We start from the raw sequence: 115,343 nt of genomic DNA, 5'->3' as shown, positions 1-115,343 counted from the left end.
TGGGTCGGGGCCAGGAACTCAGCCCATTCCGCGCTCGATCCGGAATAACTCAAGGTCATTTCGGAAACGTCCACCCGGAACATCGCGGCCACCGTTTCCGGGGCCAGCATGGATTCATGGGAATGAAGGTAGCAGGCCACATCGCTCGGTCGTGGCGTGCACAGCAGAGCCGCCGTCGTCTCAATTTCATTGACCTTCCAGCTGTACATGACCCAATTGCGGCCCTGCAGGTCAGTCACCAGGGTGGACACGGCGGGCTTCCCGAGTGTGACATAAAACAGTTCCTCGTCGACGATCTTGCGCGGGATCACCCGGCCGGTGGACAGTATGGAATCCATCAGTTCCTTGGGATTGTTCACGAGGGCATCCAGTCTTTCACCGCGATTCCGGCCGATAAAAAACAGGGTTTTTTCCGCTATTTTTTGCTGAATGATTCGCCTTTTGGTGCGTCGGTAGCGTTCCAGTATGCCTTCGTCACCATCGACCATTGAAAGATCCTGATTGACGAATTTAACCTGAGTGAAGAAGGCTCCCTTTCGCGGATTGCGGTAATAAGCCTGAGCCGCCCTGGATTTCATGACTCCGTTTTTGAGCCAGGACGACTCATAGGCCCTGGCCATCTTCAAGAGGTGATCATTGGTGCCGGCCACCAAAAGCCGCAACCAAACCATCATGGGCATCGGCTGATTGCTGCTCATGAGCAGATCGCTCTTGGCGAACAGCGGCTGGACCACTTTGCTTTGATAGCCGAGGTCCTTCTCCACATATTCCAGTCTGGCCTTCAGTTTGGTCAACTCATTGAACGGCGTGGCGATGTTAAGGTTCTCGCCTTGAATCTTGCGGATCACAATGCCGATGGCCCTCCCGCTGTTATCGATCAATGGACCACCCGAGTTTCCAGGGCTCACCGGCGTGGAAAAGAAAATCTCATTCCATTCGCCGTTTTTCGGTTCCGGGGTCAGTGATGAGATCTGGCCACCACAGCGCAGACTGATGCCCTGCCCCAGCGCGTTACCGGGCACACAGACGTCATCACCGATGTTATAGGTCCTGGCCACCGAGATGGGAACTATGGTCTTCGGATAGGTTTTCAGTGTGAAACTGACGATATCAAAGCGGTTGGAATAAAGCGTCACCGTATCCACCGGGAAGATCTGACCGAAGATGTTGCGCACATAGAAATTTTGCGTGAAGGGCACAAAGTTCGCCTGGAAGACATGCGCGGCCGAGAAAAGCTCCCGATCATTGATAAACCAGGCTGTGCCTATGGAAATGAAGCGATCCGTTCTTTGCTTGAAGGGAATCTTTTGAAAAGGAATGGGACGGTTGAGCTCGGCCTGTGGATCCTTGGAGCGCTCGATGACCACTTCCATGACCGAATACTGAAAGGTTTTTTTGATAGGATTCGCCCAGCCCACTGATGAGCTGGCCCCACCCACGAGGGCCAAAGAGATGAACAGGCAGAATTTCTTGAGCATGTTTCACCTCCCCCACATAAGTGCCCACCCCCTCATTCCTTGCGGAAAAGGCGGTCGAAACCCGAGATGTTTGCTCTGTCAAAATTGATGCAAGTTTCGTGAAAACAACTGCAGGTTGGAAAAATGGCTGATAATCCGCGAAAACAACTGAAAAAATCAGGGGTTTCGCGATCAGAAGGAAACCGCCACGACTGTCCAAAAAACAAGGCTATTTCGTCAGTGGAGTGCTTAAATTTCGGAAAATATAAAGGAATATTTGAGTAACAGTGTCAAAGCCCTGGCATTTTCCCGCGTAAAACCGTTCGGGAACCTGTATCCCATGGAAACCGCTTCGTAAAACGCATACCCCCGCGTGAGGCGGGAGTATGCCTGTTCAGCTATTCATCCGATGGAATCGGATTAAAAAGCCTCGACTCAAATCGGAAAAGATCAGGCTGTGTGGTGTCCTCCTCCGCGGGAGGCTGACGACCGGCCGGATTTATGGCCTCCACATGGCCTTCAGGAACGCTTTCCACTTGCCCTTCTGCGGGCGGCTCGACCTGTCCTTCATCAAACTCGCGACCTTCTGTCGCTCCGGATGGAGCCGCACTATCACCTCGCGGCGGGACCTGAGGTTCACGTGGCACGGTCTGCTGTTCCGCTGTTTGGGCGAACATCAGTGACGGTGCGAACACGAGGAGTCCCAGGCAAAATATTTTGTTTAACATGACACGACCCTCCCTCCTGGTCCTCTTCCAAACCCTGCAAAATTCGGGCCCTCACAACTTGTGACGGAAGACTGGATTGTTCAGACGGAGCGTATCCTCGGGAGCATGCTCGTGTGGTCGCAATCGAAGACAGCGACATAGACATGGGGTGCCGTTGCATCATCCCGCACCTGAAGCTTGTGCTTTTCGAGTTCGAGGCGTCGAAATTTTTTCTGCAGCTCAGGCGGGCAGGATTCCAACGTGCGGGCTTCAACGCAAATGATGTCCCCTTCGGGCACCGGATAATAACGGCGGTACTGCTTTCTGAATTCCTCATAACGTCGCGCCATAACCAAAGGCTCACCGTACACATCATAAACCTTGATGCCGACCCGCGTATAAAACGAATGGACGAGGCCGGATGCGATGCCAATGGCACAGTATCCATCGGTCAATCCCAGCTCCTGGCGTACCTCTTCCGTGATGCGCTGGCACTGCAGGGCGACATTCACCGCTGTTTCATAAGGGGACTGATGCGATGGCTGCGGCAGGGGAAAGCCGACGATACAGATAAAGCCGTCACCCATCTCCTTCAGTTTATAGGCGGTCACCTGCAGGGGATTATGAGTGTATCCCGCAGAGAAAACATCGTGGCAGCGCTCCAGGATCACCTGCAGGAATTGATTCAATTTCTCCTGCGGCATACGCGTGGAATTCTGAATATCGTAACACACCACGGTCGCCTCACCCGAGCCCACCGGCATGGTTTCCTCGAGGTTGTAGCCGACCTTCATCAAATCCAGCTGATGCGGAAAGACCAGTTTCTGCAGCTGACTGTGGGCATGCATGAGAGACGCGCTGCCGGTTTCCGTATGATAGTAGTAGAGCTTCAAAACCTGATTTTTAAGGTAACCCGTCGCCAGGGAGAAGGCGGCGCCAAAGATAATCTCCATCTTGAAAACATTAATCAGATCCGGAGCCACCAGGTAAAGACAGAGGGTCTCAAAGATGACAAAGGCTGCCGCTTTCATGTAAACAGTCGGCAGCGTGCGACTGACCGAAATGAAGTTGCTCGTGACCAGGAGGATGGCCAGGGACCCATTGCTGCTGATTTTATGGATGGCTCCGCTTTGGTTGATTTCCCAAAGGACGAAATTGAATCCGACAAACATCGCTGCGACCACGATATCCGCCCAAAGAATGGCTTTGCCTTTCACGGCATAACTCAATTCGAAAAGAATCTTATAGAGCAGAAGCAGGACCAGCACGGGCACATAAGCTATACCCACCAGCCAGCCGTATTTCAGACCATTCAGAACGGAAAATATCACCAGCGAACAGCCCACCAGGAGGGCCACGGGCGACAGCAGGAGGCGATCGGCGACAAAAGCGTTCAAATACTGTCGAAAGCCTTCGCGGTTTTGACGACAGAACATGGTGACACTTGAACGACTGCTAACGATCTTCTATAATTCACAGGCGACAGGTCTCGCTCAGATCTATGAAGACGTCTTGAATCCTGAGTGCCTTTATCAGGGTGAACCCGCGATCAATAATATTGCCACCACATCTCATGCACAGGTCACAGTTGGGATTTCGACCCGCCTGAAGGTGCGTCTGAGCATTTATCGCGCCATGAGCCGCATTCTGAACAGAAAAATTCTGGCCTGGATGTCGCCCGCTCAGCCTCATGTGACTTCGCGTCGCCCCTAACGGCTGGCTGATGCAGTTTATAGCGGAAGACCGGCAGGCGGCGGCTGCTGCATGGGAGCGTGAGGTCTTGGAAAAGAATCTCCAGCCTCGGCGGACGGGAATGCTGTCCTGGAACTCAAGTGCCGATGCAAAGGCGGAATCGCTTCACGCAGAGCCTCCTCCATATCATCCACCAGGAAAAACTGCAGAGCGTGGCGGGTGCTCTCCGGAAGCTGGTCGAGATCCCGCTCATTGGCCTTCGGCAGCATCACTTCATGAATACCGGCCCGATGCGCGGCGAGAATTTTATCCTTAATGCCACCCACAGGAAGAACCAGACCACTCAAAGTGATCTCACCCGTCACAGCAAGGTCCTTGCGCACCGGATGATGCGTATAGAGCGAGGCCAGGGCAATGGCGATGGCCAGACCCGCACTGGGTCCATCCTTGGGTGTGGCACCGGCCGGGATGTGAATGTGGAGACCCGCGTGACGGTAACGGGCCTTGTCTGATTCCAGGAGTTCGGGCCGCGACCAGACATAACTGATGGCCGTCTGCACCGACTCGCGCATCACCTCGCCCAGATGTCCAGTCATTTTAAGATCCGCCTTTCTCTGCGGCAAAAGACAGGCTTCGATATAGATCAGATCACCGCCGGTTTCCGTCCAGGCGAGGCCCGTGGCCACACCAGGCGACCATTTTTCCCGCACCTGTTCTACAAAAATGAGGCGAGGCCCGAGGTATTTGTGCAGCGAGTCCGGCTCCAGAGTCACCTCTTCCGTTTCTCCCTGAGCGACCCGCATCGCCACCTTGCGGGCGACATGCGCAAGACGACGTTCCAGTTCCCGTACACCTGCTTCCCGGGTGTACTGACGAATGATCTCCTGCAGCGTGCCATCCGGAATGCGCAGCTGCGTTTCCTCCAGACCGGATTCCTTGATGCGTCGAGGCAAAAGGTAACGCTTCGCGATCTGAATCTTCTCTTCATCGGTGTAGCCGGACAGTCTCAAAATCTCCATGCGATCGAGCAGAGGTCTTGGAATGGAATCGGTGCTGTTGGCCGTGGCGATAAAGAACACATGGGAAAGATCAAAGGGCAGATCCAGGTAATTGTCATGAAAGGCACAGTTCTGTGCCGGATCCAAAACCTCCATCAGCGCCGCAGCCGGATCACCGGCAAAGTCGGTGCGGAGCTTGTCCACTTCATCCAGCATCAACAGGGGATTCTTTGATCCGGCGCGTCGCATGGCCTCGATAATACGACCCGGCATGGCTCCAACATAGGTGCGCCGATGCCCACGCAGTTCCGCTTCATCATGCATACCGCCGAGGCTCATGCGCTCAAATTTTCTTTCCAGGGCCCGGGCAATGGATTGACCGAGCGAGGTCTTTCCCACACCCGGTGGCCCCACAAAACAGAGGATGGGGGCCCGGGCCTGAGGATTCAGCTTTAAAACTGCCAGCTGTTCCAGAATGCGATCCTTGATATCCTTGAGCCCGTAATGATCCTCATCCAAAACCATCTGCGCCCGCCCAAGATCAAAATTATCCGGGGTGCTCTCCGTCCATGGCAGATCGGCAATCAGCTCCAGATGGGAGCGGATGATCTGATATTCGGAAGCGGTATCGGTCATGTGCGCGAGGCGTTTGATTTCCTTATCCACTTCAATCCTGACGTTTTCGGGAAAACTCTTGGCCTCCAGTTTTTCCGTCAGATCCCTCAGCTCCTCGCGGGCATTGACCTCATCCCCCAGCTCCTTGCGGATTTCACTCAACTGCCGTCGCAGAAGATATTCCCGTTCCTCCTTGCCGAGTTCATTGGAAACCTCGCCGGCGATTTTCTCCCGCAGCTTCTGCACCTTGTACTCATACGAGACATAGGCATGCGCCAGGCGACAGAGTTCGCGCTTGCTGGACGCTTCCAGCAGGGCCTGCTGCTTGTCCATATCCAGATTCAAAAGGATGGCGATGAGATAAATCTGCGTGACAGGATTGGCGATGCGATGAACGAGGTCGGCGATCGGCTGGCCGGTTTCCGAGACGACGTACAGGTTCATTTCCTCAACAAGCTTGAGCGTTTCCTTCAGCAGAGCCGTGGCCTCGGGATCATCCTCGCGCAGAAACTCCAGGACGCGCACCTGGGCTTCCAGGTAGCGCCCATGGTCGCTGAGTTTTTCCACCATGACCCTTTGAATGCCGTTCAAGACGATATTGATCTTGCCATGCTCACGCTGCAGGCGACTGATCACAGCCTGGGTGCCCACTCGCGATAATTCATAATTTCCCAGGGGATAACCGGCACGCGAGGTGCTTTGCAAGGTGAGGGCAATCAGATTGCGATCAGGACGCTCGAGCGCCTCTTCCGCGGCGGCTATCATCTTCTCATCGTCGACGACAAGGGGGAGAAATGTACCCGGAAAAAGCACATTGCCGAGGACCGGCATCACAGGCAGCTGCTGGTGGGTTGTGGGCTGATCATTCACTTGCGTGGCAGCCATCACGACCCCTCCTTCCACTGAATCCCATTCAGCTTTGGCCTTTGGATCGATCGAGAGGAGAATAGAAATAATTCCCCTGTCGCTCCACCCGTAAAAGGACTCTTTCCTGACCCTTGGTGAGATTCCAGAAATCCTGCGTTCGGCTCACCGGCTGGTGATTGACTGTCAGAATCACATCACCGACCTTAAGCCCCGCCTGATCACTCGCCGACCCAGGCTGAACCGCTTCAACAATAAGCCCCGTGCGGCTCGCCAGCCCATGCTGTCGGGCGAGACTCTCCGTCATGGGAGCCAGACTCAGGCCATAAACTTCATCAGGTCGCGGACCGGCAGGAGCTGGCGTTTGCGGTGTCGTGGCCGCCACGCTTTCTTCGGGATAGCTCCCCAGCGTGACCTCCACCTCCCGGCTCTTGCCATCGCGCAGAAGGGTGAGTTTCACTTTGGTGTTGGGCAGCATCAGACCAATGGTATTGGCCAGATCCGAAGCATTCCGCACTGGAGTTTCATTGACACGTGTGATGATATCCCCGGCCTGAAGGTCAGAGGCGCGAGCCGGGCTGTTTTCGGCGACGTTGGCCACCAGCACCCCTTCCGTTCCTTCAGGCAGGCGCATCGCTTCCGCGAGGGATGGATCAAGAGGCTGCAGCTGCACTCCAAGATAGCCGCGCTCCACCTTGCCTGATTTAATCAGCTCATCCGCAATCCGTCGGGCAAGATTCGAGGGCACGGCGAAGCCAATGCCGTTGTATCCGCCTGATCGGGAGAAGATCGCGGTGTTCACACCCACCACCTGGCCTGCAATATTCACAAGAGGGCCTCCGCTGTTGCCCGGATTGATGGCGGCATCGGTCTGAATGAAATCACCAAGCTCTGTGATATTAAGATTTCCGCGGCCGATGGCCGAGACCACTCCAAACGAAACGCTCGCTTCCAAACCAAAAGGTGCCCCCAGCGCGACCACAAAGTCACCTACCTTGGCCTGCTGTGAATCCGCAAAGGCTAGAGCGATCGCGCCTTCCTTTTGCAGATCAGGGCTGCTGATCTTGACCAGGGCGATGTCCGTGCGCGCGTCGCGACCGACAACCTTGGCCGGATAGCGGCGACCGTTGGGAAGTTTCACATTGATTTCATCCGCACCTTCCACCACGTGGTTGCTCGTCATGATCAGGCCCTGTTCGATGTTGGTGAAAAAGCCTGATCCCAAACCCTCCTGTCGCAAGACGGGTGGTTCACGGGGTGTCGGACGACGGCCGGGGTTGGGTCCGAAGAGATATTCAAAGAGATCGAGCGCCTCGAATGGTGTGCCTCGAACGGTGCGCGCGGTGGAGATGAGCACCACACCCTGGTTGACTTTACTGGCCACAGCCGCCACACCACGGGAGAGATTTTCCAAAGCAGTGACAGAGGCAGCTTCCTGGTTACCGACCGGAGCTGGAACGAGCGCCGGCGTTGGTCGCGTCGGGTCTGCTTCGCGTTCCGAGGCGCGCGTGCACGATGCCGTAAGCACAATAAGGATGCCATATAGCAGAATCAGGTGGCGGCGATAGAGGCATAAAGCTGGTGCCATGATGAGCCCTCCTGATGAACCTGAGCCATGCGTCTGCCCGTGCCATCAGGTTTTACTTTATGCCTCCTTCATAAAAAGTCCAGCCAGGGAAAATCCCCTACATCATTCACTCAGGGATTTTTCCTCAATGGGCTGCTTCCACCGGAATGCTGTATTGAAAGCCCATGGACAGAATGCGACCGCCCATATTCAAGTTACCGAAGAGCTTGCGCCCGACGGCAAGATCGGTCATCTTGATTTCAAAATCCACATTTTGCAGAAGGCTGCTGTTGATCTGGGTTCCAACCTCCCAGGAGGAGGAAAGACCGTATTTCGCCTCGCTGGAATAGGCTTGGTTGGTCACATCATTTTCCGCCTGCGACTGCAGGGAGACAAGGCCCGCACTGGCACCGAAGAAAGGTTCCAGACCAAAGCCAGGCTCGGTCTTTTCCAGAAAGGTTTTTCGAAAACCGGTTTGCAGAGCGGTCAAACGCACATCACTTTCCAGGTTGGCCACGCGATTATTGAATTCATAGTACACCAGCGTCGACGACCAGCTGAGGCCGTTGCTCCTCGGCACCGCGAAACGCAGGAGATAGCTCGGGGCATCATTTTTGTACACGCCGTTCACAACCCCATCGAAGGGTTCATACTGCCCGATCGAAAGGCTGATGTCATAGGCCAGAGCCTGGCCGGCCTGACTACTCAGCAGAAGAATCAGAAATCTCTGGAAGTTCAATCTTGAAGTCATCGTGTACTTTTCCCGTGTGATCGATGGTTCGCAGCTGTAATGCCGTTTTCAAATAAGACACCTGGAGATAATGATAAAAAGCGGCATCCGTGCCGGCATCCGCATGCAGCGGTGAACCGGCACCGCCTGTGATCACGTAATGAATTCCATCCTTTTCGATGCGGGAGTAACTATGCTCATGACCAGCGAAAACAGCCGTGACCTTGTACTTCTGAAAGAGGCTGTGCAGGGTTTCCACCGGCTGCAGGGGCTTATCCCGATGATGATGCTGAGGAAACAAAGGGCGGTGGGTAAAGACGATGCGAAAGCGGGCTTTCTGGGCCGCCTCGGAACTCAACTGCGCTTCCAGCCAGGCCAGCTGCGTGGGCCCGATTACGCCTGGCCGGATTTCAAGATCTTCCGTGTTGGTGATAATGCAGAAACATTCGCCGATGGACTCAACTTCATAACCGGTAGTGTCCATCTGCGGAAAGGCGGCCAGAAAAAGATCGAAACTGCGGGCATCTTCCACATCATGATTGCCGATGACGGGATAAAAGCGTGTGGATTCGAAATAGGTTCGCGTCAGCGACACGAACGAAGGCCACTGCTCGGTGCTCTTGGGCGTCGAGATCATGTCACCCAGATGAATGGCGGCCAGCGGCTTGCCCACGGCGATGGAACGATTTTGCAGAATAGAGTAAATATCATTGCCGTCGCGACTGTCGCCGAAGATGCTGAAGTAGTATTCACCCCCTTCCGGCAACTGATCGGGATTGGAACGCTCCGAGGTTCCACAGGTTGCCAGGATCATGGCCCCACAAAGCTTGAGTAACGATTGCCAATTGCGCAAGACAGCCTCCGATGGAAGAGAGAATGGAGCCAGGATAACTACGGCTTTTCTGAGGTAAGAAAATTTTACTGGGTCATGGGGGCTTTGAGCAATCATGGAAAAAATTAGTCTGCCATAATAGTCCGAAATGGCTGATCCACCGTTGTTCCGCCCGCGGCCTTCGTATAAGCTCAGGCCCGACACAGAAAGGGGACTCCGTATGGAATGGGAACAAAGCATAGTCACGATTGCATCCACTGGCGGCCGCAGCATTCTCATCACCGATAAGATCGTGCAGGCCTGTCCAGCTCTGACCCGGATTCAGGTTGGTTTTTTACAGCTTTTTCTACGGCATACCTCGGCGTCACTGACCATCAATGAAAACGCCGACAGCGATGTCCGCCGCGACCTTGATATGGCGCTCCATCATATTGTGCCCGATCAATTAAATTTTCGTCATACGGTGGAAGGTCCGGATGATATGCCGGCTCATGTGAAATCGTCCCTGATGGGAGTCAGTCTGCAAATTCCCGTGCGCGAAGGACGTCTGATGCTGGGAACGTGGCAGGGAATTTATCTCTGTGAGCATCGGGAGCGGAGCCATCAGCGGGAAATCATTTGTACGGTTTACGGGCGTTCCTGAACGCAAAAACCCCCTCTGCAAAAAGAGGGGGGAGAAACGAGGGATCAAACAAGAGCTATCGAGGGCCCAGCACACACGATGGCATGCTGGAGCTGACGACCGTCTTTATTTAAAGGCGAGTACATCAAAGGTCGCGTTGACCGCGGGTGTGCCGTTGTTATTGCCCACATAGGAGCGGCAGCCATTCGGCAGATGCGCACCGGCCTTACCGGGAAACTGTGCATTCACTCCCAGGCAGATAAAAAGCTCCGGCCCCACAGTGGCGCCGGTATCATCGGTGCCAGCGACAATGGAACCATTCGGGATCGCCGTGGCCGTGGCATCGGCAGAACTCCGAATCCAGCGCACAAGATCAGCCGGGTTGCCTTTGTTGGCCATCAGCACATCATAGGCGGTGCTCCGAAACACAACGCCGCCGTATTCATAATTGCAGCTGCCGGCCTTCAAATCAGCGGGATTATCCATCGCACCCGCCTGGATGCCCCGATTTTCTCCATCAACGAAGTGACGGGAACGGCAAACATAGCGCTTGTTATTGGCGCGAGCTTCCAAACCCAGCTGACCCGGCTGGATCAGACTCTTGGGAACCCAAAGCAGCTCCTGCTTGCTAAGCGTCAGGCCGCGGGTCAAGGGAATTGAATAACGTCGCGCGGTGGTATAAGCGAAGAAGGTATAGTTCCAGCTTTCTTCATTCTTCACCGACTTGTCGACAAACTCGGCCATGGGACCGGCAACCATAACCGTGCCGTTGCCCAAAGGCTGATTCACGGTGTATTCCTTGCCGTCCTCAGGCATGGCATTCAAGGACTCGCGGCTGCGAACGATCAGCCAGTTGCCGCTGGTCACCTTGGGGATGATTTTGATTTCGTTTTGGCCATCGATCAAATCAATCTGATCGGTCATGGTAGGAAGCTCAGGCGTCCAGACCCAGGTGGCCATGCTCGGAAAATTCTGCGTTTCACCGCTGGCACTTTTTCCAAGCACGCAAACGGCAACAATCGCAGGGCTTTCCGCGCGGGCTGCAAGGTCAATTTTGATGGGCGTAGCGGCCGGAACGAAATCAGAATATCCATCCGTCGCCCGACATTCCGTAGCCGAGGCTCCGACTTTCCACTTATATTCCGCTACACCAGTAACGCTGATTTCATATTGAGCATTGGGGCTCTTCGCTTCCGGATAACCCGCAAGCTTTGCCTGCACCGTTTCGGCCGGTGGGGTGTCTGGGGTTGGTGTTTCGGTCTCAGACTCCGGTTCCAGCACGGACGAATCCGGCGCCTTAAATACCTTATCTGTTACCTTCTCACCTGGTTGAAGATTTTTGCAGCCGCTCCCGATTGTCAATCCCAATAGCACACACAAGGTCTTTCCAATCCATCCCATTTCCGTCTCCTGGGTTCGCGTCTTTCGGCAATTCCTGCAAGACGAAGGCCATGCGCATCGAAGTGAACAAACTCCTGTTTTACTGTAAGAATTGGCCCGTATGGTCCGCATGGACTATCGAAAATTCAGGTTCGCCGCCAGGATTTTTGACAATTTACGGGGGGGTGGAAGGCGCGGCCTCACGATGAAATGCAAAGGTCAGGGTATCCGCCGGCCCCTCGCTCGCGCTGGTATCCATACGTGTTCCAAGCCAGGGGTGCTCGCGCAAAAGGTTTTCCATCTGGCTGCGGAGCAGGGCCGGATCACCCTTGGGTGAGGCTTCGATGATACAGGTCTGGCCCTCGCAGTGGATGCGATGAATATCGGCATGACGAGGCCAGGCGGAATCCTCCTCCTGGAAGAGTTCGGCCAGGCGCTGCTCCCGCTCTTCGTCACTCGCCGGATCAGCCTCGGCTTGAACCGTAACACTGGTCCCGGTGCCGCTGCGGGAAGGGGACAGATCCAGCGGGATCGGATCCTGATGACCGCCACGGGTGACGAACAGCCAGCCGGCCGCGATGGCAAGAACAGCCGCAAAGGGCAGGACAGGTTTTTTTTCCATGGCGCGCGTCTCCTCTTCGCAGTTCTTTCACATTTGTACTAAAAATGGACTGGCAACGGTAGCCGGGCTCGGTATGTTCCCACATACCCCCACGCAGGACCTGCACCCTTCAGTTTCTTTTTCATTTGACTCTCACCGCTTGTGCGATAGCATGCATCGTCCTCCCAGAAAACGATGGGGCCAGCACCATGAGTCAGGATGCAGATTTTGATTTCGTCATTATCGGTTCCGGTTTTGGCGGCAGTGTTTCGGCTCTGCGTTTGACGGAAAAAGGCTATAACGTCAAGGTTCTGGAACAAGGGCGCCGTTTCGAAGCGCGTGATTTTCCCCGCACCAATTGGAATTTGAAACGCTGGTTGTGGCTCCCGCTCCTGAATTTTATGGGGCCATTCCGAATCTCATTTTTTGGTCATATCACCGTTTATTCAGGCGTCGGTGTGGGCGGAGGTTCCCTCGTCTATGCCAACACCCTGCCGGTTCCCAAGGACGGTTTTTTCAAAGCTTCATCCTGGTCGCATCTTGCCGATTGGAAGCAGGAGCTTTTGCCCTATTATGACAAGGCCAAACGCATGCTGGGGGTGGCGACCAATCAGCACTTTACCCTGACCGATCAGGTCATGGAAGAGATTGCGAATGAAATAAACTGCAGGGATAAATTCCAGGCCACCGATGTCGCCGTCTTCTGCGGAGAGCCGGGAAAGACCGTGCCCGATCCTTATTTTCAAGGGGAAGGGCCGCCGCGCACCGGCTGCACCTACTGCGGCGCATGCATGACAGGCTGTCGGGTCGGGGCCAAAAACACCCTTGATAAAAATTACCTATACCTGGCTGAAAAAAGAGGCGCCACGGTAGAACCCTTGTCGCGCGTGGTGGCCGTGCGCCCGGTTGCGGAGCAGGGCTATGAGCTTACCGTGCAACGACGCCGCGGTTGGCTGTTTTACCGCACGGAAAAACTTCGGGCGCGGCAGGTCGTGTTCAGCGGCGGGGTGCTCGGCACAGTCAGGCTTCTGCTGAACATGCAGCAGGATCCCAAAGGTCTTCCCCATCTGTCGCCCGCTTTGGGGCAGTTCGTTCGAACCAACAATGAATCCATCATTGGTGTGGTGACCAGCCATTCCCAGTATGATTTTTCCAAAGGCCTGGCCATCAGCTCGATTCTTCACACCGACGAGCATTCGCATTTGGAACCGGTTCGCTATGGGTCGGGATCAGGTTTTTTCCGCCTTCTGATGGCCCCGCACGCACCCGGACCCAATGCCTGGAATCGCAGTCTGACCATGGCCAGCACGTTGGCTCTGGACCCCATGCGCTGGCTGAAGGTGATCCTGACGCCGAATTTCGGCCGACAATCCCAGATTCTTCTCTATATGCGCAGCCTGGACGGCACCTTGCGTTTCGTTTTGAAACGAAGGCCCTGGCTGGCCTTTCGGCGAACGATGAGTTCCGCGCTCGGAGCGGATGGTCAGAAGCCCCTGGCGTTTATGGAGGAGGCCACCCAACTCGCGCGCCTCTTTGCAAAAAAAGTGGACGGGCTGCTCACCAGTGTCTTCACGGAATCCATCTTTGGCATTGCCTCCACCGCCCATATTTTAGGCGGCTGCTGCATGGGACGCGATGCGAGTGAAGGCGTGATTGATTCCCGCCATCGGGTCTTTGGTTATGATGGCCTTTATGTGGTCGATGGGGCCGCGGTTTCCGCCAACCCTGGCGTCAATCCCTCCCTCACCATTACGGCTCTGGCCGAGCGGGCCATGAGTCTGATACCACCCAAGGATAGGAGCTGAACATGACAAGGACGTTACCCAAGGTGGCCATCATCGGTGCAGGTTCGAGCGGCATGATTGCCTGTCGCGAGCTCAAGGTTCGCGGAATTCCTTTCGACTGCTTTGAAAAGGGCAGCCAGGCAGGTGGCAATTGGATTTTCAAAAATGATAATGGCATGTCCGCCGCGTATCGATCGCTGCACATCAACACCTCGCGGCAGCAGATGGAATTTCTTTGCTTTCCGATGCCCAGGCACTATCCCACGTATCCCCATCACAGCCAGATCGCGGAATACTTTGATGCCTTCCTCGATCACTTCCGTCTGAAAGAGGATATCACCTTCAACACGGAAGTTAAAAAAGCCGAGCCGCAGAAGGATGGAAGCTGGCAGCTGACGCTCGCGAATGGCACGCAGCCGGTTTATGATGCCGTGATCGTGGCCAACGGTCACCACTGGGATCCGCGCTGGCCGGAGCCGGCCTTTCCGGGTGAATTCCATGGCATCACCATGCATTCCCATGCCTACCTGGATCCCACGGAACCCCATGAATTAATCGATCGCAATGTGCTGGTGGTGGGCATGGGCAATTCAGCCATGGATATTGCCTGTGAACTCGGCAATCGTGGGGTGGCGCGCAATGTCTATCTTTCCGCCCGTTCCGGCACGCATATCATGCCGAAGTTTTTTGGCAGTCGGCCGGCCGATGCCTTTCTGCGGCATCCAGGTCGCGAGCCGTTCTGGTGGGAACATATCGTGCCCTATCAGTACTTTGAAAAAGTCGCGTTCCCGCTCATTTCCTGGAAAATTCGCCGGGCGGTCGGGCGACCCGAGGACTATGGTTTGCCGAAACCTCGACATGCCTTTGGCATGGCGCATCCCACGATTTCGAGCGAGGTTCACATCCGGCTCGGCAGTGGCGATATCAAACCGAAACCCAATATCAAGGAACTGCAAGGAGACAGGGTCCAGTTCGTGGATGGGTCCGTGGTACCGATCGACGCCATCATCTATGCGACCGGATATAAAATCAGTTTTCCCTTCTTTGATAAAACGGTTCTGCCCTATGAAAATAATGATCTTCCGCTTTTCAAACGGATGATGTCCCCGCGTTACGATAATCTGCTGTTCCTCGGCCTTGTCCAGCCGCTCTGTTCCATCATGCCGATTGCCGAACTGCAGGCATCCTTTATGGGTGACTACCTGCTTGGCACCTACCGCCTGCCGGATAAGGACACGATGGACAAGGTCATGCGCGCCGAGCATGAGATGATGAAGCGTCGCTATACCGACTCGCAGCGCCACACGATTCAGATCAACTGTCTTGAATATTCCTACGATTTGCGCAAGGAATTCAAGGAGGGGCGTAAACGCGCCGAACGCTGGGCAGACAAACCCGAGCGTGTCCCCACAACCTTTCCTTCAGCGGTGCGCGTGTAATGGTGGAAAAGGAGGAATGGATCTACAGTTCGGTCGAAGACCTTGCGCCAGGTATCCGGCGGATTCTTCGCATCCAGAGCTGGGTTCCACCTCTGGAACGCCTGCCGATACCGATCAGCCGTGTCCTGATGGAATGCGCCTCCCGCATGAACAGCCCGCGGCGCAATCCCAGGGTCAAGGAAACCCTGCATATTCCCTTCGCCCGTCTGCCGCTCACCATGCGCCACTGGGAACCCAGAGATTGGAGCGGACCGCGGCCGGTTGTTTTCTTCATGCATGGCGGTGGCTTTGTATTGGGGAGCAGCCGCTCCCATCGCGCCTTCTGTGAACTCATGGCGGATGAAGCCCGTTGCAGCGTTTTTTCCATCGATTATCGGCGTGCCCCGGAACATCCCTACCCAACCGCTCTTGAGGACGCCGAGCGCCTCTTTCAATGGCTCCAGGAACAACGCGAAATTTGGGGCTGGCAGAATCAGCCTCTGGTGGTGGCCGGTGACAGCGCCGGAGGCAATCTGGCAACAATACTCTGCCGTCGCCTGCGGGATCGCGGGGAACCCCTTCCGGATGCCCAGCTTTTGATCTATCCGCTCACGGATTTTGCGCAGAATACAGTCTCCTATCAAAAATATGGTCAGGGTTTTGTTCTGACCCGTTCCCTGGTGGACTGGTTTTTCCTGCATTATCAGGCGGCAGGTCAGTACGATCATCATGATGTCTCGCCTCTTCGTTGCGAGGATCTGCGAGGCCTGCCGCCGGCCTTTATCGCGCTGGCCGGCTGCGATGTGCTGCTCGATGAAGGCCGCAACTATGCCCGCCGTCTGCAGGAGGCAGGCGTCGCGGTTCAGCTGCGCGTCTTTCCCAACATGATCCATGCCTTTGTCAATTTGCTAGTGGTCCCCGAAGCCCGTGCGGCTGCCATGGAATGCATCGCGTTTCTGCAGGATCTCTTTCAAGGTGACGAAGGGTATTCGCTTTCCGCTGCCGCCGATAGGCCATTTCCCTGACGTCTCTTCCAGGTCGTTTTGCCAACCTTTATGGAGGGGCGGTCCTCTCCTATAATCATCTGAAGATTATTCATCTGAGGACACAGCATGCGCTACCTGATCCCGCTTCTGGTCATGGGCTGTTTGGGAGCCTGTGGGAAAAAATCGCGGTCGCACGATCGTTTGCCCAAAATCCCTGACTTTCCTGGCGAACCCTCCGCAGCGGACGACTGGTTCAACCTGGACAGCACGGAGGGCGGGATCAATATCAATCAGGTCTATGCCGCCAGCAGCCCGGCGCATGATGTAATCGTGGCCGTGATCGATTCGGGAGTCAGCACCACCCATGAGGATCTCAAGGATCATCTGTGGACCAATCCCAATGAAATCCCGGATAACGGGATCGATGATGATGCCAATGGTTATGTGGATGATATTCATGGCTGGAACTATATGGTGGCCAGCGATGGTTCCAGCATCTATGTGGAAACCTATGAGGTGACCCGCGAGTTGCGACGCCTCACACGCCTGCAGCAGCAGCGCGAGCTCACGGAGAGTGAAAGCATTTATCTGCAGACGGTGCAGGAAGCCTATGATCGTGGCAAAGCCGGGGATCCCTTTTCCCGCCAATACGATCTTGACTGGCAGCAGCGAACGGACGATCCCGATGACTTTACCCCGATCGATGCGCAGCACCCTGCCTACGGCAACAATAAGGTCATTGATGACAATAGTCATGGCACGCATGTGGCCGGTATCATGGCTGCAAGCCGCAGCAACGAAGTGGGAATCCGAGGTGTGGCGGACCGCGCCCGCATCATGATCCTGAAAGCGGTTCCTGATGGCGATGAACAGGATAAGGATATCTATCATGCCGTGCGTTATGCGGTGGATCACGGAGCGCGGGTGATCAATATGAGCTTTGGCAAGGATTTTTCACCGCATCAGGATAAGGTACGGGAAGCCTTTCTTTATGCCCATGAACATGATGTTCTGCTCGTTCATGCCGCCGGCAATTCAGGTTCGAATATGGATACGTCGCTCTTTTTTCCTTCGCGTGCTGTTCATCCCGGTCAGGCGTTCCTGGAGAGCTGGCTGGATGTCGGCGCAGTGGGACGCGGTGCGGATTCACCTTTGGCTGTCTTCAGCAATTATGGAAAGGCCAACGTCGATATCCTGGCTCCCGGGGTCAACATCAGCTCCTGCGTCCCCGTTGACAGCTATGCCGCCTATTCCGGAACCAGCATGGCCGCACCGGTGGTCGCGGGCACCGCGGCCTTGATGTTCTCCCTGTTTCCGGATTTGCCGGCACGTGAGCTGCGCACGCTGATGCTGGAGTCCGCCCGCACCACCGGCACGGACGGTCAGATCCTGCCTCTCGAGGACAAGGCCATAGCGGGCGGTGTCATCGATGCCTTGGCGCTTATGCAGAAGATTCAGGAGCATCAAGCCACGGTCCCTCAATAACGAGATGCACGATCCCCTTTTCATGGGTCGTGTCAAGAGTGGCTGACATGGAGGCGAGCAGCTCGTCGGTCAAGGACTGGCTGATCTCATCGTCGAGCTGCTCCTGATCATAGGGCGCGGCATAGGCAATCGTAATTTGCAGGCAGTCCTGACGCTCGCGCACCTGGATTCGCAAGGGACTGCCGGGTTCTGGCGCTGGACTGGCAAAGGTCGGCTGCAGGCAAAGGACAACGAGCATGCTCAGTCGCCCCAGGGGTCCAACCATCATAAGGTCCTCCGGCTCAGAATTCATCTGCAGATCCCAGGATTTTTCCGTCACCCGCCGCAGCACAATATGGGTCAGATGCTCAAGCCAGATGGCGGCGGCCATCCGTTCCGCCTTCTCCACCTGTTTCGGATGGGCGAGCAGGGAAAACGATTCCGAAATGCGTGTCACGGATTGCAGGTCCTGCCCTATGCTGTCGAGAACTTTGATATCATCATGCGGATCAGCCTGATCCTTGAGGAGAGCGGCATGATGCGCCTGCAGATTCAAAAGCGGTTTTTCAAGGAGAAAGGCCGCGCTGATCGCCAGTTCGCTGAGTTCCCGCATGCGGGCCGTTTGCAGCTGCCATTCCTTTTCCTTCTGCCAGACACGGCGATTGTTGCGAGCCAAAGCCAGAAAGGCTATGACCATGAGCAGCATGATAAAGCAATTGAGGACGAGCGAGGACACCAGGCGGGTCATGTAATGTTCAAATGTCAGATTATAGGGAAGATTGAGACCGAACTGACGAAGATAAAGGATCTGAACGATAAGAACTACGATCATACCCCCAGCTATCCAGCAGGCCAGGCGCGGGCGGGTCACTAAAAAAACACCCAAAATTATTGAGGGATACCAAAGCAGACTGACAGAAAGAACGCTGCGGTCATAAACGGACATGAACAGGACCGTGACGAGAAAAATAAACACGAGATACGCCGTGCCAAACTCCTGGGGCCGCGCGACCCATTTCAGGGCGAGCAAGGACCCGCTTATAATGGCAAGAAACACATAGCCCGACACGAGCAGCATGCCAGCCGCATCTTCTGTATGCAGCTGCAGCAGATGCAGCGAGGACGACACCAGGGCCACGCTTATCATCAGAGCGGTACTGCGGGCCCGGAAGCGATCGCCTGCAGGCCAGGCGCGGATATGTTTGGGCAGAAGCGCATCCAGTGCCCTGAGGGAGACAAGAGCCAAACTTTTCGGAATATAGCCCATCAGCTCTTCATTCCCATCCAAGGCAGGGACAGCGGCAATGTCAGGCGAAAGATATTTTCCCCCTGCAGCCTTTGAAAGTTCAAGGATCCCCCGTGCTCCTGGACCAGCTTGCGACAGGCATTCAAGGCCAGACCACGGGTCCGCTGCCCATTCCATGGAGAACGATCACTGATCTGAATATCGACCCGTCCCCCGGGCTGACGCTGAATCTGAACCCGGACCTGGCTATCATTTTGATGATAGGTGGCTTCAATCACCTCATGCAGAAGCGAGAACAATACGAAAGCAATCTGCTCCGGCCGGCACAGGACAAAGCTGCGCTCATGACTCTCCTTCCAATCCACCGTCACGCCACGCGATTGAGCAAAACTTCCGATTTGATTGCGAACCCAGAGCAGGATCTCCTGCAAGGGCGACGCCTCCACAGGAAGTTGTTGTTCCCCTCCCGCAAAGGCATTCAGTCCTTCCGTCACCACAGCCAATCGTTGCAAAGCCGTGTCCATCACCTGGAGTATCCTTTCGCGTTCGGTCCACGTCAGCTCATTTCTAAGGATCTTGATGCGAAACTGCAAGGATGCCGCATGAACAATAGCCAGCGGATTGTTCACCTCATGAGCCAATTGACCGACGAGCTGACCGATAGCCGCCTTGTGGGAGCTTTGCGCTCGGGCAATATGCTGCCTCTCGATATCATTCTCAACCTGTTCATTGAGAAAGGAGAAGGTGAGAGCAATTAAAGTCACACCGATTTGGGTCAGAAACGCGGGAGCCAACACATGGAACATAAGCTCATCCAGACTCCCAAAGATTCCCAGTTGCGGACCATAGCCGCTGTTCACACTGAGCAGAATCAGCGAGGCCAGCAGAGTCAGCACACCGGAGATGGCAGCCAGCCGCGATCCATCCATGAAACCGACAAAGACGATCGACCATTGAATCCAATGATAGGCCCCCATATACGGCGTCTTCTGCACCAGACCCGCCAGGAAAAACGCCATAAGTAGAACGGACGACAGAAAAAACGCTACATAGCGATATGCACCTGATTGTTTGAGACGATACAAAACAGCAGCGGCAGCGAGCAGCAGGGCGAGAGCCAAATGCCATTGTCCTTGCAGGAGCAGGAGCGGCGCCGGGAGCAGGGAAAAGAGTGTGGTCGCCACCAGAACGCGACCGCGGTAGAGCTCGCTCTTCTGGCGAATCTTCAGATCCTCGGCGAGAAAAAGGTCCAGCCATTTCAGGCTTAATTGTTTGCCACTCATGAGGATCCCTTCAAAGAGGCCGCGTTAAGGCTAAATTTTTGGGATCATAACCAAATCCCTGCGAACTGTCCAACCTGCTCAGGCACGGCCATCCCGTGCAAAAAGTAAGGATGGACCGGAATAACTTCGCACGTTTTCTGCCGAAAGGAATGCAGAATTCGACCTTTAGGAGGCAGGCATGGGCCGCACATTCCGCGAAGCCTGCGTCGCGAATGAATCAAGTCAACCGTGTATGCAGTGTCCTCCTACCGGGGTGGGTGGTTGATGCGCCTTTTGCTGCTCTTGACACTGTTGATAACCCCGGGTCGTCTTCTGGCCGAAGCGCCCGAGGCTCAAAAAGGCGTCCTGGATTTGCGGGCGGTTGACCTTGACCGCGTGGGATCCGTGCGGCTGGAAGGTGAGTGGCGCTTTTATTGGAATCAATTCGTTCCCCCGGATGCCATCGAACAGAATGCCGACTTCAGCTATCAACAGGGTCCTCGGGACTGGATGAACTATCAGCTCAATGGTGAAAACCTTCCGTGGAGCGGCGCTGCGACTCTGCAGCTGAAGGTGCTGCTCCCACCGCTAACGGATGAGCTGGTCATGCGGGCTCACCCGATGGTGATGGCGGGCCGCGTTTTCGTCAATGGGCAGCTCATCCATGAAGCCGGCACGCCGGGGCTGGACCGTGAAACGCCAGGCCATACCTACCAAACGGAACTCCTCTTCCTGGGGCGGGATCTCAAGGAGCTGAACCTTGTGGTGCATGTCTCCAATCACATGATCACGCGCTCCGGTTATGCCGCATTTGACATCGGTCTGCGTCCCAACATGATTCGCTCCGAATCTCGTGCCTCCAACAAGACCCACTTTCTTCTGGGTGGCATCTTTCTGATGGCCATCTATCACCTGTGCCTGTTCCTGATGCGGCGCACGGAACTGTCCAATCTTTATTTCTCTGCCATGTGCCTCGGCAACGGCATCTTTCAGTATGCGGCATCCGGTCTCGCCGCCCTGCATTTTCCCGGCATCAGTTCGGAGCGGGTTTGGGATATCTTTTTCATCGGCTGGTATAGCGGCGGGCTGGCCTTTGCCTGGTTTGTCCAAAGCGTCTTTCCTCGGGAGTTTAATAAGAAATATGCCCACATTGGGACGATTATTGCTGTCGGAACCATTCTCACCGTGATCTTCGGCCGCACGGATCAGTTTACCTTCGCCCCCAAACTGCACAAGCTGGGCAATACCCTGCTCTTCCTCTATATCTGTGTGGTCTGTGTCCGGGCGATGAAAGCTCGCATCAACGATGCACGCCTTTTCCTTCTGGCTGCGGCGATCTATTACGCATCGGCTGTGAATGACATGATCGTCACCACCGGCTATGCGAAAGGCGAGCTGCTTTCTGCGACCGGACTTTTCATCTTCCTCTTCGTTCAGTCCATTCTGCTCTCCCGCCGTTTCTCCAATGCCTTCCATCGGCTGGCGCTCGCGGAGACCGAAATACGCACGCTGAACGAAGGGCTGGAGCATAAGGTTCAGCAGAAGACCCGGGAAATTCGCGCCATCCTTGATCATATCAAGCAGGGCATTTTCACCCTGCGGCTGAATCCCAAAGCCGAGATTGTGATGGGCGAGGACTATTCGCGGCATCTGGAAGAGATACTCGAGGAACAGGACCTGAATGCCAGAAAATTCCAGGATGTTCTGCTGGCCAGAACCGACCTGACCAATGATCAAAGAAGTTCGATTCGCAGCACCATCGTCGCCGCTGTGGGCGAAGACGAGGTCAGTTTCCTCGCGAACAAGGACAACCTGGTCCGTGAGTTGCGCTTTCTGCCAGCCGACCGCGAGAAAATCCTGGAACTGGACTGGGAAGCCATGCACGATGATGCGGGCCGGACGGAACAGATCCTCGTGAGCATGCGCGACGTCACTCAAGTCCGGCAGCTTCAGCAGCAGTCGGTCCGTCAACAGAAGGAACTGGAGTACATCAGTGAAATCGTCAACACCACGCCGGATCAATTCGCGAAGTTTGTGGACATGTCCTCGGCGTTTCTGGATGAGAATGAGCGTCTGATCAGGCAAAACCGGCAGAAAAATCTGGAAGTCATCAAAATACTCTTTATCAATATGCACACCATCAAGGGTACCGCACGCACCTACTATTTCCATAAGATGACCGGCATCCTTCATGATACCGAGCAGCATTATGCCGACCTCCTGCGCAAGGACGCCGAACCCTGGGATCAGGACAAGCTCCTCCGTGACCTGCAGGAAACGCGCAACATCATCCAGCTCTATGAGCAGATCAATAACGTCAAGCTCGGTCGCAAGCGTGATCGAAGCCTGATCGAGGTGAACCGCAAGGTGGTCGAGGATAAGGTCAATTCCCTGAACCTGATCGACACCTCGGCGATGGATGCACGGACCCGTCATATCATCGAGGATACGCGGCGGACCTTCAATGAAGTGTTCTACAGCCGCTCCATCGATGTGCTGGAGGATATTCTCTCGGGTGCGGAACGGGTGGCCCGGGATCTCGGTAAGGAAGTGCCGATCATCAAGATCAACGACCCCGGCATCTCCATTAGCCAGGAGGCCCTGGAACTCTTCCACCAGGTCTTCCATCATATCATCCGCAATTCACTCGATCATGGCATTGAAACCGCGGAGGAGCGCATCCAGGCTCAAAAGCGACCGACCGGGACGCTCTATCTCGACCTTATGGAAAACGCCGACGGTTCCCTGCTCATGATTTATCGCGATGATGGCCGGGGTTTGAATCTCGCCAAACTCGAGGAACAGGGCTATGCGAAAGGTATTCTGCTCCGAGGTCGCGACTATACACCGGAGCGCATCGCGGCCCTCATCTTTGAGAATGGTCTGTCCACCTGCAATCGACTGACGGAGATTTCCGGGCGTGGGGTCGGCATGGACGCCGTGCGTCAGTATCTGGACCGGGCTGGTGGCAGCATTCAGGTCGTCCTGAATGGAACACCTCACCATGGATTTTGTCCCTTCGCCTTTCACATACACGTTCCCAAAAGCCTTTACACCACGGCGGCCTGACGCTTGATCGCGGTTTCTTTCTGTTGTCGGCGTTCAGGAAGTATGGCAGCCTTGGCTTGCGTGCCGAAGGGAGCTCTCATGCGCTACATACTTTCAGGGTGTCTTGGTTTGGGCAGTCTACTCGTAAGCCCTGCTGTGCAGGCCTTTCAGGTTCAGTATCGCGCCTTTCAAAGCCAGACGCGATTGTCTCACAATCGCTCGCCCGTTCCGACCGAATGGAATGGAGCCTATCTGAACGGCGCGCCGCAAGTAACAAGTCGCTCCCGCGCGGGGGACGAAACCGTCTTGAACAGTCTGGGCCATGAACTCAGCCTGGGCACCGAGCTCTACTATCCCTATGTCTACATGGATGTCGGGATCGCGCAGACTTATTATTATCCTGGTCCCGATCAGAAGATTGAAGATCTGGCGCCCAAGGCGGGACTTCAGGTTCTGACCAACGTTCAGGATCGCTGGATGCCCTTCCTGCGTGTTGGCGTTTCCCAGCATCGTCTGAAGCTGATCTCGCGTCGCGTCGAAATCCGCCCTCTGCCGGAGGCTCTGGGTCTCACGGCCACCGCCGATCGCTTTGGTGTCACACGCGAGTGGATCGATAATCCGCGCCTATGGAACGGCGATCTGAGTCTCGGTTGCAAACTCTATCCCGTGCCTACCACCGCGATCGTCCTTGAGTATCGGTACAGTCAAAGCCTGGGCGGCATCACCGTCCACGAGAAGGAAACCGGCATCAGCTCCTTTGCCAATGAAGCTGGTTTTGTGAGTGACAGCGAACTGCCAGGCTTTCGCATGATTTCCCAGGAACTTAGTCTGGCCATCGAAGTGGAACTTTAGCCGGAACTCAGTCTGTCTCATGGTTTTTTTACCCGAACCTTGACGGGACGGCGGCGTTGCGCCGGCACATCCCCTTCCACGGCCTTCAGATAATCAGAAAACAGGATCATGCCGTACAAAATCACGAGCTGAAGGATAAACCCGAGCAATAAGTAGTTCATACTGTTTCTCCTTGTGAGGATCAGTCTTGGACGATCTATTTTTTGGAACGGGAGAGGCGGACCTTAGTCAACCTGCTCCAGATGGAAATCCCCGCTGACACTGTTAAAGCTCAGCTCGCCTTTGGGATCCGGACCGAACGATCCTTTGGCGCTTGTATTGGCTATGCCTTTTGAATGGATTGTGTTCTTGGGCAGTCCTTCATAGGATGCGCTGACGCCTTCCATTTCAAAGGTGAATCCCACCGCTTTATTGATCTTCAGGTTCACATCTCCCGACACGGATTTGGCTTCGAAGCTTTTCACGGGAGAGTTCATGGTGGCATTCAGATCACCGGACACACTGTTGAAGTCCAATTCCAGGGTCTTTTTCAAAACGGCCGGCTCGAAGCTGACGTCACCATTCACATTATTGACGTTCAGATGCTGAGACGGCGCCGCCTTAAACTTCAAATTACCACCCACATTGGTCAAATCCAGTGTCGAGACCTGGGCCAGCGCCTCGGCTTCGATGTCACCCATGATGCTGTTCATATGTACGGTGCCCGCGAAGTTTTTCGGCAACTGCATTACCACGGACAGAGGACCTTTTCTGGTCAACTCCAGTTCCAGTTTCCCGGTCGATTCCGTGAGAGTCCATTCTTTGGGTGGCAGATAGCCTGTGAAAACAAAGCGGATATCATCATCCGGACTGTCAACAATCTTCCAATCGGTGATATAGCTTTTGATGACGATCTCTTTTAAATCCTTGCCTGCCAACTTTTCGGTGAAAGGCTCCTTCTTCCGGTTGGGGTTGTCTTCGTCCCCGCCCAGTTTCCCTTCATCATCACCGTTTCTAAACCTGATCTTGCGTTCCTTATCCCCGCTACCGATCAGGATGTTGTCGTCGTCATCCAGATAGATATGAAACTTTTCCAGACCCTTGAGCCCATCTTCCGCGTTGGCGGCGAAGGCCTCGCCGATGCAACTCGTTTCACAGCGGGAATCAAAGAATTTGCCGAGGCCAAGAGAGGCCAAAGTAAAGATGCCGAGGCCGATCACGAAATTCTGCATGCGCTTTTCCATGGAAAGTTCCTTCCTTGTCCCGTTGTTAGTCTGGTTGAATCACTTTGGCGTTCAATTTGATGTACTTCATCAATCCCAGCAGGAACCATCGGCTCAAGAGATAGAGCACGACACAGGCCAGGAGAGATGCACCGAAAATCGAAAAACTGTAAAAACTCAAGGCAAGTTTGGCTGAGAGCCCGACCGTGACCGGGGCCGCGAAATTGCCAATCAGAACCGCGATACCAAAAATCAGGCCGACGATTACAGCAACCCCGGCGAAAACCCAGGACATTCCGAGGATGAAGGCCAGCGCCAGAATCGGCCACAGCATGAAGAAGAAGTTAAAAGCCAGGATCGACAGCACCACCAGAGACGCTCGCGCCATATGATAAAGACTTGTGGTAAACTTCTGACCCTCAATCGGATTGGTGATGCGGGTCAGGTGATAATCCGCAACAAAGGTGCGTCCCAGCGTCCGCGGATCGCCCAGAGCGGCCGCGATTTCCTCGTCCGACTTGCCGCGTTCGCGGGCTTCAAATATATGCGCGCGGTAATCAGCCAGCACATCCTCGCGCTGGGTCGCAGGCAAAGGACGGAGGGCCCTTTCAAGTTCCTTAATGAAGTTATGCTCTTGCATGACTGTCCACCTCTTGCAGAAGATTTTGCATGGCCGCCGCGAACTCATCCCATTCGGTCCGCATTTCCAGATACACCTCGCGACCCTTATCCGTAATGCGATAGTACTTGCGCGGTGGACCCTGGTCCGATTCCTGAAGATACGTCTCAAACCATCCATCGTTCAGGCAGCGTCGCAGAAGGGGATAAATGGTACCCTCTGATATGTCTATATGGCGTGATATCTTTTCCACCAGCTCATAGCCATAGCGATCAGCCTGAGACAAAACGGCGAGAACGCAGAGCTCAAGACTACCTTTTTTCAATTGAGTTCGCATGTTGCGTTCCTTATACCGAAAAACCAGCCCTCATGTGCAGGGACAGGTATTTTGTAACACACGCTACGATGCATTACAAGGTACCGTGTTAAGAACTTTACGGTAGACCCCAGTGGAAACTTGAGCCCATAAGTAAAGATCAGTCCTTACGGCCTATTGCGGGGATCGCATTCCCGCGGAAGAATGCCAACGTTACGCTTTCTTACTCGAAGGGAGTATTTTTGAGGCTTCGACTGCAGACGGATGACCCTCTGCTGCAGGAGAGTGACCTCACATAACGCAAGGCAGGAGAGACTCATGCGTATGCTTCGCTGGCTTTTGACACTGAGTTTTCTGATGACAGGAGGCCATTCCATGGCGGAATCCAAGGAGGAGGCGGTGGCCTCTGTACTCGATCAATTTCATAAGGCGGCGTCCGCTCATGACTTCACGAAATACTTCGGCCTGATGACAGCTGATGCTGTCTTTATCGGCACCGATGCCAGCGAACGCTGGGATGTGAAAGCCTTCAAGGATTATGTGAAACCGCATTTTGATAAAGGCCGGGGCTGGACCTATCAACCGAAAACGCGTCACATCAATTTTTCCCCTGATCATGGGGTCGCCTGGTTTGATGAAATCCTTGAGAATGCCAAATACGGAACCTGCCGTGGCACAGGTGTTTTGGTCAAGGACGGCAAAGTCTGGAAAATCGCCCAATATCATCTGACCATTCCGGTACCGAATGAACTCGCGTCCACGGTGGTGAAGATGATCCAGGCTCCCAAACCGAAGTGAGAACATTGGACTGGCACGCCGTCGATGGTAACCTGAAAGGAGGCTTGCCACGAAGGAGTTCGCGATGCCCATCTATGACTACCAATGCCAGCACTGCGAAAAACAATTTACCGTTCAAGCCAGCATGCAGGATCCCCAGCCGACCCAGGGTCCGGCCTGTGCCGGTCCCTGCCAGATCCGTAAGTGTTTAAGCCGGGTCTTTGGTCAGGTGGCCGGTGCGCATCCGGCTCCGGTGGAAAAACCAAGGAGCCAGCCCAGGGAGGCTCCGTCGCATGTCTGTTCGAAATACTGCGATCTGCATAAATAAGGCTTCAGGTCGAAGCCGCCTTTTCCGCCATGAAACGCCTGTGCGTGCTCTGCAAACCGAAGACCGCCACCAGCCAGCCCAGCAGCATCAGTCCCGCGGAAACAAAGAGTGAGCGCCCGCCTCCCATCGACTCATACAGAATACCGAAGGTCGCCGGTCCCACGATGCGGGCCAGCGCCCCCAAAGTCTGGGATGTTCCCAGGGCAAAACCCTGCATGTGCTGCGGTGCGAGACGACTGGTCAGAGATGAGATGGACGGATTGGTGAAGCCCGAGCCCGCCGCCAGTGTAAAGAGAAAGAGATAAAGAAGCGGCAGACTGGGCGCCACCAGAGGCAAACCGATCATGGTCAAGCCGAGCAGAAACTGTCCGATATTCAGAGTCCGCACTTCACCCAGTCTTTGAATCAAAGGTCGGGTCAGTCCTCCGTTCACAAGCACCAGCATGAATCCAACATACATGAAAGCATAGTACTGCTGCCGTTGTTCCGTGATGAGGTAATCATCATTCAGCACCAGCGACAGGACCGACTCCACACCGATAAAGCCGAAGACCTGAAGAAAGCCCAGCAGAAGAACGATACGAAAGCCTTTGTCCTGGATGATCTGCCGGAAATCCTGCCACCAGACACCGGAGGTCTTATCCTGGGCCTTTGTCACCGTGGATTGTTTTACGTGCTCCATCAGTTCGCGCATTTCGGGACCGCAAAGACCATGATGCGTTTCCGGCAAACGACGTGCGACCACCACGAGGTTAAAGACATTCAAGACTGCGGCCGCCATCCCAATGCCGAGCAGGGAATGATCCGGGAAAAAGAGACTGACCAAAGCTCCGATGGCAGGCCCGAACGAGAATCCGAGGCCAAAGGCGATTCCAATCAGGGCCATGCTGCGACCGCGTTCCTGGGGAGTGGTGACATCCGAGATACAGGCCTGAGCCACGGAGATATTTCCCGAGGCCATGCCGGCGATGAAACGAACAGCCAGCAGCACAGGATAAGTTTGGGCGAGGCCGGTTAAAATTTGGGCGACGGTGGAAACCGCAATCGTACCGAGCAGGAGTTTCTTGCGCCCCATACGATCCGACAAGCGGCCAAGAATGGCGACCGCCAGCAAGGTTCCCAGCGAATAGAGGCTGGCGACGGCGACCGCTTCGCTGTCCGACGCTCCAAAGCGGCGAGCGACCAAAGGAATCACGGGAATGAACATGCCGAAACCAACGAGATCAAGGAATATCGTGAGGAACACGGATCCCAACACATTTTTCCTGATCTGATCCTTGGTCCTGCCAGCGCTCATGATTCCCTCCGCCTATGATCCGCATGAGTCGGTATTTTACCACAGCTCTAGCAAAGTTCGGGGAGGGATAAAAGCCGAATCATTTGACGCAGAAACCCCAGAGGGGTGCTTCCCTCTGGGGTCTGAAATGCGAGGGGACTGACTCAGGATCAGGGAGAAAGAATCACAATCGTCTTCACCGTACCAGTCAAGCCCGTTTTAATGGTTCGGGTGTAAGGTGCGGCTTCCAGCATGGTACCAAAACTGTAAGCGTTGGTGCTGAAATCGAGACCATCGTAATACAGTTTGCCGTCTTCGCCCGACTCCGAGATGTTGTAAGCTTCGAAGTTCTCGGCGATGGTGACAGCCGCATTATTCTCGTATTTTCTCAGCAGGTACTTGCCTTGGGTCGTGTTGTAGGACGAGAAGTAAGGCTGATCACCCGCCAGCCACAGGCTGATGGCCTGCTCATCGGTGCCTGAAAGCAGGGTCAGGGTTTTGGATGTGGTATCGACCTTGGCGAGGCCTTTGTATTCATCCGTCCAGTTGTAGTTGTTGGTGCTGCCGTCGGTGCTCTTCACCTGGCAGTTCATCCAGCCGCGAGTATACTTGGGCGTTGGGTTGGGTGTACCGTTGGTTGCCGTCACGGGGGTCGAGTAGAAATCATCGTTCGACAGCATGTTGGCATCGTCCGTCGCGCCACAGAGATTCGACACCGCGCTGCTGTAGTAGACATCACGGTAATTCCAAGTGGAAGCAGCAACACAAGCACTGTGGGTCGACTTCGTCGAGTCCGTACACCAACCCTCCTGAGTCCATGTTCCGCCTGCGTCCTGACATAGGTCTTCCGTTCCGTAGGTGGTATCGCCAGAGAGATAGGGAGTCCCCTTCAGCACGCAGTGCCCACCCTTGATATTGAGACTACAGGTAATTTCGCCTTCTTTTTTCTTGCGGATCTGACCAATCACATAAACATCACCCGTCGAGGTCTGCTTGATCGAAGAAATCTGCGAACCACCACCGGCAAAAACCTGGCCGCTGCTTTCGCAACGGGATTTGAATTGCGTAATCCAGGCATCCGAAGGATTGCTGTTCCCGTTGGAATAACCCGTTCCATAAGCGGTCACGTCCGCAGTACGAGTCAGGTTAATCCAGCTCCAGATATCCGAACCGCAGGTAATGGCTGGTGTGATGCGATCGCTGGCGGCCGATCCACCGTTCGGGTCAAAGTTAAAGAGACAGGCGCTATCCCAGGAGGCCGTTTGGGAAATCGTGGGATCCGGACCGAAGAAGATAGCCTTGTCACCGGTGGCCGAGGCGGATGGTTCGAACACGAAGTTCCACCAGTCCCGGGCGATTTCGATGATGCTGCTGCTGGGAGAAACATAGCGGAAGAAACCGCCGCTGCTGCTGCCGCTTCCATTCTGGCAATTGCTCGAACCGGTGTAGAAGATCCCGCCGGCTTTCGTCACCAGGAAGTCCTGCACGCAGATATTACTGTTGATCATCTCGGAAACTTCGCCGGTAGGCGTGCGTTTATAAACGACCATTTTCCCGTTGCCGTTGGGGATCGAACCAGGATAGTAGACATTGGAGGCATCATCAAACTGGAAGACCGAATTCCGCTGGGCCTGCCAGCTGTCAACAAAGTGAAGGTTATCGAGACACTCAAGGTTCCCGGCATCTTCAGGAGGATTGGCGATCAGGTCTTCAATCGTGCCGCCTTTCACCTTAAAGATTTGACACATATTACCTGAGGATGGGTCCCAGGCATCGCTCCAGTCGCCATCTTCAGGAGCCTTGTAAACGAAAGGCTGCTCGAAGTGGAGGTAAATTTCCTTGCTGGGGGAAATCGCGATGGTCTTGACGGATGGAAGTTTGGGCTTGCAGCACCAGCCGTTGGCCTCTTCCTCGTCATCACCGGAAGATATCGCGGATTGAACTTCACCATCCGAACCAACCTTGGCCAGCGAACCATCACCGGATCCTGAATCAGAATCGGCCAGCGAGAGGTTGACAGGTCCGTCTTCACCACCGATCAACCGGAGTGAACCCGTGGTTTGTGTGGGGTCGATCACGAGCACGCCCACTGCACCGGAGAAGTCGGCTTTGACATCCGTCAAGGCTTGCTGGCCACCATTCATTGGGCCACCACCGCCACCGCCGCCGTTGTCTTTTCCACCGCAGGAGGCCAGGAGAAACATACCTGTAAGGCTTAATGATAATACTTTCACTGTCTTGATACGCAACATAGTTCAGCTCCCTCTTTCAATAACATAGAGGGATTCGTCTGATCTTAATACGCCCCGAAGCTATTCTGTTAACACCAGGGATTCGTTCCCATAACAACCGCTCATTTTCCACGACTTATTTCGCTCGGAAAGGGACTATTATTGAATTTGGTAAGCATTCTTACGGGAGGATCTACTTTTTGTTCGCGTTGAGATAGTTGATCAGCTTTTCCTTCTGCGTGGCGCCTTCCTGTTCATCAATTTGTGTCAGAACCTTTTGGGCCGCTGCGGGGACGCCTTCGCCACCCGTGGCAGCCACCTGACTGAAGTTCTCCAAAATATTGGTGACATCTTCATCGGTCATGCTCTCCAAGCGTTCCGGATCCAGGCTACCCGATGGCGTCACCTGGGCGAAGCGGTTGATATACATGATGCTATAGGCCGACTGGTAGAATTCCAATTGAACGGCAGCCCCCGAGGCATAGGCAACCTCGGTGTTGTCCTTGCTTCGCAAATCAGCGGGTATGCTGAGAAGAGTATCCTTGGCCAGCGCCATCCTTTCGAGCTGTTCCGTCGTCGGATCCGCTGGCAAAAAGGAACCCATGGCATCCAGGAGTGATCCCGAGCCTCCTACATCCCCTTTTGCCACTTCGATAATGTCAAAACCAGCGGACGCGGCATAAGCGGCAGCCAGATAACGATAGCGTTCATAAACCTCGGGTTCCGCCGCAATGAGTTCCTGATAAATTTCGATCGCCTTGTCATAGTCAAGGGCGTCGAGCGCCTCACGGGCCTCTTCATCCTGGGTCAGGGACACATAGGACGTGGCCTGGCTGCTGGTACCGCAGCCGCTCAACGTCATCATCAAAAGCAGGAGTAAAGACCGCATCGCCCCTCCTAAAAACCAAAGCTCGTATAAACCATGACCATGTTGCGCTGCCGGTCACCCGGATAGGTTCCCAGCTCGCGACCATAGGCGGTGATTCCCAATTTAAAGAGGAAAAGGTCCAGGCGGATCCCGGCTGTGGGAATCCCCTGATAAAGTCCGCAGGCAATCCCAAACATATTTCGCAGCATGAAGCGGGCTCCAAGATAAACCTTCTTGAAGGTCTTCTCCTCATATGCGTTGGTAATATCCCGATAGTCCAGGCTGAGGTGCAAAACCTCCTTGCTGCCATGCAGAGCCAGTCCAAAACCGACATTGTAGGTCTGGGGAAAGGCGGCCTGATCCCCGGTGAAGCGGGTGCCTCCGACGTCCTCCACCTTGAGTCCCATGCTCAAATCCAGGTGATGCCCCTGCATGAGGAAGAGCATGCCGACATCAGCGCCGGTCCCCTGATTCATGGCGATTTCGTTTTTAAGATCTGCCGTATTCTCGGTGAGCTGGCGGATTTTTTCCTGGTCGGTAATGGGAATTTTGAGTTCGGGCTCACTCGCATAAAGATGCTTGGCCGTCATTCCCAGGGAAAACCACCGCACGGGACGCAGCGCATAGCTGGTCAGGACCCCTCCATAGGCTTCCACACCGAAATTCACGCTCGGCATACCGCTGTCGCCAAAGCGATCCCCGGCAATATCCACTTCCACCCGATCAAAGACGCTGACGGCGAAGTTCTGGTTGAGAAAACTCAGCGTGGCCGTCTGCCCAAGATGCAGCGACCGTGAAAAGAGCTGCTCCACAATATCGCCGTCGCCACCCGCGGTCGTGCTGATGCTTCCGCCCTGGGCGCTCTGGGCCAGATCACGATCCAGCATGATACCGGCCTGAAAACCCATCCAGCGGATCCAGGCGCCACCCAAAGGCAGCAGAGCGGGATTGGCAAAAACGATTCCTTCCTGGCTCGCACGGGTCAGCGTGGTGCCGCCCGCCGCCAGATCAAAAGGCTCGGTGTAAGGCAGCTCATTGCTGCTTTTGGCCGTCAGCGTTCCAGCCGGGATCCCAAGTCCCAGCAGCGCGATGCTTACCTTACAAAAAGAATGTTTCAAAAACATAAGAGAATCCCGCTTCTTCTCAACTTGTATCGGGCGCCGCACGCGAAATCTGAAAGGAATGTACGATAAGAGGAATGATCAAAATCGTGGGCATAATCCACGCGGAGGCCAGGGCTTTGTTCCGAATCTTTTTACGAAAAAAGCTGCATTCGGGTCGAAAATCCAAAAAGCGCAAGCTCCTGGGCCGGGGATTGACTGCAAAAAATCGCCGCCTCTATGAACGTTATCAGGTCGATCAACAGCACCTCACCGTGATGAATGACCAGGACATTCTGGTGATTCGTGATATTTCCGCCAAAGGCTTCTGCAGTGATGTCTCGCATCGCGCCTATGATCGTTTTGAATTGAACGATATCTATGCCGCCCGCATGCGCTACCACGGGGACGTGCAGGATATCCAGGTGAAGGTCGCCTGGAAGCGGCAGCAGCAGGTGGGCTTTGAACTCTACAAGCCCGATGCCCGGATGCTGACGTTTTTCCGCCACCTTTTGCGACCCATCGAACTGGCCAATTCCCTGTCCCCGGTCGATGCCGCCTTCATGCGTGATCAGCACGCGGGACTTGCCTGGTTTCATGGCGAGGACGCCGACCTGCATATCTGGTTGACTGAAGAGGAAGGTGTTTCCGCGTGGCAGCTGATAGCGGACAATCACATCGTGGAATGGTCCTCGGTGCATGGCATTAAAACCGGCTGCATCAAACACAACAGCCGCACGGAACTCGGCATACTGGAGCCTGGTGAAGCCTTCAAAATTATGGATCAGGAACCTGACCCGGACCGGGTCCGACTCGCAGTCGATGTGATCGCGGCGCTGCCCTTTCCCGAACGCAGTGATCTGGCCAAAACTCTGGATGAGCTGGCGGGTTGAGACTGGACAAACATCGGGTTCCCGGCTAGATTAGCGCTGTGTAACGCTGTGTGCTGGAGAGCTGATCCATGAAGAAAACCTCGGAACGTGACCGCGTCGCCAAACTCTTTACACAGTATCTCGTCGGATCCATCGGCCGACGCGGCGACAAAAATGACACGTCGGTTTCGGGAGCCAAGGAATTTCTCACCGCCATGGCCAGTTGGGCTGGTAAAGGCAAGGACGAACTCGTACAGGTCATCTGCCGCGAGATTGGAACCGCCACCGCGATGGTTCTGAAGGAGCCTTTGGGCAAGCTGCTCGAAAACAAGAAAATTCATATTACGATTGAACTGGTTCCGCATGAAGACTCGCAAAAGAAAAAGGTCCGCAAAAAAACCACTGTCCGCCTCGAAAACATCTGACCCGTTAACACTGACACTTGAAAGCGTGGCGTTCGGCGGCGATGCCCTGACCCGATGCGACGGCAAGGTTTATTTCGTCGGCGACGCGCTGCCGGGTGAAACCGTTTTGGTTGAAGTTCAGCAGAACAAGGAGCGTTTCGCCAAAGCCCGGGTTCTGGAGCGCGTGAGCCCTCCCGACTATGTGGTCCCAGCCCCCTGCCCTTTCGCAGAGCGCTGCGGCGGCTGTCAGTGGCAAAGGGTTCCTTATGAGCGGCAGAAGGAGTGGAAGGCCGGTTTCATTCAGGACGCCCTGCAAAGAATCGGCGGCATTCCCGCGGGCAGTTATCCCTTTCTTATGCAGGGATCACCCCAGACTCTGCATTATCGCAATCGCATCGAAGTGAAATGGCAGCTGCAGACCGATGGCTCGGTGCAGCTCGGATACTTTGCGAAGAGTTCACACGATCTGGTGGCGATTGATCACTGCTGGATCGCTGATCCGCGCATCAACGGAGTTCTGGAGCAATGTCTAGCCTTGCATTTCCCAGCACGCGAACGGATTTTTCAAACCAGCCTCGAATTTCAAGTGATCGCGGATGGCCGCGTTCTGGTTTCCGGTCAGGATCTTCCGGAAGATTTCTGGCAGGATTTCAAGGATGCCGTGAACGGCGATGAGGAACTCAGGAAAGTCCTCATCATCGATGATCCCAGTTTTGTGCTGCTCGAGGAATGGGAAGGTCTGCGCTTTCATACCCGCGCCGGTCAATTCCAGCAGGTGAATCTTCCCGCCAATCGTTTTCTGCGGAGCTGGGTGCGGACCTTTGCCCGCCAGCATCACGTTCGATCCGCAGTGGATCTTTACTGCGGCAGCGGCAATCTTTCGCTGCCTCTTGCCCGTGAGGGTATCACCATTTACGGCGTCGAGGCCTTTGCCCCTTCCATTGCCGCGGCCGTCTACAATGCCGAACAGAATGGTTTGGCCGCCGCGCATTATGCAGCTGGTGATGCGCAGGATATTCGGCAGCTGTTTCCGGAGCTGCCGTCTCTCGATCTTTTGATTGTGGATCCGCCCCGACGCGGCATGGTCGAGGCCGTGAAACCTGTGTTGCACCTGGATGCGGAGCGGATAATTTATGTCAGCTGCGATCCCAATACGCTGGCGCGGGATTTGAAAATCATGCTGGCGGGCGGTTATGCCTTGCAGGAAGTCATGGGTCTGGATTTTTTTCCGCAGAGCTATCATGTGGAAACGGTCTGCGTTTTGAAGAAAAACCCCTGACGCGTCGGCATCAGGGGCGTTGGACTCAGGAAAGGGCGCTGTTCAAGGCCGCCTGCACCTGGTCGGGACTGGTCCCGCCGATGCTGGATTTCTTGCGCAGCACCGCCATGATTTCGAGCGCCTTGTAGACATCGGTGTCCACGAGGTTGCTGAACCTGTGATAGTCTTCGAGTGAAAGTTCATGGAGACTGCAATCCGCTTGGATCGCATGCAGGACGATCTCACCCACCAGATGATGGGCTTCACGGAAGGCCATGCCCTTGCCGACGAAATAATCGGCGAGGTCGGTGGCGTTCATGTAAGCCTTTTCCGCTTCCGCAGCCATACGCTCCTCGTTGATCGTCATGGTTTCCAGCACAAGACGCATCACCCGCAGACAGGCCTTGTAGGTATCCAGGCTATCAAAGAGGGCTTCCTTGTCTTCCTGCAGGTCCTTGTTGTAGCAGGACGGCAGACCTTTCAGGACAGTCAGCATACCCATCAGATTGCCGACGACGCGACCGCTTTTCCCACGGATCAATTCAAGGGCGTCGGGATTTTTCTTCTGAGGCATCAGCGAGGAGCCGGTGGAAACCTGATCGCCCATGCGGATGAATTTGAATTCATCAGAACAGTAGAGGATCAGATCCTCGGCCAGGCGGCTGAGATGCACCATCCCCAGGCTTGCCGCGCTCATGAATTCCACGGCGAAATCCCGGTCCGACACCGCATCGAGGCTGTTGGCCGTGATCCCGTCAAAGCCAAGTTCGCTGGCCAGAAACTGCCGATCCACGCCCATGCTATTGCCGGACAAGGCCCCGGAGCCGAGGGGAAGGACATTCAAACGCCGCCGCGCGTCCTCCAGACGACCGCCGTCACGCTTCAGCATCTCGTAGTACGAAAGCAGATAATGCGCGAACAGAATCGGCTGAGCCTTCTGCAGATGCGTGTACCCGGGCATCACCGTGTTGGGATGCTGGCTGGCCACGGTCGCGAGAGTTTTCTGCAGATCCTGGATCAGGCTGACTGTCGTATCGAGTTCGCCGCGCAGGTAAAGGCGCAGGTCGGTGGCAACCTGATCGTTACGGCTGCGGCCGGTGTGAAGTTTTTTGCCGAGGTCGCCGACCTTTTGGGTGAGCTGGTATTCGACAAAGGAATGAACGTCCTCGTAGCCTTCCCTGAGAGCCTGGATCAGGCGTTCCGGTTGGCTTTGAACTTCGTGCAGGAGTTCATCCAAACCCTGCAGCACGCTGGCAAGTTCCGCTTCCGTAAAAATGCCGCGACGCTGCAGGCCTTTGGCGTAAGCCTTGCTGCCGATGATATCAACTTCAGCCAGGCGCATGTCAAAGCTGAAGGATTCGTTAAACTGGAAGAAGAAGTCGTTCTGCTTTTCGCTGAAGCGACCACCCCAAAGAGATTTCATAGTTGTTGACCTCAAGTGTCGCCATCATTCCGCGTTTCCCCCAAAGGGGGCAACGCCATTCACCCTCGAAGGGGCACCCGTCACCCCCGAAGGGGGCAACGCCATTCACCCTCGAAGGGGCACCCGTCACCCCCGAAGGGGGCTGCCTGTCACCCCCAAAAGGGAGCCGAAACTATTCCGTCACCCCCGAAGGGGGCGCCGCCTTTCACCCCCGAAAGGGAGCCGAAACTTACGTCACCCCCGAAGGGGGCGCCGCCATTTATCCCCGCAACTGAGCCTGCCGGCGCAAACGCAAAGCGTTCAGCTTGATAAACCCTTCCGCATCCGCCTGGTTATAAACCTGATCGGCTTCAAAAGTCGCCAGCTGCTCACTATAAAGCGAGTAAGGCGAACGCCGACCAAGCGTCGTCACATTGCCTTTATAAAGCCGCAGCTTCACCTCACCCGTAACGTTTTCCATCATGCCTTCGATCATGCCCTTGATATGCTGAAACTCAGGCGCGAACCAGAACCCATTATAAATCAACTCCGCAACCTTGATCGAAAGCCCATCGCGCAGACGCATCACCTCACGGTCGAGCGTGATGCTTTCCAAAGCCCGATGCGCCTGATGCAGGACCGTCACACCCGGAGTTTCATACACACCGCGCGACTTCATTCCCACAAAGCGATTTTCCACGATATCCACCCGGCCCACCCCATTGAGCCCGGCCACTTCATTCAAACGGGTCAGAAGATCCACAGGACTCATGGCTTCACCGTTGATTGCGACCGGCACCCCACGTTCAAAGGCCAGCGTCAGCACCGTCGGCTCATTCGGCGCCTGCTCCACCGATTTGGTGAGCAGGAAGATATCCTCAGGCGGAGCCGCCCACGGATCCTCCAGAATACCCCCTTCATAGCTGATGTGCATAAGGTTGGCATCCATCGAGTAAGGCTTGGCCGCGGTCGCGGTCACCGGAATATTATGTTCCTTCGCGTAATTGATACAGTCCGTCCGCGACTTGAACGGCCAGTTCCGCCAGGGTGCGATCACCTTGATATCGGGCTTCAGACTATAATAGGTCAGTTCAAAACGAACCTGATCATTCCCCTTGCCGGTTGCGCCATGAGCCACCGCATCGGCTCCCACTTTTTGCGCAATCTCGATCTGCCGCTTGGCGATCACCGGGCGGGCCACGGAGGTGCCAAGCAGATAGCAGCCCTCATAAACAGCCTTGGCCTTGATCGCATAAAACACATAATCGCGCACAAATTCATCGCGCAGATCCTCAATAAAAATCGAGGAGCAACCGGTCGACAGAGCCTTTTCCTCCAGCCCTGACAGCTCTGCCCCTTGACCGATATCGGCCGTGAAGGCGACGATTTCACAACGATAGGTTTCCTTGATCCACTTCGCCATGACCGAAGTATCCAGTCCCCCGGAATACGCGAGTACGATCTTCTTAATATCCTGCACGATTGCTCCTTCCATCTTGAACGTGTGTTATGGGCTATCAATCAAACAGGGCAAAGACGCGTCTCAAGACTTTGGCCTGCTGCTGACGGTTGGCGACTGCGACAAAAATAGTGTCATCCCCCGCAATGGTTCCCAAAATCCCAGGAATGTTTGCGCGGTCGATCACCACTCCGGCACGGTTGGCATTGCCAGGCCCGGTCTTCAGAATGATGAGGTTGTCGCCGGCAGTTGTGGCATCGAGTCGATCCACTTTGCTGGATTCACCGGGCGCAATGCTGGGCGTCTTATAGAAACCCTCGACTTTCACCACACCCAGCTTTTTCAGATCGCGGGAAATGCTGGACTGCGTGGTATCGAATCCCCGCCCTTTCAAGTGTTCCTTGAGATCGTGCTGGTTGCTCACCTTATTATTGCGAATAACGTCGGCAATGATGCTAAGGCGGTTCTGGTCGAGCATGGCTGACACCTATATGCGTATCATGTGCATAAATAGACTTAACATACGCATAACTACACTATTATGCAGACTCACCCAACAAAAAAATGGGGGCGCTTTCATAATTTTTTTGGGACACTGCAGAAAAGGTCGGGAATGGACCGATGTGTCCCAGCCTGGACAAGGCTTTGGTACTGGCAACTTATCGAAATCAATGATCTAAATGTATCAGTCAGTGGGAGCGGGGTGCCGGTGACGACCTTTTGATCTTGCGCCGGCTATGCGCATACTTGTAGTAATATGCACACGGATGGAATATTCAGATTGGAAGGTAATCGCATGGGTTTTTCAAGCAAGGCGGCCGGTATTTACGGAAAATTCGAATGGTCGGATAAGAGTTTCCTCACCAATCTCATCGCTCTCCTGTGTTTTATGTTCGGTTTTATCAGTCCCATCTGGGGCCCTCAGCTTAAAGCCATTGGCTCCTACGCCCTCTCCGGTGCCATCACCAACTGGCTCGCCATTTACATGCTGTTCGAGCGCGTGCCGGGGCTTTATGGATCCGGCATCATCCCGCTCAAGTTTGAGGAATTCAAACGCGGCATTCGTAAATTGATCATGAAGGAATTTTTCACCCAGGAGAACCTGGAACGCTTCCTCGGCAATCAGGCCGCCCGGGCTATCGAAGCCGATGTGATCATCAATGCGATCGACCGCGATATCCTTTTTGAAAAGCTCATGAGCGCCGTGCAGAATTCGCCCTTTGGACCCATGCTGGCGATGTTCGGTGGCATCGATGCAGTGAAGGATAAACTGCGCCCCTCCTTCGAACAAAAAATCGAGGAAGCCATTCGTGAGATCGTCGCCTCACCGAAATTCGGCGAAATCCTGCACAAGGTCCTGGCCAAGGACTTCTCTGCCCCGGGCCTCATGGACAAGATCGAACAGGTGGTGCAGGCCCGGCTCGAGGAACTGACGCCGCAGATGGTGAAGGACATCATCCAGGACATGATACGCTCCCACCTCGGCTGGCTGGTGGTCTGGGGCGGTGTCTTCGGAGCGATCCTCGGTCTGGGTGCGAGCTTTCTTTAAACAGTTTGCTGCAGCAAAATTCCGGATCCCATCACCAGCACAAACCAGCCAAAGGCTTTTTTCAACCTGTCTTCCGCCACAAAGCGGGAGGCCCAGGTTCCCAGAAAAATTCCGCTGATGGCAATGGCTGCGATCGAGAGAAGGAGCGTCCAATCCACAAGAGCCTGCCGCTGCAAATCACCGATAAAACCTGAGAGCGAGTTGATGGCGATAATGAAGAGCGAGGTGCCCACCGCTTTTTTCATCGGCAGTCCAACCAGGATCACCAGCGACGGAACGACGAGAAATCCGCCACCGGCCCCCACAAATCCCGTGACGCAGCCAACGCCGAGCCCAACCAAACCAATCATGACATTGCGTTGGATGGGACTCCATTCAGCCTTGAGCTGCGGGGTCCTGCGGCGAATCATCGAATAGGAGGCCAGGATCATGAGCAGGGCAAAAACCGCCATCATCAGCGTGCCTTTGCCCATGTGAAAACCGGCCACCTGAAAAACAGGATCCGGAAGATTCGGGATCACCCAGGCGCGGGTCAACTGGACTCCGGGAAAACTGCAGGCGGCAAAAATCAAAACGGTTTTAAAATCCAGCGGCCCACGACGGAGTCCATACAAACCACCGACGAGCGCGGTCAGACCCACGACAAAAAGCGAATATCCTGTCGCCACCACGGGCGGTAAGGCAAACAGATAGACCAGGATGGGAACAGTAAGTATGGAACCGCCACCTCCAATCATCCCGAGCGAGAGACCCATCAAAATACTGGCTGTATAACCGAAAAGTTCCACGTCGATATCCTTCATGTGAATGTGATCCCGCCCCACGCGTATCAAGTCATATGCCAGCCTCAAGGGCCATGCTAATAGGTTGAAATTTTGGATGATTTCAGAGAACTGGGGGGAGCGGATGCTCCAGATGTTTCATCATCTTGCAACATAATGGCAACGCTGTGAAACGTCAGGCCGCGCGAATGCTGGTTTCCAGGGAAATCTTGAGTTCCGGCAGGGTCACACAGATGCCATGCGTCGTCTGCTTGATCTCCAGCTGGTATCCTTCGATAACCAAAAGATGGGTGCCGTTGGCCAGAAGGTTGGCCGGTGACAAACGCACGATGCTCCCGCCTTGAAAGCGCAGGCAGAGTTCACCGGGTTCATCCCATTCCGCGGCTTCCAGACTGCGACGGTTGTTACTCCGCGGCATGCTGCTGTCGGTGACCGTGGTTTGATGCACATCAGGGTATTGGACGCGCGTGGCATTCGGCACCGTGGTGCTGGACGTCGACTTTCTACCGGTGCTGGCTTCCAGCTCATCCACACCTTCCAGATGGCGGCTCATCGTATGATGATGCATAGGAGCGTCATCATCGAATTCAAAGTCATCATGCAGGGCGGGATCATCATCCGTCATCACACCCGAACGGATCTGGGCGATCACATCGTATTTTCGGGAGGATCCCATCGGTTCGTTGAGGCGATAGATGGCGTCGCCAGGCTGCAGTTCATGACCCTGGCTGGGGAGCTGCGCGGCCAGGTTCACCGACTCATCGAGGTCCATACTGAATGAAACACAGAAGAACTGATGCTCGCAGCTAAACCAGAGCTTCACATTATCGCGGCGGGTGGCGTAGCTGGCAAAGATTCCTTCGCTGGCTTCGATCACCGAGGGTGGATTGAGTTTCAGCGTCACACCATAGGGCAGGAGCTTATTTTTCAGCCGGCCTATCAAAAGGTTGCTGAGTTCCCCGAGCCAGTCATGGAGCAGGGAAGCACGGTCGGGATCGCTCGGATCGAAGTTCGGATAGGTGCGTTCCAGAAAGGCGGCATCACAGCCCAGAACCGCGGTGCCTTGCATATTGTTGCTTTGAAAGCTCATGATGCTGACCAGGATCGGATCCGGCCAGTGGACCATGTCTTCGTCCGAGCTGTCCTCGATGCGACTCAGGCCGGCCTGCGGCAGCGTTTGGTGCATGGCTTCCTGGACAAAAGACTCAAAGACTTTCAATTGCTCGGTATTCACCGTAAAACCTCACTGTTGGCCTCAAGGTCTTTTCGGTGCAGGAGGGCTGTTTCTTAAGGTTTGGGGGAATCAGGACCCGGGTCCGCGGCCGCCAGGTCCGGCAAAACACAAAAAAAAGAGCTCCGTTTTACCGGAGCCCCAACTGTTGCGATTAGATAGTTCAACCACCATTAGGCGGTGATGGATTCCGGTCGGGTGATCTCAGCGTGACCGCGGGCGGCAGCATCAGGCTGCAGCGTTTCGCAGACGATTTCCTGCAGCTGATAGCTGATCAGGGACTTGGGCACCCAGAAGATCGTCGCCAGTTCGCTGATGACGTTGCGGCGGGTATCCAGCTTGCTGAGTTCCGTCTGCAGCATCGAACGGGGCAGCAGAAGATTGGCGACAAACACCTGCTCTTCGTAAGCCACGAGTTCAGCCTGCATGGGACCGAATTCAGGGAAACGACCGCGCTCCCCTTCAAAGATGATACGCGCGAGGTCCTTGACCATCGACATACGGGTCTGAGCTTTCAACTCGCCTTTTTTATACTGAATACAGTATTGGCCAGCCTTGACGCGCAGGATACGGCTCAGTTTATCGAGCATATCGACCGGTTGCGTGCTGATGAAAGCAAAGGTCCGCATGACCTCTGGCAGGTACAGTGGCGGCGTCTGGAATTCACATTCCTGCTGAATACGCTGGGTGAATTCAACAACGCGTTCACGAGCGGCCTTCAGCTGCTCATGCTCCACTTTTTGAATTTGTTCTTTGAGCGCACGAAAGCTCTTCGCTTCCTGATACTCAAAAAACGCCTCATCCAGATCAGCGGTACCGCTAGTGATATCGTGAATGAGTGTGGTTTCAACGCTCAAGGCATCGGCGAGTTTCGCTAATGCGAAAACCGACCGAACATTTTTCTCCCCGCGTTTCCAGTGACTGCAATCCGAGGGATTGAAATTCAGGATCGAGCCCACCTCCTGGTCCCGAACCTTGGTACCCTTTTGGTGCATCATCACTTTCTGACAAAACTTAAACAGTTGCACCGAGTGGGGGAATTTCACAGCTCCCGAGCGCTTCATGGCTTTTCCTCCGACGTCCTCGAGGACGCTGGCCAAGTCATTCATTTACTTTTAAAAAGGCTTATAACAACTATACATACCACATCTTGAGACTGTCAAGGATGCCCGGTCAGGAATCCCCAGAGCCCTTGACTGAGGCGGCGCGTGGAGGCTCGACGTCATGGCTGAAATTGTGCAAGCAAGTTTCGCCGAGGGTGGCACCGGAAACGAACCGGAAGAAACACCAGTAGCAGCCAAACACAATATAAACTCCGACCATCAGAGCCCAGCCATGAATCTGTCGCAGGACCTGGACGGGTGCAGCCTGCATCCATGTTCCAGGGTGCAGAGACATGTTCGTCGGATCGAGGACGAAGCCGAGAACAATAAAACCCAGCCCCAGACACAGCCCAACAAAACCAAGATCAACGCAGTGGGACAGCACGTAGAAGAGCCACCGGCGTAGGCTGCTCTGTGGGTTGTGGGCCATGGTCATCAAGGGTTGCTGGGGATGAGGGATCGCTGGAATCGGGGGCGTTTGCAAAGATGCCGCAGGCATCTCACCGGGTGTTGGATAGTTCAAGGGTGCGGGTGTGGGTGTCGATCTGGGATTTAGATTTTTTGCAGCCGTCGTTTCGGGCTGTATCGGAGTATGGGCCAGCTGTGGGTAGAGGCTGCGCCCGGAGCTGATTTCGCGTTTCACAAGGCCGAGCCCCATGGGTTCGGCGAGGACACGAATATTTTCCGTTTTCAGCTCGCTGCGGAAACGGAAAAGCTCAAACTTCATTTCGTCATCCCAAAGCGGATGTTGCATGCGTTCCCCTCTCGCTGATGCCTTTGCTCCATTGTAGTCGAAAGCGAGGGAACCTGGGCAGTCCCGGGTTGGAAGGGGTATCGGTTATGGTAAGTTTTGTCTCTAAACCGAACCGGCCTTCAGCGAGGTCAGTGGTTTATCTGCGCGGGTCTTTTCATAAAGGTCGGCAGCCTGCTGCTTTTTGACCTTGTTCTCTTCCGAACCGGGGGCCTGGCCACCGGTGGGCGTCAGAATATTCTTGATCGTCTGCACGGCCGCTTCGAAATCCTTGTCGGGCAGCGTCAAAAGTTTATCCCGAATGGCCAGAACTTCCGAGGACCGTCGGCTATGACTCTGACGATCCAAACTATCACGCTCCACAGCATCGAAATAATACTGCAGCTCCGAAACGTCGATCATTTGTGATTTGGATGCACCGGACATCGATGTCGATCCTCCTGCCTCATTTATCGAACGACGAGCCGGAAACTTGAGGCTAAACTGCAGCGATGCAATGGACACGCTCCGCTTGCGTCTTGTATAAGAGTGATCTGGTCGTTTTTGCCCAGATATTATGACAATGTTTTTGGTGCCTTAGGAGTTATCGTGCGCGAGATCCATCTCCTCAACACACTTACCGGAAAAAAAGAAAAGCTGGAAACCCTCGAGCCGAATCACGTCAGGATGTATGCCTGCGGTGTCACCGTCTACGATAATTGTCATCTTGGCCACGCAATGCAAGCGGTGTACTTCGATGTGATCCGCAGCTACTTCGAATACTGCGGTTATCGCGTCACCTACGTGCGTAATTACACCGATGTTGACGACAAGATCATCAACCGGGCCCAGGAACGCGGCATCAGTCCCAAACAGCTGGTGGACGCGATGATCGCCTCCTCGGAAGAGGATATGGCGCTGATTGGAGTGCGGCCGGCCAATCATGAACCGCGCGTGTCGGAATCGATCCCGCAGATTATCACCATGATTCAGGCCCTTGTGCAGAAGGGTTATGCTTACGCCAACGCGGAAGGTGATGTGTACTACCGCGTGCTCAAGAAGAGCGATTACGGGAAACTTTCCAATCGCAAAATCGATGAACTGCGGGTGGGGACACGCGACCTGGTCGCCGGTGACAAGGAATTCGACATGGATTTCGCCCTGTGGAAACACGATGAAACCGAAGGCGCCTCATGGGACAGCCCCTGGGGTCGCGGCCGCCCGGGCTGGCACATCGAGTGCAGCGCGATGGCGAAAATGTTCCTCGGGGCCACCTTTGATATTCACGGCGGCGGACGCGATCTGGTCTTCCCCCATCATGAAAATGAAATAGCCCAGTCAGAAGCCGCCAATGGCTGCGGTTATGCGCGCTATTGGATGCATTCGGGACTCCTGACGATCAATAAGCAGAAAATGTCGAAGAGCCTTGGCAATCACATCATGATCAAGGACTTCATCGCGCGTTTCCCCGGGGAGGTGCTGCGGCTCGCGTATCTGCAGTTCCATTACACGTCGAATGTGGACTTCTCGGAACAGGTCTTCCGTCAGGCCGCGCGCCGTCTCCTTTATTTCTATGAAAGCCTCCAGGATCTCGATCGCCTCGCGGCGGATGCCCCGCTTCAGGAAAAACTGGTGCCGGGCTTTGATCCGCGGGCCCTGGTGGAAGCTTTTCATCATGAGATGAGCAACGACTTTGGAACCGTGGGCGCCATGCGCGAACTTTTGCAGGGTTTCCGCCGGGCCAACGAACTGCGGCAGGGCAAGAAAACGCCCGCGAAATGTTTCACGGCCAAGGCCTATGTTCAAACCCTGCGCGAACTCTTTGGGGTGTTCGGCCTTCTGCGGATGGAGCCGCAGGCCTTTATTTCCCAGCTTAAATTGCAGATTCTGAAAGAGATGAACCTCGCGGAAAGCGAAGTCAACCGCCTGATCCAGGCGCGCAATGAGGCCCGGCAAAACAAGGACTGGGCCAAGGCCGATGCCGTGCGGCAGGAGCTTTTGCAGTTGAATATTGAAGTGATGGATACTCCCGAAGGAACACGTTGGACGATCCTGTGGAAAGATGATGAGGCCTGACCCATGGCACAGCTGCTAATCAAGAACTGCGGACAACTCGTAACCCTGGCACCTTTGGCCACAGAAAAGCGGTACATCCGCATCACACCGGATGACCTGGGCGTGATCGCTCATGGCTGGCTGGCGATCGCGGATGGAAAAATTCAGGACATGGGCGGCGGCGCGATACCGGAACGATTCGAACGCTGGCCCCAGCTTGATGCCCGCGGGGCTCTGGTAACGCCCGGCTTGATTGATTGTCACACGCACCCCATCTTTGGTGGTGACCGTACGCATGAATTCGCGATGCGCCTGAGCGGATCCACCTATCAGGAGATCGCCGCCCGCGGCGGTGGCATTAAATATTCCATACGCAGCACACGCGCGGCGGATGATCATCAACTGATGCAAAAATGCCTGTCACAGCTCTGGGTTTTTCTGCGCAACGGTGTGACGACGGTCGAAGCCAAGACGGGTTACGGTCAGTCCGTGGCCGAAGAGCTGCGCCTGCTCCGGGTTCTCAGACAGGTGGGAGCCGCGAGTCCGCAGACCGTGGTGGTAACCTGTCTCGCCCTGCATGATCTGCCGACCGATATTCCTGATAAATCATCCTATGTGCAGGCGATGCGCGATGAGCTTCTGCCGGAACTCGCCCGCACCGGTCTTGCGGATTGGGTCGATGCCTTTGTCGAGGACGGCTATTTCTCGGTCGCCGATGCCGAGAGCTTTGCGCAAAAGGCGCTCTCGCTGGGCCTGAAGCTTCGCGTGCATGCGGATGAATTCAATGACAGTGGCGCGGCTTTTGCAGCAGCCCGCTGGGGGGCGGCCAGCGCGGATCACGTCCAGGCAGCCAGTGATACAGGCATTCGCGCCATGGCGGAAGCAGGAACGGTCGCCGTTCTTTTGCCCGGCACATCCTTCTATACGAAGATCGCTTATGCCAAGGCCTCAAGGTATCGCGATGCGGACTGTCCGATCGCGGTGGCCAGTGATTTCAATCCGGGCTCCTGTTTCATTGGCAATCTTCCCTTTGCCGCCAGTCTCGCCGCCTTGTACTGCGGCATGAGCGCAGCCGAGGCGCTGGTGGCCGTGACCTGGAATGCCGCCCGGGCCTTGCGTCTTGAAGAACATAAAGGCGCGTTCATGCCAGGCTATGATGCCGATGTCGTCGTGCATGGCGTGAACTCCGTCGAGCAATGGATCGCGCACTTCGGTCAAACCAAGCCCAAGGAGGTTGTGATCGGAGGCATGCGTTTGACTTAGAGCACGCGCTTAATAATGGGGGCGATCGGCCGGGATGGATGAAATATGGGATGGCGTGGTCGCCGAATTTTCCGATCTGCCGAGCCTGCAAACCGCAACACGCCTCGTGATCCGTCTGCTGGTGGGCGCTGTCCTCGGCGGCTTGATCGGTTACGAACGCGAGTGGCGAGGCAAGGATGCCGGTCTCCGCACCCATATGCTGGTCTGCCTGGGAACCGCCTTTGTCGTTGCTGCCGTGCAACAGGCACACATGCCCTTCGAGGATATGAGCCGCGTGATTCAAGGAATCATGGCCGGCATCGGCTTTGTCGGAGCTGGCTCCATTCTAAAACGCACCGACAAAAGAAAAGTCGAAGGTCTGACCACCGCGGCCAGCATCTGGTTTACAGCTTGCATCGGCATCGTCGTCGGCCTGGGCCGCGAGGCGAGTGCAGTGATCGGGACGCTGTTCGCCCTGGGTGTACTGGCTTTGATTCCGGATCCGAAACATGACAATTGAGTGTGTGCCTGGAGGTGATGAAAAGGCCCCTCAGGCAAGGCGCGAGAGAGGCGAGCACCGGGGAGTGTACACGCTGGTACATGAGGAGCGGAGCTGACCGAGCAACGTAGAATGAGGGGCCTTTTCATCACCTCTAGGCGGCGGCAGCGGCCTGGATGAAATGAGACGCAGGAAAATCCAGAACGAGGGTCGTGCCCGGTCCTTCCTGATTATTCTCAATGTTAACCCGTCCCTGCACACTCGTGACCAGCGATCGAATGGCAGCCAGACCAATGCCACGGCCACTGGTGATGGTCACCGAATCCGTGGTCGTGGTGCCGTCCATAAAGAGCACCTCCAGAACCGACGCCTCATCCTCGATCGGAATGCGTTTTTTGACAGCCATGGCGCAGATCTTCAAAATATCCAGCCCGGCTCCCTGATCCATGATCCGAACCTCGCCATGCGTGGGCAAAAGACGGGCCTCGATACGGAAGGTCGGTTCCGTGCGCGACAGCTTGCCTTTGGGAGTCAGGATATAACCATGATCCGCAGCATTGATGAGAGCATGAATGAGGACCTTGTCGAGAATCTCGATGATGGGCTGCGGCCAGATGTTGAGGCTGTCGCGTACCGTCAGGCTGAAAGTGGCGAAGCCGTGACCCTTAAGATGATCCGCGAGAAGAGGAGCCTTCTGACTGACAAGGCCGAGCAGATTTCTTCCGGCGCTGCCTGTTTCATTCCTGTTATCCAAAAGATCCGCCAGCATCGTGCCATAATCATGGAAAAGACCGTCCCAGGTCGGGCGCAGTTCATCCCAGAGCGCAGCCAGGGAATCCGGCTGTTGCACCTCGGCCACCCGATCCTCCAGCGCATGTAAAAAGCGGCCCAGGTCCCAAAGTCCAAGGCTGCGGGCCACACCCTTATAGGTATGCACGTCGCGCTTGAATTGTTCCATTTTCCCGGATTCAAGACCCTGGGCAAGGAGCCGTGTCACCTGCTTTAAGAGGTCGGCGGCACGACGGCGATCCGTCTGCGCCAGCTCACTGAGCAGCCTCGTCAGGCGATCGCTCTTCTGCTTTTCCTCCTGGACCCTGGCTTCCAAAAGACGCCGGGCCGTAACATCCCGCAGACCGAGGAGAAAGCCTTCGATCTGCTGACCGCGGTTCATCAAAGGCACCCAGTTGATGGAGATATGGCGATCCTTGTCCTGTTTTTTAATGACAAATTCAATGGGCACGTGACCGCTGTTCAGCTCCCAACTGAGCATATCGTTGCCCAGGGAGGCCTGCAGGGACTCACGCAGCAGAGTCAAAGCCTCAGGATGCAGACTCGAATGCGTGGCCAGGGGCGCTAAAACTTCGTGGCCGGCCAGGCTGCTGGAACTGCCTTCAAAAATCTTATGAACATGCCGGGAATAATGCGGTTCGATGCGAAGGGAACGATCCACGGTCAGGATCCCTTCATCGATGTTATCCAGAATTCTTTGCAGTTTCTTCCGGCTCTTTTTCACTTCGCGGGCACTCCAGAGCGAGAAGCCGAGAAAGCCCATCATGAGAATGGAAAGCCCCAGAACCACGCTCATATAGAGGCGCAGCCGTTCGGCGTCCTCGATGCGTTGGTGCTGCAGTTCATTCTCCTTCAGCAGCATGGCGTTGCGATCCTCTGCCACCTTCAGGCCGAGGCGGACCATCAGCTGCGAGAGGTCCTGATTGAATTTTTCATTATTCAATTTCTTATGAACGGCCACATGTTCCTTGAGCGCCGTAAACGCCGCATCCTTGTTGCCGAGGGCATAAAGATTGAAGGCTCTCTGCTCAAGAATGCGGTTATGATCACCAAGATAGTCCGGGGGAAAATAAAGTTCCGCATTTTCCAGAGCCTGTTCCGCTTCACGATGGCGGCCAGCAGCGGCCAGTGCCTGTCCGAGGTTCAGGTACACTTCCCCCAGCCAGACGATCTGTTGCATTTCGGTAAAAAGAGCCAAAGCCTTTTCAAGATATGCGATGGCCTTGCGGTTCTCCTTCGTCCCGATTGAAATGCGAGCCAGCCCGAGGAGAGACGCTCCGACGGTGATACCATCATCAATCGCCTGGGCCTTGCTTTGTGCGGCTTCATAAGCGGTCCGGGCCCTGGTCCTGGCTTCAGGATCAGCCTGCTTCTCATGATAGGATCCAATATTCAACTGTGTGGTGGCAGCGAGATAATGCAGCTGCATCCTTTCACTGAATTCCAGGACCTCGCGCATGAGTTCCAGCGATCGCTCGGCCTGCCCCAGACGCTGATACAGCTGAGCCATGGCGCTCTTGATGGTCGCCTGATCGGTTTCCGGAAGATCGGAAGCCTGGCCGATCAGATCCTGAACCTCGTTCTGCAGCTCCATGGCTTGCAGAAACGCGCCCTTGTCGGTCAGAAATATGGAAAATCGGGTGAGAATGCGGGCTTTGACCGCGGGAAGACCCGCCTGGTCGGCTTCCAGACGCAGGGCCTGGAAGGCCTTCTCCTTTTCCTCCGTCGTGGGATACGCCTGCCCCTGCTGAATCAAAAGGAATTGAACCAGAAGATTTTCCGCCAGGATTTCCGGCTCGCGACTGGGAGAGAGAGTCTTTTGAAGCTTGGGAATGAAATCTTCCAGGCGGGCCGTATTCCCCAACTCCACGAGACCTTCCGCATAAAGACGGGCGGCGCGAAGGTGCAGTTGAGGCGGCAGGTCCGTGCTGCCCTGGGTGACCAGAGGTTCCAGGACTTCGATGAGCTGGCGCGGGTTATCCAGCATCATCTGTTGCGCCTTTTCCGTGGACAGGAGGTCCCGGACGTTTAGCTCCGCCAGGGCCAGCGAGGAAAGACCGACACCGAGGACAAGGAGGCCCAGCCTGGAGAATGCTGTCAGCATTTTCCAGAAACTGTTGTACCCCTGCCGCGACCTGGTCATGCTCACCCTCAAATATCGACGCGGAAGCTGGCGTAGATGGAATCCATCTTATCCTTGGTTTTCGCGCTCTCGGTGACAATATTGCCATCCGCATCGGCATAGATGGGATAACCCCACTGATAGTCCGGCTGACAGCGGGCATAGCCCAGCTTGAGGCGCCCATAGTGTTCCACTTCATGGGTCACAGAAAGCTGAAACGCTGTTCCGCGCGTGGAATAGAAACTGAAGGGCTCTTCCGGAATATCATCATAAAAATGATAGCCCTTGGTGCTGGTCAAATACTCCCCGTAAAGGAAGGGGCGGAAGGATCCCAGTGAGGCCTGATAGCCTATACCCACGAGCGAGGCTGAACCATTCAAGGTATAGTTTCTGTCCGTGCCGACATCATCCTTCAGCATGGAAACGACATGCGAGACGTTGAGCGAAATACCGCTCTTCGCGATATCCACGAGTTCCACGTAGCCCGTGGCAGTGGAATGGGAATACTTGCCGAAAAGCAGATTGCCGTCGTTATCCACGGTATCATAGGGAGCGCCATTCATCTGGATATAGATCCCGATGATATTGATGTCCCGGGCGATGGCGGAACCGAGAATATTGTAGTCGAGCATGAAAGTATGAAGGTCGGAGACATCCGGCAGCACCTTCACAACGTTGCCATCGGCATCCTTCACTTCATGTGACTGGTAGTTCGGACCTCGGGTTTTCCAGTCCGTATCGGTCGTAATTTGATCGACCCAGCCCTGCGGGGAATAAATATAGCGGAAGACCAGACCCGAATTTCCGGGTATTTCGTAGGTCATGCCATAGCCATCAAGGATATAGGCATACGACAGCTTAGGATACGATCCCTGCCGTGTGGTTTGATCGGGCACATGCGTCGGCGGGCCATCTACAGTCGGCAGACGTCCGAAGGAAAAAGTCAGGCCCTCGAGAGGACTGTAGTTGGCATAAGCCCGTTCCATATAAGCCTGGGAACCGTTATACGTACGACCTTCGGCATAGGTGATCGCGCCCGGGTGTGGGTCTCCATAATTGATATAGACCTTGCTCATGGTGTAGCGGCCATGAAGGGAAAGTTTAGGCGTGAGGTTGGCGCTCATGTTGAGTGAGAAGAGCATGCGATTCAGGTTGACCGTATCCTTTTTTCCACCCTCTGGGGTGTAGCTCAGAAGATCATAGCGTGAATCAAAGATCGCACCGAACTCGATGGGATTTCTGCTGACTTCGATTTCCAGAGCCTCAACACGTTTCTCGAGGTCATCCTGGGCCAGGGCCGGCGTCGATGTCGCAGCAGCCAGCAGCATAACAATGGATTTCATAGGCATTCGGAAGGCTCCGCTTATTGTGATAGTCTTCTGCATCAGGTTCTGACCCTGGCCGTATAGCCACCGATATGGTTGCTTTGCTTCTTGCAGCTCAGCACGCAGTCATCACTGATTTTGAATTGCGGATTCACACAGTGGATGAAGAGAACGATCGTTCCCGTGCGTCCGGTCGTTGCCAGTTTTTCCGCCTTTTCCTTGGGGAGCTGGCATTGTTCCACGACTGCCTTCACAAAATTTTCTTTTGGGTTGCCGAATGCACAAAATGGGGCAAAAAGCGCTATCCCTAGCATGACTTTATACAAGGTGGACTCCTTTACCTTGACAGGCCTACAGGGATCTATCGGAAAATTTTCTCAAGGATTGATTTGCGTTGAGCCGCAAAGGACGGAAAATCGGCGAGTGAAAGGATGCAGACCAGGGAATGAGCCCTGGCCATACGTTGAGCTTGAAGGTTACAGGGCGGCTTCGCCCTGCGGCGGCGTGGGCTGCAGGGCGGAGCTTTCCGGGGTGCGACAGAGTTCCGTCAGAAGTTCCTCGGGACCTTCGCAGACGGCGGTGGCTCCTTCAAAGTCCTCATCCGACCAGCCTCCACAACGGAGGGCGATGACGCTGATGCCTGCCCGCACGGAGGCCTCCACATCATACGGAGTATCCCCTATCATCACCGCCTGGTCCGCTGAGGTTCCGGCTTTTTTTAAAGCGGCGGCGATAATGTCCGGATCCGGCTTGGACGCCTCGGCATCGTCGGACGATGTCATGTCGGGGATGCGACCTTCCAGGCCAGTGGACTTCAGGATGGCATTGAGTTCCTCCTTGCTGGCCGAGGTGGCAATCACGATTTTTTTGCCTTGTTTCTGCAGGTAATCGACGAGTTCGCTGGCGCAGGGAATGGCCTTGACCCGGGGGGCGTAGTGCTCGATGAAGATTTTTGTCCGGGCTTCTGTAATCTCTTTTCCTTCTGGACTCTCCGCGTCAATACCAATCAGCTCGGGCAAAATTTTGTCACCGCCCTTGCCAATCAGAGGCCAGACCTCGGCGGCGGTGATTTCATGTCCAAAACGTTGCAGCACTTCAGCCCAGGCACTGGCATGCATCTCATTGCTCTGGACCAATGTGCCGTCCACATCAAAGAGAACGGCCTCCTTATCCGCCAACAGGCTCTTCACATTTTGACCCATGCTAACCTCCGTGTGTCGTATATTCAAGCGGTCCGGCCCACCTGGGCGCTACAAATTGTAGGCAACCGGGGACGATTACAGGATCCTTCACTCGCAGCAGCCCGGCAAGGAGTAAGTTGAACCATCCGTCTTCAGCTGTATATTTTGGAGCACGGATGTCGCCAGAATTGCGCCCGCAGGTTATTCGTAACAGGTCAAATTTATTGATTAAAAATATGGATCACGGCTTGCTCCTGATCCCTTTGCGAAATCGTTTCGCAGATTAGGCATCAAGGAGAAACATCATGGGTTCCAAGTTTAGCGTCCTGACTCTCGCCTCGCTCGCCACTTTTGCCGCATCCCACGCCTACGCTGATGCCATCGCCATCAAACCCAAGCTTACCCATAGTCAGATCCGTGCCGAATCCGACGGCTATGGGCTCAGCCCGCAGCAGGGCCGTGATGCTGATGATACGGTCGCGGGCCTCGGTTTCGGTGTGGATTTCGAATTCCAGCTGGATGATCGCGCCCGTTTCGGCAGTGAAGTGTCCATGACCAACTACGAGCAGAATGAAGCGGAATCCTCTGATATGGCTCTGGCTGGATACTTTGCTTATGATTTTATTTCCCAAAGCAATATGATCGTATACGGAAAAGGTGGACTCAGTCTCCATCAGTTCGCTCTCGAGGATTTTAATTCCGCTTCACTCTTGAACGGCGATGTCGGTGTCGGCCTCGCTCTTGCGGTCGCCCCTTCCATGGATTTCGGTGGTGAGTATCGCTACAGCACAACCCTTGGCCGGGACGATATGAGCCAGGATTCCGCCAACGGAATCAGGCTGGATGATGTCGCCATCGAGCGCAATGACCTTTCCGTTTTCGTTTCTTTTAAGTTCTAACGAACAAAGAAGTTTATGTACGGCCCTTGTTAACAGAAAAATTCTGTACATAGGATCCTGTCTTCATTTGGGCTCAGTTGTCTGCACTCCATCCCTGCTGTATGGATGGAGGTGGACAATGTTTGAAACCTTTGAAGACGGGAGATTACGATGAAGCTTTCCCTATCGCGTTGGATCCTCAGCAGCCTGCTCTTTCTTCCCTGTGCGGCCTCATCCGAGACACTTACGGTGAACGACAAGGCCTATTCAGTCAACATCCCGGAAGGCACGACCATCGAAGTTCTGAACACGGAGATGCAGGGTCCGCGTTTCATGGCGTTTGCGAGCAACGGTGACCTTCTGGTCGGTTCCAAAGCCGGTGTGGTGTATCGCCTGAAAGCGCCTTACAAAAAGGCGGAAGTGGCCATTCAATTTGGTGGCTATCCGCACAGTGTCGCCTTTCGTCAGACAGCTCAGGGTGAAGAGATCTGGCTCGCGGAAACCAACGGCCTCTACCGCGCTCTTTATGAAGCCGGCCGCACCTATACCAAAAGCGATTTCACTCTGGTTGAGGCACTGCCAGGGGGTCCTGGTCACAACAGCCGCACGGTGGGCGTAGGCCCGGACCAGCGCATCTATGTTTCGCTGGGCATCAGCGGCAACTGTTCGGACGAGTATCTGAGTCCCAGTTATCCGGTCAGCAAGCGCCGCGGTGGGATCATGGTGCTCGATGAAGGTGGCAGCAAGCCTGTGCTGCGGCCCTTTGGATCAGGCCTGAGAAATCCGGTTGGTTTTGATTGGGATCCGGCCACTGGCATCCTCTATGCCAGCAACAACGGTCCGGATCATCATGGTTTTGATGAACCCAAGGAGGTTTTTGTTGCGGTCGAGGACGGTGATTTCTTCGGCATGCCCTGGTTCCAAACCGTTGAGGGAACCGTAACCCGCGACACCTGCATCACGAGAAATCCACCGCGGCCCATCACCGAGGTCAAAAGACCCGCCGCTTTCCTTCCCGCGCGCAGTGCACCCATGGCCGTTGCCTTCCCACGCAGTTCGGATTTTAACGGCCGCTTTACCGGCCAGGCTTTTGTCGCAGTTCATGGTTCCTGGGGAACGCCCCCCAGTGGCGCCGCCACGGGTGATCTGGCCGGACGTCGTGAGCCCAGAATCGTGGCGATCACGTTGGGTGAAACGGCGGCCGCTTCCATGGCGAACAACCTGGTTCATGGCTTTCAAAATGCCAGCACGGGTGATCGCTGGGCGCGACCGGTCGGCCTCGCCTTTGGACCTGACGGAGCGCTGTACTTTACCAGCGATGCCGGCAATCAGGGGCTCTTCCGCCTGAAAGCGGCTCCTTAATCAACGCGCCAGCGGTACAACCGACCAGACTTTATCCCCGGAATCATCCGCCACGAGGATGATTCCGGAATCCAGAACCCTGACACTCACCGGCCGTCCATACACTTCCGCCGTCGCAGCGTTCACGACAAATCCTGTCAGGAAATCCTGCAAGGCCCCGCTGGGTTTGCCATCCTCAAAGGGTTGGAACACGACCTTGTAGCCCGCGATGGTTGTGCGATTCCAGGATCCATGCTGGGCGATGAAGGCACCCTCGTCCCAGGCATCCGGGAGATTCTCACCGCGCGCAAAGGCCAGACCCAGCGATGCGGTATGGGCTCCGAGGGGCACATCGGGCACGACGGCTGCCGCCACCAGCTGAGGGTTCTGGTTAGGCACACGTGGATCCAAATTCTGACCGAAATAGGAATAAGGCCAGCCGTAAAAACTGTTTTCCTTCACCGAAGTCAGGAAATCCGGAACGAGGTCATCGCCCAGAAAATCCCGCTCATTCACCACGCTCCAGAGCTCCCCGGTCTCCGGGTTCCAATCCATACCCACAGGATTGCGCAAGCCGCTGGCAAAAACCTTCTCGCCACTGCCGTCCAGATTTACCTGCAGGATATTGGCCCGACGTGTTTCCTCCGTTAAGCCATGCTCCGCAATATTGCTGGCCGAACCCACGGAAATATAGAGTTTGGTTTGATCCGGACTCACCAGAAGGTTGCGGGTCCAATGATTGTTGTAGCCACCAGCCGGCAGATCCAGAATCTTGCGGCCGGCAAAGTTGATGACAACATCACCGGTTTTATAAGGAAAAACCATAAGGCTGTCGGTGTTCGCCACGAAGAGCTGCTCACCGACCAGAGCGATGCCGAAGGGCTGATTCAAACCGGAAAGAAAGAGGGCCCGGGAATCGGAAACACCGTCCCCGTTCGTGTCGCGCAGGATGGTGATGCGATCCGCGCTCTGGCCACGCCTTGCGGCCTTGTTGGGATCCAGATTCTCCTCCTGCGGTCCTTTGCCTTTGGTGTTGGATTCCACCACCAATATATCGCCGTTCGGCAACGCGTAGGTGTTGCGTGGGTTTTCCAGACCACCTGCGAATTCCTTCACTTCAAAGCCGGCCGGTGCCACCGGTTTTTTGTCGGCAGGCCAGCCGAGGACCTTGCTCAGGGTCCGGGCATCATGCGCCACATTCGGTACGGGCAGACCATCGGCAAGACCGGCCGCCTCCTGGCCCTGATCCGCAGGCGGAGGGACGTCATTATCCTCGTCGTCATCGCCCTTGCAGTTATTCAAAAGCAGAAGACTGCCACTGATCGCCAGGACAGGAAGTATTGCTTTCATGGTGATATCTCCCAGGTTGGGGTGAACTCCTGGGAGGAATTTGCAAGGATTTCGCCAGCGGCCGTGAGCCGCCAGGACATGATTAAAATTCGGGGAGACGGCGTCGGGTCAGCCAGCGTCCGAGGACCACGACAAAACCGAAGAGACCGGCGATCATGAAATGTGAGGAGCCACCGCCCAGGTTCTGCCAGAGCATTTCCCAACGGCTGGTTTTCTGCTGGGAAGGACCGGCGACCAGACCCACCAGTCCATAATCCGCCGTGCGATGATAGAGTGCGTTGAAATCCTCATAGCGATAGCCTTCATCGAAGGCCGACCCTGCGATCACAGCCTGCATGGAGCGGGTAATCGCGGCCAGCTGATCCATGGGACCAACAGCATTGAGATGGATGGCATTCTCACGGCCCAGAATCCGGACCGCATAATTCAAGGTGCGCGTTTCATTGCGGCCAAAGCCAATGGTCTTGGCCCAGGTGATCTGATGCCGGCGGCGATCATACTGAGGCTCCAGGGCCCAGTCCAGACTCGTCACAGGAGCGGTACCCGCGGCCTTTCTTTGGCTGTTCATGCGCTTATATTCCTTGCGCAGAATCTGCAGAATGCTCTCGTTATCGATGCTTTTCGCATCCTTGTCGGGAATATGGCCATCATGGGAAGCGGTCATGACGATGCCCCAGGTCGAACCTTTGGGAAAGTTTTGATCGACGATCATGCCGAGAGGATTTTGTTCCATGACGTGCGGCGCGGGGTTGCCCCAGTCCTCAATCATGATGCGCGCGGTTTCCTTGGCATCGATAAAACGCAGCCTGGAATCGAGACGCAAGGAAAAATGTTCATCATCGAGTCGATAAACAGAATCCGCCAGCGCCCCATGCGCAGAGAAATGACAAAACAAAGACACCACATACAGTAACAGCCTACGCAAATTCATCATGAGCAAGTCCCTCAGCCTCAACAGGTATGAGCCTTACCATACAGGACCCATGCCAGAGCCCAAGCTTTTGAAACGACTGGGGGGAAGGTGTCAAGAACCTGGACAGCCTCAGGGGGCTCGTCATATTGAGGCCGCGCAGGCATCGAGGGACATGCAAAGGCATGCGTCCTCAATCCGGCGTCTGGTCATTTTACGGCGATGATTAGTAGGAAATGCGTACGATCGAGTACTCTTTGGTGCCTTTGGGGACAGCGACTTCCACGGTATCGCCGGGGCGACGACCCATCAAAGCCTTGGAAAGAGGCGAACCAATGGACAATTTGTTGCGCGTGATATCCGCTTCGAGATCACCCACGATGCGGAAGGTTTTCTCTTCACCACCATCTTCATCGATGATGGTGACAAAGGCACCAAACTTCACCTGATCGGGCTGGTCACCGCTGAAGTCGATAATATTCGCGCGCGCGATCTGATCATCCAGCATGGAGATGCGGCCCTCAATGAAGCTCTGACGCTCCCGCGCTGCATGATATTCAGCATTTTCTTTCAAGTCACCGTGCGCCCTCGCATCAGCAATCTCCTGAATCACCTTGGGTCGTTCGACCGACTTCAAGGTGTCCAATTCCGCCTTCAGCTCTGCGTATCCCTGGGGCGTGAAAGGGACGGTTTCTGTAGCCATTGTGCCACCTCTAAAAACTGTGAGTTGCCGATAAGGCAAACGTATACGACCGGGCTTCCACAGTCTGTATGTTGGCTGAGTTGCCGATCTTCTGGGCCTTGCCCTCACCATCCTGGACAACCAACCCACCTGCAACCTGACTGTTTGGCTGCACCCAGCCGAAGAACAAAGAATAGCCCATGTAGTCGATGTGGTCCGCCTGATTTACCTTTCCACTCTCGACTGCAGGCCTGGTATCATAATTCGTAAAGATGCCAGTCCTCACGGGTATTGAAGGAGTTATATAATATTCAGCCCCTGTTGCAAAGTTGGTAACAGCCTCCCGCTTGAAAATGTCGCCTTCGGCTGCCGTATTATGGATTACGTCAAAGGACCATAGAAACACGGCTGAGGGAAACCACGCAACCCCCGCCCGGACTTCCATTGGCAGATCCTTGAGTGGCGTCTTGAATTTTATGTCAGCGTTCCCGCGTACCGTATCCCCTGGTGTGCTACTGCCCGCTGGGAGATTGGTGCTGTTATCCTGACCATAATCATAGTTTTCAGCCATCAGGCTCCGCAGGCGCGTCACCACTCCAAAGGAAAAGGTCCCAACCGCATACTGGGCGCCGATTGCCGAGTCCAGCGCGGAAGCGGTCAGATGTGTGCGAATATTCTGCGCAAGGAAACCGGTATTGGCATATTGAACGTCCTGGTATTCCTGGACGAGCTCATCGACCACGATCCAGCTGAGCGACACCCCGAGTGAAAAGTTACCGCTCAGCCGTTTGGCGGCACCGAGACCGTAGCCTGTGGTGTTCGAACGAATGTTCGAGGTCCGGTGAAAGCGCTGCAGACTGCCGATGTTTTCAATCACATCATCCTGATCCTTGAGTTCAGAATCGAGCGAGTACATGGCGAAGGCGATGGCCAGGCCCTGCATGGTGTCGTCGAGCTTTTGCAGACCGCCGAAGAAGGGTGACAGCGTCCCGCTGCTTTCCTCGGTGAAGTCATCATTGGCGATCGTTTTCTTATAGACCGTTTTTTTCGTATAGATGGCATTGGCCGAACCCGAGATATCACTCGACAGCGCAAAACCCAATCCGGCGGGATTGTAAATCACCCCGGAGGCATCATCGGCAATGGCGGAAAAAGCGCCACCCAGACCCATGGCCCGTTCCCCAACGACGAGATTGTGATAGTGATACTGGTCCGCCATTCCCTGAGTGCCCCAGAAGCCACAGCCGATCAAAATCAAACGCCAGGACTTACGCATCGGTTATTCCTTTCCTTCCGTTTCAGTATCGACCTGAGCTTTCGAGGCTTGTTTCAAAGCGCGTTCCTTGATCACCGTGAAACGTTTTTTTCCTTTTGCGCCGATAATCTCATCCGCTTTCATGGCCACCAGCACGTCCTTGATATTGCTGACGCGCAGCGGCACCGCGGGGTGGGTTTTGTCGAGAATGGTGGAGGGTTCGCCCTTGGCCACGGCATCCTTCAGGCAGTAATCTCTGGGTTTGCCGCGACTGACTTCCATGCGGCAAAGGAAGTTGATCAGAGCCTTGGGATAATAACCGGCGCCCACGGCATAGCGGGTTCCTTCGCGATCGGCCTCGTATTCCAACTCAGCCCCGAGGCCTTTTTCCATGATCACCGACATACCGGCTTTGGCGGCCTGCAGAATATTCAAACCCGCTGCGCTGCCTGACAGATACTTGGCAATCGTGGCTCCGAGTTCCGACTGTTCGGGCGCGGGACGCATGCGGGCCTTGGTTTCCTCGGGAATTTCCGTGGCCTTGCCACTGGCGTCGGCATTCTTTTCCAACTCTTCCTTGCTCATTTTATTCAGGGCATTGTACATGTGCTTATGCCCGACATGAGCCACCTCATGCCCGAGCACGTGGGCCAGCTCGGCTTCATTCGAGGCATTCTTGATCGCGCCGATGGACACCAGGATGTATCCACCGGGACAGGCGAAGGCATTCACCGTATCGCTGTTGTAGACCTCAAACATATACCGGCGATCAGGATAATCGCTGTATTTGGCGACGAAGTTACCGACTTCGTTCACATACCGCACGAGTTTTTCATCGGGATAGGCGCCGTAGAATTTCAAGAGACGGCCTGCCATGTTACGACCGATTTCGAGCTCGGCACGTGCTTCATCCAGTTTCTTTTGCTGTTCGGCATCCGGTTGCGCTTCCGCCTGGCCTGCCTTGGGTTGACTGCCGAAGGAGCAGGAACCCATCAGGACCAGGGACAGACCGAAAGCCAGGACATCGCGTGCTCGCGACAGCTTGTGACTGTTCATCGCCATTCTCCTGGGAATAGAGGACAATCCCGCTTGACGGAAGCAAGGTTGTTCAATCTATATTGTACCTGACTGATGCCGTGAAAGGCAGATGGGGGAAGGGAACAGAAGCCAAGCTCCTGGTCCCTTGGAGGAATTAAAGGTTAGAAGCCAAGATACCAAAGGTCATTGAGATAGCCGTTGGTAAACTGACCATAGCCCACGCCGCCGAAGATCCAGACGTTGCCATTGCCATCAGGAAAGGCCATGGCACCCGTGCGTGACCCGGGTTTGAAGGTTCCTGGCATATCCATAGGTCCAAATTCACCATAATGATTCGGGGCAGGAACTTCCGCACTTCCCCAGTACTGAGTGGAACCACTGACCCAGGTCCACTGCTGCGTGGAAGGATCAAAGGTCCATAGGTCATTCATGGAACCACCGCCAGCGTACATGGAGCTGAGCCCATCGCCACCGAACATCCAGAATTTGCCATCCGGACTTTGCCAGGCGGCGGCCTGAGTCCGTGCTCCCGGCCAGATATGAGATGAACTCACACCCCGTAAACCATTGACCAGCCAGCCTTCGATATAATTCGGACCCCCGCGACGGGCCCAGGTATTGCTGTTCGGATCATAGGACCACAAATCATTCAGACGACCCATATTGCCGTTGACAGGATCAAGGGCATGACCGTAGCCGCCGAACATCCAGAAATCTCCCGCGGCATCGGTCCAGCTCATCGCTCCCTCGCGAGCCGAAGGCTGACCGACGGCTCCGGGCTGGTTGACCAGGTTATCCCCATTGAGGAAGGTCCAGGTGCTGCTGGCATAATCCGTGGAAGGATCGAAGACCCAAAGGTCGTTCAATTGTCCCTGCATCCCATTGTGAGCGGACGACCCGTCCGTGTAACCAAAACCGCCAAAGAAATAGAGTTTGTCACTGGCATCGATCCAGCCGATGGCACCGCGGCGGCTTCCAGGAAAATTGGTGTGATCAGGCGTTCCCGAGGTGCCCATGACACCCTGGACATTGATGTCGGCTGGGTTGCCGCTCATCATCGCCCACTGATTCAGGCCGATATCATAGACCCAAAGATCGTTCAAAAGACCGACAGCCGCAGAGGAGTTCAACCCTTCACCACCGAAGAGCCAAAGTTTGCCTGCGCCGCTCGGATCAAAAACGGTCATGGCATCGGTACGGGCACTTGGACGATTGGACGGATGGAAGACTCCCATCGCTGAAGCCAGCATGCCGTTGGCCATTCCATAAGTACCGTCAGGCAGAAGCGTCCAAGTATCGTTCGCCATATCATAGCGCCAGAGGTCGGCGAGAAAGGTTGTACCAATCCCATCGTCCCGCCCGTACCCACCAAATATATAGCGATACTGAGAACCGGCAGGTGACCAGACGCCTGCATTGGTGCGGCCGCCGGGATGGGACATGGTATTGGCCGCGTTGGGTTCGCTCGAACCGGAGACCCAGGTGCCCTGGGTAATCCCAAAGAAGTCATAGGCCGGGCTGACGGAAACCTTGGGTGGATCAAAGGGTGAACCGCTGCGATCGAAACGCAGCAGATATTTCTGAGCCGGGCTGATGCCTTCGGCGACACTGAACGGCGCCACATGCGTGACGTTGAACATATTGCAAAGAACATCCGCCTGGTTGCCACTCAGACTCGGCTGGGAACCCCCGGCCAGACCACAATAGGAAGCATAACCATAATAATCGGAGCGGAGGCGGAAGGCGTTGCTGGTGGTGGTGGGAACCCAAAGCAATTCTTCCACGCAGTTATCAACCTGGCTAAACGTTTTGGTAAACGAACTGCTGTGATCCACTGCGGATGGTCCATCCAGTGTGCTGGTCGTGTAGCAATTATTTGAGATGGAATAAAGCGAAACCTTGGAATTGCCTGGGCTATCATAGTGAACCAGAATCTGATAGTAGGAATCCGATGAAAGGGTCCCAAAGAAGTCGCCTGGTTCCCCCACCGAACACTCCATGGACACGGAATGGCCCGATACCGTGGGATCGGCATAGCCGGAATTGCTGTCACGTCCGCACTGGATGCTGCTCCCGGGCTCGGCGATATGGAAATAAGGGTTAAGGCCGGTCTCCGGTGTCTTGAATTGATAAGCATAGTTACAGTCGCCAATCCTGGTCATGCGATTGGCAGGATCAGGGAAGGCGGGTCCATTCAGGCCAGGCACGTAAAGGTCGGGACAGCTGGTGCTGGTGTGATTGGCAATGCTGATTTTCGCTCGATCATAACCCAGGCGGAAGTCCAGGTTCACCTTGTATGTTTTGCCATCCACAATACCCGTCGGTGTGAAGGCGATGTCGGAATCCAACATGTAGTTCGAATGGCAGTAAAAGTCCGTGGCCGGGCCACCGACAGCCGGATTATTATAGCCCGGATACCTGCCGCAGCGCGTGGCAGGATTATGACTTGGAATGAACGCCAGACTGCGATCGGCTGCAGTGGGCGTCCAGTCGTACTGGTAGATACACTCGCTCACCTCGGTCAAAGCCTTTTGGATATCCGGACGGAAACCTGCGGTCCCACTCTTGACCGCATAGAATGCGTCGCTACAGATCGTGGTCACGGAGGCGAGATTCAGAGAGCTCGGTTTCCCGGTCGTGGAGTCCGTACTCAAATCGAAACGCCAGGCACCGTTGGGCGCCACGAACGATTGCAGATCGATGGCCACCGCGTTGGGACTGCAGTCGAGGGTAACGTATTGACTTGGTGTGGTGGCCGGGGCTACACCACATTTTTCCGTGCCCTCGCCGACGCCAATGAAGAAGGGGGTGAAGGCGGTTGGACCCTGAAGCCAGACATAACTGAAAGTACAGGCCGAACTCTTGCTGAAGCTATTCACACCCATCTGCCGGTTATTGCCGGCTGACGTCGGTCCCAGCACATAGCGGTTATCCATGCACAGGTCGATTTCCGAGGCCCAAAGATAGGGCGTGGTGGTGGGCTTGCCATTGACATCCATGTTGGAGCCAAGATTCAGCACATAGTTATAGCCTTTGATATAAGGTCCGTACGCCGTCTGCATATAATAGCCGGGCGTCGCCCCGCAGCTGATGGTCTTGAGGGTATTTGAATTTAAGGAGGTACCATCACCACAGGAGTAGGAACCGTTCAGGTTCTGGATACGGACAAAGAGGGAGTAATCGTTAATTTTATTGGCTTGCGCCGTATACTGACAGCCCCCCATGTGAGTCATGCGATTGGTCGCGACGGGTGCCGGCCAGTTGTAATAATCATTGGTGGTCAGCAGATAGAGGTCACCCAGTTCACAACTTTGCAGGCTCAAGGAAAGTCGGGGACTCGTGGCGCCCGATTTGAAATCGAGCTTGATGGTGTAGTTCCCAGGCGCCAGGGGCATTTGCGGGGCGGTTGCACCGGAAGCCACGCAGCTGGCTGCCTGTTCGCCCATCTGCAGGTTTTGCGTATAGCAGCTCGTTTTTCCGTCGGCGGTCTGGATGGCGAAACTCGAACCCCAGATCGAGTCCACATCCACGGTATACACACAGGAACCGAGAGCGGTCATGGCTCGGGTCGTGACCGGAATGGTCGCCCCGTTGTATCCCACGATCACCCGCAGCTCCGGAGGCGTACTGTTGCAAAAATCATGAGTCGGCTGTGTCACGACTGGTGTGGCGACCACACCTGAGACCGCCACGGCCGAACTCCAGGGAGACATCGTCTGGCGGCCCTGATCATCCTGACAGCGGAAGCGGGCGTACAGCGAATGAGCTTCCTTTTTCACGATCGTGTAACGGATGGTCAGGGATGCGTCCGCTTCCAGGTTGATCCCGGACGTCGCCGCGGTTTTTTCAAAGAGGTCCACCTTGCAGGCGCTCAGCGTGCGACCAGCTCCAATGCTGGCGGTGGCTTTCACCGATCGCGTGTTGGCATCGAGACTGAGATTGACACTGAGCCATTGCACAGGGGGAATCGCGGCTTTCTTCACCACTTCGGTTTCGGTCACCACACCCGTATTGGTCACGACGGCGACGTTTTCCTTGTTGACGATAGGCTCTTCGGTTGTGACTTCCAGTTTTTCCTCGATCGGAGAGCTGACTTCCGCCAGCCAATAGGCACCGAAATAACCTTGGAACAGCACGGATCCACTGTCCGACATCTGGAGTGCGTTGGTTGGAATCGCACCGGCTTTCAATTCGCCGTTCACGAAGTATTTATAGAAAACTGTATAGTATTTGCTATTCAAGGACAGGGTCTGGCTGAGCCAGCTGCGCAGCCCGCCTGTTGGGTTGATCGGCATGGCAATCGTCAAGGGCTGGGTCAGGTCCATATCCTCGGTGGGACGAATGATCAGACCGGAACCGACGGGTGTAATCGCAATATCCGAATTGATCGACAGTGAGGTGGCCACGGAAGTTTCCGACAGAGGAACCGCTTCCTCCACCACCAGCTCGGCGGCGATGGCCAAGGCACCGGCGGGCAGAGTCACGGACGAGCCAGCCAGAGCTCCGGAAGGAGCCGGGATGGTCGTTGCCACCTTGGAGTTCGGGTCATAGGCGGATATCGCTTTGCTCTCGGTCGCTGACACCGGTGCCGCGAGGCGCGGTGACTCGTCGAGTGTGGAAACTTTACCTTTGGACTGGATCGGCATATAGAAGCAGCCGGTGAGCCCCAGGTTGAACAGTATGATTCCAGTCAGTACTCGCATAGGCGAAACCCTCCGCTATGCATGAACAGGTAACACAGTTAGGCTATCGGAGGGTTTCTTGAAAAGATAAGAAAAGGCGCTTTTCAGCGCCTTCCTGGAATCTTACAAATCTGTTCAAAATCTTACGGCTCTGAGCCGTCGGCATGTTTACTATGAGTGTTTTCAATCTCTTTCATAATGAGGTATTCGAGGCGATTGACCCGATTGTCGGCCACGACCCGATCTTCCATCCGATAGACCGCACGCAAATCGGGACGGATATTGCCCGCCATGGCAGTGTCCTTGGACTCGTCCAGACCACGCACACCCATGACTGCGGATCGCGCGCGGGTGGAATCGCTGCCATCATTATTCTGTCTGGCCTTCAACGCTTCATCACGCAGAGCCGAGGCCAGAGCGGAATCCTCTCCCGCCTGTCTTTGCACCAGCATCACGGAAACAAAACCGGACTTGCCGTCCTTGGTTTTGACTTTCCAGAACATGCCTTCACGATCACCGGCTTCCAGGACCTCACCTTTCTTCAGCTCCACGAGGACGGTGGCACCCTTTTTCGGTTCCGCAGTGACCTCAACACCATCCTTTTTTGCTGCAACGGGAGCTGCCCAAAGGCTGGAACTCAGCGCCAGCAGGCTGGCTGTCAGCATTGCATTTGTAATTGTGACTCGAGGGCATAATTTCATGAAAACTCCTCCCGCAAACCTTTTCCACTAGTATATAGCTTCGGCGCGAAAGGGAGGGAGTTAAGCTCTTTGGATGAGGCATGGATTTTCCTCGAAAATCCATGCTCTTATTCAACTATTTGGCGAGCTTTAAGGTGTGATAGGATTTTTTTCCTTTGCGAACCAGGACGCCTTCCTCGGTTTTGAGGCGGGCCACGGCCAGGGTCGCGGTCGTGCTGGTGACCTTGTCATTGTCCAGGCTCAGGCCACCGCCTTCGATCAGGCGGCGGGCCTCGCTCTTGCTGGCAAAAATACCGGCGAGCACCAGGACATCGACCACACTGACTTCATCTCCGGGGGGCAAATCCTTGGCCACCACCAGCGCTTCCGGTGCCTCCGGTTTGCCACCAGCGCCGCCAGCAAAAAGCCCGGCGGCCATGGTTCGGGCTTTGCTAGCCTCCTCCTCACCATGCACAAGTTTGGTCGCTTCATAGGCGAGCACGATCTTGGCATCATTGATCTCGCGGTCACGCAGGGCCCCGAGACGTTTCACTTCCGCCACCGGCAGATCGCTGAAATAGAAGAGGCATTGCTCGACCATATTGTCATCGATATTGCGGAAGTATTGGAAGAAATCAAAGGGCGGTGTGAGGTTGGGATCAATCCAGACCGCACCCTTCTCCGTTTTTCCCATCTTTTTGCCTTCGGAGGTGACCAGCAAAGGCAGAGTTACACAGAAGGCCTGCTTTTGTTCCTTGCGCCTGACGAGTTCCATGCCACCGAGCATGTTGCTCCATTGGTCATCGCCACCGAGCTGGACCGAGCAGTCTTCCTGCTTGTTCAGATGATAGAAATCGTAGCTCTGGAGTATCATGTAATTGAATTCCAGGAAGGACAGACCCTTTTCCAGGCGCAAACGCACCGATTCCGCGGTCAGCATCCGGTTGACGGAAAAGTGAACGCCGAATTCCCGCAAAAACGGCAGATACTGGAGCTGCAAAAGCCAATCCGCATTATTCAGCACGATGCCTTTTTTGGGATCCTTGAAATCAATAAAGGGCGCGAGCTGTTTTTTGAAATGCTCCGCGCGGGCGCTGATGGTTTCCGCATCGGCCATCTGCCGCATATCGGTTTTGCCGGTGGGATCCCCCACCAGGGCGGTGCCGCCACCGAGCAGAACAATGACCCGATGACCCGCCTGCTGCCAGCGCCGCAGCCCCAGAACCGGCAGAAGATGTCCCACGTGCAGACTGTCGGCGGTTGGATCAAAGCCGGCATAAGCTGTACGCACACCACTGGCCAGATGAGCCCGCAGCTCGTCTTCGTGGGTTACCTGCGCCAGCATTCCCCGTTCCTGCATTGTTTCCAAAAAGCCCATGTCCGCGTCTCCCTCTCTGGATGAGCCCCTACATTTATCAATCGGAGGCTGAACAGACAAGGCCGACCTGCGCCTGGAGGACGAAGCGGTGCGTTTTCTATGTTAAAATTACTTATTCAGACATGGAGGCTCCTTATGGTACCGCAACCCGCACAGTATCCTGCTCTGGCCACACCGGTTCTGGTCCTGGGCGCTGCCTATACGGGAAAATCCGAGCTGGCCCAGAAGGCTCTGGATCCCAAGCGCAGGACCCTGGTGATTGGAACCGCGGACATGTCCGAGGGTCTGATCGCCCTGAGGGTCGAGGAGCTGCGCCGCAAGCGGCCGGCGCATTGGGTGCATCATGATGGGCAGCTGGATCTCGCGGCCTATCTGCGTGCGCATGCGCAGGACTACGAGCAGGTCCTTATCGATTCGATCAATCAATGGGTGGCGAACCTTGTGCTGACCCACGCGCAAAAATATTCCCTGGACCAGCTTCTGCCGCTGTGTGAACGCGAAGCCTTCGATTTATGCGCGGCGGTGGAAGAGACCAAACAGAAGACCCGCATCGTTCTGGTGTCGAGTGAAGTCGGCGCCGGCATCAGTCCACCCAAGCCCGTGGCCCGGCTCTTCCGTCAGCTCGTGAGCCGCATCAACTGCCGCCTTGCCGAGCACGCTGAAGCCGTTCTGCTGGTCAGCGCCGGCATTCCCATGCTGATCAAAGGGGAATGGCCAACCCTCCCTCAATGAGGCGCACCAAAAAAGAAAATGTCCTTGTCCCGGTAAATGTCATTAGACGATGACCGGACGAGCCTGTTAACAAGAAGGGGCAGGCATTTTTTTTTACGGTGAATGGATTGACCACTGTCATAATAACTGAAAAACCTTCTGTGGCTCGTGATATTGCGCAGGTCCTGGGGCTGACACGCCAGGGCAAGGGCTATATTGAGGGCCCTGATTATAAAGTCGCGTGGGCCTTCGGGCATCTCGTCGGGCTTGCCGAACCGCATCAGATGAATCCTGCCTGGAAATCCTGGCGTCTGGCGGATCTGCCGATGCTGCCGGAAAACTGGCCGCTGGAAATCATGCCGAATACCGCGGACCAGTTTGCTGTCGTGCAGGCTCTCATGAATGACGCGCGCACACAGAAAGTCATCTGCGCGACCGATGCGGGGCGCGAGGGTGAACTGATTTTCCGTTACATCTATGACAAGGCGGAATGCCGTAAGCCTGTGGAACGGCTGTGGATTTCGTCACTGACGCCGGAAGCCATCCGCCAGGGACTGGCCCGGTTGCGGCCGGCACGGGAATTCGATGGCCTGGCGGATTCCGCACGTGCGCGCAGTCGTGCGGACTGGCTGGTGGGAATGAATCTTTCACGCGCCTGGTCGCTTGTGAGTGGGGAACATTACTCCATCGGTCGCGTGCAGACCCCGACATTGGCCATGCTGGTCGAGCGCGAGAAGGCGATTCAGAATTTCGTCGTGGAGGATTATGCGGTCCTGCAGGCGGAATTTTCTCAGGAGGGTTCCTTTGCCTATTCCGCAGAATTTTTTGTGCAGAATGATCGCAAGACGGCGCCGGTTGCCAAGCGCTTTCGGCTGGATGATCCCGAGCTTCCCGCTCTGCAGGCCCGTCTGCAGGCGCAGTCCTATCGGGTGGCCAGTCTCAAGGAAAAGGCCAATCGCCTGCCGCCACCACAGTTCTATGACCTGACGGAATTGCAGCGGCATGCCAACCGTATCTTTGGCTTCAGTGCGCAGCGGACCCTGGATCTGGCCCAGGATCTTTATGAGAAGTATAAGCTCATCACCTATCCGCGAACGGACAGCCGTTTTATAACTGAGGATCTGCAGAATAAACTGCCGGACATCGTCGGGAATTTACGGGATTCGTATCGCAGTCAGCTGCCGGACTCCTTTGTCTGGCGGCCGCTCGGCAAGCGATTTGTCGATGCCGCACAGGTCAGCGATCACCATGCGATTCTGCCGACGGGTCAGCGTTCGAGCCGGCTGGGGCCGGATCATGAAAAATTATTCGATATGATCTGTCGGCGGCTTTTGACCGCTTATCTTGATGACTTTGTCACCAAACAAACGGATGTGGTGGTCGCCGCAGAGAATGGTCCGGCTGACGAGGGATTTTTCACGCGCGGACGCAAGGTCGTGGATGCGGGCTGGAAGGTTTTGGACTTCGGGCGGACGCATAGCGGGGAAAAAGAGCTGCCGCCTGAACTTGCCGTGGATCGGGTGCAAACCCTGGAAAAACTGGATCAGGATCTGCGCAAGACCGTGCCTCCGCCACGGCATACCGATGCCTCCCTGCTGACCGCGATGGAAACGGCCGGGGCGAATCTGGATGACAAGGAGATGTCGGCGGTGATGCGGGAGCATGGGCTCGGAACACCGGCCACGCGCTCGGGCATGATTGAGACCTTGATCAAGCGGCAGTATATCGAGCGGGATAAGAAAACCTTTCGGGTGACAGAAAAGGGTCTCAATCTGATTGCGCTCGTCAGCGATGAAATCAAGAGTCCGGAGCTGACGGGACAATGGGAATTAAAGTTAAGTCAGATGCGTCGGGGTCAGGGAAGTCTTGAGGAGTTTACGCAGGAGATTATGGATTTCGTGCGGGAGATGACGCGGGATTGTCTTGAGAAAAGACCGACGGGTGATAGGGCGGCGAAGCGTGATACCGGAGCGACCGCACACATGGCACAACCAGAAGAGACAATATCAACTCCACGAGTGTCAGCTGCGCGACCATCGAAGGCTGCCTCACGTGTCGCCGCTCGGGCTGGAGCAACCGTGGATAGGGAGGATGCTCCCGTTGCTATCCTGAACCATCCAGGGGTCAGCATCACACGGCAGCCGGTCGCCCCCACGCGGGAAAACCTGCGACGCATTTTGCAGCATCGTTTTGGATTCCCCGAATTTCGCAATCATCAGGAGGCCACCTGCCTTGACCTCGTGGCCGGACGGGATGTCCTCCTTGTGATGCCCACGGGAGCTGGAAAATCCCTCTGCTATCAGCTCCCCGGTCTGGCTTTGGGTGGCCCTACTTTGGTGATCAGTCCCCTGATTGCTCTGATGGACGATCAGGTGCAGCGCCTGCAAAGCATGGGTCTGCGCGCGGATGCGATTCATTCCGGAAAAACCCGGCCGCAGTCGCAGAAGATCTGTCAGCAGTATGCCGCCTCGGAACTCGAATTCCTCTTTATCGCTCCCGAGCGTCTCGGTGTTCCCGGCTTCGTGCCCTTCCTCGCGAAACACAGGCCGGCTTTGATTGCAATCGATGAAGCCCACTGTATCTCGCAGTGGGGACATGACTTCCGCTATGACTATCGACGTCTCGCGGAACGCCTGGCGCCTCTGCAGCCCGCCGTGACGGTGGCGATGACCGCCACGGCCACCAGCCGCGTGCAGAAGGATATTATCGATAATCTGTCCTTGAAACAGCCCGCTCTGCACGTACATGGATTCCGTCGAACCAATATTGCGATTGAACATATCGAACTCAGCCGCAAGGATCGACCGATGGCGGCCATGGGTCTCTTGAAATCACCCGAGGCGATGCCGGCGATCGTTTACACGCCCACGCGCAAGGATGCCGAAAGCCTCGCACTCCTGATGGGTCGAAAATTCCGGGCGGCTGCCTATCATGCGGGTATGGATCCGAAAAGCCGGCAGAAGGTGCAGACGGATTTTCTGGAAGGCCGGCTTGAAGTCATCGTAGCCACCATCGCCTTTGGAATGGGGATCGATAAATCCAATGTCCGCACGGTTGTGCACATGGCCGTGCCGAGTTCCATTGAGGGCTACTACCAGGAAATTGGTCGGGCCGGACGGGACGGACTGCCCTCGCGGGCGGTTCTCTTCTTTTCCTATGCGGATCTGAAGACGCACGAATATTTCCACAAACTCAATTACCCCGAACTGAAGGATCTCCAAACCATTCAGGCCATGATTCCCCGCCTGGGCATCCTGCGTACGGACCTGGCTTCCCAGGTGCGGGATGATGATTTGGAGCAGCGTCTCGAACGTCTTGTCATGGTCGAGGCCCTCGACGAGGATAGCTCCGGTCTGATCACGACCACCGGAAAAGTCGGCTGGGAAAAGGCCTATGAAGAGCAGAAGGCCCATCGGCATAAACAGCTGATGGAAACCATCCGCTATGTGAATGAAATTCAGCACTGCCGCATGCTCGGCCTGCTCGCTCACTTTGGTGACCCGGATGCCCGCGGCGCCGCCTGTGGCATCTGCGACATCTGTTCGCCCGAAAGCAGCCGTTCGAAAGCCGTTCGCAACTGGACGCCTCAGGAAATCGGCATCATGAAAAAAATCGTGCTGCAGCTGGCGCGTGAGGCGCGGCCGGTTTCCACGGGAAAACTCTATCGCGACTACGCGCAGTCCCTGGACCTGCACCGCCGCGATTACGAGGATTTGCTACAGGTCCTCACCGAAGCCGGTTTTCTGACCATGGAATCCGCCAGCTTCGTCAAGGATGGCGAAACCATCGACTATAAAACAGTCGCCTTAAGCCAGCCGGCCGATCGCATCATCTGGGATGAACTGAAACGTACCACTGTGCGTCTCGATCGCTCCGCAGGCAGCAAGGCGCCCTCCACCTCGTCCAGAAAACGCCAGGGTGCCAGCGCCCGATCCTCACGCGAGGAGAGACTGGACAACATCGATCATGCTCTGCTTGAAGAACTGAAAGTCTGGCGCAAATCGGAATCCAAGAAACGCAAAGTGCCGGCCTACCGGGTCCTCAGCGATCGCAGTCTCGAGGCCCTGGCCTCGCAAAAACCACGCGACCGCTCGCGCCTTTTGGAGGTTCATGGGATCGGGGAGGCCAAGCTGGAGTTATACGCTGATTCGCTTCTGGCTTTGATCAGCCGGGTCTAATGGCCCGGGTTTGTGTGCAATATATCGCCCTGTTGGGGTTCTGGACGTCGACACGTCTTGGATAGGAACCCAACCATGAAACACTCTCTTTTTTTCGTAATCTTTTGCCTGCTGTTGACTCCCGTTGCCGCCCATTCTGATGACACAAACGCCGCCAAAATAGCCAGCATCCAGCAGGCCCGGATTCAGATGCTTGAGAAACAGGTCGCCGACCTGCAGAATCAGCTCAGCACCTTGTCCTCGAAACTGGCCAAGGACTATACCACCACCGAAAAGCAGCAGAGTACTTTTGTCAGTAAGAGTGACTTCACTTCAACTCTGGCGGATGCAACCGGCATTGCGTGTGATGGCAGTACCTGCGCCATAAACCGTTTCCTGCGTATCTCCCCGCCCGGACTGGGACGCAACATTCATATTCCGGAAAGCTGGGGTGGGCATCAACCTTACGTTTATTGCGATGCCAACGGTTGTTACGCCCTGCTGAAATGGTAAATCAGTCCTTGCGCGCAATAAAATGCACATAACGGGCAAAATCCCGATAGGGGCTGAGTTTACGGTAGCGGCGTTCCAGGGTCAGAAGATCTTCAAGTTCATGAACATCCTTGCCCTTGTGCGGGAAGTAGTCATAGAAACAGCGCAGTCCTGCATGAAGTTCGATCTTCATGTGCAGTGATTCCAAGGCATCCCGCACACGCTCGGGTTCAATGGGATTGGGAGGCGTCATGGTATTGCTGCTGCCGGCGTAATCCTCGCCGTTCAGGATGCGTTTGAAATCGCCCTTGATCAGGCTGTTGAAGACGGAGCGATGACGATTGTAAATGGTCAGGGATAGATAGCCCCCCGGATTCAGACTCGCCGGAATCAAAGGCAGCAGCGCATAGGGATCATGGAGCCATTCCATGACCGCATGAATGCAGATCAAATCAAAGGTCTGCCCGGATTGCAAAGCCTCCTGCGCCGGCAGCTGCTGCGCGGTCATACGATCCGCAAGACCAAGCGCCTCGGCCTGCGCACGGGTATGCTCCACCATGCGTGCGGAGATGTCGGTGGCCAGCACCTGATGCCCCTTCGTCGCGAGCCATAAGCCCATGTCGCCCAGACCGCAGCCGCTGTCGAGCACCTTGAGTTTGCGGCCCTCATCAGCAAGAACCACTTCCAAAAGATCCTCGCGAATCAAGGCTTCGCGCAGCAAACCCTTTTTATTGGTTTTAATACGGGATTGAAAACGGTCGAAGATTTCATCGAAGTTACGGTCGTGACCCATGTCCGCTTCACTTTCGGCAGGCAGAAAAAAAAATCCGGGGAAAGACCTTCCCCCGGACACTGCGGAATCAGCTCAGCCGATCCCGATAGTATTCATAACCAAAGGATTTAATGAGTTCGTAGCGATCATCCGGATAACGCAGGACAATGGACGGCAGACGCACACCATTGAAGTTGCTCGTCTTCACCATCGTGTAATGCGACATATCGAGCAGCACAATGCGCTGACCGATCTGGAGAGGCTGATCAAAGGAATAGTCCCCGATCACATCACCGGCCAGGCAGGTGAGGCCGCCGAGGCGATAGGTATAGGGTTTTTCCTGGGGCATCCCTCCATCCACGATATCAGGACGATAAGGCATTTCCAGAACATCGGGCATATGCGCGGTGGCACTGGTATCCAGAATCACCAACGGCATCCCGTTCTCAACGATGTCCATCACCGTCGTCACCAGGACGCCGGTGCGAATCGCAATCGCTTCACCCGGTTCCAGGTAAACTTCCACTCCGGGATAACGCGCCTTGAACCCTTGGATCACCCGCACGAGGCGTGCGCGATCGTAATCAGGACGCGTGATATGGTGGCCGCCGCCGAAGTTCACCCACTTCATACGCGGGATGAATTCACCAAACTTCTCCTCGACCGCCGCGAGCGTCCGCTCGAGAGCATCGGAGTTCAGCTGGCAAAGATTGTGGAAATGCAAACCCTCGATACCGTCCAGTTCTTCCGGATGGAATTGGGCCCGGATCGTTCCCAAACGCGAAAAGCGCGCGCAGGGGTCATAAAGCTCAACTTCCGCTTCACGGTGCTCGGGATTCACTCGAATGCCGCAGGAAATCCTGCGACCGCTGCCCAGCACCTTGGCCTTGTGCTGCCGCCACTGGTTAAAGGAGTTAAACACCACGTGATCGCAAAGTTCCACGATCTCGTCCATGTCCGCATCGCTATAAGCCGGGGCGTAGGCATGCACTTCCTTGTTCATTTTTTCCCGAGCGAGACGGGCTTCATGGGGCGAACTCGAAGTGCAGCCCATGAGGTACTGTCCGATCAAAGGAAACGTGCTCCAGGTCGCGAAGCCTTTCAAAGCCAATAAAATCTTGCAACCAGCGGCCGCCTGCACGTCCGCCAGGATTTTCAAATTGTCTTCGAGAGCGGCGAGGTCGATGACCCAGCTCGGTGACTCGGGCACCTTATTGGGATCAATCGCCAGCATGCCCTTTTGAGGCCGAGCTGTTGTCATTACAGTTCCTTCACATGCCATGGCAGGCCGTATTTGGCCAGTTGCTCGAGGAATGGATCGGGATCCATTTGCTCCATATGCTGCACGCCGGGTTTCTTCCACTTGCCGGTCACCATCATCATGGCCCCGACCATCGCCGGTACCGCGGTGGTGTACGACACCGCCTGGGCGCGCACTTCCTTGTAACATTCCGCGTGGTCGCAGATGTTATAGATAAACACTTTTTTGGGTTTGCCGTCTTTCACGCCTTCGATGATGCAGCCGATCGAAGTCTTGCCGGTGTAATTTTCCGCGAGGCTCGAAGGATCCGGCAGCAGTGCTTTCAGGAATTCCATGGGAATCACAGGGGTTCCCTTGTAATCCACGGGATCGATGCGCAGCATGCCGACGTTTCCAAGCACGCGCAAATGCGTGAGATACTCGTCACCGAAAGTCATCCAGAAGCGGATACGCTTCAGACCTTTGAGGTGCATCACAAGGGATTCCAGCTCTTCATGATAAATCAGATAAGCCTTGCGATCGCCCACGCCGGGGAAATCGAAGACTTCGGAAATTTCCATCGGCTTGGTTTCCACCCATTTGCCGTTCTCCCAGTAGCGGCCATTGGCCGTCACTTCCCGCAGGTTGATTTCGGGATTGAAGTTGGTCGCAAACGCTTTGCCGTGACTGCCGGCGTTGCAGTCCACGATGTCCACCGTGTGGATTTCATCGAAGAGATGCTTCTGCGCATAAGCACAGAACACGTTGGTCACACCCGGATCAAAACCGGAACCGAGCAGAGCCATGAGGCCTGCTTTTTCATATTTTTCGCGATAAGCCCATTGCCATTTGTATTCGAATTTGGCGACATCACGCGGCTCGTAGTTGGCCGTATCCAGATAGGGCACGCCCGCTTCCAGACACGCATCCATGATGGGCAAATCCTGATAAGGAAGGGCCACGTTGATGACCACATCGGGTTTCACTTTGCGAATCAAAGCCACCGTTTCAGGCACGTTATCCGCATCAACCTGGGCGATATCGATATCGCGGCCTTGCAGTTCCTTGACCTGCTGACGAATTTTCTCGCAGCGAGCCAGTGTCCTGCTGGCCAGGGTAATATGATCAAACACATTAGCAGCCTGGGCACATTTATGCGCCACGACGCCACCAACTCCACCTGCACCAATGATGAGAACCCGACTCATTTTTTCATCCTTTCGTCCAAATTGTCTCAATTTCGACAAGGGGTCTCTGTAGCTTTTGTGTCCTGGAATTGCAAGCAAATAGGCCAGTCCTGACCGAAGACCGGGAGGAAGGCTGCCCCGGAAAGGACGTCAAAATGCCTAAAAGAAAAGGGCCAGCGCATACGCGACCGTGGAAGCGTCGAGCCACGCATAATTGGCCATTTTTCATGAAGCTGGTTAATTTCTGTTACAATCAAGGTTCGACTCCACACAGGATGGGCCAGCATGTCTGAAACAGAAAAAGCAGTCGCCACGGGCCAGGGCCGCCTCCGCGAGAGCGACTATGCCGCGGCTTTCCAGCAATTCATTATTCCGTTTTGGAAAGGCGGCATCAGCGGATTTATCAAGGCCGATGATGGGCTGCGCCTCCATATCTGGTATCGTCTGCACCCCGAGGCCCGGGCTCAGATTTTTATTTCCCATGGTTATGCCGAGAGTACGCTGAAATACCGGGAACTGGCCTATGATTTTTATCAGCAGGGTTATTCCGTTTTCATGTGGGATCATCGCGGGCATGGCTGGTCGGATCGGGTCGGTCCGCAAAAACATAATGTGGATGTGATCCGTTTCACGGACTACAGCGATGACCTTCGGAAGCTTGTGGAAACCCTGCCTCGCAATCCCGCGCTCCCGACCTTTATCTTTGGCCACTCGATGGGCGGGGCGATCGCCATTGATTTCATGCAAAAGCATCCCAGCCAGATCCAGGCCGCTGTGCTGTCCTCACCCATGCTCGCGCCGCGGCTGCAGGGCATGCCTGTGCCCCTCGTCACCTGGCTGGCGAAATCCCTGGCCCGGCTTCATGCCCCGGATAAATGTTCGGTCCGCAGTGAAGGGACGGCCGATCATTTCTGGACCTTCCGCCTGGCGGGCACCCGTTCCCGGGCCCGCTTTGATCTCTTCAAAAAGGATACGCTGGAGGCCGATCTCCGCCTGGCCGGTCCGACCAACCGTTGGGTGATCACCGCCTTTGAAACCGCAGCGGGACTTCTGGCACCGGAGCGCATGGCCCGCCTGCACATGCCGCTGTTCGTGGCGAGCGCCGGATACGATCGACTGGTGCGTGCCAAGGCCATTCGACAGTTTTGCGCGCGGGCTCCGAACTGTGAGGAGCATGTTTATCCCGACAGCTTTCATGAGATATGGAATGAGCGTGACCCGATCCGCGATCCCTATTTGGATGATGTCCTGGCATTTTTTCAACGCATGGAGAACACATGATCAGAGGCTGGAAGTTTCTATGGATGTTCTGTCTGGTTTCATCGCTGCTGAATGCAGCCCCCTTGCAGCAAATGCAGCCCTGGCTTGGTGTGGCGATTGATGAAAACAGCAAGGGCGGGATTCTGATTAAAACGGTGATCAGCGAGACACCCGCCGCGAAAGCCGGATTGCAGGCGGGCGATCTGATCACGGCCGTGGACACCACCCCTGTAAAAAAACGAGAGGAACTTCTGGCTGTTCTCCGGAGCAAGGGCGTGGGCAACCAGGTGACCGTTCACTTCACGCGGCAGGGCAAGGCGGAAAAGAAAACCCTGAAGCTGGAAGCTCTGCCGGATCGGGTTGAACTCATGCGAAAGCAGGTGATGGATAAACCGCTGCCGGCCTTCTCGGTCATGAATCTTGCCGATCGCAAGACGATCACCCAGGAGAACCTGAAGGGCAAGGTGACGATTCTGGAATTCTGGGCCACCTGGTGTCCGGCCTGTCGCGCGGCGATTCCTCGCCTGAATCAATGGGCAAAGACACATAAAAACATCCAGATTATCGGCATCACCGATGAAAAGGAGAATGTGGTGAAGGAATTTTTGAAAAAGGAAACCATCACCTACACCCTGGCGGTCGACACGGAACAGCAGCTTCAGGCGGCCCTTCAAATCGGATCGATCCCCACCTTCCTTCTGGTCGATAGCCAGGGTGTGGTCCGTGATATCGCGCTGGGCGCCGGTGACTATCTTGAGGCCCTGATCAAAAAAGCTGAACGTCTTCACGCAAGCCCCTGATCCTGTGGCAGGGGCTGCGGCTCCTGCCTTAGGCGAAGCGACGGAAACGGGCGGCGGCGAAGCAATAAACCGCATAGCAAATAAAGCCCGCTGCGATGATCAACAGGATCGCTTCCCCCATCGGCAAACCCAGAATATGTTCCATCACCCCTTTGGTATCCTTCGTTGCTGACGCATTCGCCTGCATGCCGGCGCGGATAAAAAAGTAACCGATGATGCCAAACGTGAAACCACGCGCTGGCAATCCAATCATGCCTGATTTTTCGATAATATCCCGCTCCTTCTCCGTCATGCGCCCTGTCTCGTAGTATTTCATAAAGCGTTTGCTGAAACCTTCGATGGCCTGGGCAATACCCACACCGATGATGATGGCACCAGCCAGCATCACAAGGGCGGGACCGGCCGGCATTTCGAGAGCCTTGGCCGTCAGGGCCATGCTGCCGGAACCATCCTGCACGCGACCCTCCGCAAAACCGCGAAAGGCCAGTACGGATAGCGAAAGATAGAGAAGACCACTGATGGCATAACCCACTCGCTTGGCGGTGTTCATCGCCGTATGAGGTTTGTGCTCCACATTGAAAACAGCCTGAGCGAAACGCCAGAGCACATAGCCCAGGAGCGAAACGCCCATCGCCAGCAGCAGAAATTGTCCGAAGGGCTGGCGATTGATCACGCGCAGCGCGTCGGTCGGATCAGAAAGCTGACCGCCCATGCCGAGCGTCAGCATGAGAGCCATGACACCGATAATCAGAAAAACCAGACCCTTGGCGGCGTAACCCAGCCGATACATGATGCGAACGGTTCGGCTCACTTCGGTACTGCCTGGGATATTGTTCAGACTCTGACGCAAACCACCGACAGGCACCCGAAAGCCGTGTGAATGTTGCATTGCCATAACGTCCCTTTCCTGGCCATCTTGAGTTAAATTTCACAGCAATCCGTCATCCGGATCCAGGATGACAAATGCAAATTCGAAGCCACGGATGCTCACGCTTTAATACCTGGCGACCGGACTCAAGCATTCGAAAAAAATCAATAAGACCTTTGATGTTTGCCAAATGTTTATGACGCCTTTATTCTCCTCGCTTAGATTGCAGCAACAAAAACTTATTCCCGTTGCCATGGAGATCTCCTGCATGAAGACTCTCGATCGCCGTAATTTTCTCGCGAATTCCTTGGGTGCCTTGGGAGCATTGAGTCTCGGGCCTGGCTTGACGTCGATGGTTTCTGCGCAGCCTTTTCTGGATTACAGAACTCTGAAAAATCTGGGGCCTTTGCAGGCGGCCAACGACTTCGGCATGCGTGTGCCAGCCGGTTTCACAGGGCAGCTGATTGCGACGGCGGGCAAGAAAGTGCGGCGGTCGGATGGAACGGAAACAGCTTATAAGTGGCACACTTTTCCCGATGGTGGCGCCTGTTTCCCCACCGATGATGGCGGCTGGATCTATGTTTCCAATAGCGAATTGCCCTTCAGTACTGGTGGCGCCGGTGCGATTCGCTTTGATCGGGAAGGAAACATTGTCGATGCCTACCGCATTCTGGAAGGCACATCCAGCAACTGCGCCGGCGGGCCAACTCCCTGGGGTACCTGGCTTTCCTGTGAAGAGTACAGCGGCGGACGGGTTTTTGAATGCGATCCCTATGGCCGGAGTCCCGGTGTCCTCTGCGAGGGCCTGGGCAAATTTAAACATGAAGCCGCTGCCGTGGATCCCATCCACGGGCATATCTACATGACCGAAGACGAACTTGATGGGCGTTTCTACCGCTATACGCCAGACGAAATTTACAGTGATGGCCGGATGAATCTGCAGAAAGGCCTGCTGGAAGTCGCGGTGGTGGATAACAACGGAAATGTAACCTGGGTGGAGTTGGAAAACCCTGTGCCTGGACTCTTCCAGACACCCACGCGCTGGCAGATTAAAAATTCTCAAGCCTTCGAGGGCGGCGAGGGCATCTGGTATCACGAGGGGAAAGTCTACATCACGAGCAAAGGGGACAACCGCGTCTGGTCCTATTCGACCGACGATCATACCCTCGGCATCGTTTACGAAAAATCCATCGCCAAGAATAAAACTCTGAGCGGTGTGGACAATGTCGTGGTCAGCAAGGACGGGCATATTCTGGTGGCCGAGGACGGCGACGACATGCAGATCGTGGTCCTCGGGCCTTATGGTGACTCCTACCCCATCGTGCAGCTCGTGGATCAGAACCATTCCGAGATTACCGGACCGGCGATCAACCCTTTGAATAATCGCCTATATTTCAGCTCACAGCGCGGTCCGAAGCCCCTGTTTGATTCCAGTGGCCTCACGTATCAGGTGAGCGGCCAGCTGATCTGATACGCAGGGGGCGGCTCGTCAGCCGCCCTCATGGCCGTCGTCCACCGTGCGATAGTCCCAGGTGAGCGGCAGGTTTTGGGCGGTGACCGCGCGATGGAACAGGCTTTCAAATTGTTGACGAAAGGCCTCGTGCCCATGAGGAATGCGCACGAGATGAACTACTACCACCCAATCCTCACGCGCTCCGGCGAGCGTGGCAGCCGCTTATCGATTCGCGGCTTTTGGTATGGGTGGAGGGGCGGCTCCTGAAGGCTGAAACGTGGTATTTTACTATACTACACGATCAAAATAAGGGGGTAAAACCGTGCTCATACGTCTCACAAAACTCACAGATGAAAAGCACAGAGTGGATATCGTACGCGAAGACGGAACCTCTGACCATGCCGAGCTTGAGACCCGCAGTTTCCTGCTGCATGATCTCATACACTATGCAGTGGAGACGGAACTGCAGATACATGACGGTTTTTGGGGGACTCTCGCCGCAGGTGCCCCTCTTACGCCTTTAAAGGACGGGTCCATGGCCCCTCCGTTGACCGATGGTGCGATGCGCGCGGAGAGAATCGTATCGCCTTTGCAATCTCTCTGGAATGGTCGGATCAGTGAGGAGCATTACCTTTCCATAATGGAAGGAATGCCCGATGTTGACGCCGGGTTTGTGAAGCGCGTGATGAACCGCCTGCGCAGTCTCTGGGGACACTGGCGCGCGACGCCTTATCGAGCGTCCATGGACCTGGCATGGCCCGCCCGTTCAACCGATACCCCCTGACGTCTTCAATTGGGGTTCCAGCAGTAAATGCTTTTCTCCGTACCGTCCGCTTCATCCCGAATGCTGATTTTGATACCGCGGCCGCGATTCACCTGCCGGCTTGCCAGAAGACCGGGCATGATATTCACACAGTCGGGATCTGATTCCATATCCGTGAACTTTCTTTCTGTGCCATCCTCAAACTTGAACGTTCCAGAGATCGGCGGCGGCGGCACAGGATCTTCGCCTCCGCCCTTATCGGATCCGGACTTATCACAGGCAAAGGTTGTAAGACCGATCAGGATCATCAGCCAGCTTGGTTTCATGGTTCCTCCCGAGAGATATAAGTTTCGCGACTCAATCGATAAACAGCTTCTGGCTGAGTATCCTCTCCTGCAGTTCCACCGTCAGTTGCTCAGCGAGGCGAGCCCGCACATCCGAGCGATTCACCAGAGTGTTCAGGTAGCGCAGATAAAAGGTGGACACGGTCCCATCAGCAACCCTGACATCCGTAATATCGAGACTTTCAATCTGCAGGGCGATGTCCTGAGCGTCGAGACTCATACCAAGTCGGGCCTTGACATCAAGGGCTACGCTGCTGTTGAGTTCATTAATATGGAACTCCAGATGAGATTCAAGGTTGGGTTGACCGTTCGAATGGATGTAAATTCGTTTCGTATCGGCGGAAAACCGGCTGGCCTCGGTATCAACCCTGGCACTCCAGGTACTGTCGCTCAGTCCGATGTTCACCAATCCGCCGAGTGAGTAGCTGCCATCCATCACTCCATGCATGATCATCTCGTAATTCTCAAGCATGGTCTTTATCCACAGGTACGGATACTCGGGACCTTTCGCCTGTTCGACCAAATCAGATTCCCGCAGATCCAGATGGATTTCGTTCACATTCGTATAGCTTCCTCCTTGATAGGGGAAGGAATACGTGACCCTCCCCAACAGAAAGTTCGCCGATTGGGCCAGATCCCTCAGAAGGTCCAGCTGCGATGGGGTGAGCTCCAGGCGGTAGTAGAGTAAAGATTGAAAGTACTGAATGTTGTCCGGGATCAGCTGCTGACTCACCGTTCCGACCGATGCGGGAACATCAAGAAAGCCCTCACTGATATTCTGGGGAAGCGGCAGCAGAATCGCATGAGGATTATTGTTCAAAATCTCTCCCATGCGGTGTCGGGCCTGCGAATAGTCAGGGCCCAGCACGAAGGAGAGGGCATAACCCCCGGTACTGGGATTGCGTTCCAGAAAGATCTTGCGATCGTAAAGACGCCAGGTACCTGGAACGATGTAGTAGAGGTTGGGATCCTCGGTTGCGAAACCGACGATGCGCTGCCCTTCGTGGATGGGAAGAGTGGGCTGAACGATCGCGCCGTGGAGGGACGCGCTCCACAAGAGAAAAAGCAAGGCCAATATATTCTTCATGACGATTCTCATTCGTTCTCACCAGTTGATTTCTATCGGCAGGCCCAGATCAGCAGGTGCATGGACACTCGACTGTTCCACGAGCTGAACTCCAGACCTGTCCACCTTGTAGGTCGGAAGCACGAACGTCTCCCCCGTCTTGACCAGCAGCTGGACATAGAACGCTTCGTTCTTACGAAGTTTTTCGAGAATTCCACTGTAGCTGCGCATGTTAACGTTTGCGCAGTTATTGGGATCGGTGAAATTCACCGTATTCACACAGTTGATGACCCGTCCGATCCCGGCATTCCAGTAGGTGAGCGTCTCCACTTCACAGGCGACCTTGGTGGCATCCGTCAACCCGAGTTTGAAGTAGTCGCTCGTCGCGCGATCCACAGCGAAGTAAGTGCACTCCTGATCCCCTGCTCCATGCGATTCCAGAACCAGATGCCAAAGCTTCTGCTGGGCGATATCCGCTTGCGCGCTCATGCGGAAGGCCCGAACGGCTGATGGATGATCGTTCTTAAGACTGCCGCTTGTCACACTGACTTTATCGGCGGGAATATGGTGAGGAAGATCAAGAGTGCTCTGCGGGTTGACTTCCAGGATTCGCCAGAGCGGGTGGATCGTCAAGGACTGGCGGGCTCCTGTCAGGGTGCTGAAGCTGAATCCTTTGACCGTATGAGTTTCCTGAAAGGAATTCACAGTGGCGGCATCCGCAACCCTGGTTGGAAAGGCCACTTTAACTTTGGGCTGTTCCATGGCCTGCCATGCGACAGGCAGGGGGCAGTCAATCTCCAGAACCTGGACAGCTTGCGATGGTTGAGCCTGCTCTTCGGTGACCTTGATCTTGAAATTGCGGACTCCTGAGGGGGCGATCGAAACATAGCTGTCAGTGAGTTCCCGCTTGATCTGCCATCCATGGGTGGCGTCCCATACATTGAAGAGTTCAGCAATGTTGCGATGATCATCGGCAAGCCCCAAGGAAGGGCGGTTCAGGATTTGCGGGCATAGTGTTTTATCGACAGCCGCTTTCAACTGCGGCGACGCGAACAGGGCAAGCAATACCAGGGCTGCATCCATATGTTTCATAGTAGTTTCCTCGTCATCTTCCGGTATGAACCTTGGGTTCAAAGATATGTGTTGATGGCTTCATCATAGGCCTTGGCCACTTCCAGATAAGCATTCTCGAGCCGCTTCTGCTGTTCCTGAAGGGCTACGGCTTTCTCTTCAAAACGTTCATTCAGTTCGGTGAGTTTATCCTTGTCGATGTTATTCAGGATGGCCGCGTTCAGCTCCTCCCGGAGAACCTGGACGTCCCGCGAAGCGGCTTCGACTTCGCTTCTTACCTTTTCGAACTGCTCCGCCTCAGAATGAACCGCCTCCTGGATCTTCGCCAAAGTTTCATCCTGGGCCGCGGCTTCCGGGTGATTCTGCCGGTAGTCCGCCGCAATACTCTGAGCCCGGGCCACGAGTTCCTGAATATTTTCCTGTTCGGATGCCTGGACGGCAACCTCCTGCGGTGAGCGGTTTTGGCCAGACTCCGGGACCGTCTGTTGTTGATTCTTATAGAGATACAATAGCGACGCTCCCAGAGTGAGAGCCGCCACCAGGGAAACAACAAGTCTTGGGCGCTTCATAAGGCACTCCTGATTTTTTGTCATGCCAGGGATGGACTGAGCGGTTCGGGGAAGCGAACTTCCCCGAACCCGCCTTATCACAGAGTTACAGTGAGGTCGATAGTCGCTTCACCTGGCTTTGTGATGTAAGCTCTCTCGCTGTAGGAACGTGAAATTGTGCCTGAAATATGCTCCTGACCCGAAGCCGATCCTCGCGTCGAGCCGAACAGTTCAGCCCCATTCTTCAGGACAATGGCCCCAACCTGGCAGTAAACATTGGGGCCGCAAAGGGCCTGCAGAGCTGTGCCAAATTTCTGGGCCGGGGCTGCAACATTCGGTTCAACAGCCTGTTGTGAGGCCTGGAACTGATAGCTCTTGGCGTAAGTCAGGATAAATTCAGCGGCCATATCCTGCATCATGGCCTGGCGAATCGTATCCAGGCGGGCCTGGGTATCCCCTGAACCGCCTGTGCCCGTCTCGCTAATATCGACGTTACAGGCCAAACCCGACCGATCGACTGCGGTCCTTTCCTCTTTGCTCCACTTCTTCCGCCAGAAGAGGAAACCGCTGTTCCCGCTCTGACTGACCCAACTTCTGAAACGGCTGATATCCATGGTACAGGTGACGGCAATCGGATCCGTCTTGAGGTTCATGTCATACTCAAGAGCGACCGATTGAGCCAGGATATTCCGGTTGCGTGGCACATATTCACCGACGGGCACATCAAAGCGCTTAAAGCGCGAGGACACTTCGCCCGGCACTTTAAAGATGTTAACTTTACGATCGGAATCACCCGTGCAGTAGGCGCCGCGCGTGATCAAACGCGTGAAGGAACCCGAGCCTGCTCCCTGATAGAGATCCGTCTTCGGCTGGACAGGTTTGCCGTCTTTTTCAAAGACTGTCAGGGCTACACCTTCTCCCGTTGTTAAAGGCGTGGTGCTGGAATCCGTGCCCCGGTTTTCGATACTCACAGCGTTGTCGATGCTGGGGGTCAAGGACGGTACGTTAGGCATCTGACCCGGCACGACAGACGAGGGCTTATCGCTCTGTTGCGGCTCTTTGAAGCGGATATTGAAGATGGGGAGTCGAGCGACGGCCGCCCTGGCACCTGGTTTGAGGCTGGCCCGGAGCCGCGCTTCCTCATCACTCCAGATGGAATAGGATGCATTGGCCGTTCCGACCGCCGCCGTCTCCAGCGTGACGAGGTTGGTGTTCGCGGTCGTATAGGTTTTCGTAGCGAACTGGTTGAGGCTATCAAAGACAGTGCTTAACGTGGTGATGCGGGCTTGAACGGCCGTTTCATCCGGAACCACGGCATCATACTCACCTTTCGCTGTGGCATGAGCCGCTTCGGTCCGGATGACTTCCTGATTGGCCGCGACCAGTTCCTCACGCAGAGTGGGGAGTCGCTCTTCATACTCCTTACGGATGGCGGCCACCTCATCCTGGATCAGTTTGATGGCCTCCGGAGACATGGCGAGTGCCATTTGATCCTGCTGTTGCTTAAGGCGTGCGGCGTAATCCTTGATCGCTCCATCCGCCCGGGTATAACGCGCCTGAGCTGCCTCCCAGGCCTGCTTCGCCTTTTCATAGGCACTCGTTATCTCGGGATGCTGCTTGCGAAGCTCGTCGATTTGAGAAATTTTCAGGGCCATTTCTTCCAGGATGGGCGCCTGGCGAATATAGTTGCCAAAGTTCAGGTCGAAATAAGCCGAGTAGGGACCAGCTTTGGCGCGATTCCGCCATTCCTCGAGGGACTCATGGGGTACGGCATAGACCAGCGTGTATTGATTGGCGAGGATCTCGCAAACGGGGGAAGCTGAGATTTGATACTGACCGGCCTGAGTTTTTCGGGAAGCTGGCGAAACATAAAGAAGACCTTGATCGTCGTGGTCGGCATAAATGCTCACGGTCCTGAGCACGGCGTCACTGGCGACTTTCTGCGCATCCACCAGGTTCATAACCTGTGATGTCTGATAGTAAGGCATCGCGGCTGCCTGACCACTGCTGAGCAGGAGGCCCACAAGAGTTCCGGTGGCTGCGATTTTTTTGTTCAAGAGAGCCCTGGTTGGTTTCATTTCTTTTCGTAACATTCTTTTCTCACGATTAAGTGTGTCTAACCGATTCGATGACAGGAGACTCGCTTCACAGGAATGCTGAGTAATTTACACCATAGGACCTCCTTGAATTTGAGCCGCTACGCTTCACTTTTTTGATAACCACTGATGAGACTAAAATCGCGAACGCATATTGCGCTCTGTCTTTGAAATTTATGATGCAAGGGAGGACATCGTCGGTAGGAGCGAGCGAAGACTGTCATACATATTATGGATAGAGCAGCCGTCGTCCATGACGGCTGCTGGAGTTCAACTTTCCGATCGAGCGACTCTATTACTGAAGAGCCATGAGGCGGTTCCAAAGCCTATAGTCGACCATGGACTTGGGTGCAATCCATTCTCCAGGCCTTGCTTTGATGCCTGAGGTGGCAGTGAATTCTGTCGGCTGCTCATCACGAAGATTGGCGTAAATAGCCCCTTCCCTTAGCAGCTCACCCTCGGCCATGATCGGAACGGTCCGCATCTCGTCGCGGGTGAGTTGAAAACGCTGATGAGCTTCCTTGATATCGTTCAAGCTCTTATGCGGTTGCTTTTCCTCCTGGGATTTCATGAATTCCTGAGGATTCAGATCCTTCAGATACTCATCGGGATGACGGTCACGTGGAAAGCGAGAGGGATCGGACTGGTTATGAGTCGAAGCTCCTGTTTGCTCTGTGCTCATGATTTCCTCCTGTCGATAATCAACGTTTGGATCTTCGGCACAGGAATTATTTTGCATATTATGTGCCAGCGTCTTATCGCTGAGTTCGGCTGAACATGGAGTTTGCCTTGACAGCCTGCAGCGCGCGGCCGATGATTTTCGCCAGGAGGAGCTTCGCAATGACCATTACCATTACAGCCTTTGAACGATCACCTGATGGCGGCCAGGGACTGGCGCGTGATACACGCGTCCGCTGGGCCCTTGAGGAAGTGGGCCAGCCTTACGAGGTTCGGCTGGTTTCGTTTCGTGCGATGAAGGAACCCGCGCATCTGGCCCTTCATCCTTTCGGTCAGATTCCGACCTATGAGGAAGGCGATCTCGCCCTGTTCGAAACAGGAGCGATCGTGTTCCATATCGCCGAGCGCTATGCAGGCCTCCTGCCAAAGGATGCCAACGCCCGCGCGCGTGCGATCACGTGGATATTCGCCGCGCTCAACACGGTGGAGCCGCCAATCCTGGAACTCTCAACCGCCAGGATCCTGGAGAGCGACAAGCCCTGGACCAAGGAGCGCCTGCCTCTGGTCGAGGATCGGGTCCGTAATCGGCTGCATCAACTTTCCGATCGCCTGGGCGATGCCGACTGGCTCGACGGTGGGTTCAGTGCGGGAGATCTGATCATGGTGTCAGTGCTGCTCAGGCTCAGATCATCGGGCATCCTGAACGAATTCCCAAATCTGTCCGACTATGTCGCCCGCGGTGAAGCGCGGCCCGCCTACAAGCGGGCATTCGCTGCTCAAGCGGCGATTAACAAGCCACCAGCCGGCTGATTGAATTAGTCAACCGAGTGCCTAGGAAGGTATTCCGAAATCCCCCACCCGCGCTTCAGCTTTCTTCCAGGCTGGACGCTGGTGAATGCGGTTCACAAAATCCTGAACCTTGGGATACCGGCTGGGATTGACACCGCGTGTGAGACCTGCCTCGACCGGATAGCTCATCTGAATATCGGCCGCTGTGAAATCGGGGCCGGCAAACCAGGGTTTGTTCTGCAGCTCCTGCTCCATAAAACCATAATGAAGTTTGACCTGAGGCCCTATGTAGGCGGCATTGACCTTGCCTACGATGCCGTTCACGATGGGTTTGACAAAGAACGGCAGTTTCGCCTTCTGCACTTCACTAAAAATCAAGGCCACCACAAGAGGCTGCATCAGGGAACCTTCCGCATAATGCAGCCAGTAGTTGTAGGGAAGACGTTCCATCGCACCTGGCGCTGGACGCAGGGTATTTTGAGTGTCGTAGCGATCGAGCAGATATTCGATGATGGCGCCTGATTCTGCGATGACAAGGCTGTCATCCGTGATGATAGGGGACTTGCCCAGGGGATGAATGGCCTTCATTTCCGGAGGGGCCATTTTCGTTTTGGGATTGCGTTTGTAAACTTTGACTTCGTAAGAGAGGCCGAGTTCCTCGAGCAGCCAAAGCACACGTTGAGAACGAGAGTACTCGAGATGGTGTACAGTAATCATGAAGCATATCCTTTCTCAAGGTTCTGCTCCGTCATAGCACACAAACTCTACCGCCCCAACTGCCTAAAAACCTGCACCCTGGAGTGTTTGCATGAGAGGCTCGATGGGTGAACCGCTGGTCCAGAAGGCATCAAACTGAACTTTATTGAACCAGGTTTCCTGCCGCTTGGCATACTGCCTCGTGGCGATCTGGATTTGCTCCGGCAGTTCCGCTTCCGTGATTTTACCTTCCAGAAATTCCACGACCTGGGCATAGCCGATGCTCTGCATGGGTTTGCAGTGCGGATCCACACCAGCGGCGAGGAGCTGGCGGACCTCTTCGACAAGACCGGCCTTCAGCATCTGATCGATACGTTGACGGCTGCGCTCCTGCAGAAGGGGGCGCGGGCAGAGCACGCGAATGGCAAAGGCATTCTGGCGTTCATCGGATTTTGGGGTTTGGGCGCTGAGAGGCTGGCCTGTCAGCGTGACGATTTCCACCGCACGTTGCAGACGATAGCGATCATTGCGATGCAACTGAGCCGCACGCACCGGATCGAGTTCATGCAGGCGTTTATGCAGGTTCTCATTCGACCAGGCTTCCAGCTCCTGGCGGAGGCTTTCACTTTTCGGAAGGTCGTGCCAGTTTTCACGCCATAGCGCACGGAGGTAAAGACCGGTGCCACCGACCACGATAGGCAGGCGCTGTCGGGCGCGAATTTTTTGGATAATAGTTTCGGTGTCCTCGGCAAAGCAACGGGCATCATAGCTGTCATCCGCGTTCACCACATCCAGAAGATGATGAGGGATCAAAGCCTGCTCTTCCGCTGTGGGTTTGGCGGAACCGATATTGAAGCCGCGGTAAAGCTGCACGGAATCGCAGTTGATGATTTCTCCGCGGAGCTTTTGCGCCAGCTCCATGGCCAATGCGGATTTGCCGCTGGCCGTTGGACCGGCGATGACCACATATTCCTGTTTTGGCAAGACAGCAGCCTCCATCAACGATCAAACCAGGAGGCCACCTGCGCGAGTTTCCACCAGCGGAAGACGCGACGTCCGTGTGGACAGTTGTGATAAAAGTCGACGGACTCGGCTTCACGCAGCAGGGTTTTCAGTTCCGGCTCGGGAAGTTCCTCGCCGGCTCGAACCGCGGCATGGCAGGCCATGGTCGCGAGCACATCATGGGCGAGCTCGGAGGCTTTATCGCGGCCACCGAGGATGGCCGCCAGAAGACTGTTGAGGTCCTTGTTGACGAGCAGACTCGGGACGGCGGTGACTTCGATTTCCGTATCACTGACGCCATGAATCTGAATGCCGAGGGCATCCAGTGCATCCTTCATATGCACAAGGCGCTCGCATTCCGTGGGGCTGAAAACCAGGACTTCCGGCATGAGCAAAGGCTGGGTGCGCCGGAGAATATCGGGATTTTCCACAAGGCGTTCATAGAGGACGCGTTCATGAAAGGCATGTTGATCGATGGCAAGTAGCTGCTGCTGGTGCTCAAAGAGAAGGAAGCAACGGGCGAAGGGGCCAATATATTGCAGTTCATTCCATGGAATGACCGACTGGCCATCCGGTGAAGGAACGGAAGCTTTCAGTTGACTGACGGCGGATGGCGGTCGGGCCTTGGAGGCTTCAGCACTCACCGAGCGCAGGTCGCGATTAAATGGCGCCGATTTTGTTGGTGCGCCCGCATCAGAATTTCTGGAAACAGTGTTCGTCTCGGGCGCTTCGGATGCAGAGCGCAGCGATTTGTGGGATGACGAGAATGCCGCCTCTGCAGAAGGCGTCGAGACATGTGAAGATGACGATACATTCGACGCGTGACGTGTGGGCATATCGGATGAGGCGCGTGGTGCTGAAGCCGATGCAGAAGGCTTCGAGACATCATGCGAAGATGCCGAGGACTCATTAGAGGCAGAACGGGACGACACTTCAGATGAGGGATCTTCAGATGCAGAATGCATTGAGGCACCACGTGCATTAAGCGTGGAGCGCGACGACATTTCAGACGACGACGGCGCCCCGGAAGCAGAATCCGTCGAGACACCAGATGGAGCACGGGACACAGCCTCAGACGCGGAACGCGCCGATGCCTCCCGTGATGATCGCACCGACATCTCAGAGGTGGAAGGCGCAGCCGACAGACCCGCGGTCGCCCCATTCCGCACGGGTTCGTCCCTTGTCAAATTCAAAGGCGGTTGCACACGCGTCTTCGGTTGCGCCGGCATTTCCGCCTCAAAGCGCATGACGGTACGTTTCACCTCACCATCCTGTGGCAACGCCAAATCAAAATCATCCGGCGCCGGCACGGAAGGCAAATTATCCACAGTCTTCACAGGCGGATTCGCACTGGCCCAGCTGCCTTCCCGCAGCGCTTCCCGAATCGCATAAACCAATGCATTCTGGACTTCCTGGGCATATTGGAAACGCAGCTCCGCTTTCGCCGGATGTACATTCACATCCACCAGAGCCGGATCAATCGTCACATAAAGCAGCGCAATCGGAAATTTCCCCTTCATCAGGTGGCTGTGATAACCCCGCTGCAAAGCAAAACGCAAAAGCTTATCCCGCACCCAGCGACCATTCACAAACGTAAAACAATGCCGCGCCGTGCCCTTATCCAAACCCGGCGGCGAAATCAAAGCCTCAACATACGCATGCCGATCAGGGCGCTGCAGATAGATCAGCCGCCCTGCTTCCTCTGTCCCAATCAAAGCTGCCGCTCGCGCCCGCATCGACGCTTCCCCGCGCAGATGCCCTTCCGTCTTCAGGGCCGGGCTCACCGAAAACACTTCGCGGTCATTATGCAGAAGCGTAAATCCCACAGTGGGGAGCGAAAGAGCCAGCGCCTGCATATACTCGTGGCACGCCGCAAATTCCGCAGCCGCCGTTTTCATAAACGCGCGACGCGCCGGCACATTGTAAAAAAGATCCGCCACCGTCATGCAGGTCCCAGGTGAACCCTGCCAGGGGGAATCACTCTGTTTGCCGTCTTCAATATGCACGCGATGTCCAGGATGCTCACGCGACTGCGTCTGCAGCGTAAAGCGGCTCACCGAAGCGATCGAAGCCAAAGCCTCACCGCGAAAGCCCATGGTCCTCACCTGAAAGAGATCATCCGCCGCCTGCAGCTTGGACGTCGTATGACGTTTAACAGCCAGAACGGCATCTTCAGGCGCCATGCCGGATCCGTCATCCTGCACTTGAATGAGCTGGCGACCACCATCCTTGAGGATCACCTTGACATGCGTCGCCCCAGCGTCTATAGCGTTCTCGACCAGTTCTTTCACTACGCTGGCTGGCCGTTCCACCACCTCTCCGGCTGCGATCTTGTTAATCAGCTCGTCATCGAGTAAATGTACCCTGGCCATCGGCTACCCTTTTTCGCGGAATATGAGGTCTTGTCAGACATGGATTGCAGATATATCACCAGCGCCCTTAAACCGGAACAACTTCCTGATTTCGCGCAACCGGAAGTTGCCTTTATCGGCCGCTCCAACGCTGGCAAATCGAGCCTAATCAATGCCCTTTTGGGCCGTCGTACGCTCGCCCGCAAAGGCCGCACACCCGGTCAGACCCAGATGATCAACTTTTTCTCGGTTAACGATAAAATGGTGGTCGCGGATTTGCCAGGATTTGGTTTCAGCGCGATCGATAAACACGTTGCCGAGAAGTGGCAGCCTTTGGTTGAAGCTTATGTGCGGCGCACCAATATACGGGAATTCATGTTCCTGATCGACTGCCGCCGTGAGTTAACCGACGTCGATGATGAGCTGATGTTTCTGCTCGGTCGTCAGCTTCCACTCTATGTTTTACTGACCAAGACCGACAAAATCTCGCGCCAGGCCTTGCAAACACGCGTGCAAAAGCTGACGAAGGAATTGGATGCCAAAGGGATTGCTGTGAGAAAAATTGTCGGTGTTTCAAGCATGAAGCAAACCGGCCTGGAAGAGGTTCGGGCCGATTTGTTCGCCTGGATGGAGACTGAGGAAAGTCAGTCGATCTGAGCCTGCTTTTTCATAACCTTTTGGCATACATGCCAGAGTTCGTCTTTTTCTTCCAGCCGATTCATCAGGGTCCCAAGCCTATGGGACAGCACCCCGACCAGTTCACGGGGATCGATGTCATCGTCGGTGAGGTGACGCAACAGGACCTGATCAATTTCATCAGCCATCTTAACAAGCTTGTAAGTGACTGTTTCTTCACGGCGTTGTTCCGGGGTTTTGAACTCAAGGACTTTGCCCATAGGACCTCCTTGTGCGAGCCTGCTCGGCCCAATTTCCCTATAAGTCTTGTCGGACGAAAGGTACGCCCAACTTTAACTATACCAAATATTCTCTTTAAGGTTCACCATTTAATAGTGTAAGTTTCCCCGTTATAAATTGAGCCTCGGCCTTGCCGTCGAGCAGATTCCCCCATTTCCGATCCCTCGTCCCTCAGGGTTGCCCCGCCTTGTCTTCGAACAAGCCGGACCTTGATCGGGGTTGGCCGGGGTGACCCCTCGCAGGAGAAATATATGACAGCATCCTATGATCTGGTGGTGATTGGTTCCGGTCCTGGTGGTGAAGTTGGAGCCCTTAAGGCGGCGCAATTAGGGCTGAAAGTCGCGCTGGTCGAAAAATCAGAAAACCTCGGCGGCACCTGTCTGAACTGGGGCTGCATCCCCACGAAAGCCTTGCTGCATTCCGCAAAAACCTGGGACAAACTTCAGCATCTCGAAGAGCAGGGTTTTAGCACGGGCCCGGTGGCATTTAACTGGGCCAAAATCATGGAACGCAAGGAAAAGATCGTCGATCAGCAGCGCAAAGGCCTGCGATTCCTGATGAAAAAAAACAAGATCGATACCTACGAAGGGCACGGTCGCCTGGAAAGCAAAACCTCCGTCAGCATCACCGATAAAGCCGGCAAGGTCACGACCATTCAAACGAAATTCGTCCTGCTGGCCACCGGCTCGCGGGTTCGTGAACTTCCTTTTGCGAAATCGAATGGCAAAAATATTGTGAATTCGGATCACATCCTCTTCATCGATCATATTCCCAAAACCCTGGCGGTCGTCGGCGGCGGCGTGGTGGGAACGGAATTCGCGTCACTCTTTGGCCGCATGGGTTCGCAGGTCACGATCATTGAACTCGCGCCGCAGATTCTGCCAACGGAAGATGGAGAATGCGTCAAGGAACTTGAGCGTCACTTGAAAAAGCAGAATATCACGATTGAAACCGGCAGCAAACTGACCGGCGTCACCGATGATGGCAAGCAGGTGAAGCTCTCCGTCGAAGGCAAGCCCGACCGTTTCTTTGACAAGGTGCTCCTGTCCATCGGTCGTGAGGCCGTCACCGATGATATCGGCCTGAACAAGGTCGGTCTGACCACCGAAAAAGGTGGCTTCATCAAGGTTGACGAGCACTATAAAACAGCCGTGTCGAATATCTTTGCCATCGGCGACATCATTTCCACGCCAGCCCTGGCTCACACTGCATCGGCGGAAGCCTATCACGCCGTCGAAGTCATTGCCGGTCATGTTCCGCCTCTTATCAACTATGCAGCGAACCCGGCCGCGATCTATACTTACCCGGAAATCGCCAGCATTGGCCTGACCGAGGAAAAATGCAAAGAGGAAAAACGCGAGTACAAGATCGCCAAATTCCCCTTTGCACCGATGGCCAAGGCCAAGATCGAGGATGCGACCGCCGGTTTTGTGAAGATCATTTACGAGCCCAAATATAAGGAAATCCTCGGTGTGCACATCGTGGGCAACACCGCCACGGAAATGATTTCCGAGTTTGCTCTCGGCAAGGTCCTGGAAACCACACTCGACGAGATCGCGCACACGATTCACCCCCATCCGACCATTTCCGAAACCATCGTGGAAGCGGCGCACGTGGGAACCGGCGGCGCGATTCACATGTAAGGTAGGGCGGGTGCACGGCACCCGGGGCACAGATATCAGACATCTACGGAGTTCATGATGGCAAAGGTCACAGAGGTTTTGATGCCCTTGATGGGTGAGGGCGTGCATGAAGCGACCTTGACCAATTGGTTGATCAAAGAAGGCGAAAGCGTTACCAAAGACAGTCCTCTCCTGGAAGTATCAACGGATAAGGTTGACACCGAGATCCCCGCACCGGCTTCCGGAATTCTGGTGAAAGTCCTCGTGCCCGTGGGAAGCGTGGTGAAAGTGGACCAGGCTCTGGCCATCATCTCCAGCGAAGCCGGCGCCACCGTGAGTACCGAACTTCCGGCCGCACCCTCTTCCCCCACCACCACAACGCCGCCCATTCCACGGGAAACCGCTGCGGCGCGGGATGACGAGCCGCATGAAGACGGCCCACTGCGCAGCTCACCGCTCGTGCGGAAGATGGCCCAGGAACGCGGCATTGATTTGAATCAGGTGCGTGGCAGTGGAATGCACGGCCGTATCACGAAGAAGGATCTGCTCGATTTTGAACAGGATACCCCTCAGGTTCTGAGCAAACCGGCGCCGACAGTTCCCGAACCCGCCCGGACACCGATGCCGATGGCCACGCCGCACACACAGCTGAAACTGAGCCAGGTCGATGGCCAGGAACTGCTCGAAGGCGTGCCGGTGCGTCGGGAACCGATGTCCCGCATGCGGCAGCTGATTGCCGATCATATGGTGGAATCCGTGCGGGTCTCGCCGCATGTGACCACCGTGTTCGAAATGGATCTGCATCAGATCGTGAAGCTCCGGGAAAAGCATGGAGCGGAGTTTCAGAAACGCGAAGGCTTCAAGCTGACCTTTACGCCCTTCTTCATTCATGCCGCCGTGCAGGCGATCAAGAAGCATCCGATTGTGAATACTTCGGTCGATGGTTACGATATTCTTTGGAAGAAGGACATCAATATCGGCTGCGCTGTGGCTTTGGAAAACGGTCTGATCGTGCCCGTCATCAAGCAGGCCGGTGATTTGAGTCTCGCGGGCGTGGCCCGTCGCTTGAATGATCTGGTGGTGCGGGCCCGCAACAAAAAGCTGAAGCCGGACGATGTGCAGGGTGGAACCTTCTCGATCACCAACCCGGGTGGCTGGGGCAGTATCACCAGCAATCCCATCATCAACCAGCCTCAGGTGGCGATGCTCGGCATCGGTGCGATCGTGAAGCGTCCGGTGGTGATTGATGATATGATTGCGATCCGGCCGATGATGATGGTGAGCCTGACCTTTGACCATCGCGTGATTGATGGCGAAGGCGGTTCGAAGTATCTGGCCACGTTTAAAGAGATCATCGAAAACTACCGCGAAGTTCCTTTGTAACTGAATGGGCGCGCCAGCGCCCTTGCACCGTCAACAGGTGATCTTTTTTCGCTGAAATCCGCTTTTTTCAATGATCACCAAACAGACCACCCAGGCCGTGGGAACTTTGACGTTTTCTTTTTCAGATAACGGCCTGACCCACCGCAAATTTTGGAAGCAGTACGGCAAAAAATATCCAGCCTTTCGTGGTAGACTGGGTCTGTGGTGGGATTCCTTTCTTGAGCTTGGGCTTCCTTTTGTGTCATAAATGCCCTGGCTTCGATCCATCCAGTCCGAGGGGGCTTCACTTGAATTTCTATCATTTGGGTGTCATATCAGCCCTGGTTGCATTCGCTGGATCTTCAGGGCTTTACTTGCACAGCTTTTCCAAATCCAGCACGCAGGAGAAAATCCATCGGGCTGCCTATGGACTTTTCATGCTGGCTGCGTTTCTGATGCTCCTGAATACAGTGAATGTGTTCCTTCATAATGTAAAACATCTCACCAGCAGTTTCGTTCTCATCACCACCACCGCCTGGCTTACCATCTTCGCTCAGGTCTTCTTCAACCTGCGCATTGTGGGCTCCATCGTCGCGCCTCTCTCCACTCTGATCATGCTGATCCAGTTTTTCTTCGTCGCGCCCCATGGGGAAGCCGCGGCCGTGGAAAGCACGGGTCTTCTCATGTCAGTTCATATTCTGGTCAGCGTCGTCGGGGAAGCCTTTGCGATCATCGCCTTTGTGATTGCCATCTTCTATCTGATCCAACAGCAAGCCTTGAAAAAGAAACAGCTCAGTCGACTCCAGCACACCCAGGTCTCGATCAGTAAACTGAACCAGGCCCTTATTCTCTCCATTTGGCTTGGATTTATCTTCCTGACCTGCGGCCTTATCATGGGCGCGGTCTACTCCCAGTTCTATTACACGGGTGATCGCATGGCCCTGCTGGGCAAGGTTCTGTGGGCCTTCCTGGTCTGGCTCTGGTACCTCATCACTCTTTTGAGTCGCAATTTTTTCAATCTCTCTGCCAAACGACTGGCATGGATGACGATTCTTGGTTTCGTCCTGTTGGCCATCGGCTTGTTCGGCATCAATAACTGGAGTCATGGGTTTGGCTGAAAAAGTCCCCATCCTATTTTGCGTTGGCACCAACCACGAGTCAGCGGGTTTGGACTTCCGTGAAACATTGTTTCTGAGTCGGGAAGAGATCGACGTCTCACTGCCCCAGGTGATTCAGAAGCATGGTTTACGGGAGGTCATGGTCCTCTCGACCTGCAACCGGCTTGAGCTCTATGGTGTCATGGACAGCTCCGAACTGACTTCGCATCATCTGCGCGAAGTCTTTATCGATCTGCAAAGATTTTGTCCGAACCCGAAAAAGGAACTGGACGAGGAAATCAAACACCGCAGCTACCACTATCTGCATAAGGATGCCGCGCGTCACGCATTTTCCGTGGCCTCCGGTCTGGATTCGCTCGTGCTCGGGGAAACCCAGATCACCGGCCAGTTTAAAAACGCCGCGCAATTCGCGCAGGAAAGTGGAACCCTTGGCCCAATCCTAAAGCGCCTGACTCAGGAAGCCTTTTCCTCGTCCAAAAAGGTGCGCAGCAACACCGATATTGGCAAAAAGCCCGTTTCCATCAGCCACGCGGCCATCGATCTCGCCAACCGCGTGTATGGGGACATCGCTGACTGTCGCGTCCTGATCATCGGCGCCGGTGAGATGGCGGAAGTCGCGGCCAAGTATCTTTTGAAATATAACCCTAGGGAACTCTTTGTCTGCAACCGCACGCTGGCCCGTGCCGAGGGTCTGGTGGAAAAGATCGGCATCGGGATCGCCTATCCCTGGGAGGAACTGAATGAGGTTCTCACCCTCGCGGATGTGGTGATCAGTTGCACCGCGGCCAATGAGATCGTACTCGACAAGCCACGCATTCAACGCTCGCAGACGGCCCGCAACAAGCCGGTTTTCCTGATTGACATTGCGCTGCCGCGGGATATTGATAAGGCCTGTGCCGAGCTCGAGGACGTCTATCTCTTCGACATCGACGATCTGAAGCAGGTGGTCGGGGAAAACTACGAGGAGCGGCGGCGCGCGGCGGAAAAAGGCAAGCAGATCATCGTTGAAAATGCCGAAGGTTTTGACAAGTGGTTGAGCAACCTCAACCTGAAGCCAGCTCTCGGCAGTTTCCGTGAATACCTGGATGCCCTGGTGGCTCAGGAGTTTCAAAAATCCTTTGGACGCTCGCCCTTGAACTCGCTCGATGAGAATCAAATCAAGGCGGCTGAAGCCATGCTGAAATCCATAGTCAACAAAATCAACGGCGATGCAGCGCGGGTTGTGCATAACCCTCCAGTGGGCTACACCTCCGAAAGCATGGCCGAAGCATTGAAAAGCCTCTTTTCCATGGACAAAAACTCATGAATACGATTCGCAAAGTGCGCATTGCAACCCGCGGCAGTCAGCTTGCTCTCTGGCAGGCCCATCACGTGGCAGGACTTCTGATGGCCCGCGGCCTCAGCACCGAACTCAATATCATCAAAACCACCGGCGATCGCGTGCAGGATCGCTTTCTGCATGAAATCGGCGGCAAAGGCCTCTTTGTGCGCGAGCTGGAAGAGGCCATGAAAAAAGGCGAAGCGGATATCGCGGTGCACAGCCTGAAGGATTTGCCAGCCCGCATTCCCGCCGGTTTTCAACTGGGCGCGATCCTGCCCCGGCATATCCCGCAGGATGCCCTGATCTTCAATCCCAAATCCCTGGATCGTTTGAAGGTGCCGGCAGGTCCATTCCTCAGCAAGGCGGATCTTCAGGCCTTCGGTCCTTTGACGATCGCCACGGCCAGCCTCAGACGGCAGGCTCTTCTGAAAGGTCTTGGAAGCGATGTTCAATGCGTTCCCGTGCGGGGCAATGTCGATACCAGAATTCGCAAGCTCAACGAAGGTGACTGGGATGGATTGATTCTGGCCGGTGCTTCTCTGCAGCGCCTCAGTCTCGATCACCTGCCGCATCGATTGCTGATGGATGAATGGTTTGTCCCCTGTGCCGCGCAAGGCGCCCTCGCGATTGAAACACCCGAAGGCAGTCCTTTCACAAAGGACCTGGCGGAGCTCAGTGATCCCGCGACCTATGCCTGTGCAACGATGGAGCGTCTGATTCTGGAAAAACTCGGCGGCGACTGCACGATGCCGTTCGGCGCATTTTTCTTCCCGGATTTGAAAAAAGGCGAGACCGTGGCGCGCGCCCTGGTCCTTGATTACGAAGGACAGGAAGCCCGCTATGTGCATACCTTCCCGGGTCTGCCGCAAACCCTGGATCAGGCCGCCTGCGCCCAGACCATGCTGGAAGGTTTAAAGAAAGTTGGTGTGACAGACATCCTGCATACGCTCAAAATCAAGGCCCCCATTCTGGGTGAACTCGCCTGAACGTATCCTCAGGGATGGGGATACTGGCCGATCTGGGCTTCAAGGCCCATCATGGAAGCCAGAATCTCCCTCTGCTGCTGAATAAATTCCACCGTAAACGCATCCACGGAATCGACGACCACATCCGGAGCATACGCAAAGCGGCTCAGGTGCTCCTTATGGGTGCCGCCGGAAAGCACGAGGATCGTGCGGAAGCCCAGCTGCACGCCACCCAGGATATCGGTTTCCATCGTATCGCCGACCATGATCGTTTCACCGGTCTGCAGACCCAGGCGTTTCCTTGCGGCACGGAAAATCACCGGACTTGGTTTGCCCGGACTGAAGGCGCGGAGACCGGTGGCCTCTTCAATCATCTTCACATAAGCGCCACAACCGGGACGCAGGCCACCATCCTGTGTGGGACAGTTGGCATCCAGGTTGGTGGCGATCAGCTTCGCACCCTGCAGCACGAGGTGCACCGCTTTCTCCACGGTTTCCAGGGTAATTGTGCGGCCCTCGCCCACCACGACAAAATCCGGTTTATGATCGACGATGGCAATGCCCACACGATCCAGGGCATTCAAGAGACCACCTTCACCAATCACGTAAGCGGTGCCGCCTGGCTTATGTCCGGCCAGGTAATTGGCCGTGGCCTGGGCGCTGGTGAAGATATGTTCCTGCGTGACGCTAAACCCCATACGTTGCAAGCGGGTGGCAACATCCATCGGCGTCCGCTGACTGTTATTGGTTAGAAACATGAAGGGCACTTGAAGCTCTTGCAGACGATTGATAAACTCCACAGCGCCGGGAATAATCTGGGTTCCCCGGTAAACGACGCCGTCCATATCAATCAGAAAACCCATCTTCATAAACGCGCTCCTCTTCCGTTACTTGCGGTTCACCGGGATTGTCGCCCCAGCGGGCTCTGAAATTCAAGTACAAACGGCCCAAGCTCGGCCGTTGAGTCGCCTTTAACCTACCGTATCGACCGGCAAAACCGGTTGGTAATTGACTTTTTCCCGGTATTTTCTGTATCTTAGCCCGATTTTAGCGACCGAGGTACCGCATGCAAAAGCCGCATTTTCTTAACTTTTCCCGCCTGGAATACCGCCAACTCCTGAAGGATTGGGGTATGCCTTCTTTCCGCGCGGACCAGATTGCTCACTGGATTTACAAGGCCGGGGTGCGCGATCCGGAACACATGAGCAATCTCGGCAAGGATATGCGGCAGAAGCTCTTTACAGAACTTGACTGGCATATGCCGGAGATTATCAGCAAGCTGGACTCGGTGGATGGCTCGACCAAGCTGCTCTTGAAAAGTCACAAGGGTCACACCATTGAGTCGGTGATTCTGCGTTACGAAAACCGCACGAGCCTTTGCGTGTCGAGTCAGGTGGGCTGCAAACTCGCCTGTGATTTCTGTCAAACCGGCAAGCTCGGTTTTGTACGGCATCTCGAGCGTGGCGAGATCCTGGCTCAGCTTTATCTGGCCAATGAAATTCTCAAACCCGAAGGTCTGCGTGTGACGCATGTCGTCTTCATGGGCATGGGTGAGCCGCTCGACAATTATGAAAACACGGTCAGTGCCGCCAACGTGATGATGGCGGAGGATGGTTTCTTTCTCTCGGCCCGTCATGTGACTCTTTCCACATCCGGCCTGGCTCCTGAGATTGAGCGTCTCGCAGTGGACACGCGCGCCTCGCTGGCTCTGTCGCTGCATGCCTCGCGTGATGATCTGCGGACCTCGCTGATGCCGATCAACCGGCGTTATAAACTGGAGCGTTTGAAGGAGGCTCTGCTTTATTATCAGAAGACCACGGGCCGCAAGATTACGATCGAATACATTCTGATCAAGGATCGCAACTGTGGTCTGCGTGAGGCCAAGGAACTGGTGAAGTTTCTGCATGGGCTCCGCACCAAGGTGAATTTGATTCCGTTCAATGCGCATCCGGGTCTGCCTTATGATCGGCCGACGGATGAGGATATCCGGGCCTTCCAGAAGCATCTCGCGGATCGTTCGATACCGGCTCCGGTGCGTTACTCCAAAGGTCTTGATGTCTCGGGTGCGTGTGGACAGCTCGCCGCGAAGCACGCGGAATCGATTCATGCGATTCCGGAGCGCAAGCGTCTGGTGATCAAGGATGATACCTTGATTGGAATTTCAGGTTAGAGGGAGGAGGAGGCATCCGCCTCGGGCTGCAGGGTTTCAAAGGCTTTGAAATAGCAGTCGCAGCAGGTCGGCAGATACTTTTCCTCGGTCCCGAGTTCCACCGTAGGCCCGGCCTGAGTCGGGCGCCCATCCAATAGCTTCAGATTGAACACAGCCTTCTTATTGCAAAACGCACAGGTGGTTTTGATTTCCTCGAGGGCATCCGCCAGTTCCATGAGGCGTTGCGCCCCAGGGAAAAGGCGCGTGCGAAAATCCGTGCGGAGTCCGTAACAGATCACAGGGACATCGAGCAGGCGGGTCACCTGCCGCAGCTGTTCGATCACCTGCGGCACGAGGAACTGCGCCTCATCCACCAGAATGCAATGATAGCCGCGGAGCATGCCGAGTTCGAGCTGGCTGCTCTCATCCACCAGAAGGTCGGCATCGCGCGTGAGGCCGGCCCGGGAACGGATGACTTCCGCACCAAAGCGCGTATCGATCCGCGGTTTGATGAGAAACACCCGCTTATCCTGCTGCTGATAGGCATGAGCCACAGCGAGAAGGTTCAAAGTCTTCGCGCTGCCGACGGTTCCATAACGGAAGTAAAGTTTTGCCATGGTGCGCCTCAGCCTTCGCTACCGGAATCATTACCGTTGGATCCGTTGCCACCGGATGGATTGCCACCGGATGGATTGCCGCCGGATGGATTTCCGCCGGATACACCGGATGCATTGCCACCGGATGGACTTCCGCCGGATGGATTTCCGCCGGACGCGTTGCCGTCGGACTCACCGCCGGCAGGTCCGCTGCCTGCACCATTCTTATTATCAGCCTGAGCCCGCGGAATAATCTTCGGCGCGATCTTCGGCCGTTCACCCGGAGGCATTCCGTTCGGTTTCGGCTGCAGCACCTGACCATCACGTGGCGGCCGCTGCTTCTTGCCTTGGTTCTGCTGATTTTGTTGATTTTGATCCCGCTGCGGACGCGGCCCTTGATCGCGACCCTTGCCCTTGCCTTCCTGTTCCGGACGCGGTCCGCGGCCTGGACGATTATCCCGATTCTCACGAGGTCCGTCGCGACGCGCACGGTCCTGCGGCTGAGGTTTGCGCGGACCTTCACGCCCATGGATCGGTTCGGCGGCCGATTCCCTTTGCTGCGCGACCTCCTCGCTGTCATCCAGCGCGGCGATATCACCTTCACCCATCAGCGAGCCGAAGTCGAGATCGCTGCCCCAGTCATCATCCACCGCACCCTGACGGGCATCGACCACTTCAAGGTCCTTGATGGGAATGGAACGCTGCTCGCCGCTGTCCAGTTCGACCAGCATGGTCTGATTCAATATATCGCCTCGGATGACATCACCGTAGGTGTCATCCAGAAGCTTGACACGCGCCCCTTTCGGCAGAAGCTTCTGCCGCAGAGCGGTGTAGGTGTCGTCTTCATAAGTCAAACAACAGAGCAGCCGACCACAGCCGCCCGATACCTTGCTCGGATTCAAGGCGAGATTCTGATTCTTTGCCATCTTGATGGAAACGGGCACGAATTCCCGCAGAAAACTCGAGCAGCAGAATTCCCGGCCGCAGATACCGATGCCGCCGGAGAGCTTGGCTTCATCGCGGGCTCCAACCTGCTTCAGTTCGACCCTGGTCTTCAAACCACCAGCGAGTTCCTTGACGAGTTCACGGAAATCGACGCGGCCCGGAGCCGAAAAATAAACGATGACCTTGTTGCCACCGAATTGAATCTCAACGCTGATGACCCGCATCTCGAGATTCAGGTCTTTGATCTTTTGCTTGGTGAAGGATTCGGCGAATTCGGGGGTGAGGCGACCGGAGGAATCCCGGTCCTTGCGCGAGGCAATGCGTACGATCGGTTTCAAGGTTTCGCTGGGCTCAGCTTCGATGTACGCCACGCGTTTGACTTCCGCGAGGCTGGGTCCCCGCTCGGTTTCAACCACAACCCGATCGCCGATGCTGAGGCGAAAGTCCTTGGCATCGAAATCATATATTTTGCCGGCTCGTCGAAACTGGACCCCGACAATATTTATTCCATTCATCGAACGATTCCTTGTTGCGATTAAAAAGCAGTGTCTGAACCCAAAGCCTCAGCTGCCAGCTGGGCATTGAGGAAGTTGTGCCCCTGCCCGCCCCCGCGATAGATTTGCTGCAGAATACGGCGTCTCTGTCGCAATAGCCGAGGGTCTGGCGCGCCAACTGAGGCAGGCCAATGCGAAGGCCGTTCTGCGATAAGGCCCAGGCTCCATTTATAATATCGATTTAATAGCAGCTCGAAGTGCTGAGCAAGCTCATTCGCCTTCCAACCCTGCTGTTTCAGCAGGTCCTGAAGTTCATGCAGATCACGTCCCTCCAGGGGCTTGAGCAGGAGGGAGGCCAGACGATGCTGGGCTTCCTGTTCCACTGAATTGGCCATTTTCAAGGCCAGGAGAGCCCGACCGGGAGCCAGACTGTAACGTTCCAAAGCGTCGCGGACATCGGTTGTGCTGAGCGTGAGTCCAGCTTCCTGGAGCGCATGCATCAGCCAGTGCTGACTGAGTTCGATCGGTGGTGGCTGCACATGCCAGCGCACAAGGCGGGAGGTAATGGTCGCAAGCAGCTGACGGGCCCGGCTGCTCGATATCAAAACGAGGGTCCGTGGTGGCGGTTCCTCGAGAGTTTTCAAAAGGCGGTTGGCGGCCTGATCATTCATGTCCTCGATATCAACGATGACCACCACACGTTGCGCACCGGAGGACTGATAACTCAAATGATCCTGAATGGCTTCCGCTTCCGCGACCTTGATCGGCCCATCCGCTTCCACCCACAAAAGATCGGCCTGATAACCATGAATCACCGAATGACAGCCCTGGCAATGGCCACAGCCCTGTCGGCTTTCGCAGTAAATCGTAGCGGCCAGACGGGCCAGGAGTTTTCTCTTCCCGATGGCCGGTCGACCTTCAAATAAAAGGACCTGCGGCACGCGATCGCGCGCCGCGAGCTCATGAAAGGCGGTGATGATATCCTGAAAGCCGACGAGGTCCGCAAAGGAGCGGACCGGGCCGCGGGGAATGTCAGCTGGTTTTCGCGAGGATTTGCTCATATCTTCCAACGTTCACGTATCACGCGCATGGCACTTGCCACCATGACTTCGGGCGATTCCACCGCATTGATCAAAACAATACGTTCCGGAAATTTTCGGGCCAGAGCCTGGTAAGCGCTCCGCAAGTGCTGGTGCAGGGCCTGCGAACCACCATCATAGCGATTGAGGTCAGCCTGGTCACGACCTTTCGCTTTTTCCCGAGCGACCGTGCGTTGCATCGCCACCTCTGCCGGACAGTCCAGCACAAAGGAGAGGTGCGGATGACAGTTTCCGACCGACGTCGCGATGATCGGTTCCAAAACCGACTCATCCAGTCCGCCGAGGGCTCCCTGATAGGCGCGGGTGGAGTCATAAAAGCGATCACAAAGAACCCAGGTTCCCCGCTCCAAAAGCGGTTGAATGCGGGTCGCCACATGCTGGGCACGGGCCGCGGAGACAATGAAAAGTTCGGTGATGGCGGTGGGTTTATCATCCGCAGGCGGATGCAGGAAGAGCTCACGCAGACCATCGGCCAGTGGGGTGCCACCTGGTTCGCGGGTCAGATCCACCGGGATGCCGGCAGCGGTCAGGGCACGGTTCAGGCCATGGGTAAAAACTGATTTTCCGGCTCCTTCGCCGCCTTCCACTGTAATAAATCGCGATTGCAATGCTGAGACCCCTTGTTAAGGCCGGGACTTAAACTTTCATTATTACCAGAAAGTCGATCTTTGGGCTGCAAGATTCAGTGCTTGGAATTTGACCAAAGGCGGCGATGAAAGGTTTCGCCTACACTTTTTCCGGAGAGCGCCGAAACAGCCATGGGATAGCCCTGTTAAAGGAATGCAGGAAGGTTCGATGGCGAAGAACACTTATGTGTTAGGCAGACGAATTGCCCGAGGCGGTATGGCCGAGATTTATCTTGGCATAGCTGTCGGTGAGGCTGCCTTTCAAAAAATTGTCGCCGTGAAACGCATCCTGCCGCACTACGCGCAGGACCGCGAATTTATCGAGATGTTCCGCGATGAAGCGCATATTTGCAAGCGATTGCAGCATAACAACATCGTGCAGGTCTACGATTTCACGGAAGTTGACGGTTCCTATGCTCTGATCATGGAGCATGTGGATGGTGCTGACCTGCGTTCGCTGCTTTCGGCCTGCGAGACGGCCAAGACCCGTCTGTCCTTGCCGATGGCCCTGCATATCGCAGCCTGTGCCGCCCGTGCCTTGCATTACGCGCACACGAAAGCGGATGAGATCACGAGCGAACCGCTCGGGATTGTGCATCGCGATATTTCACCGCAAAACATACTCATTTCTTACGAAGGTGATGTCAAGATCACTGACTTTGGCATCGCTTCCGCTGAAAACAAGCTGACCGAAACCAAGCCCGGTGTGGTCAAAGGCAAGTACTCGTACATGAGTCCCGAACAGGTTCTGGCCAAGCCTTTGGACGGCCGTTCGGATGTTTTCAGTCTGGCTGTCGTCTTGTGGGAAACACTGGCCATGAAGCGGCTCTTCGCCGGCATGTCCGAAGTGGAAAGCATCCGCAAGGTACAGAACTGTGAAATTCCTTATGACATCTGCGAATTGAATCCGGAAGTGGATAAGGATTTGCGGGCCATCGTCATGAAGGGCCTCGCGAAGGACCGCAAGGAGCGTTATCAGACGGCCGCGGCCTTTGAGAAGGACCTTTCGCGTTATCTCCACTCACGCTATTCCGAATTCACCTCGCGTGAACTCGGCAACTTCCTGAAGCGCATCCTGGCCAAACGTCGGGATAAAACTCAGGAGGATATCCGGGAAACCCTGGCTCAGGCGTCCAAACCAGCGGCCGTGGCACCCACCACGAATATGGCTGTGGGTCAGACGGGCTCGAATGCAGCCCCGGCGATGGCGGAGGCTTCGCGGAGCGCGCACAATGAATTGCCGCTCACCGATGCCTCACGTCTTGGCAGTGGCAACAACCAGGCGCCTTTGATGGACGATCGCACCATTACGCTGTCCGGTGGTTTCAAAAAGAATCACCCTTCGCGCATCATGGTGGTGGATCAGGCCTATCAGCAGGCGGACAGCACGGCCACGCGGCAAAGACCCCGCAATCATGTGGTGCATCACCCGCGTCGCGCGAATCGCAGCAAGATTCCGATGATACTTCTGCTGCTGGGCATGCTGGTCGGTGTCCTCTATTTCAATCGCGATGAGCTCGTGATTGATAAAAAACTGCAGATCGACCTGCGCACATCCCCCGAAGTCATCACGCTGAAAGTCAATGGCGTGAAGATCTATGATGGGGCCTATGTGAAGTCGCCGGTGAAATTGCGTCTGGCCCCTGGCGCCTATGAGATGGAAATCAGTCGTCCCGGCTATCAAAGGGAAGTGATCCGCTTCCAGGGTGAAGCCGGTGAAACGCTGAAGCCCGAGAAGATATTCCTGAAAAAGCTTCCGCATGCCCTGCTCTACCCTGTGCGTCTTCTGTCCTCAGGCAGCAAGGTTTTTGTGGATATCGACAACGGTCTCTTTGAAGGCGAAACACCTCTGCTCGTGGAGCTGACGCCTGGCCTCTCGCACTTCGTCACCTTCCGCGCTGTCGATGAAAGCGCGCAGTACAAGTGTGAATTCCGGGTGGACCGGCCGCCGCAGGGTGGTGTCCCCTCAACCCTCGTGATCACCCCGGCATCATCGGGACAAAGGGCCCGTTGCCAGATCAAGAATTAGCTTTCCAGCGATTCGGTGTGAGGAGTGCAATCAAGTGTCCCGTCTGGTTTATCGCATTCCGCCACCGGTATGTGCGGCTTCCAAAGCAGAGAAGTATTCCAGTTTCTTTGCTTTGGGTATAATCGATGTCAAAGAAGCTTTCCAGCCTTAAAATCCTCAATGCATCTTTCACCTGTGCAGCATGAATGTCATCATAATTTTCCTTGGGGCTGTCTGCTCGATCCGTGAGGGCGAGGATGTGGCGGCTCCAGATCGGTAGTTTGCGAGCCTTAAGCCGATCCGTTCCGCTGAAGCGAACTCAGGCTGCCTGCTGGCTGGAATCAAATTGGAATAGACTGAGCGGCAATGTGATGATAAAGGCAAACGCACAGAACCCATCGTCCACGCTGCGATTCTTTCTTAAGCTGACGTCGATAGTTCCCCCTGCCTCCTGAATCAATTCTTTGACCGCCGTCATGCCAATGCCACGTCCTGATAGATCGCTCACCTTCTCTGCTGTGCTTAAATCAGGATGGAAGATCAGACGTGCCACATCGTGTGGATCTGCATTCTGGGAACTTAACAGGCCTCTTTTCAGCCCAATTTCACGCAACTTTCTCAGGTTCAGACCACGACCATCGTCTTCAAGGGAAAAGTCGACCATGCGGCCTCGTATGCGACCGGTGCAGCTGATCCTTCCACGCGGGGCCTGACCTCGCGCCTCTCGCTCGGCAGGGCACTGCAATCCATGATCAAGAGAATTACGCAGAAGATGGACAAGACAATTACGGAACATGTCCTCGACCGGGCGATTCACCCAGAGTTCTGGCAGATCCACATGGAATTCCGGCGACGCCTTGCCAAGCTCCACTGCCAAGGGTTCCATTTCTTTGAAAAGCTGCTTCAGCAGGCCAGTCATCGACACAAAAAGAGCGTTGCGAATCATGCGAAGCGCCTCGGACAGACTCTCGTCAGCGTCAACTTTTAATCGCTCGTAGATATGGAGGATGGGATCCCTGGGCATGCTAACCGCTTCTGCATTGGTCACGTCGCGCCCGAGCTTTTGCTGCGCTATGTTCTGATACTCATGGAAAACCGATTCGATCGATTTCAGCTTCTCGTGCAGCACAATTCCTTCAATATTGGAACTCCCTCCCCGAATGCAGTCGGCGAAGAATTGCTCGATGCCATGGATGACCTGGTTCATGCGACGGAGGCCGAGCGAGCGGGCATTGCCCTTTAGCGTATGAACATGGATAAATATCGCTTTTAGAACGCTTTTCGGATCTCCACCAAGACGCAGTGCCTCCAACTGCTCATGGCTCCTTTGCAGAAGGATCTGGCTGTTTAAACAGAAATGAGACCAATCTCTTTCGCTGCGCCCCAGGATTTCACTGATGATCCGAAGTTCCTCATCTTTCCTCGCTGCAGCTGCTTCCAGGCCTCGGAGTTCGGTCACATCGTTGATGGTAATCAGAACACGTTCGATCTGTTGCTCGTCATCGCAGATCGGGATCCAGTCCAATTCGAAGGCATAGTCCTTATCACGGTTGACATTGAGCGTGCGGGGCAGCAGGTGTGAGTTAAGATCAAAAGCCCATTCCAGCTCGCCAAGGCACGAGAGCATGGCTTGCTGCGCCTGATCGATTTCATCTGCGGTTAAAGATGATCCCCTGAAGAGAAGCGACAAGAGAGCCTTTTCTCTTAAATCCTCCTCCCCTAGCAGGCCTTCAAGGAAGGCGGAATAGTCTTTATTGATGTGAATATCGTTGCCTGAGACCGTGCAAATCCCTATTTGGATGTGCTTCATAATGCTCTTGATGTCCCGGGTCTGTTCGATGACACGAAGCTCAAGCGTCTGATGCAGCTTTGAGATCTCGTCCCGCTCGACAGCGAGTTGCTGATTCAGGCGAATGTTCTGCAGGGCGATTGCCCCCTGGGTCGCGATGGGCTGCGCAACCTCAACGCTTCGTTTGTCAAATAGATCGTAGAGCTGGGAGTTGGCCAGATAACAGTAACCTGCAATGATGCCTTCAGACATCAGAGGCAGCAGCAGGGCTGAACCCGATGTCGTGGCTCGGCCATAAAGCTTATCCTGAGCTTTGCGAATCACATGATTCGTCGGCCTGGTCGAGAGAACCTTGCTGACGAAGGATTGATCGACTTTGTTTTTGAAATTCTCACTTTGCTCAATGCGAATATTGTGGGACACGAGCGGCACCCAGCGTCCGTTTTCCTCGAAATAGAGGATCGCCAGTTCCGAACCTGTGGCCTGGCACAATGATTCCATCAATGCGCGGAACAGGGAACCTGTCTCATTGATGGCGCTCAGTTTCAGAAGGACGTCCATCAGTGCCTGCACTTCCACCTGCTGCCGTAGTCCAGTGCCGCGGCGGGTCAGGTCTCCGCGCTGGGGGCTCTTCATGGTGTGAGGGGTACCCAGTTCGGTCCGGGCGTGCTTCAGCCGGTTTATCTCTTTGTCGCATAAGGTTTCATGAAATTTCCAGTGTCGTTCTTGAAAGTGCTCTTTGGCCATCCGGACAAAGGCAGCCGCAAGATCCGGATCTCTGTTTTCCAAACATCGACCCAGCAGAAAGCGCCCTTCAGCGGCAGGAGTTGCCCAGCCTCGCTTGCTGGCATAACGGATGCCGCTCTCCATCACGCTGCGACCGAGCCGCGGCCAGCCCATGGCAAAGAGCCAGCGGCCGGTTTCAAAGCAGGTGTGCGGACGAAACACCCGAATCTGGAGCAACTGGTTTAACCAGGCCAGTGCAAGCACCCAGAACGCACGCCAATGTTTTTTTCCATGAATCAGTGTACGCGCATAGATTATCGGCGGAAAAAGTGCATAGGCCACCCGATGGCTACGGATAGCGCTGATCCTGAAAGCCCGTTCCGCGAAACGTTCAGCCTCTTCATACTGCCCAACATAATCATAATATTCGCCAATACCAAGACAGGCAAAAACTGAGTCAATGGAATCGTAGCCTTGATTCTGGATCTGAAGATCAGCTTCTTGAACTTTCTGCAGGAGAAAATTCACCTGTTCATCATTGGTATCTTCCATATAGTGACGGATGGCGCAGCCGAGTGGAGTCGCGGCATAGCGTACTTTCTTCCACAGTTCCACCAGTTCGTGAGAGCGAATGGCTGCCTGCCCCGTCTCCGCTCCATAATAATCCAGGAGGAGGAGGCCGAGTATCGATATCGACCGCCAGAATGATTCTCCGACAGGTGCGAGATTAAAAACAGCCTCTTCCAACTTCTTTTGAGCACTGCTGAGATTACCTCGAGGCAGATCCAAGGTGAAACCCCAAGTGAAGAGCACGAAACCCTTATCGACAGGATTGCCTGCTTTGTCAAAGTATTCATAGGCATGACGAAAGCAGACATCTGCGATACGTGTAAATCCGAATGCGGCGCTTGCAATGCCCCAGTAGCCGATGATGGTGGCCCGATAGCGGTTGTCCTTGTACCTCAGCAATTCAAAGGTAAGGGGAATGATATTGGCTATGGCAACGATCGGCTGCGTAAAGTATTGCGATATTTCGCTCTTGATCAGGAGCAGGAGCCGAATGTCCTCAGCCTCCGTTGTGACTTCCTTGGTTTGTTTGCCGAAGGACTTGAAGAAGAGGCAGTAGGCGATCAGCACTGGGATTGAAACGAGAATATAGAAATAGGACCACAGTTCAGTCGTGAAGATGCGCTGCCCTAAAACCTTGAGCGCGGCCTCGGCCGCCTGCCTGGCGTCTTTGTAAGCGAAGAGGCTCAGGCAGAATTCAACCTTTTTCGCATAGATATGGGCGCGCTTGATAGGGTCGCAATCAAAAGCCAGCAGCTTATCATAAATCGCCATTGCGGCTGCAATTTGATCGGATATCGAGAGGATATCCGCCATGAGTTCCAGGGCATTAAACTTCTCGTCCGCACCGACATCCGCCTGCGCATCGATCGCATCGAGCAAAGTCTGCAGATATTCTTTGGCCTTTTCATAGGCAAAAACCCGCTTGGCAGCATTGGCTGCAACAATGAGGAAGGCTCGCACATCAGCATCCAAGTCTGCTCGCCGGCCTTGGCAAATATGATAGGCCGCTTCGAAGAGGGCAGCGTCATTCACTTTGCTTGTAGCTTGGGAGATGCTATCGATGCAGATGAGGCCAAAGGCGTGATGCAGAATCTTCTGCTCATGTTCCGTCAGGAGCGAATAGGAAGCTTCCTGCACCTTATCGTGAAAGAAGGCAAAGCGATCGGTATCTGGTGTCAGTATGTTTTTCTGCAAAAGTTCTTGATAAGCGAGTTCCAGATTCTGATCATCATCACGGGAACCCAGCTCATCCGTCTTCAGCTGGCGATGTTCTGAAAGAAGCGGCAGGAGTAACTTCAGGGCAGAACGCCGCATCGCATGCCCGGCGACGCTGGTTATGCTGACGAGGGCCTGCTGCAAAGGGTTCAACGCTCTGATGCGTTCTGCCACGAGCCCTGCCACTCCACTTGACAGGTCGGCCTCATGGAGGCGCTCCTCGTGGAATCTCCAGGCTTGGTTCTTTTCATCAAGAGCGAATATGCCGGTGTTAATGGCAGATTTCAAATATTCATAGATGAAGAAGGGGTTGCCTGCCGTAAAGCGGTAGCAGACATCCTGCAGCTTTCGGACTTCTAAACCGGCTTCATCGAGCAGATGCTCGACCAGCGTATCTGCATCATGGCGTTCAAGGGGACCAAGCTCAATGAGGCTAAACTGGTGCTGCAAGTCCAAAAAGGTCGGAATGAGCATGTGACCTTCTTCGATTTCGTTCGAACGGAAGGTTCCCATCAGCATGGTGCGAGGGGCATCGGCATCAATGATCTTTTGCCCGAGAACGGAAAGAACTTGCAGGCTTTGCCAATCAGCCCACTGAAGGTCGTCAATCAGCAGTAACTGGCTTTCCTGGGAAGCGGGCAGCAGGCTCAGGAATTCGCCCAGGGTTTGGTTGAAAACCTGAAATCCGTTGTCCTTCTCAAAGTCATGGAAGTTTTCTGTCACCGGGAGAAAAGGAGCGTAGAAGCTGTAGCGTTCAATGATCAATTGAACCCGAGTTCCTAGCTTTTCCTTAATCACCTTCTGCCATTTGACCAGTTTCTCGCCTGAAATGTTGCGCAGATAATGACAGTGCTCAACCAACAAAAGCGTCACAGCGCTGAGCGGAAGGTTACGCTCGTATTCGGAGAATTTCACGTAGCTGATCAGCGAACCAAACTGTCGGGCCTTATGCAAAATTTCAAAGGCAAGGCGGGATTTACCCGTTCCCGACGGCGCCCCGATGAGTGCCAGAGCCTGCCCACCTTCCTGAGTTAGGTCAAAGAGTTGATGGAGCGAGGCCATTTCCTGCTGGCGCCCAACCATCGGGATACGATAGTTCAACTCTCTCAGTTTGTCTTTGGTCCCAAGGGCAAAAGGCAGAAGTTCTTCCTGGTTTCGCAGGGTTTTCAAACAACGCTCCAGATCCGCAGCGAGACCGAAGGCTGAATGATAGCGGTCTGCCGGATCCTTGCGCATAAGTTTGCTGATAATATCGCTCAAGGCCACAGGAAAATCTGGAAAGATCTCATGGATTGCCCTGGGCACTTCATAGAGCAAGCGGTTGATCAGATCGCGACCGTCCTGGCCTGCAAATGGCGGGCTGCCTACTGCGCATTCATACAGAGTGACGCCAAGTGAATAAAGGTCGCCACTGGCGTTGCCAGCAAGTTTGACAAATCCAGTCCGTTCCGGAGGTAAATAGGCAAAGGTTGCCAGATTCTCATTGCGATCGAGGATATTCCCTTCCAAGAATCCTGCATGCCCGAAGTCAACGATAGCGATTTCCAAGGCATCACGATTACGAAGGCAAAGATTCTGAGGTTTCAAATCACCATGACAGAGGTTGTTCTGATGCAGAATGGCTAGAGCGGAACTGATCTGAAATCCAAGCTCCGCGATTTCCTGAGCCGTGAAAAGTTGCTTTCCCGGGACGGCCTTCTGGCGGCGGATGGTGATCAGCTGTAAAAGGTCGCCACCACCGAAGTATTCTTCGATGATAAAGGGTATTGGCGCATCCAGGTCGATAAGGTGGATGGATACGATTCCCGGGTGGGAGATCTTGCTGACTGCAAGACTTTCTCTGTGGACCAATTCTACAGCTTCCATCCCGGATTGCTCCAGAACATAGGGATTGAAGCATTTAAGTGCCATGACGGCACGCTGATCACCCCTGACAAGCGCGACTCGATAGACTTCGCCCAAGCCGCCACTGCCCAGCTGATCGATGATTTCGATCTCGCCTCCCCGCAGCGTTTGTCCTGGCGTAAAGAGTCCTGCCAAAGCGAATTTCACCTTATACAGATTATAGGTCTGAAGTGCTATCGGATCACGAAACTATTGAGTTAAGCGGCCTTTTGCCCCGTCATTTGGCAGAACAAAGAATTCACGAGAAAACACTTGGATTTTCAACCGACATAAGGGATTTTGTAAAAAGATATAACAAACTTCGGGATCGAACATCCGAGTGAATCCACACGCCACATTCTGTAGGGTTTTGGGCGCTGCGAGGCGCTCGAGCTTGAAAACCCGTGCCGAATTCTTCGCCAGCACGGCTTCCGCCTCGGCATGCGAATATAAACTCCTCCTCTGGCCAGAGCTTCCTGAAAAAAATGCATTTGCTTAGCATAAATTCAACTAATCTGATGGTCTCTTCTTTTGAGAGTGGCCCCGGGAAAAAGCACGCCGCCTTTGAAACCGAGACCTCCCAGATAAGAGTTAAATTTCACGCATTAAGATGGATTCCAGTTTAATCTTCTGCATGACCCATTTGTAACGAATTTCCACAGCCTTGTATTCTGTCTCAAATAAAATTTCGGTCGCGTGAGCGACATCAGGGGAATTCTTAATGCCCCGCTCGTATTCTTCAAGGGTGGATCTATAGTAACGTTCCGCAGACTCTTTATTGCTATCAAGAATCTGTAGTTTCTTCTGCTGGTTCTGCATCGCTGTCAGGCTTTGATCGACAAGGAACCTCGCATCCACATTTTCAGCTGTTATCATGGCTTGCAGTTTTTTCTTCTTCATCAAAGTCTCTTGCAGCTCGGCATTTCTTTGGAGACTGTTGAAAAGATCCATTTTTGCAACAATCATTATGTCAAAGCGCGCCTTATTGTCATCAGTGTCACCTTCCTTCGGAAGAAAGCCGGCCCGTCCTTCCAGGTCCACTCTGGGGCCCCACCTGGTTGACTGCAACTTTTCTTCAAGTGACAAGCCTGATAGCTCTTTCGCCAGAATCCTGCTGGTCGGACTGATATCTGTAAGACCAGCGACCGATATATCGGGCCGTTTCACCTTCTCAGGAAGACTAAATCCTTCGATGTCGTCGACCTTGGGTTCTCCAGTCAAAAGGCTTAAGGTCCTGAGATAGGCGCCTCTTTCTGCAATCAGAGTTTCGATGTCATTCCTGAGATTGGTTTTTCTTAAATCAAACTCAAGTACATCGGTTTCACCAGTTAATCCCGCAATCCTTCTCTCATTTGCCTTGCGACGGTGTGATTCAAATGCCTTTATTTCCTTCTTTTTTACGGAAATCACTCTATGTCTCATTTCGATCTCCGTAAACAACTCTTCAATTTTCTTCCTGAGCTGAAAGCTCTTAAAGGGAATCTCAGCCTGGACTTTATCAACATGAATTTCAGCAAGATCTTCCTGGATTCGCGTTTGTCCACCGTTATATAAATTGACCCCTGCATAGGCATAGGCGAGAGGCAGTAGATCCCTATCCTTGGCAGTACCTTCGAATTGTCCTCCGCCTGCTACACCAATGACTGGACGATTTTGAAATCGGGTTACATTCAGCCTGGCTCTGGCTTCGGAAACCTCAGCCTCCAGCACATTGACTTGAGGGTTATTTTTGGCTGCAAGAGACTGCGCCTCAGAAAGCGTCAAAGTCCTGGCTGCTGCTTCATCAGCAATGACACACAGGGTCCCAAAGGACAGGAGTAGAACCAAGTACTTCATAACATTAACTCTGATTTTTTCCTGAGTCCGGCCCATGCTTCTGAGATCAAGTGGAATGATGACTTCAAGAAAATCCCGGCTATTATGACACCAACTGCAATGTCTGGCCACTTGCTCTGTGTAAAAGCAACCGCTCCAGCTGCAATGAGCACCCCAGAATTGGCAATAATGTCGTTTCTCGAGCAGATCCAGGTTGACTTCATATTGATGTCATCTTCCTTATGCTTCAACAGCAGTATGAGACACACAACGTTCGCAGCCAGCGCCAAAGTCCCAACGACTCCAATGGTTGGTGCATCAGGCATCACGTTGCCCATAGCCTTGTAAATTGCCTCTCCAAAGACACCCAGGCCAAAGGCCAGCATGATGAGACCCTTCATCAAGGCGGCGCTAGCCCTCCACCTTTCGCTCTTATATAAGACGTAAAGGCTAAAGGCATAAACAACAGCATCCCCAAACATATCGAGGGAATCGGCGAGGAGCGCGGTCGATTGCGCAATGATTCCTGAACCGAATTCAATGAAAAACATTACCGAGTTGATGAGCAAAACAATTTTCAGAATTTTCGATTGACGGGCTCTCAATTGAACCAGAGCGTCTTCCTTCGCTCCACAACAGTCCTTGCCCATAGGGAATCCTTCGCTTTAAAGAGGCTGCTCGAAAGCAGCTTCGAATCAAATTCAAATGTTATCGATACCGAAATCCGCCACAACCTTCTT

The 115,343-nt window shown here is 54.9% G+C and carries 98 protein-coding genes (2 of these 98 cut by a window edge); 35 read left to right on the top strand and 63 right to left on the bottom strand.

Annotated elements, in window-relative coordinates; all coding sequences use genetic code 11:
- The 3 genes from OLTU_RS05750 to OLTU_RS05740 form a co-directional block, all read right to left on the bottom strand.
- Positions 1 to 1,478: the 5' portion of a S1 family peptidase gene (locus OLTU_RS05750; RefSeq protein ID WP_141731803.1), read on the bottom strand. 475 nt of this gene lie to the left of the window's left edge; the window shows 1,478 of its 1,953 coding nt (coding positions 1–1,478); the start codon lies at positions 1,476 to 1,478; its stop codon lies off the left edge, out of view.
- A 377-nt stretch (positions 1,479 to 1,855) separates the two neighbouring features.
- Positions 1,856 to 2,185 (bottom strand): hypothetical protein, encoded by a 330-nt coding sequence (locus tag OLTU_RS05745; RefSeq protein ID WP_141731802.1) that lies wholly within the window; start codon positions 2,183 to 2,185, stop codon positions 1,856 to 1,858.
- 80 nt (positions 2,186 to 2,265) lie between these two features.
- Positions 2,266 to 3,600, bottom strand: coding sequence for an adenylate/guanylate cyclase domain-containing protein (locus tag OLTU_RS05740; protein WP_141731801.1), 1,335 nt, complete (start codon positions 3,598 to 3,600; stop codon positions 2,266 to 2,268).
- On the opposite strand from OLTU_RS05740, the gene OLTU_RS05735 reads away from it, so the two are divergent.
- Positions 3,599 to 3,877 carry a hypothetical protein gene (locus OLTU_RS05735; protein ID WP_141731800.1) on the top strand — a complete coding sequence of 93 codons (279 nt, stop codon included), beginning with the start codon at positions 3,599 to 3,601 and terminating at the stop codon, positions 3,875 to 3,877. The two genes, OLTU_RS05740 and OLTU_RS05735, sit on opposite strands and share 2 nt — an antisense overlap.
- A gap of 17 nt (positions 3,878 to 3,894) precedes the next feature.
- Here OLTU_RS05735 and lon read toward each other — a convergent pair whose 3' ends face one another.
- The 4 genes from lon to OLTU_RS05715 all read right to left on the bottom strand — a co-directional run bounded on the left by lon (position 3,895) and on the right by OLTU_RS05715 (position 9,483).
- Complete coding sequence (lon, locus tag OLTU_RS05730; protein ID WP_141731799.1) at positions 3,895 to 6,354, bottom strand: endopeptidase La; 2,460 nt, start codon at positions 6,352 to 6,354, stop codon at positions 3,895 to 3,897.
- A gap of 28 nt (positions 6,355 to 6,382) precedes the next feature.
- Positions 6,383 to 7,921 carry a Do family serine endopeptidase gene (locus OLTU_RS05725; protein ID WP_141731798.1) on the bottom strand — a complete coding sequence of 513 codons (1,539 nt, stop codon included), beginning with the start codon at positions 7,919 to 7,921 and terminating at the stop codon, positions 6,383 to 6,385.
- Between the two features lie 124 nt (positions 7,922 to 8,045).
- Positions 8,046 to 8,651, bottom strand: a complete 606-nt coding sequence (locus tag OLTU_RS05720) for a hypothetical protein (protein WP_141731797.1) — start codon at positions 8,649 to 8,651, stop codon at positions 8,046 to 8,048.
- On the bottom strand, positions 8,602 to 9,483 hold the full coding sequence (locus OLTU_RS05715) for a metallophosphoesterase family protein (RefSeq protein WP_176736360.1): 882 nt from the start codon (positions 9,481 to 9,483) through the stop codon (positions 8,602 to 8,604). The genes OLTU_RS05720 and OLTU_RS05715 overlap by 50 nt, the downstream gene beginning before the upstream one ends.
- Positions 9,484 to 9,682: 199 nt before the next feature.
- On the opposite strand from OLTU_RS05715, the gene OLTU_RS05710 reads away from it, so the two are divergent.
- The gene (locus OLTU_RS05710; RefSeq protein WP_141731795.1) at positions 9,683 to 10,105 is read left to right on the top strand and encodes a secondary thiamine-phosphate synthase enzyme YjbQ; all 423 of its coding nucleotides are present in this window, start codon (positions 9,683 to 9,685) and stop codon (positions 10,103 to 10,105) included.
- A 105-nt stretch (positions 10,106 to 10,210) separates the two neighbouring features.
- On the opposite strand, the gene OLTU_RS05705 is transcribed toward OLTU_RS05710, so the two are convergent.
- Positions 10,211 to 11,485, bottom strand: coding sequence for a DUF3421 domain-containing protein (locus OLTU_RS05705; RefSeq protein ID WP_141731794.1), 1,275 nt, complete (start codon positions 11,483 to 11,485; stop codon positions 10,211 to 10,213).
- Positions 11,486 to 11,639: 154 nt separating this feature from the next.
- Entirely contained in the window at positions 11,640 to 12,086 is a 447-nt protein-coding gene (locus OLTU_RS05700; RefSeq protein ID WP_141731793.1) for a hypothetical protein, read from the bottom strand.
- Positions 12,087 to 12,274: 188 nt separating this feature from the next.
- Between OLTU_RS05700 and OLTU_RS05695 the strand changes: the two genes are divergently transcribed.
- The 4 genes from OLTU_RS05695 (at position 12,275) to OLTU_RS05680 (ending at position 17,738) form a co-directional block, all read left to right on the top strand.
- Positions 12,275 to 13,870, top strand: a complete 1,596-nt coding sequence (locus OLTU_RS05695) for a GMC oxidoreductase (protein WP_141731792.1) — start codon at positions 12,275 to 12,277, stop codon at positions 13,868 to 13,870.
- Between the two features lie 2 nt (positions 13,871 to 13,872).
- On the top strand, positions 13,873 to 15,288 hold the full coding sequence (locus OLTU_RS05690; RefSeq protein WP_141731791.1) for a flavin-containing monooxygenase: 1,416 nt from the start codon (positions 13,873 to 13,875) through the stop codon (positions 15,286 to 15,288).
- The gene (locus tag OLTU_RS05685) at positions 15,288 to 16,292 is read left to right on the top strand and encodes an alpha/beta hydrolase (RefSeq protein WP_141731790.1); all 1,005 of its coding nucleotides are present in this window, start codon (positions 15,288 to 15,290) and stop codon (positions 16,290 to 16,292) included. Before OLTU_RS05690 ends, OLTU_RS05685 begins: the two co-directional genes overlap by 1 nt.
- 87 nt (positions 16,293 to 16,379) lie before the next feature.
- Positions 16,380 to 17,738, top strand: coding sequence for a S8 family serine peptidase (locus OLTU_RS05680; RefSeq protein WP_141731789.1), 1,359 nt, complete (start codon positions 16,380 to 16,382; stop codon positions 17,736 to 17,738).
- Here the strand turns inward: OLTU_RS05680 and OLTU_RS05675 are convergent.
- Together OLTU_RS05675 and OLTU_RS05670 are read right to left on the bottom strand one after the other, a co-directional pair.
- Complete coding sequence (locus OLTU_RS05675; protein WP_218109860.1) at positions 17,695 to 19,005, bottom strand: hypothetical protein; 1,311 nt, start codon at positions 19,003 to 19,005, stop codon at positions 17,695 to 17,697. The two genes, OLTU_RS05680 and OLTU_RS05675, sit on opposite strands and share 44 nt — an antisense overlap.
- Positions 18,984 to 20,246, bottom strand: coding sequence for a sensor histidine kinase (locus tag OLTU_RS05670; RefSeq protein WP_141731787.1), 1,263 nt, complete (start codon positions 20,244 to 20,246; stop codon positions 18,984 to 18,986). Before OLTU_RS05670 ends, OLTU_RS05675 begins: the two co-directional genes overlap by 22 nt.
- Positions 20,247 to 20,510: 264 nt before the next feature.
- Between OLTU_RS05670 and OLTU_RS05665 the strand changes: the two genes are divergently transcribed.
- Both OLTU_RS05665 and OLTU_RS05660 read left to right on the top strand, forming a co-directional pair.
- Positions 20,511 to 23,294, top strand: a complete 2,784-nt coding sequence (locus OLTU_RS05665; protein ID WP_141731786.1) for a 7TM diverse intracellular signaling domain-containing protein — start codon at positions 20,511 to 20,513, stop codon at positions 23,292 to 23,294.
- Between the two features lie 78 nt (positions 23,295 to 23,372).
- Positions 23,373 to 24,125, top strand: a complete 753-nt coding sequence (locus OLTU_RS05660; RefSeq protein ID WP_141731785.1) for a hypothetical protein — start codon at positions 23,373 to 23,375, stop codon at positions 24,123 to 24,125.
- Positions 24,126 to 24,142: 17 nt separating this feature from the next.
- Here OLTU_RS05660 and OLTU_RS31780 read toward each other — a convergent pair whose 3' ends face one another.
- From OLTU_RS31780 to OLTU_RS05645, 4 genes are all read right to left on the bottom strand, one after another.
- The gene (locus OLTU_RS31780; RefSeq protein ID WP_176736359.1) at positions 24,143 to 24,286 is read right to left on the bottom strand and encodes a hypothetical protein; all 144 of its coding nucleotides are present in this window, start codon (positions 24,284 to 24,286) and stop codon (positions 24,143 to 24,145) included.
- Between the two features lie 63 nt (positions 24,287 to 24,349).
- Positions 24,350 to 25,348, bottom strand: a complete 999-nt coding sequence (locus tag OLTU_RS05655; protein WP_141731784.1) for a DUF4097 family beta strand repeat-containing protein — start codon at positions 25,346 to 25,348, stop codon at positions 24,350 to 24,352.
- A 25-nt stretch (positions 25,349 to 25,373) separates the two neighbouring features.
- Entirely contained in the window at positions 25,374 to 25,967 is a 594-nt protein-coding gene (locus OLTU_RS05650; RefSeq protein ID WP_176736358.1) for a DUF1700 domain-containing protein, read from the bottom strand.
- Positions 25,954 to 26,283 (bottom strand): PadR family transcriptional regulator, encoded by a 330-nt coding sequence (locus OLTU_RS05645; RefSeq protein ID WP_141731782.1) that lies wholly within the window; start codon positions 26,281 to 26,283, stop codon positions 25,954 to 25,956. Before OLTU_RS05645 ends, OLTU_RS05650 begins: the two co-directional genes overlap by 14 nt.
- Before the next feature lie 297 nt (positions 26,284 to 26,580).
- Here OLTU_RS05645 and OLTU_RS05640 point away from each other — a divergent pair, with 297 nt between their 5' ends.
- Both OLTU_RS05640 and OLTU_RS05635 read left to right on the top strand, forming a co-directional pair.
- A complete protein-coding gene (locus tag OLTU_RS05640; RefSeq protein ID WP_141731781.1) occupies positions 26,581 to 27,060 on the top strand; it encodes a nuclear transport factor 2 family protein in 480 nt (159 codons plus the stop codon).
- 64 nt (positions 27,061 to 27,124) lie between these two features.
- A complete protein-coding gene (locus OLTU_RS05635) occupies positions 27,125 to 27,367 on the top strand; it encodes an FmdB family zinc ribbon protein (RefSeq protein WP_141731780.1) in 243 nt (80 codons plus the stop codon).
- Between the two features lie 4 nt (positions 27,368 to 27,371).
- Here the strand turns inward: OLTU_RS05635 and OLTU_RS05630 are convergent, their stop codons facing one another.
- The 4 genes from OLTU_RS05630 to OLTU_RS05615 form a co-directional block, all read right to left on the bottom strand.
- The gene (locus OLTU_RS05630) at positions 27,372 to 28,664 is read right to left on the bottom strand and encodes an MFS transporter (RefSeq protein WP_141731779.1); all 1,293 of its coding nucleotides are present in this window, start codon (positions 28,662 to 28,664) and stop codon (positions 27,372 to 27,374) included.
- Positions 28,665 to 28,813: 149 nt separating this feature from the next.
- Positions 28,814 to 30,895, bottom strand: coding sequence for a hypothetical protein (locus OLTU_RS05625; RefSeq protein ID WP_141731778.1), 2,082 nt, complete (start codon positions 30,893 to 30,895; stop codon positions 28,814 to 28,816).
- 172 nt (positions 30,896 to 31,067) lie between these two features.
- Entirely contained in the window at positions 31,068 to 31,763 is a 696-nt protein-coding gene (locus tag OLTU_RS05620; protein WP_141731777.1) for a hypothetical protein, read from the bottom strand.
- 8 nt (positions 31,764 to 31,771) lie between these two features.
- Complete coding sequence (locus OLTU_RS05615; RefSeq protein WP_141731776.1) at positions 31,772 to 32,866, bottom strand: hypothetical protein; 1,095 nt, start codon at positions 32,864 to 32,866, stop codon at positions 31,772 to 31,774.
- Positions 32,867 to 32,940: 74 nt separating this feature from the next.
- Between OLTU_RS05615 and OLTU_RS05610 the strand changes: the two genes are divergently transcribed.
- The 3 genes from OLTU_RS05610 to OLTU_RS05600 all read left to right on the top strand — a co-directional run bounded on the left by OLTU_RS05610 (position 32,941) and on the right by OLTU_RS05600 (position 35,397).
- Positions 32,941 to 33,735, top strand: coding sequence for a hypothetical protein (locus tag OLTU_RS05610; RefSeq protein WP_218109859.1), 795 nt, complete (start codon positions 32,941 to 32,943; stop codon positions 33,733 to 33,735).
- A 68-nt stretch (positions 33,736 to 33,803) separates the two neighbouring features.
- On the top strand, positions 33,804 to 34,139 hold the full coding sequence (locus tag OLTU_RS05605) for a hypothetical protein (protein WP_141731774.1): 336 nt from the start codon (positions 33,804 to 33,806) through the stop codon (positions 34,137 to 34,139).
- A 25-nt stretch (positions 34,140 to 34,164) separates the two neighbouring features.
- Entirely contained in the window at positions 34,165 to 35,397 is a 1,233-nt protein-coding gene (locus OLTU_RS05600; RefSeq protein ID WP_176736357.1) for a class I SAM-dependent RNA methyltransferase, read from the top strand.
- A gap of 25 nt (positions 35,398 to 35,422) precedes the next feature.
- Here the strand turns inward: OLTU_RS05600 and argH are convergent, their stop codons facing one another.
- From argH to OLTU_RS05585, 3 genes are all read right to left on the bottom strand, one after another.
- The gene (gene argH, locus OLTU_RS05595) at positions 35,423 to 36,799 is read right to left on the bottom strand and encodes an argininosuccinate lyase (RefSeq protein ID WP_141731772.1); all 1,377 of its coding nucleotides are present in this window, start codon (positions 36,797 to 36,799) and stop codon (positions 35,423 to 35,425) included.
- A 259-nt stretch (positions 36,800 to 37,058) separates the two neighbouring features.
- The gene (locus tag OLTU_RS05590; protein ID WP_141736746.1) at positions 37,059 to 38,261 is read right to left on the bottom strand and encodes an argininosuccinate synthase; all 1,203 of its coding nucleotides are present in this window, start codon (positions 38,259 to 38,261) and stop codon (positions 37,059 to 37,061) included.
- Positions 38,262 to 38,295: 34 nt separating this feature from the next.
- Positions 38,296 to 38,715: an arginine repressor gene (locus OLTU_RS05585; protein ID WP_141731771.1), complete on the bottom strand. Its 420-nt coding sequence runs from the start codon at positions 38,713 to 38,715 to the stop codon at positions 38,296 to 38,298.
- A 318-nt stretch (positions 38,716 to 39,033) separates the two neighbouring features.
- Here OLTU_RS05585 and OLTU_RS05580 point away from each other — a divergent pair, with 318 nt between their 5' ends.
- Positions 39,034 to 39,786 (top strand): DUF445 domain-containing protein, encoded by a 753-nt coding sequence (locus tag OLTU_RS05580; protein ID WP_141731770.1) that lies wholly within the window; start codon positions 39,034 to 39,036, stop codon positions 39,784 to 39,786.
- Here OLTU_RS05580 and OLTU_RS05575 read toward each other — a convergent pair.
- The 5 genes from OLTU_RS05575 to OLTU_RS05555 form a co-directional block, all read right to left on the bottom strand.
- Positions 39,783 to 40,589: a sulfite exporter TauE/SafE family protein gene (locus OLTU_RS05575; RefSeq protein WP_141731769.1), complete on the bottom strand. Its 807-nt coding sequence runs from the start codon at positions 40,587 to 40,589 to the stop codon at positions 39,783 to 39,785. The two genes, OLTU_RS05580 and OLTU_RS05575, sit on opposite strands and share 4 nt — an antisense overlap.
- A gap of 154 nt (positions 40,590 to 40,743) precedes the next feature.
- Complete coding sequence (locus OLTU_RS05570) at positions 40,744 to 41,802, bottom strand: chemotaxis protein CheX (RefSeq protein WP_141731768.1); 1,059 nt, start codon at positions 41,800 to 41,802, stop codon at positions 40,744 to 40,746.
- A 170-nt stretch (positions 41,803 to 41,972) separates the two neighbouring features.
- Positions 41,973 to 42,863: a hypothetical protein gene (locus OLTU_RS05565; protein ID WP_141731767.1), complete on the bottom strand. Its 891-nt coding sequence runs from the start codon at positions 42,861 to 42,863 to the stop codon at positions 41,973 to 41,975.
- A 109-nt stretch (positions 42,864 to 42,972) separates the two neighbouring features.
- Positions 42,973 to 43,656 carry a hypothetical protein gene (locus OLTU_RS05560; protein WP_141731766.1) on the bottom strand — a complete coding sequence of 228 codons (684 nt, stop codon included), beginning with the start codon at positions 43,654 to 43,656 and terminating at the stop codon, positions 42,973 to 42,975.
- 102 nt (positions 43,657 to 43,758) lie between these two features.
- Positions 43,759 to 44,055: a hypothetical protein gene (locus tag OLTU_RS05555; RefSeq protein ID WP_218109857.1), complete on the bottom strand. Its 297-nt coding sequence runs from the start codon at positions 44,053 to 44,055 to the stop codon at positions 43,759 to 43,761.
- A 186-nt stretch (positions 44,056 to 44,241) separates the two neighbouring features.
- Between OLTU_RS05555 and cysS the strand changes: the two genes are divergently transcribed.
- From cysS to OLTU_RS05540, 3 genes are read left to right on the top strand one after another with little or no spacing between them, the layout of a single operon-like run.
- Positions 44,242 to 45,708, top strand: a complete 1,467-nt coding sequence (cysS, locus tag OLTU_RS05550; protein WP_176736356.1) for a cysteine--tRNA ligase — start codon at positions 44,242 to 44,244, stop codon at positions 45,706 to 45,708.
- A gap of 3 nt (positions 45,709 to 45,711) precedes the next feature.
- Positions 45,712 to 46,950 (top strand): imidazolonepropionase, encoded by a 1,239-nt coding sequence (hutI, locus tag OLTU_RS05545; RefSeq protein ID WP_141731763.1) that lies wholly within the window; start codon positions 45,712 to 45,714, stop codon positions 46,948 to 46,950.
- A gap of 34 nt (positions 46,951 to 46,984) precedes the next feature.
- Complete coding sequence (locus OLTU_RS05540; RefSeq protein ID WP_141731762.1) at positions 46,985 to 47,449, top strand: MgtC/SapB family protein; 465 nt, start codon at positions 46,985 to 46,987, stop codon at positions 47,447 to 47,449.
- A 133-nt stretch (positions 47,450 to 47,582) separates the two neighbouring features.
- On the opposite strand, the gene OLTU_RS05535 is transcribed toward OLTU_RS05540, so the two are convergent.
- The 4 genes from OLTU_RS05535 to OLTU_RS05520 all read right to left on the bottom strand — a co-directional run bounded on the left by OLTU_RS05535 (position 47,583) and on the right by OLTU_RS05520 (position 52,866).
- Complete coding sequence (locus tag OLTU_RS05535) at positions 47,583 to 50,321, bottom strand: Hpt domain-containing protein (RefSeq protein ID WP_218109856.1); 2,739 nt, start codon at positions 50,319 to 50,321, stop codon at positions 47,583 to 47,585.
- A 47-nt stretch (positions 50,322 to 50,368) separates the two neighbouring features.
- Complete coding sequence (locus tag OLTU_RS05530; protein WP_176736355.1) at positions 50,369 to 51,682, bottom strand: DUF3373 family protein; 1,314 nt, start codon at positions 51,680 to 51,682, stop codon at positions 50,369 to 50,371.
- Between the two features lie 41 nt (positions 51,683 to 51,723).
- On the bottom strand, positions 51,724 to 51,918 hold the full coding sequence (locus OLTU_RS05525) for a hypothetical protein (RefSeq protein WP_141731759.1): 195 nt from the start codon (positions 51,916 to 51,918) through the stop codon (positions 51,724 to 51,726).
- Between the two features lie 222 nt (positions 51,919 to 52,140).
- Positions 52,141 to 52,866, bottom strand: a complete 726-nt coding sequence (locus OLTU_RS05520; protein WP_141731758.1) for an HAD family hydrolase — start codon at positions 52,864 to 52,866, stop codon at positions 52,141 to 52,143.
- A 284-nt stretch (positions 52,867 to 53,150) separates the two neighbouring features.
- On the opposite strand from OLTU_RS05520, the gene OLTU_RS05515 reads away from it, so the two are divergent.
- Together OLTU_RS05515 and OLTU_RS05510 are read left to right on the top strand one after the other, a co-directional pair.
- Positions 53,151 to 53,744: an outer membrane protein gene (locus OLTU_RS05515; RefSeq protein ID WP_141731757.1), complete on the top strand. Its 594-nt coding sequence runs from the start codon at positions 53,151 to 53,153 to the stop codon at positions 53,742 to 53,744.
- A 150-nt stretch (positions 53,745 to 53,894) separates the two neighbouring features.
- Entirely contained in the window at positions 53,895 to 55,085 is a 1,191-nt protein-coding gene (locus OLTU_RS05510; protein WP_141731756.1) for a PQQ-dependent sugar dehydrogenase, read from the top strand.
- On the opposite strand, the gene OLTU_RS05505 is transcribed toward OLTU_RS05510, so the two are convergent.
- The 8 genes from OLTU_RS05505 to tyrS form a co-directional block, all read right to left on the bottom strand.
- Positions 55,086 to 56,414, bottom strand: coding sequence for a PQQ-dependent sugar dehydrogenase (locus OLTU_RS05505; protein ID WP_141731755.1), 1,329 nt, complete (start codon positions 56,412 to 56,414; stop codon positions 55,086 to 55,088).
- An 82-nt stretch (positions 56,415 to 56,496) separates the two neighbouring features.
- Positions 56,497 to 57,348: a DUF2167 domain-containing protein gene (locus tag OLTU_RS05500; RefSeq protein WP_141731754.1), complete on the bottom strand. Its 852-nt coding sequence runs from the start codon at positions 57,346 to 57,348 to the stop codon at positions 56,497 to 56,499.
- 202 nt (positions 57,349 to 57,550) lie between these two features.
- On the bottom strand, positions 57,551 to 58,027 hold the full coding sequence (gene greA, locus OLTU_RS05495; protein WP_141731753.1) for a transcription elongation factor GreA: 477 nt from the start codon (positions 58,025 to 58,027) through the stop codon (positions 57,551 to 57,553).
- Positions 58,028 to 58,037: 10 nt separating this feature from the next.
- Positions 58,038 to 59,282, bottom strand: a complete 1,245-nt coding sequence (locus OLTU_RS05490) for an OmpP1/FadL family transporter (RefSeq protein WP_141731752.1) — start codon at positions 59,280 to 59,282, stop codon at positions 58,038 to 58,040.
- Positions 59,283 to 59,285: 3 nt separating this feature from the next.
- Positions 59,286 to 60,317: a M48 family metalloprotease gene (locus OLTU_RS05485; protein WP_176736354.1), complete on the bottom strand. Its 1,032-nt coding sequence runs from the start codon at positions 60,315 to 60,317 to the stop codon at positions 59,286 to 59,288.
- A 143-nt stretch (positions 60,318 to 60,460) separates the two neighbouring features.
- Positions 60,461 to 65,002: a Kelch repeat-containing protein gene (locus OLTU_RS05480; protein WP_141731750.1), complete on the bottom strand. Its 4,542-nt coding sequence runs from the start codon at positions 65,000 to 65,002 to the stop codon at positions 60,461 to 60,463.
- A gap of 122 nt (positions 65,003 to 65,124) precedes the next feature.
- On the bottom strand, positions 65,125 to 65,646 hold the full coding sequence (locus OLTU_RS05475) for an SH3 domain-containing protein (RefSeq protein ID WP_218109855.1): 522 nt from the start codon (positions 65,644 to 65,646) through the stop codon (positions 65,125 to 65,127).
- A 151-nt stretch (positions 65,647 to 65,797) separates the two neighbouring features.
- Positions 65,798 to 67,039, bottom strand: a complete 1,242-nt coding sequence (gene tyrS / locus OLTU_RS05470) for a tyrosine--tRNA ligase (protein WP_141731748.1) — start codon at positions 67,037 to 67,039, stop codon at positions 65,798 to 65,800.
- A gap of 135 nt (positions 67,040 to 67,174) precedes the next feature.
- On the opposite strand from tyrS, the gene OLTU_RS05465 reads away from it, so the two are divergent.
- The 3 genes from OLTU_RS05465 (at position 67,175) to OLTU_RS05455 (ending at position 72,420) form a co-directional block, all read left to right on the top strand.
- Positions 67,175 to 67,771 carry a bifunctional adenosylcobinamide kinase/adenosylcobinamide-phosphate guanylyltransferase gene (locus OLTU_RS05465; protein WP_176736353.1) on the top strand — a complete coding sequence of 199 codons (597 nt, stop codon included), beginning with the start codon at positions 67,175 to 67,177 and terminating at the stop codon, positions 67,769 to 67,771.
- 140 nt (positions 67,772 to 67,911) lie between these two features.
- Complete coding sequence (locus tag OLTU_RS05460; RefSeq protein WP_176736352.1) at positions 67,912 to 71,928, top strand: DNA topoisomerase 3; 4,017 nt, start codon at positions 67,912 to 67,914, stop codon at positions 71,926 to 71,928.
- 75 nt (positions 71,929 to 72,003) lie between these two features.
- A complete protein-coding gene (locus OLTU_RS05455; protein ID WP_141731745.1) occupies positions 72,004 to 72,420 on the top strand; it encodes a hypothetical protein in 417 nt (138 codons plus the stop codon).
- A gap of 1 nt (position 72,421) precedes the next feature.
- On the opposite strand, the gene OLTU_RS05450 is transcribed toward OLTU_RS05455, so the two are convergent.
- The 3 genes from OLTU_RS05450 to OLTU_RS05440 form a co-directional block, all read right to left on the bottom strand.
- Complete coding sequence (locus tag OLTU_RS05450) at positions 72,422 to 73,192, bottom strand: methyltransferase domain-containing protein (RefSeq protein ID WP_141731744.1); 771 nt, start codon at positions 73,190 to 73,192, stop codon at positions 72,422 to 72,424.
- 67 nt (positions 73,193 to 73,259) lie between these two features.
- Positions 73,260 to 74,432, bottom strand: a complete 1,173-nt coding sequence (nspC, locus tag OLTU_RS05445) for a carboxynorspermidine decarboxylase (protein WP_218109854.1) — start codon at positions 74,430 to 74,432, stop codon at positions 73,260 to 73,262.
- Positions 74,432 to 75,619, bottom strand: coding sequence for a saccharopine dehydrogenase family protein (locus tag OLTU_RS05440; RefSeq protein ID WP_141731743.1), 1,188 nt, complete (start codon positions 75,617 to 75,619; stop codon positions 74,432 to 74,434). The genes nspC and OLTU_RS05440 overlap by 1 nt, the downstream gene beginning before the upstream one ends.
- 264 nt (positions 75,620 to 75,883) lie before the next feature.
- Here OLTU_RS05440 and OLTU_RS05435 point away from each other — a divergent pair, with 264 nt between their 5' ends.
- A complete protein-coding gene (locus OLTU_RS05435; protein WP_141731742.1) occupies positions 75,884 to 76,879 on the top strand; it encodes an alpha/beta hydrolase in 996 nt (331 codons plus the stop codon).
- Positions 76,876 to 77,658, top strand: a complete 783-nt coding sequence (locus OLTU_RS05430) for a redoxin domain-containing protein (protein ID WP_141731741.1) — start codon at positions 76,876 to 76,878, stop codon at positions 77,656 to 77,658. The genes OLTU_RS05435 and OLTU_RS05430 overlap by 4 nt, the downstream gene beginning before the upstream one ends.
- Before the next feature lie 28 nt (positions 77,659 to 77,686).
- Here OLTU_RS05430 and OLTU_RS05425 read toward each other — a convergent pair whose 3' ends face one another.
- Positions 77,687 to 78,553: a DUF1206 domain-containing protein gene (locus OLTU_RS05425; protein ID WP_141731740.1), complete on the bottom strand. Its 867-nt coding sequence runs from the start codon at positions 78,551 to 78,553 to the stop codon at positions 77,687 to 77,689.
- Between the two features lie 241 nt (positions 78,554 to 78,794).
- Between OLTU_RS05425 and OLTU_RS05420 the strand changes: the two genes are divergently transcribed.
- Positions 78,795 to 79,997 carry an alkaline phosphatase PhoX gene (locus tag OLTU_RS05420; RefSeq protein WP_141731739.1) on the top strand — a complete coding sequence of 401 codons (1,203 nt, stop codon included), beginning with the start codon at positions 78,795 to 78,797 and terminating at the stop codon, positions 79,995 to 79,997.
- A gap of 18 nt (positions 79,998 to 80,015) precedes the next feature.
- Here OLTU_RS05420 and OLTU_RS31775 read toward each other — a convergent pair whose 3' ends face one another.
- Positions 80,016 to 80,165, bottom strand: a complete 150-nt coding sequence (locus OLTU_RS31775; protein ID WP_176736351.1) for a hypothetical protein — start codon at positions 80,163 to 80,165, stop codon at positions 80,016 to 80,018.
- 178 nt (positions 80,166 to 80,343) lie between these two features.
- Between OLTU_RS31775 and OLTU_RS05415 the strand changes: the two genes are divergently transcribed.
- On the top strand, positions 80,344 to 80,763 hold the full coding sequence (locus OLTU_RS05415) for a hypothetical protein (protein ID WP_218109853.1): 420 nt from the start codon (positions 80,344 to 80,346) through the stop codon (positions 80,761 to 80,763).
- A 5-nt stretch (positions 80,764 to 80,768) separates the two neighbouring features.
- Here OLTU_RS05415 and OLTU_RS05410 read toward each other — a convergent pair whose 3' ends face one another.
- The 6 genes from OLTU_RS05410 to OLTU_RS05385 form a co-directional block, all read right to left on the bottom strand.
- Positions 80,769 to 81,068, bottom strand: a complete 300-nt coding sequence (locus tag OLTU_RS05410; protein ID WP_141731737.1) for a hypothetical protein — start codon at positions 81,066 to 81,068, stop codon at positions 80,769 to 80,771.
- A 31-nt stretch (positions 81,069 to 81,099) separates the two neighbouring features.
- Complete coding sequence (locus OLTU_RS05405; protein WP_141731736.1) at positions 81,100 to 82,173, bottom strand: hypothetical protein; 1,074 nt, start codon at positions 82,171 to 82,173, stop codon at positions 81,100 to 81,102.
- Between the two features lie 18 nt (positions 82,174 to 82,191).
- Positions 82,192 to 83,244 carry a hypothetical protein gene (locus OLTU_RS05400; protein ID WP_141731735.1) on the bottom strand — a complete coding sequence of 351 codons (1,053 nt, stop codon included), beginning with the start codon at positions 83,242 to 83,244 and terminating at the stop codon, positions 82,192 to 82,194.
- A 38-nt stretch (positions 83,245 to 83,282) separates the two neighbouring features.
- Positions 83,283 to 83,792, bottom strand: coding sequence for a hypothetical protein (locus tag OLTU_RS05395; RefSeq protein ID WP_141731734.1), 510 nt, complete (start codon positions 83,790 to 83,792; stop codon positions 83,283 to 83,285).
- A gap of 77 nt (positions 83,793 to 83,869) precedes the next feature.
- Positions 83,870 to 85,828: a coiled-coil domain-containing protein gene (locus OLTU_RS05390; RefSeq protein WP_218109852.1), complete on the bottom strand. Its 1,959-nt coding sequence runs from the start codon at positions 85,826 to 85,828 to the stop codon at positions 83,870 to 83,872.
- A gap of 334 nt (positions 85,829 to 86,162) precedes the next feature.
- Positions 86,163 to 86,549 (bottom strand): hypothetical protein, encoded by a 387-nt coding sequence (locus OLTU_RS05385; protein ID WP_141731732.1) that lies wholly within the window; start codon positions 86,547 to 86,549, stop codon positions 86,163 to 86,165.
- A 158-nt stretch (positions 86,550 to 86,707) separates the two neighbouring features.
- On the opposite strand from OLTU_RS05385, the gene OLTU_RS05380 reads away from it, so the two are divergent.
- Positions 86,708 to 87,355 carry a glutathione S-transferase family protein gene (locus OLTU_RS05380; RefSeq protein WP_141731731.1) on the top strand — a complete coding sequence of 216 codons (648 nt, stop codon included), beginning with the start codon at positions 86,708 to 86,710 and terminating at the stop codon, positions 87,353 to 87,355.
- 21 nt (positions 87,356 to 87,376) lie between these two features.
- On the opposite strand, the gene OLTU_RS05375 is transcribed toward OLTU_RS05380, so the two are convergent.
- The 3 genes from OLTU_RS05375 to mutL form a co-directional block, all read right to left on the bottom strand.
- Positions 87,377 to 88,051: a glutathione S-transferase family protein gene (locus OLTU_RS05375; RefSeq protein WP_141731730.1), complete on the bottom strand. Its 675-nt coding sequence runs from the start codon at positions 88,049 to 88,051 to the stop codon at positions 87,377 to 87,379.
- A 63-nt stretch (positions 88,052 to 88,114) separates the two neighbouring features.
- A complete protein-coding gene (gene miaA, locus OLTU_RS05370; protein WP_176736350.1) occupies positions 88,115 to 89,014 on the bottom strand; it encodes a tRNA (adenosine(37)-N6)-dimethylallyltransferase MiaA in 900 nt (299 codons plus the stop codon).
- Positions 89,015 to 89,028: 14 nt separating this feature from the next.
- Entirely contained in the window at positions 89,029 to 91,404 is a 2,376-nt protein-coding gene (gene mutL, locus OLTU_RS05365) for a DNA mismatch repair endonuclease MutL (protein ID WP_141731728.1), read from the bottom strand.
- A gap of 39 nt (positions 91,405 to 91,443) precedes the next feature.
- On the opposite strand from mutL, the gene yihA reads away from it, so the two are divergent.
- Positions 91,444 to 92,040, top strand: a complete 597-nt coding sequence (gene yihA / locus OLTU_RS05360) for a ribosome biogenesis GTP-binding protein YihA/YsxC (RefSeq protein WP_176736349.1) — start codon at positions 91,444 to 91,446, stop codon at positions 92,038 to 92,040.
- Here the strand turns inward: yihA and OLTU_RS05355 are convergent.
- Positions 92,028 to 92,279 carry a hypothetical protein gene (locus OLTU_RS05355; protein ID WP_141731726.1) on the bottom strand — a complete coding sequence of 84 codons (252 nt, stop codon included), beginning with the start codon at positions 92,277 to 92,279 and terminating at the stop codon, positions 92,028 to 92,030. The genes yihA and OLTU_RS05355 overlap by 13 nt on opposite strands.
- A gap of 270 nt (positions 92,280 to 92,549) precedes the next feature.
- On the opposite strand from OLTU_RS05355, the gene lpdA reads away from it, so the two are divergent.
- The 5 genes from lpdA to hemC all read left to right on the top strand — a co-directional run bounded on the left by lpdA (position 92,550) and on the right by hemC (position 98,707).
- Positions 92,550 to 93,941, top strand: a complete 1,392-nt coding sequence (lpdA, locus tag OLTU_RS05350) for a dihydrolipoyl dehydrogenase (protein ID WP_141731725.1) — start codon at positions 92,550 to 92,552, stop codon at positions 93,939 to 93,941.
- Between the two features lie 57 nt (positions 93,942 to 93,998).
- Positions 93,999 to 95,303, top strand: coding sequence for a dihydrolipoamide acetyltransferase family protein (locus OLTU_RS05345; RefSeq protein ID WP_141731724.1), 1,305 nt, complete (start codon positions 93,999 to 94,001; stop codon positions 95,301 to 95,303).
- A 287-nt stretch (positions 95,304 to 95,590) separates the two neighbouring features.
- Entirely contained in the window at positions 95,591 to 96,400 is an 810-nt protein-coding gene (gene ccsA / locus OLTU_RS05340; RefSeq protein WP_141731723.1) for a cytochrome c biogenesis protein CcsA, read from the top strand.
- Positions 96,393 to 97,706: a glutamyl-tRNA reductase gene (gene hemA, locus OLTU_RS05335; protein WP_176736348.1), complete on the top strand. Its 1,314-nt coding sequence runs from the start codon at positions 96,393 to 96,395 to the stop codon at positions 97,704 to 97,706. The genes ccsA and hemA overlap by 8 nt, the downstream gene beginning before the upstream one ends.
- Positions 97,703 to 98,707: a hydroxymethylbilane synthase gene (hemC, locus tag OLTU_RS05330; protein ID WP_141731721.1), complete on the top strand. Its 1,005-nt coding sequence runs from the start codon at positions 97,703 to 97,705 to the stop codon at positions 98,705 to 98,707. The genes hemA and hemC overlap by 4 nt, the downstream gene beginning before the upstream one ends.
- An 8-nt stretch (positions 98,708 to 98,715) precedes the next feature.
- On the opposite strand, the gene OLTU_RS05325 is transcribed toward hemC, so the two are convergent.
- Positions 98,716 to 99,555, bottom strand: a complete 840-nt coding sequence (locus tag OLTU_RS05325) for an HAD-IIA family hydrolase (RefSeq protein WP_141731720.1) — start codon at positions 99,553 to 99,555, stop codon at positions 98,716 to 98,718.
- Positions 99,556 to 99,752: 197 nt separating this feature from the next.
- Between OLTU_RS05325 and rlmN the strand changes: the two genes are divergently transcribed.
- On the top strand, positions 99,753 to 100,856 hold the full coding sequence (gene rlmN, locus OLTU_RS05320) for a dual-specificity RNA methyltransferase RlmN (RefSeq protein ID WP_141731719.1): 1,104 nt from the start codon (positions 99,753 to 99,755) through the stop codon (positions 100,854 to 100,856).
- Here the strand turns inward: rlmN and OLTU_RS05315 are convergent.
- From OLTU_RS05315 to tmk, 4 genes are read right to left on the bottom strand one after another with little or no spacing between them, the layout of a single operon-like run.
- Positions 100,853 to 101,452, bottom strand: a complete 600-nt coding sequence (locus OLTU_RS05315; protein WP_141731718.1) for a thymidine kinase — start codon at positions 101,450 to 101,452, stop codon at positions 100,853 to 100,855. The genes rlmN and OLTU_RS05315 overlap by 4 nt on opposite strands.
- 8 nt (positions 101,453 to 101,460) lie before the next feature.
- Positions 101,461 to 102,891: a PSP1 domain-containing protein gene (locus OLTU_RS05310; protein ID WP_141731717.1), complete on the bottom strand. Its 1,431-nt coding sequence runs from the start codon at positions 102,889 to 102,891 to the stop codon at positions 101,461 to 101,463.
- 20 nt (positions 102,892 to 102,911) lie between these two features.
- A complete protein-coding gene (locus OLTU_RS05305) occupies positions 102,912 to 103,931 on the bottom strand; it encodes a DNA polymerase III delta subunit-related protein (RefSeq protein ID WP_141731716.1) in 1,020 nt (339 codons plus the stop codon).
- Entirely contained in the window at positions 103,928 to 104,578 is a 651-nt protein-coding gene (gene tmk / locus OLTU_RS05300; RefSeq protein ID WP_141731715.1) for a dTMP kinase, read from the bottom strand. The genes OLTU_RS05305 and tmk overlap by 4 nt, the downstream gene beginning before the upstream one ends.
- A gap of 187 nt (positions 104,579 to 104,765) precedes the next feature.
- Here tmk and OLTU_RS05295 point away from each other — a divergent pair, with 187 nt between their 5' ends.
- Positions 104,766 to 106,625 carry a serine/threonine protein kinase gene (locus OLTU_RS05295; RefSeq protein ID WP_176736347.1) on the top strand — a complete coding sequence of 620 codons (1,860 nt, stop codon included), beginning with the start codon at positions 104,766 to 104,768 and terminating at the stop codon, positions 106,623 to 106,625.
- Between the two features lie 298 nt (positions 106,626 to 106,923).
- On the opposite strand, the gene OLTU_RS05290 is transcribed toward OLTU_RS05295, so the two are convergent.
- The 4 genes from OLTU_RS05290 to OLTU_RS05275 form a co-directional block, all read right to left on the bottom strand.
- On the bottom strand, positions 106,924 to 112,956 hold the full coding sequence (locus tag OLTU_RS05290; RefSeq protein ID WP_218109851.1) for a protein kinase domain-containing protein: 6,033 nt from the start codon (positions 112,954 to 112,956) through the stop codon (positions 106,924 to 106,926).
- Between the two features lie 423 nt (positions 112,957 to 113,379).
- Entirely contained in the window at positions 113,380 to 114,624 is a 1,245-nt protein-coding gene (locus OLTU_RS05285; protein ID WP_176736346.1) for a TolC family protein, read from the bottom strand.
- Positions 114,621 to 115,253 carry a cation efflux transmembrane domain-containing protein gene (locus OLTU_RS05280; protein ID WP_141731711.1) on the bottom strand — a complete coding sequence of 211 codons (633 nt, stop codon included), beginning with the start codon at positions 115,251 to 115,253 and terminating at the stop codon, positions 114,621 to 114,623. Before OLTU_RS05280 ends, OLTU_RS05285 begins: the two co-directional genes overlap by 4 nt.
- A 51-nt stretch (positions 115,254 to 115,304) precedes the next feature.
- Positions 115,305 to 115,343: the 3' portion of a hypothetical protein gene (locus OLTU_RS05275; RefSeq protein WP_141731710.1), read on the bottom strand. 363 nt of this gene lie beyond the right edge of the window; only the last 39 of its 402 coding nucleotides appear in the window; the start codon falls outside the window, past its right edge; it ends in the stop codon at positions 115,305 to 115,307.

The sequence above is a fragment of the Oligoflexus tunisiensis genome (assembly GCF_001748245.1).
Classification (GTDB): domain Bacteria; phylum Bdellovibrionota_B; class Oligoflexia; order Oligoflexales; family Oligoflexaceae; genus Oligoflexus; species Oligoflexus tunisiensis.
Note: the sequence above shows the minus strand (reverse complement) of the source record. Positions and strands in the feature narration are given on the sequence as shown.

Bases quoted from the DNA above. Each gene is read 5' to 3' on its own strand.
- OLTU_RS05745 (WP_141731802.1), bottom strand. From the start codon at position 2,185: ATGTTAAACAAAATATTTTGCCTGGGACTCCTCGTGTTCGCACCGTCA.
- OLTU_RS05735 (WP_141731800.1), top strand. From the start codon at position 3,599: ATGGTGACACTTGAACGACTGCTAACGATCTTCTATAATTCACAGGCG.
- OLTU_RS05740 (WP_141731801.1), bottom strand. From the start codon at position 3,600: ATGTTCTGTCGTCAAAACCGCGAAGGCTTTCGACAGTATTTGAACGCT.
- lon (WP_141731799.1), bottom strand. From the start codon at position 6,354: ATGGCTGCCACGCAAGTGAATGATCAGCCCACAACCCACCAGCAGCTG.
- OLTU_RS05725 (WP_141731798.1), bottom strand. From the start codon at position 7,921: ATGGCACCAGCTTTATGCCTCTATCGCCGCCACCTGATTCTGCTATAT.
- OLTU_RS05720 (WP_141731797.1), bottom strand. From the start codon at position 8,651: ATGACTTCAAGATTGAACTTCCAGAGATTTCTGATTCTTCTGCTGAGT.
- OLTU_RS05710 (WP_141731795.1), top strand. From the start codon at position 9,683: ATGGAATGGGAACAAAGCATAGTCACGATTGCATCCACTGGCGGCCGC.
- OLTU_RS05705 (WP_141731794.1), bottom strand. From the start codon at position 11,485: ATGGGATGGATTGGAAAGACCTTGTGTGTGCTATTGGGATTGACAATC.
- OLTU_RS05700 (WP_141731793.1), bottom strand. From the start codon at position 12,086: ATGGAAAAAAAACCTGTCCTGCCCTTTGCGGCTGTTCTTGCCATCGCG.
- OLTU_RS05695 (WP_141731792.1), top strand. From the start codon at position 12,275: ATGAGTCAGGATGCAGATTTTGATTTCGTCATTATCGGTTCCGGTTTT.
- OLTU_RS05690 (WP_141731791.1), top strand. From the start codon at position 13,873: ATGACAAGGACGTTACCCAAGGTGGCCATCATCGGTGCAGGTTCGAGC.
- OLTU_RS05685 (WP_141731790.1), top strand. From the start codon at position 15,288: ATGGTGGAAAAGGAGGAATGGATCTACAGTTCGGTCGAAGACCTTGCG.
- OLTU_RS05680 (WP_141731789.1), top strand. From the start codon at position 16,380: ATGCGCTACCTGATCCCGCTTCTGGTCATGGGCTGTTTGGGAGCCTGT.
- OLTU_RS05670 (WP_141731787.1), bottom strand. From the start codon at position 20,246: ATGAGTGGCAAACAATTAAGCCTGAAATGGCTGGACCTTTTTCTCGCC.
- OLTU_RS05665 (WP_141731786.1), top strand. From the start codon at position 20,511: ATGCGCCTTTTGCTGCTCTTGACACTGTTGATAACCCCGGGTCGTCTT.
- OLTU_RS05660 (WP_141731785.1), top strand. From the start codon at position 23,373: ATGCGCTACATACTTTCAGGGTGTCTTGGTTTGGGCAGTCTACTCGTA.
- OLTU_RS31780 (WP_176736359.1), bottom strand. From the start codon at position 24,286: ATGAACTACTTATTGCTCGGGTTTATCCTTCAGCTCGTGATTTTGTAC.
- OLTU_RS05655 (WP_141731784.1), bottom strand. From the start codon at position 25,348: ATGGAAAAGCGCATGCAGAATTTCGTGATCGGCCTCGGCATCTTTACT.
- OLTU_RS05650 (WP_176736358.1), bottom strand. From the start codon at position 25,967: ATGCAAGAGCATAACTTCATTAAGGAACTTGAAAGGGCCCTCCGTCCT.
- OLTU_RS05645 (WP_141731782.1), bottom strand. From the start codon at position 26,283: ATGCGAACTCAATTGAAAAAAGGTAGTCTTGAGCTCTGCGTTCTCGCC.
- OLTU_RS05640 (WP_141731781.1), top strand. From the start codon at position 26,581: ATGCGTATGCTTCGCTGGCTTTTGACACTGAGTTTTCTGATGACAGGA.
- OLTU_RS05635 (WP_141731780.1), top strand. From the start codon at position 27,125: ATGCCCATCTATGACTACCAATGCCAGCACTGCGAAAAACAATTTACC.
- OLTU_RS05630 (WP_141731779.1), bottom strand. From the start codon at position 28,664: ATGAGCGCTGGCAGGACCAAGGATCAGATCAGGAAAAATGTGTTGGGA.
- OLTU_RS05625 (WP_141731778.1), bottom strand. From the start codon at position 30,895: ATGTTGCGTATCAAGACAGTGAAAGTATTATCATTAAGCCTTACAGGT.
- OLTU_RS05620 (WP_141731777.1), bottom strand. From the start codon at position 31,763: ATGCGGTCTTTACTCCTGCTTTTGATGATGACGTTGAGCGGCTGCGGT.
- OLTU_RS05615 (WP_141731776.1), bottom strand. From the start codon at position 32,866: ATGTTTTTGAAACATTCTTTTTGTAAGGTAAGCATCGCGCTGCTGGGA.
- OLTU_RS05610 (WP_218109859.1), top strand. From the start codon at position 32,941: ATGATCAAAATCGTGGGCATAATCCACGCGGAGGCCAGGGCTTTGTTC.
- OLTU_RS05605 (WP_141731774.1), top strand. From the start codon at position 33,804: ATGAAGAAAACCTCGGAACGTGACCGCGTCGCCAAACTCTTTACACAG.
- argH (WP_141731772.1), bottom strand. From the start codon at position 36,799: ATGAAATCTCTTTGGGGTGGTCGCTTCAGCGAAAAGCAGAACGACTTC.
- OLTU_RS05585 (WP_141731771.1), bottom strand. From the start codon at position 38,715: ATGCTCGACCAGAACCGCCTTAGCATCATTGCCGACGTTATTCGCAAT.
- OLTU_RS05580 (WP_141731770.1), top strand. From the start codon at position 39,034: ATGGGTTTTTCAAGCAAGGCGGCCGGTATTTACGGAAAATTCGAATGG.
- OLTU_RS05575 (WP_141731769.1), bottom strand. From the start codon at position 40,589: ATGAAGGATATCGACGTGGAACTTTTCGGTTATACAGCCAGTATTTTG.
- OLTU_RS05565 (WP_141731767.1), bottom strand. From the start codon at position 42,863: ATGAAGCGCTCGGGAGCTGTGAAATTCCCCCACTCGGTGCAACTGTTT.
- OLTU_RS05560 (WP_141731766.1), bottom strand. From the start codon at position 43,656: ATGCAACATCCGCTTTGGGATGACGAAATGAAGTTTGAGCTTTTCCGT.
- OLTU_RS05555 (WP_218109857.1), bottom strand. From the start codon at position 44,055: ATGATCGACGTTTCGGAGCTGCAGTATTATTTCGATGCTGTGGAGCGT.
- hutI (WP_141731763.1), top strand. From the start codon at position 45,712: ATGGCACAGCTGCTAATCAAGAACTGCGGACAACTCGTAACCCTGGCA.
- OLTU_RS05540 (WP_141731762.1), top strand. From the start codon at position 46,985: ATGGATGAAATATGGGATGGCGTGGTCGCCGAATTTTCCGATCTGCCG.
- OLTU_RS05535 (WP_218109856.1), bottom strand. From the start codon at position 50,321: ATGCTGACAGCATTCTCCAGGCTGGGCCTCCTTGTCCTCGGTGTCGGT.
- OLTU_RS05530 (WP_176736355.1), bottom strand. From the start codon at position 51,682: ATGAAATCCATTGTTATGCTGCTGGCTGCTGCGACATCGACGCCGGCC.
- OLTU_RS05520 (WP_141731758.1), bottom strand. From the start codon at position 52,866: ATGGGTCAAAATGTGAAGAGCCTGTTGGCGGATAAGGAGGCCGTTCTC.
- OLTU_RS05515 (WP_141731757.1), top strand. From the start codon at position 53,151: ATGGGTTCCAAGTTTAGCGTCCTGACTCTCGCCTCGCTCGCCACTTTT.
- OLTU_RS05510 (WP_141731756.1), top strand. From the start codon at position 53,895: ATGAAGCTTTCCCTATCGCGTTGGATCCTCAGCAGCCTGCTCTTTCTT.
- OLTU_RS05505 (WP_141731755.1), bottom strand. From the start codon at position 56,414: ATGAAAGCAATACTTCCTGTCCTGGCGATCAGTGGCAGTCTTCTGCTT.
- OLTU_RS05500 (WP_141731754.1), bottom strand. From the start codon at position 57,348: ATGATGAATTTGCGTAGGCTGTTACTGTATGTGGTGTCTTTGTTTTGT.
- greA (WP_141731753.1), bottom strand. From the start codon at position 58,027: ATGGCTACAGAAACCGTCCCTTTCACGCCCCAGGGATACGCAGAGCTG.
- OLTU_RS05490 (WP_141731752.1), bottom strand. From the start codon at position 59,282: ATGCGTAAGTCCTGGCGTTTGATTTTGATCGGCTGTGGCTTCTGGGGC.
- OLTU_RS05485 (WP_176736354.1), bottom strand. From the start codon at position 60,317: ATGAACAGTCACAAGCTGTCGCGAGCACGCGATGTCCTGGCTTTCGGT.
- OLTU_RS05480 (WP_141731750.1), bottom strand. From the start codon at position 65,002: ATGCGAGTACTGACTGGAATCATACTGTTCAACCTGGGGCTCACCGGC.
- OLTU_RS05475 (WP_218109855.1), bottom strand. From the start codon at position 65,646: ATGCTGACAGCCAGCCTGCTGGCGCTGAGTTCCAGCCTTTGGGCAGCT.
- tyrS (WP_141731748.1), bottom strand. From the start codon at position 67,039: ATGGGCTTTTTGGAAACAATGCAGGAACGGGGAATGCTGGCGCAGGTA.
- OLTU_RS05465 (WP_176736353.1), top strand. From the start codon at position 67,175: ATGGTACCGCAACCCGCACAGTATCCTGCTCTGGCCACACCGGTTCTG.
- OLTU_RS05455 (WP_141731745.1), top strand. From the start codon at position 72,004: ATGAAACACTCTCTTTTTTTCGTAATCTTTTGCCTGCTGTTGACTCCC.
- OLTU_RS05450 (WP_141731744.1), bottom strand. From the start codon at position 73,192: ATGGGTCACGACCGTAACTTCGATGAAATCTTCGACCGTTTTCAATCC.
- nspC (WP_218109854.1), bottom strand. From the start codon at position 74,432: ATGACAACAGCTCGGCCTCAAAAGGGCATGCTGGCGATTGATCCCAAT.
- OLTU_RS05440 (WP_141731743.1), bottom strand. From the start codon at position 75,619: ATGAGTCGGGTTCTCATCATTGGTGCAGGTGGAGTTGGTGGCGTCGTG.
- OLTU_RS05435 (WP_141731742.1), top strand. From the start codon at position 75,884: ATGTCTGAAACAGAAAAAGCAGTCGCCACGGGCCAGGGCCGCCTCCGC.
- OLTU_RS05430 (WP_141731741.1), top strand. From the start codon at position 76,876: ATGATCAGAGGCTGGAAGTTTCTATGGATGTTCTGTCTGGTTTCATCG.
- OLTU_RS05425 (WP_141731740.1), bottom strand. From the start codon at position 78,553: ATGGCAATGCAACATTCACACGGCTTTCGGGTGCCTGTCGGTGGTTTG.
- OLTU_RS05420 (WP_141731739.1), top strand. From the start codon at position 78,795: ATGAAGACTCTCGATCGCCGTAATTTTCTCGCGAATTCCTTGGGTGCC.
- OLTU_RS05410 (WP_141731737.1), bottom strand. From the start codon at position 81,068: ATGAAACCAAGCTGGCTGATGATCCTGATCGGTCTTACAACCTTTGCC.
- OLTU_RS05405 (WP_141731736.1), bottom strand. From the start codon at position 82,173: ATGAAGAATATATTGGCCTTGCTTTTTCTCTTGTGGAGCGCGTCCCTC.
- OLTU_RS05400 (WP_141731735.1), bottom strand. From the start codon at position 83,244: ATGAAACATATGGATGCAGCCCTGGTATTGCTTGCCCTGTTCGCGTCG.
- OLTU_RS05395 (WP_141731734.1), bottom strand. From the start codon at position 83,792: ATGAAGCGCCCAAGACTTGTTGTTTCCCTGGTGGCGGCTCTCACTCTG.
- OLTU_RS05385 (WP_141731732.1), bottom strand. From the start codon at position 86,549: ATGAGCACAGAGCAAACAGGAGCTTCGACTCATAACCAGTCCGATCCC.
- OLTU_RS05380 (WP_141731731.1), top strand. From the start codon at position 86,708: ATGACCATTACCATTACAGCCTTTGAACGATCACCTGATGGCGGCCAG.
- OLTU_RS05375 (WP_141731730.1), bottom strand. From the start codon at position 88,051: ATGATTACTGTACACCATCTCGAGTACTCTCGTTCTCAACGTGTGCTT.
- mutL (WP_141731728.1), bottom strand. From the start codon at position 91,404: ATGGCCAGGGTACATTTACTCGATGACGAGCTGATTAACAAGATCGCA.
- yihA (WP_176736349.1), top strand. From the start codon at position 91,444: ATGGATTGCAGATATATCACCAGCGCCCTTAAACCGGAACAACTTCCT.
- OLTU_RS05355 (WP_141731726.1), bottom strand. From the start codon at position 92,279: ATGGGCAAAGTCCTTGAGTTCAAAACCCCGGAACAACGCCGTGAAGAA.
- lpdA (WP_141731725.1), top strand. From the start codon at position 92,550: ATGACAGCATCCTATGATCTGGTGGTGATTGGTTCCGGTCCTGGTGGT.
- OLTU_RS05345 (WP_141731724.1), top strand. From the start codon at position 93,999: ATGGCAAAGGTCACAGAGGTTTTGATGCCCTTGATGGGTGAGGGCGTG.
- hemC (WP_141731721.1), top strand. From the start codon at position 97,703: ATGAATACGATTCGCAAAGTGCGCATTGCAACCCGCGGCAGTCAGCTT.
- OLTU_RS05325 (WP_141731720.1), bottom strand. From the start codon at position 99,555: ATGAAGATGGGTTTTCTGATTGATATGGACGGCGTCGTTTACCGGGGA.
- rlmN (WP_141731719.1), top strand. From the start codon at position 99,753: ATGCAAAAGCCGCATTTTCTTAACTTTTCCCGCCTGGAATACCGCCAA.
- OLTU_RS05315 (WP_141731718.1), bottom strand. From the start codon at position 101,452: ATGGCAAAACTTTACTTCCGTTATGGAACCGTCGGCAGCGCGAAGACT.
- OLTU_RS05310 (WP_141731717.1), bottom strand. From the start codon at position 102,891: ATGAATGGAATAAATATTGTCGGGGTCCAGTTTCGACGAGCCGGCAAA.
- OLTU_RS05305 (WP_141731716.1), bottom strand. From the start codon at position 103,931: ATGAGCAAATCCTCGCGAAAACCAGCTGACATTCCCCGCGGCCCGGTC.
- OLTU_RS05295 (WP_176736347.1), top strand. From the start codon at position 104,766: ATGGCGAAGAACACTTATGTGTTAGGCAGACGAATTGCCCGAGGCGGT.
- OLTU_RS05285 (WP_176736346.1), bottom strand. From the start codon at position 114,624: ATGAAGTACTTGGTTCTACTCCTGTCCTTTGGGACCCTGTGTGTCATT.
- OLTU_RS05280 (WP_141731711.1), bottom strand. From the start codon at position 115,253: ATGGGCAAGGACTGTTGTGGAGCGAAGGAAGACGCTCTGGTTCAATTG.